Source organism: Streptomyces sp. NPDC055025 (genome assembly GCF_053608565.1).
Map to the genome: position 1 here is coordinate 1 of NZ_JBSGVS010000004.1, position 115,343 is coordinate 115,343.

Here is a 115,343-nt window from a genome sequence, read left to right on the forward strand (position 1 = left end):
ACGTAGGGAAGGCCGGGGGCGAGATTCCCCCCGGCCTTCCCTACGTTCCGCTTTCCGTGAGCCGCGGCGAGCTGATCCGCCGCCGGCGCCACAGCGAAGCGGACGCGGCCGCCCGCACATTCCGGGACGGCAGAGGGATCTGCGACAACCGGCGGATCCTCTGGGCGTCAGCCGACTACCTCCGCCGCGCACGCACATAGGACATCGGCGTCAACACCCGCCCGCGCTCGTCCACTTGGACCGCGTCCGGGCCCGGCCTGGCGGCGGTGTCCGGCGCGCCCGCCTCGCTCATCCTGGCCAGCAGTTCATGGGTGAAGCTCGTGGCGAAGACGGCTTCGGTGATGTCCAGGATGTGCCAGTACCGGTCGAGATTCGCGTGCAGATTGTCCTTGCTGATCAGGGCATCCTCCACGATCGGTGTCCCCGACGGCACGGATTCCGCGAAGCAGAAAAGGTGGAGCGTGGCGTCCGGTCCGCACACCCGGTGGAGCGCGGCGGCGTACGCCGACCGCTGCTCGTCGTTCAGGCAGTGGTACAGACCGCTGTCGAGCACGGTGTCGAAACCGGTCCCGACACCCTGCAGTTCGGTGGCGTCGGCAACCAGGAACCGCACCTCGACACCATGGGCCGACGCGCGCTGCCCCGCCTGCTCGATCGCACTGGGCGAACCGTCCACACCGGTCACCTCGTACCCCTGGCCCGCCAGCAGGATGGCGTTCTCACCCAGTCCGCAGCCAGCGTCGAGCACCTTGCCCGCGAAGCCTCCCGCTCGCGCCAGGTCCACAACGGCCCGCTGGGGCTCGCCGATGTCCCAGGGAATTACCATCTCACCCGGTTCAACGCCGCCGAAGGCCGCGCGGCCCGCGTACAACGCGTCGAATTCCATGTTCTTTTGAGAGAAGGTCCGTTCTTCCGTAGTCATGCCGGTCCCCTTGTCGCTCGCAAGCTCATCAACTAACAGTTGGTGAATCTGGATGGGCCCCTGGTGCAGGGGCAGTCAGGTGATCGTCACTTGTCGCTCGGCCGATCGGGATCAACTCCGTAACGTAACGGAGATTCCCCGGGCCTACAGGACACTCTTCGCCTCCTGGGCCGGCGCGACCGCGGGGACTGCCGCGGGACGCATCCGTGACGCGACAATCAGCGTGAGGACGACGACCGCAGCCATGGCCAGGAAGACATCGGAGTAGGCGGCGCCGTCATCACCGGAGAAAAGGGGGTTGATGGCGTCGCTGCCGCTCTGCTGCCTCGCGGACACCAGCACGCCGAACACTGCGGGGCCGGTGCCGGCTCCGAGGAACTGAGCCCCCTGGAGGATCCCGAGGCCGACGCCGGCCTGCTCGGGGGGCAGTTCGCCCGCCGCGGCGCCGATGAGGGTGGTCATCACCAGGATGAAGCCGATGCTGAGCCCGAAGATCCCGATGCCGGCGGGGATCACCGAGGAGCCGCCGGTGAAGGTCGAGAGTGACAGGGAGAAGACTCCGATGAGGGTGAGCCCGGCGAGCACCAGGGAGCGGGTGCCGACGCGGTCGGCGAGGCGGCCGATCAACGGCGAGAGAAGGGCGACGGCGACCCCGGCCGGGATCATGACCAGTGCGCCCTCTCCCGGGGTGAGGCCGTTGACCTCGACCACCAGCAGCGGGACGAACACCAGGCCACCAAGGTTGACGATCATAGCCAGGAACGCGACCAGGATGCCGGTCCGGTAGACGCGGTTGGTGAACAGCGCGGGCGGGACGAACGGCTGCTCGACGCGGACGGTGCGCAATCCGAAGAGCACGAGCGCCGCGACCGCGACCACGAGGCTGCCCCAGGACAGCGGAGCGGTGAAGCCGGAGACCTGCGCCTGGGTCATGCCGAACAGGACCAGCCCGGCCCCGAGGCCGAGGAGGATGCCGCCGGGAAGATCGAGCCGGCCCCCGCCCGCCGGGGACTCGTCCGGGAGCACGCGCAGGGCCGCGGGAAGCAGCAGCAGCGCGACCGCGAACATGATCCAGAACAGCGCGGGCCAGCCGAGCAGCTCGCCGACCCCGCCGCCCACCGCCGGTCCGGCGGCGGTGCCGATGCCCGCGCCCGCGGAGACGACGCCGATCCCGACGCCGCGCTTGTTCGCCGGCAGCAACCTCGTGACGGCGATGATCGAGAGCACCGGGATCGCGGCCGCTCCGATGCCCGTCACGATCCGCCCGATCACGAGCACGGCCAGACTCGGGGAAATCGCGCAGATCAGGCTCCCGACGGCGTAGACCACCAGCGCGAAAGCGAAGAGACGCCGCAGGCTCACCCGGTCAGAAATACGGCCGTAGAGGGGAATTCCGACCGAGAACATCAGCAGGAAGCCGGTGACGACCCAGGCGAGTTCCGCCTCGGAGGCCCCGAACTCGGCCCCGATCGTCGGAAGCATCAGAACGACCATGTCGCTGGCGGTGACCGTGACGAGGATCGCCGGCATCAGCACCGCTAACAAGGCCATTCCCGGGCCGGTCCGTTCGGTCGTTGTCGACGTGGAAGTCATTCGACACGTCCTTCGGGTGACTTACTGCCACCATCGTAGTTACAGTTAGGGCAAAAGAATAGCGGAGGAACGCGCCTCCGCCATGGTCAGCTAGTGATTGGGTTGCGCGAGCTCACGTTCACTGGCCAGTACCTGCCGGACCAGGTGGGCGATCGTCGTCCGGCCGAGCCGCTCTTCCATGGCTCGCTCCGCATCCCGGAACTCCACCTCGAGCAGGCCCTGCATATTGCGCCCCACCTCGCATTCAGCACTCGGTGGATGCGGGTGCCGCGACAGGATCGGCCCCGCCTCGACGGCGGTGTACGCGTCATAGAGCGTGATCTCACGTGCGGGACGGACAAGCAACCAGCCGCCGTTGCGCCCCTCGGCGGACGAGACCAGACCGGCATCCCGCAGGCTGCCGAGGATCCGCCGCACCAGAACGGGATTGCTCGCCAGACTGTCGGCGATCTCCGCGGAGGTCAACGAGCGATCACCCCAGCGCGCCAGCATCGTGAGCGCGTGAATCGCGACCGCGCTCCTGCTGCTGACACTCATCATGACTCCCTCTCGACCGGACCTCACCGATCGAACCGCAACCAGGTTAGTGACAGTTCAATCCGCGTGTCAATCCGGGGGCCGACCGGGCTCCGACCGTGGCCACGCACGAACCCTTGAGTTCTTCTCGGAATATGGATGCGCGACATGCCGTTCCGTCGCACCGATTCGACGGGAAAGCCAAAAGCGCCGACGCACTTTTGCGTTTCCATGGCGGAACAGCCCGAAGAGTCGCGCCCCTTGGACGAAATGAACCTGCGGACAGTCCGCAATGACAGCGGAAGCATGTGCAGTACCGTGATGCGCGGACGCCGGGTGCCAAGGGCTGTCCCGTAGGCCGACCAGCCACGAGGAGGAACACCTGTGGAGCGGGTAACCAGCACAATCCTCGAATCGCTGCCCGGTCCGCCCGCCCGTCCGGAATCGCCTGATCTCATCCGTCTCCTCGGTGGCCCCCGCAGCGAACGGGCCCCGCGAACGTGCGGCTGCCGGGTCACCCGCGATTGCCAGTGCCCCACGCTGCTCAGCCTCGGTGTCGACCGGGGTGCGGTCGTGGCCCAGGCCGACGCCCAGTTGTACGACGCCGACCGGTGCCCCGACTCCGGGTGCGTATGGCGCTCTTTGCTCGCGCTCGTGTTCGCCGGCGATCTCATGCTGGCGGACCTGCACTGCTCGCGCCTGTCCGAGCAGCCCCGCTGGTCCGGCACCAGCCCCGCGGCGCAGGTGGTGCAGATCGTCCGCAGCCGGATCGGTTTCCTGGTCGGGGATCCGGGCGGCGCCCGGCGCATCCTCGGAGAGCTCGTGCAGGCCCCGATCGCCGAATCGCTGGAGGCGGTGGTGGTGGGCTGGCTCACCGAGGCGCTGGTCCAGTTGGGCGAGCCGTACACGGCGGAGAACCTGCTGATCGGCCGCGGCTATTCGGGAACCCTCCCGGCGCACCTACCGGGCAAGGCGCTCCTGCTCCACGCGAGAGGGCAGCTCCATCTCGCGCTGCGGCGGTCGAACCGCGCGCTGAACGACTTCCTGGCCTGCGGGGCCGAGGTCGCCGCCTGCGATTTCGCGAATCCCACGGTGATCCCGTGGCGCACCGGCGTCGCGCTGTGCCTGCGTGAACTCAAGCAGGTCGAACTGGCGCGCACGCTCGCCCGCACCGAGCTCACCGGAGCGAGGCGATGGGGCTCTCCTCGGGAGATCGGCAGGACCTTGCTCACCGCGGCGCTGCTGGAAGACGGCTCGGACGCGAGGGATCTCGTCGCCGAGGCCGTCGATCTGCTCGCCACGTCGGACGCCCGCGGCGACGTCGCGTACGCGGCCCACGTCCTCGGCGCCATCCCGGGGCTCCAGCATGATGTGGCGGGAGTGCGTCAGATCCTGCGGCGGATCACCGATCTCACGCAACGGAGCGGGAGCCGGCACGCCGCCGACCGTGCCGCCGAGGAGCTGTCCGGGTTCCTGTCCGTCCACGGCGATCCGGTCCTGACCAAGCACGAACTCGGTGTGGTCAAGCTGGTCTGGGCCGGGTACAACAACACCGAGATCGCAGACCATCTGTCGCTGAGGCGCCGCACGGTGGAGCACCATCTGTCCTCGATCTACCGGAAGTTCGGGCTCGCCAACCGGCGGCATCTGTTCCTGGCGATGACCGAGTTCCTCTGAAGTGCCCGTTCGCCGTCACCACGGCCAACGAAATTTCTTGTTCTCGGGAACCAGCCAGTAATGGTCGAGTTCGACCCTGTCGAACAGCCATCGTCCGTCAGCGAGCACATAGCTGTCGGAAAACCGGCCGACACTCTGGTACACCAAGTCCTCCTTGTCGAACCGCACGTGCTCCTCGAAGAAGCAGGCGCCGGTCGCGCGGTCGCCGTCGACCGCCACCTGGTGGACCTGGTTGAAGTTCATCAGTACCACCTCGGAGGCCCCCTGGAACTCGACCATCTTCGGCAGCAGGGTGCTGTAGTACTCCTGGATCGCCGTGCGGCCACGGATGTCGCCCAAGCTTCCGTAGTCCAGGTGCGCGTCCGTCGTGAACAGAGCGCCCAGGCCGGTCCAGTCCAGGCTGTTGAGGCAGTGGTGGAAGGCGTTGCGCAGCTTCGTGAGCTCGCGGATCGCCTCCAGCTCCCGCACTCTGGCCGACAGCTCGTCCATCCGGGCCTCCAGGCCCACCCCGTCCGCCATCATGATTCCTCTCGAGCGCAGTCGGATCCCGTTCTGTCTCTTGCCGAAACCACGCCCAGGGTCGCACTCGCACAATGGCATCACAAGGCCCGCACCCCTTTTCTGGGGCCACTCCGAAATGCGTGAATTCACTCGCCCTATCAGGGGCAAGTACGCAGGGAATGTCGGCGACATCAAACGGGAGACACCGTGAACCAGTCGAAGCGAATCGCCCTGATCAGTGGTGCGGGCCGCAACATCGGGGCGGCGACGGCCAAGGAGCTGGCCGGCCGTGGATACCACGTGATAGTGAACTACCGCAGCGACGCCGGCGCGGCGGCGGAGGTGGTCACGGCGATCGAGGCGCACGGCGGCACGGCCGAGGCGGCCCAGGCCGACGTCTGCGTCGCCGACCAGGTCGACGCGCTGGTAGAACGGGTGCGGGCCGACCACGGGCGCATCGACCTGCTGATCTGCAACGCGAACACCGTGACACCGCCCTTCGTACCCTTCTCCGAGCTGGACTTCGACACGTTCGCCGCGAAGATCAACGGGGAGCTCGCCGGCTCCTTCTTCCTCACTCAGCGCACGCTCGCCGTCATGCGCCGGCAGCAGTCGGGCAGGATCATCTACATCTCCAGCACAGCGTCGGACACCATCGGCATGGCACTGGCCCATTCCGTCGCCAAGGCGGCGCTGAACACGTTCAGCCGCCACATCGCCGGTATCGCGGCTCAGTACGGGGTAACGGTGAACGCCGTCGCCTTCGGCGCCGTGCACACCGACGCCACGTCGAATTTCAGTGAGAGCTTCTGGAAGTACACGACCGACCGCTCCGTGGTGGCGCGCAGAGTGCAACCGGAGGACGCGGCCCGCGCCGTGGCCCTCGTCGCCGACGACGGCTTCGGGTTCACTTCCGGCCAGGTGATCCGGGTAGACGGCGGGTTCGAGGTGCTGGACCAGCAGTTGCATCCGCTGGCGGACAGCTTCCTCTGACGGCGGCACGCGGGGACGGCCGCCGGTGCCCGGCTCTACGGGCCACCCGTAGGTTTCCTTACATCCCCTTGTTGCCCCCGAAGAAAGCATGAGACTGTGTGGTCGGCCAAAAGGGGGATATCGGTTCTTGGTGATTTCGGTGTCCTGGCATCCGAAATCACCTTTCCCAATTCGTGAAAGAGATGGGCATAGCATTCTGGGGGACGCTGTGAACCGACAAAATCTCGCGCACGGAGCACCACTCGCTGACCGTTCGACACGTTGTCCGGCCGCCCGGCCGACGCGGCGAATCTCCTGGCTTCGCGGCTCGGACAAGCCCCGCTCCGGGTGCCTCGACGGATACACGTGAAATCAGTTGTCGCGGACAGGCGATTGGGGACAACGAAATGACCGCGTCGGACTTGGACCGTCAGCGTGCCGTGGGCAAACCACGCCGCCTGCTGGCGGAAGCCAGGAGGAAACGGCAGGAACTCGTCTCCCGGGGGCGCTGGCAGGAGGCGGACGTTCTGGTCGAACGCGCCCTGCGGGACGCCCTGTACGACGCGAGTGCGGTCAGCGGACCGGATCTGGCTTACCTGGCCTACGCTCCGGGTGCCCAGGCACTCGGCTCCGAGGAAGGCGACGGACGGTTCGGATACAGCACGGTGGCACGCTCGGGTGCGGTTCGTGCGTTGCTCCTGGCCAACCGTGGCCTGAACCGGACCGAGGCCGTCCGCCAGGCCAATCTCGTGCTGGTTTCCCCCGGGCGGGACGACGTCGGCGGCTTCTGGGCGGCCGTGCTCACATTGATCTACGCGAACGAGCTGCCGGCCGCGAACAGTGCTTGTGTGCGGGCGAGCGCCGTACCGCTGTGGACCCGATCGGCTCTCCACCGGGATGCGCTGGCGCTGCTGCGCGGACGGATATGGGCGGCCTCGGGCAAGATGCCGAAAGCGGTTTCGGCGTTCGGCCGGGTCCGGGAGCGCAACACGAGTCCTCAGCTCGCCGGGGTGGCCGCCGCCTGGTATGCCGAGGCCCTCAGCGCGGTCGGGCAGCACCGGCAGGCGTACATCGAACTGCACGAAAGCGGGTTCGACGGTGCCGGTACGAATCACCCCGAGCGAGCGCAGCTACTCGCCGCCCGCAGCGCCGCGCATCTCGCCGCCGGAAACTTCCAGTTGGGGCTCGAAGACGCACTCGCCTGTGGCGAATGCGTGGGCACGTGGGGGGTTCATAATCCGGCCGTCCTCCCGTGGCGTTCACGGGCCGCGCTCTGCGCGTCGGCGCTCGGGCGATCCGACTTCGCCGTCGTGCTCGCGCGGCGGGAGCACGAATTGGCCCAGCGGTGGGGAACAGTTCACGCGCGGGGGATCGCCCTGCACGCGCTCGGCATCGCCCAACGGGACTCCAGGGGGGTCGAGGCATTCCTCGAAGCGGAGTCGTTGCTGTCCAGGTCACTCGACACCATGGAGACGGCCAAGGTGCGATACGGCCTCGGGTGCCTGCTGCTGTCGCTCGGACGACTCGAAGAGGCGAGGGAATTCCTCGGTGCCGCGGCCGACACGGGCTTCCAGCCGTGGTCGGCCTATGCCGCCGCCACCGTTCGGCGGATGGCCGACGACGGCTGGAAGCCGTCGCTCACCGAGCAGGAGAAGAAGGTCGCCAGGCTCGCGCTCGCCGGCCGGACCAACAAGGAAGTGGCGCTCGGTCTGCACCTGACGGCACGCACGGTCGAGTTCCACCTCTCGAACACGTACCGCAAGCTCGGTATCTCCGGGCGGGAAGAGCTGGCGACAGCGGCCTTACTGATCGGCTGAGACCACTGGCATGACCCACTGCCCACTCCCCCGGTGCGGGGCGTAGCGGGCCTTCAGCTCCGCCAGGTCGCCGTGGAGGCGACTTCGCCGTGGTCCATGAGCACGATGCGCTTGCACAGTTCCTCGACGTCGTCGAGGTCGTGGGTGGTGAGGACGACCGTGCTGCCGGACCGGCGGTTGAGTGCGGCGACGAAGCCGCGTATGCGCTCCTTGGCAAGGACATCGAGTCCCACGGTCGGTTCGTCGAGGTAGGCGAGCGTTACGGGCACGGTCGCGCCAGAGCGTGGCCCCGGCGACCCGTACGGTGTCGACGGACCGCTGGCGCAGCGGCCGGGCAGGAAGGGCTTCAGCGGCCGGACCGCGGCCCGCTTTCGCGTTCGTCATCTCCTGCCGACAGCACGGCTGCCGGGTCCGTCCCGTTTTCCGCGGCACGTCCGAACCGGTGCGCCTACTCTCCCAGGGCGCCGGACTTGAAGCCGTCGCTGGTGGCAGCGGGCGCGGCGGGAGACTGTCGGGGCCTCAGCAGGCCCTCGCCGAGCCTCAGTTGCTCATCCGACGCGCACCGCGCCGGCACCGCCCCGGCCAGGTCCGATGCAACATGAATATTAAATCCAAGATTGAACCGTTGCCCTCGCTCGGGGCCGGATGACAGATTGCGTGGCGCAACGAGGTTCCACTGCCCGGGGTCGGGGGCGCTCGCGGATCATCACGCGGGTCTGCCCGACAGCAGCGCGCGGCACCCAGGCATCGCGACAACCACCGTGGCGCGGCGCTGCGCCACCCACTCGTACGGCGTTGTACGACACCCCGCAGACCAGCGAAGTCGACCCACCCTGACTCCGTGACGGACAACGGCCCGGCTCAGCCGGACCGTGAAAGGCGATGTCGGTAGATGACTAGCAGTGAAAGCTCAAGATTCTCCCGCCGGACGCTTCTTCGGACCACCGCGGCGGCCGGCGCCGGTGCGGCCGCGACCGTGATCCACCCGGGCGCCGCCTCGGCAGCGCCCGCGACCCCCCTGACCAACCATGACCAGGCGTCCCCCGGGCAGAAGAGCGGACGCGTCCCGACCCCGGCGGAGTACTTCGGAACTCCGATCGGAACCGAGGGCTTCCTGGCCCGATGGAACAAGATGGTCCCGTACTTCCAGCTGATCGGTGCTCGCAGCGACCGGGTGAAGTACGAGGAGATCGGCAAGACCACCGAGGGAAATCCGTACGTCCTGCTGACCATCAGCTCTCCGAAGAACCTGGCCGATCTCGACAAGCTGGTCGCCACCAACGCCAGGCTGGCCGACCCCCGCGGGCTGTCCGAGGCCGAGGCGAAGAAGCTCGCCACCAAGAGCAAGCCGTTCTACTACGTGCAGGCCGGCATCCACGCGACCGAGGTCGGCAACTCCCAGGCCGCCATCGAGTGGGCCTACCGGCTGGCGACCGAGAAGTCCGACTACATCGAGAAGATCCTCGACAACCTGGTCATCCTGCTCCAGCCGTGCCAGAACCCGGACGGCCTCGTCCTCGTCAACGACTACTTCGCCGCCACGGCCGGCACCAGCTACGCGCGCACCTACCCCGACCTGTACCAGAAGTACACCGGTCACGACGACAACCGCGACTGGATCATGCTCACCCAGGTCGAGAGCAGATACAACGTGTCGATCCTGAACAAGTACCGGCCCCATGTCTTCCAGGACTCCCACGGCGCCGGTGCCAACGCCCCCCGGCTGTTCACACCGCCGTACCTGTCGCCGTACGACCCCAACATCGACACCATCCTGGTGCAGCAGACCGACACGGTGGGCCTGGCGATGCAGCGGGGCATGACCGTCGCCGGCATGAAGGGCAACGGCTGGGGTTCGACGTACGACTACTGGTCCCCGTCCCGGCAGTACTGCGTCTACCACGGTTCGGCGCGCATCCTGACCGAGGCGGCGTCGGCGTCCAACCTCGCCTACCCCAATGTGGGGACGAAGCCGCTCGGCCAGCAGACCACAGACATCAACTTCATCGAGCCGTACGACTCCACCACCTGGACGCTGCGCGACATCATCGACTGGGTCTCCCAGGCCTTCTACTCGGGCCTGGAGGCGGTCGCCTACGACACCTACAACTGGCTCTACAACTCCTACCGCGTCGGGGTCAAGGCGGTCACCCGGACCAGCCCGTACGCGTATGTCATCCCGGGCGGGCAGCGTGACCCGCAGGCGGTCCACGACGCCCTGGAGATCTTCCACCTCGGCGCGGTGGAGATCCATCAGGCACGGTCCGCCTTCACCGCCGGCGGCAAGCAGTACCCCGCCGGGTCGTACATCATCTATCTCCAGCAGCCGTACGCCGGGTTCGCCAAGACGCTGCTGGAGGTGCAGGACTACCCGCAGTTGCTGCAGTACCCCGGCGGCCCGCCGCAGCGGCCGTACGACACCACCGCGCAGACCCTGCCGATGCTGCTCGGTTTCGAGGCCGACCTGATAGAGGCGTCCTTCCCGGCCGACGCCAGGCTGCTGAGCTCCGTCAGCCCCGCGACGGTCGCCACGCCGTCCACACCACGGCGCGACGGGGCGTACGCGATCGGACCGGAGTCCTACGGGGTGTTCCGGATCGTCGCCGCGCTGCAGAAGGCGGACATCCCCACCTTCCGTGCCGCAGCCCAGTTCACCGACGGCGGTCGCACCTTCCCCGCCGGCACCTTCCTCGTCCCGCCGTCATCGGCGGCCCGTGAGCTTCTGCGCACGCAGTCGAAGAACACCGGCATCCCGGTGTCCACCGTCGGCGCGGTGCCGTCCGTGGCCGGTGCCCAGCTCAAGCCGGGCACGAGGATCGGCCTGCTCAAGCCCCCGGACAACATGCCGTCCGGCTGGCTGATGTGGACGTTCGACCAGTACGGGGTGAACTACTCGGTCGTGGAGGCCGGCGACTACGCCGACCTCGCCGGCAAGTACGACGCCATCATCATGCCGGACGGGGTCAGCAGAAACTCCATCGTCAACGGGCTGAGCTCGACGAGGTACCCGCCCGAGTGGGCCTGGGCGTTCGGCGTCGGCACGACCGGCTGGAACCAGCTGCGCGACTTCGTGACCGGCGGCGGCACACTGGTCACCTTCGGCAGCGGAACCGCCACGGCCCAGTCGCTGTTCAGCCTGCCCATCACCTCCACCCTGCCCAGCGGCTCCAACTCCGACTTCTACTGCCCGGGATCACTGCTCAGCCAGGAGTTCGACACGAACAACCCGGTGGCCTGGGGTGTGCCGGCGGACAACCCCGTGTGGTTCGTGTCCAACGACGCGTACCAGCTGACCGACACGAGCACCTACCCGGTGGAGGTGGTCGCCAAGTACCCCGACAGCGATGCCCAGTTGAAGAGCGGCTGGCTGATCGGCGGCGAACACCTCAACAAGGCGGTCAACGGGCTGTCCTGGACGATCGGCAAGGGTTACGTCGTCACGTTCGGCAACGAGATCGGCTTCCGCACCTGGAACCGGTCCGAGCAGCGGACGCTCTTCAACGCCGCGTACCACGGGCCGTCGACGAAGCTCACGGCCGACCAGTTCAAGCGCCTCGGAAAGTAGACCGCGTGGTGGGGACGGGCCCTCCCGCCCCCACCACCGGCCATCCCCCGCCCACCAGAGAGGAAGACCCGGTTGTACCCCGACGACGGGACCTGGACCAGCGCGCTCACCCACCTGGAATGCGGACGGTGCGCCGAGCGGTACGACGCGGACGTGCCGCAGAACGTGTGCCGCTGCGGCTCGCCGCTGCTGGTCCGCTACGACCTCGACCGGGTCCGGGCCTCGGTCCGACCGCAGGACATCGCGTCGCGCGGCGCGGACCTGTGGCGGTACCGGGAGCTGCTGCCGGTACGGGATCCCGCGCATGTGATCACACTCGGCGAGGGCTGGACACCGATCGTGCCACTGTCCGGGTACGGCCGGCGGATCGGGGTACCGGGCCTGCTGGCCAAGGACGAGGGAATGCTGCCGACCGGCAGTTTCAAGGCGCGGGGCGCGGCCGTCGGTGTTTCCCGGGCACGTGAACTGGGAGTACGGCGCCTGACGCTGCCGACCAACGGCAACGCCGGCGCCGCCTGGGCCACCTATGCCGCGCGGGCGGGCACGGAGTGTCTGGTGGTGATGCCCGAGGACGCTCCCGAGGTGACCCGCAAGGAGTGTCTGGCGGCCGGCGCGCGGGTGTACCTGGTGGACGGTCTGATCGGCGACGCCGGTCGTATCGCGGGGCAGGCGGTACGGGACGGCTGGTTCAGCGCCGCGACGCTGCGCGAGCCCTACCGCATCGAGGGCAAGAAGACGATGGGCCTGGAGATCGCCGAACAGTTCGGCTGGCGGGTGCCGGATGTCGTGGTGTACCCGACCGGCGGCGGTGTGGGCCTGATCGGTATCCGCAAGGCGCTCGACGAACTGGCCGCGCTGGGCTGGATCACCGGGCGGCTGCCCCGGTTCGTGGCCGTGCAGTCCACCGGCTGCGCGCCGATCGTGCGGGCCTTCGAGTCGGGGGCCGAGACAGCGGAACCGTGGCCCGCGGACCAGGCGCACACTGTCGCGTTCGGTATCAACGTCGCCGCCGCGCTGGGCGACTTCCTCATCCTGTCCGCGCTGCGGGACAGCAAGGGCACGGCGATCGCCGTCGACGACCGGGACATCCTTCAGGAGCAGCTGGCCTGTGCGACCGCCGACGGTGTGCTGATGTGCCCGGAGGGGGCGGCGACCCTGGCCGCGGTACGCCGGCTGCGCGCCGACGGGTGGCTCGACGGGGACGAGGAGGTCCTGGTACTCAACACCGGCAGCGCGGTCAAGTACGCCGACACCCTGGGGGTCGGCGTACCGCCCCTCCTGCGACGCGACGCGGATCTGCCACCGGAGGCCTCGGCGGCCGAGGCGACCGGCACAGCCGGCAACGGTCGGACACCGCGATGACGGAGCCGCCGAACGTGGACGGTCAGCCCGCCGGGTCACCCGCGGACACACGGCCGGCGATGGTGGAGCTGCGCGGGGTACACAAGTCCTACGGCAGTGTCGAGGTGCTCAAGGGCGTCGACCTGACGGTGGCCCGCGGGGAGGTCGTCGCCGTCATCGGCCCGTCCGGCGGTGGCAAGAGCACCCTGCTGCGCTGTGTCAACCTGCTGGAGCCGGTGACCTCCGGCCAGGTGCTGCTGGAGAACGAGGACCTGACGGGACCCGGTGTCGATCTGAACAAGGTGCGCCGGCGCATCGGCATGGTGTTCCAGCAGTTCAACCTCTTTCCGCACCTGTCCGCCGTCGACAATCTCACCCTGGCGCCACGCAAGCTGCTGCAACTGCCCAAGGACCAGGCGCGGGAGCGGGCCACCGCGTTGCTGGACCGCGTGGGGCTGGCCGGCAAGGCCGGCGCGTACCCGAGGCAACTGTCCGGCGGGCAGCAGCAACGGGTCGCCATCGCCCGCGCGTTGATGATGGACCCGCACGTGATGCTGTTTGACGAGGTGACCTCCGCGCTGGACCCGGAGCTGGTCAGCGAGGTCCTCGATGTGATGCGCGACCTCGCACGCTCCGGGATGACGATGCTGTGTGTCACCCACGAGATGGGCTTCGCCCGTGAACTGGGCGACCGCCTGGTGTTCATCGACGGTGGTGTGATCGCGGAGCAGGGCCGCCCGGCCGATGTGCTGGACCGGCCCCAGAACGACCGTACCCGCCAGTTCCTGCGCAAGGTTCTCAGATAGCCCGCCCGAGCGGGCAGAAGGAAGTACGTCGTGAGATCGAAATACGGCACTCTCATCGGTGCGGCGATGGTCCTGGTCCTCGCCGCGGGCTGCTCCTCCTCACCCGACGAGTCGTCCTCGTCCACCGCCGCCTCCAGCAGCCCCGTGGACGTGGGGGCGCCGCTGCCCGACGCGGTGAAGAGCAAGGGCGAACTGACCGTCGGCGTCAAGTGCGACTACCCGCCGTTCGGATACATCGACGAATCGTCGAAGAACGCGGGCTTCGAAATCGCCATCGCCCGCCAGATGGCCTCCTACGCGTTCGGCGACCCCGACGCGCTGACCCTGACCTGCGTGACCGGATCCAACCGGGTGTCGTTCCTGAACTCCAAGCGCATCGACCTGATCGAAGCGACGATGAACTACACCGCGGAACGCGCCCAGACCATCGACTTCTCCACCCCCTACTTCGACAGCGGTGTGAAACTGCTGGTGCCCAAGGACTCCCCGATCAGCTCGTTCGAGCAGTTGGCCGGCAAGCCGGTCATCAGCATCTCCGGCGCCACCGCCAGCCTCTGGCTGACCCAGTGCATGAAAGACGTCAAGCAGACACTGTTCACCGAGACCAGCCAGGCGCTGACCGCGCTGAACCAGAACCGCGGTGTCGCGTTCGCCCAGGACGACACCCTTCTCCTCGACCTGGCGGCGAAGAACCCCGATCTCAAGGTCGTCGGCGAGGTCAAGGCCGACAGCCCCTGGGGAATGGGCGTCCGCAAGGGTGACGCGCAGATGCTCGCCTGGGTCAACGGCGCCCTCGCCCACATGCAGCAGACCGATTTCTTCTGGACCGAATTCCAGAAGACCGTCACCGACCCTTCCGTGCAGGAGCAGTTCGCCAAGTACGTACCCCGGCCGGGCAGTGAGCTGACCTACCCGTCCGGTTCCACCCTGAAGTGCTGAGCATGTCCGACGACTCCGGCTACCACTTCGACCCGGGCTTCATCGCCCAGCATCTCGGCGAGCTCGGCGCCGGCCTGCTGCGAACGCTGGCGATCAGCGCCATCGGCATGGCCGGTGCCCTGATCGTCGGCGTTCTGCTCGGCGCGATCAGCACACTCCGCATACCGGTCGCCCGGCAGCTGATCACGGTCTACGTCGAGGTGTTCCGCAACACCCCGCTCCTGGTACAGATCTTCTTCCTCTACTTCGCGCTTCCCGAAATCGGTCTGCGACTCGACAGCTTCACCGTCGGCTGGCTGTCACTGCTCCTGTGGGGCGGCGCCTACAACGCGGAGAACTTCCGTGCCGGCTTCGAAGCCGTCGAAGGCGGCTACGTCGAAGCCTGCCGGGCCCTCGGCTTCCCGCGCCTGGCCGCCTTCCGACAGGTCACCCTCCCCCTCGGCGCCCGTATCGCACTGCCGTCGGTCACCAACATCCTCATATCCGTCTTCAAGAACTCGTCGTTCATGGTCGCGATCAGCTTCCCGGAACTCACCGAGACCGCTGTCAACATCGTCGCCGTCACCTTCCGGGCGTTCGAGATGTTCCTCGCCATCGGCGTCGTCTACCTGGGACTGGTCTGGCTCATGTCACTGGGCGCCGGGGCCATCGAGCGTCGCTTCGCGATACCAGGAGAACACTGATGCCCCCATGGGTCGGACCCGTAGCCGGCTACCTCGCCGACGGCCTGCGCGAAACCGCCCTGCTGGCCCTGGTCAGCATCGCCGCCAGCCTCCTGGCCGGAACCCTGCTCGGCACCCTGCTCACCCTGCCCAGCAGACCGGTCCGGGCGGTGGTCCGGGCCTATGTCGAAATCTGGCGGGGCCTGCCGATCATCATCATCCTGTACTTCATCTTCTTCGTCCTGCCCATCATCGGCGTACTGGTGAACACCTTCACCGCCGCCGCCGTCGGACTGTCCCTGTGGGGCAGCGCCAACATGGCCGAAGTCGTCCGCGGCGCCGTCCAGTCGGTCCCCCGGGGGCAGGCCGAGGCCGCCGCGGCGCTGGGCTTCTCCTGGACCGGACGCATGCGGCACGTCCTTCTGCCCCAGGCCGCCCGGCGAGCGCTCCCCCCACTGATCGGACTCGTCGTCAACCTCACCCAGCAGACCTCGCTGGCCGCCGTCATCGGGCTGCTCGACATCCTCGAAGCATCACAACGCTCCATCGAACGACTCACCCTCTCCGGCGGCTCCTCCCACGCGGTACCGATCCTCGGCGCCGTACTCGCCGTCTTCTTCGTCATCTGCCTGCCGCTGACGATGCTGTCCCGCTGGTACGAGCGCAGACTTCACTGACGCGCCCGCCCGCGCCCTACCCACTCCGGGGAAGTACCGTGATCGGTAGACATCTTCACGGAGAAAAGGGGGGCTCCGGCGACCATGACCGTCCCGCGCCACACTCTATTGAACGCCGCCTACGACCATCTGCGGGCCGCCATCCTCGAAGGCTCCCTCACCCCGGGCTCCCGCGTCACCGTCCGTCCCCTGACCGAGCAGCTCGGCCTCAGCCCCACCCCCATCAAGGCCGCCCTCGCCGCACTCGAACGCGAAGGCTTCCTCATCTCCGTCCCGCACCGCGGCTACTTCGTCCCCGAAGCCACCACCGACGACCTGCTGGAACTGTACGAGCTGCGGGAGGCGCTCGACGGAATCGCCGCGCGCCGGACGGCCGGCGCCCCTGATCATGACCAAGTCGCCGCCCAGCTGGGCGAGTTGCTGGAGAGGCAACGCGAGGCCATCGAGGCGGACAATCTGCACTCCTACGGGGAGTTGGACCTCGCGTTCCACCGCCTCATCTGGGAGGGCTCGGGCAACCGGCGGCTCATCCCCATCGCGGAGAACCTCATCGCCCAGGTGCGCCTGGGCAACCGTCTCTCCGCGCGGGCGCCCGGCCGGCTGCCGGTCGCCATCGAGGAGCACGAGGCCATTCTGGAGGCGATCCGGAAGGGCGACGCGCGCGCCGCGGAGCGGCACATACGCCTCCACGTCCGTGGCGCGGGCCGGGCCATGCAGCGCTACCTCGACGTACGGAGTACGGAGGAGCAGCCGCGGCAGCCGTGACTTCACGCCCCCGGTGCGCGGTCGAGCGGAAGCGCCCCGCCCGGCCGCGTGCGGACGTGGTTGATGGCACCCGCCCGTGGTCCCGTTCGACAGCGAGCGGGCCCGGGAGGTCACTTGATCTCCTCAAGGCCGCCGCCCGCGGACCGCTCGTCCACCGGGCCGCCGTTCTCCCGGACCATTTCGCCGGCGGTCTTCCTGCTCCCCACCAGACTGTTGGCCAAACGCGTCTGCTTGGACAGCGGCTGCCGCTCGAACCACTGCTGCTGCTTCGGTGACAGCCCCTGTACGAACTGCTCGACGATCGGGTTCACTCGCGCTCAACTCCCATCTCCTCGGCCGCCCGGCGAGCCCCCCACTCAGAAGCCCGCCGCCGTGACACGGCCCCGGGACGGCCCCCCATCCCTCTCCCCCCACAGACACCCACGAAGCACAAGCACCACGCGGGCCCCCCGAACGAGACATCCTCGGCACCAGGTTGACCCGCCGCCCCGGCACTCCCCCGCCCCGAGCAAGACCCTCCGTCTCACCCCGGGATTCGACGGCGCGGATCCCCCAGGAAAGGGTTGGCACGATCACCCGGGCAGGTCCTACGGTTGCGCCCATGCCCATGCCCATGCCCATGGCCGCTTCACCACTGTCCGCGTATCCCCCGTTGAACGTGCGGGTGCACACGCCCCGGCTGTCTCTGCTGGGGGCGACGGACGAGCTCCTGGAACGCCTGGTCCCCGTGGTGCGCAAGGGGGTGGCAGCCGGCCCTCCATGGCCCTTCGACGATCCGATGTCCCTGTATGAGGACGGTCCGGAACGCGAGTGGCGCTGGCTGCGGGGGATCTGGTCCGGCCGGGGCCGGGTCGGTGCCGGCTCCTGGCGCCTGTACTTCGTCGTGACCGTCGACGGGGAGCCGGTGGGAATGCAGGATCTGATCGGCGTCGACTTCGGCACCTTCGGAACGGTCACCACGTTCTCCTGGCTGAGCCCCGATGTGCGCGGCAGCGGGCTCGGGAAGGAGATGCGCCGGGCGGTGCTGCATCTGGCCTTCGAAGGGATGGGGGCCGGTGAGGCGGGCAGTGACGCGTTCGTCGACAACCATGCCTCCAACCGTGTCTCGGAGGCCCTGGGGTATGTGCCGAACGGTGTCTCCTGGGACACCCGGCGGGGCGAGCGGGCGCAGATCACATGCTGGCGGCTGACCCGCGAGGAGTGGGCCAGGCAGCGGCGTGACGACATCGAGCTCGTCGCCGTCGCAGACTGTCTGCCCGTCCTCGGGATCGTCCCGCCACCGCCGGGATAGGGCCGGCCGTGTCCGGCTGTCAGCGGCCCTTACGCACCTGGGCGGCTTTTCTGGCCTCCGCGGTCTTGCGGGCTTCGGCCGCCTTGCGGGTCTCCTTCGGGGGACGGCCCGTACGGGCGCCCAGGCCGCGGAAGGGCGTATTGCCGGTCTTCGCCTTGTCCCCCGCCGGGGGGCGCCTGGCGCCGGTGATGCTGGTCAGCTTCTCCTCGCCGGACCGTACCTGCGTGACCGTCGGCCGGATCCCGGCCTCCGACATCATCCGGTTCACCTCACGCCCCTGGCCGGGGGTGACGAGGGTGACCACACGGCCGGATTCGCCCGCGCGCGCCGTGCGCCCGCCGCGGTGGAGATAGTCCTTGGAGTCGGCGGGCGGATCGACGTTGACGACGAGGTCGAGATCGTCGATATGGATACCGCGGGCGGCGACATTGGTGGCCACCAGCACCGTGATCTCCCCGTCCTTGAACTGGGCCAGTGTGTGCGTGCGCTGCGGCTGGGACTTCCCGCTGTGCAGGGCGGCGGCCCTGATGCCGCTGCCCCGCAGGTGGCGGGTGAACTGGTCCACGCCGAGCTTGGTGTCCAGGAACATCAGTACCCGCCCGTCGCGGGCCGCGATCTCGGTGGCGGTGGCGTACTTGTCGGCGGGATGGACGTTCAGCACATGGTGTTCCATCGTGGTGACCGAGCCCGCCGCCCGGTCGACCGACGCGAACACCGGGTCGTGCAGGTAGCGCCGGACCAGATGGTCGACATGGCGGTCGAGCGTCGCCGAGAACAGCATCCGCTGTCCCTCGGGACCCACCTGGTCCAGGATCTCGGAGACCTGCGGCAGGAATCCCATGTCGCACATCTGGTCGGCCTCGTCCAGCACCGTGATCCGTACCCGGTCCAGATGGCAGTCCCGTCGGCCGACCAGATCGGCCAGCCGGCCCGGGGTCGCGACGACGACATCGGCGCCGCTCCGCATCGATGTCGCCTGCCGCCCGATCGACAGCCCGCCGACCACTGTCGCCAGCCGCAGCCTGAGCGCCTGTGCGTAGGGTTCCAGTGCCTCGCTCACCTGCTGCGCGAGTTCCCTGGTCGGCACCAGGACCAACGCGAGGGGCCGCTTCGGCTCGGCGCGCCGGCCCGCCGTACGGACGAGCAGCGCGAGCCCGAAGGCAAGCGTCTTGCCCGAGCCGGTCCGGGCGCGGCCGAGGACATCGCGGCCGGCCAGGGCGTTCGGCAGGGTGGCCGCCTGGATGGGGAACGGCTCCCGCACGGCGTGGGCGGTCATGGCCTTCACCAGTTCCGGCGGCAGATCCAGCTCGGCGAAGGACTCGGCCGGCGGCAGGCCCGGGGCCACCGGCTCGGGCACCGAGAGTTCGCCCCTCGGCGCCCCGGTACGGTCGCTCCTGCCGGCGCCGGAGCGGCCTGAGGCTGACGGCTTCGCGTTCATGGGGACCCTTCCTCGGTCTGGCGCCCGGAACGGACCGGGGTCCGTACCTTTCTCGGTACGGACCCCGGCTGTGTCGAAGCGTGAACCCATTTTACCAGCGCACGGCTCCCTGCGGCCGGTCACGGCGGCATGCCCGGCCCGGCGGGGTCCGCACGGGCGTTCACTCGTCCAAGTGGTTCAGGCATCGCGGACATATGAGCGTTCGACCGGGGCGTCCGTGCGCGCTTCGGACGCCGCGCGGGCCCGGAGGTCATGACACCGCTACTCGAACCGCGCGGTGTCGCCCGCGCCCCGGCGTACGATCTCCGGTTCGCCGCCGGAGAAATCGATGACCGTGGTCGGCTCCGTGCCGCAGTCGCCCGAGTCGAGCACGGCGTCCACGACATGGTCGAGTCGTTCCTTGATCTCCCAGCCCTGAGTCATCGGCTCCTCCTCGTCGGGCAGGAGCAGGGTGCTGGAGAGCAGCGGCTCACCGAGTTCCGCGAGCAGGGCCTGAGCGACGGCATGGTCGGGGATCCGGACTCCGACCGTCTTCTTCTTCGGGTGCAGCAACTGGCGCGGCACCTCCCTCGTCGCCGGCAGGATGAAGGTGTACCTGCCGGGTGTCGCTGCCTTGATCGCGCGGAACACGTCGTTGTCGATGTGGACGAACTGACCGAGCTGCGCGAAGTTCTGGCACACCAGTGTGAAGTGGTGACGATCGTCGAGCTTCCGGATCGTGCGGATGCGGTCGATACCCTCACGGCTGCCCAGCCGGCAGCCCAGCGCGTAACACGAATCGGTCGGATACACGATGAGCGCGCCGGACCGGACACTGTCGGCCACACCGCTGATGGTGCGCCGCTGGGGGTTCTCGGGGTGTACGTCGAAATACTTCGCCATCCGCCGAGCTTAGGACAGCGTCCTACGTGCAGACGGCTCGTCGGGCTCGGCATGGGGCGGGGTGGGTGGAGTCGCCACAGCCGACCAGGATCGCCACAGCCGGATCATGCCACCGGCCGGCGACGACGCCTCACCCGCTGTCACGCGGCAGCTCGTCAGCCGGTGACCCCGAACGGGGTGATTCCGATCTTTTCGTGGCAAGGCGAGATGGACAACGGGGTCAGTACCAGGGGCGCGGAGTCGCCGGGCACCCAGATGTCCACCGCGTACGGCGGGAAGTAGAAGTCGGCTCCATTGCAGAACGTGGCCGTGGCCGACCTCCAGACGAGGCTGAACGACGTGCTCCGCCCGGGAGCGAGCCGGACAGCCGTGGGGTGCCCCGGCCCGTAGCGCGTCACCGACAGGGACCGCCGGGTCGTCGTGTCGACGCGGCCGACGCACTGCGGGCCCGGAAAGCTCGGCACGCATTCCCTGGTGGCGTTCTCCCCGCCGATGAAGGCGACGCCCGGCCACCCGTCGAGTACACATCCGACGCCGGAGCGGTTGCGCAGCCGCACGTCCAGGGTCACGTCCCCAGGGTTGCCCAGGACGGCCGGCCTCGGCATGCCGGGAGTGGGTACCAGATCGCGCGCGGCGCAGTCGTTCCCGCCTACTCCCTCGGAGGCGGCGGCGAGGGAAGGGGACACGGTGGATCGCGTCGGCGACGCACTCGGCTCGGGTGCGGCGCTTCGTCGGGCCGCCCGCGTGGGAACCACCGACGGGGTGACCGAGGCGTGCGGCGCGCTGGAGCGGGGGGCCGGGGCCACGACGGTGTCGAGGTCGGGCGGTGCCGTGACGTCGCACGCGGCGGCGGCCAAGGCTGTCGTAAGGCAGAACAGGAGGGCGGCGATGCCCCGGGGACGTATCACCGTTCGCACGATAGGCAGGTGACCGTGCCCGCACGAGCCCACGAGGAATCCGGCCGGACAATCTTCATGGGGCGTTCACCACGCTCTTGGTCCTCGCCGCCGGGGCCGGTACGGGGAGGGCTCCGTGAACGCGGGGTACGGGGCGGCAACACCGGCCCCGTACCGGCGGGCGGCGACAGTACCGCCCGATCAGTCGAGGGTGATCCGGATGCCGACCGTCCCGTCCAGGCCCCGCCGCAGGCGGCTGCCCAGGAGCGTGAGCCTCCCGGGCAGCCCGTACTTGCGGCCCAGGAGACCGCGGTAATACCGGGTCCGCTCACCGTCGAGGATCTCCGCGTGTCCCGGGACCGGCGCGCCCGAGGGGTTGCCCCGTATGTCGCAGGCGGACACCAGGACATCGGCGCGGTTGCGGATCCGCTTCACCTTGCCGGAGGCCGCGACCGTCCAGATACCGAGGGCGTCACCGTCACGGATCACCCATACCGGCGTCGGAACCTCTCTACCGTCCCGACGGAACGTGGTGATCAGGACATATGTGCCCGATGCGAGACGTTCGAGGTCCGCTTGACCATCTGCCATGCCGGAAGGCTATGCCACAGACCGGCCGCCCGATCCATGGGCCCTCCCGCCACCGCTCTTGTCGGACGGTGAGGCCGTGAGGTGTGAGTCCAGGACGAGGGAGTGGATCCGGTCGGCTTACTCAGACCCGGGTGAGTACGCGCGCTCATATCCGGTGAACTCTCGCGCGGCGAGTATCGGTGCAGCACCCGATCCGGTGTTGAGACAGTTACGGAGAATCCCATGTCCCGACGTATCGCCCTGTCCGTGGCCGCCGGTGTCGTTGTCCTCGGTGGTGCCGGCGCCTTCGTTCTCGCCCACGCGGAAGAGCGGACCCCGGCGCTGGCGCACAGCACCGCCCGCTACACCGCTCCCGACGGGACCCGCGACGGCTCCCTGGTCGTCGTCACCGACGTCACGGCGTCCTCCGGGGTCGAGAGTGTAAAGGTGCTGGCCTGGCCGCAGAAGTCGTCCTTCGCCGAGAAGGGGCTGACCGCCAAGGACATGGCCGCCGCGGAGTCGGCCGTCTGCGAGCCCTCGGGGCAGGACACCGTGCGCTGCACCTACACCGCCGAGGTCACCGGTGCCGACGCCGAGTCGTCCCCGCGCGGTGTCTGGCACGTCGCTGTCCTGGCCACCGCACAGGACGGCACCACGACCCTGGACACCGAGGCGGCCGACTTCACCGTCCGATGACGGCCACCGGCACGCCGGTGGGTGTGAACGGGCTCACCACCCGCAGTCGAGGTCGGCCGATCCCCCGCGGACAACCGGATCGGTGCTCGTACCGCTGATCCGCAGAGAGCCGCCGTCCCGTCCCCAGTCCAACGCGTACGTGCCCGCGTCGACGGGCCGGTAGCCGTCGTCGACCGTCCAGGACGCCGACGCGCCCAGGGCCAGGCCGGTGCGCCCCACCGCGTACGCCTCACCGTTGCCGATCACGAGAAAGGACGTCTCCCGCACCACGGCCGTGCAGCCCCCCGGCCCCGAGGGGCGCAGAACGTGGTACTCCGCGTTCGAGATCAGGTCGTCCACCGCTCCCCACGCGGTACCGAGCAACGCCGTGACGATCAGCGACCCGCTCGCGAGCCGTGCCCACGGGGCTCGCTTCGGCGGGAGGCTCGGCGCGTCCGCCGGGCGGCCCACCCGGGTGAGGGCCCATGGGAGAACGAGCGCCACGACAAGGAGAGTCGCGCTCATCCCCCAGCCGGGCACCACCCGCCCTCGCACGACCAGCAGGAGGCCGCTCCAACTCGCCACGGCGGCGAGGACCAGGCTCCCGATGCGTACGGCTGTGAAGGCGGCGGGCGACAGCATCACGCTGTGCTGTGCAGGTGTTTCGGTCACGGCGGGTACGACTCTCCGAACGCGCCGACAGTTGCGCTGAGAGGTCGAAGCACTTCGAGAGCCCCGGGTGGTCCGGTCAGGGCGTGGGCGAGGCCTCGGTGAGCGACATCCACCGTCGGACGGCCTCCTGGTGGGAAGCGATCGCCGTGCTCGCGGCCACCGCCTCCGCGTCCGTACCGGAGCACGACGTTCCCGCGCGGGTCAGCAGGACGAGCGGCCACTCGGGGCCGGCTCCGGTCGGTGCTCCGTCGAAGGCGGTCCAGTCCCAGGGCCCCTCGAATCGCCAGGCCCGCCCGGCCGCGTCGGCGACCTCGTCACCGACCCGGAAATCCCCCGCGTCCGTCATAGGGCCAGGATATGGGCTGTCCCGCGACTGTGGTCACGGGCGGCTACGGCCTCGTCATTCGCTCGGGTTCTTCGGCGGACGCCGGTCCCGCCTGGCCCAACTCCAGTTCCCCGACCTTCTCGTCCCCGCTCAACTCCCCCGTCGGCCGGAACCCGAGCGCCAGGTAGAAACCCTCAGGGCCGTCCTCGCCCGGGTGCCAGGTGGTGGTCAGGCGGGTGCCGCCGCGGCGGCGGATTTCACCGGCCACGGACTCGACCGCGAAGCGGCCGTAGCCGCGGCCCTGTTCACCGGCCGCGATGTTGAGCCGCCACAGGCCCGAACGGATGTCGGTGCCCCTGCCGTCGCCCGCGAAGTCGATGTCGAGGAAGGCCATGAGGAAGCCGACGAGCCGCTCGCCGTCGAAGATGAGGCGGGGCCAGGCTATGTCGGGGTACACGTACGCCTCGGCGAGGGACTTCACGACCGGGGCGACCAGATGCTCCTGGTCGGTACGGACCTTCAGGCCGATCGCGGCGTCGAAGTTGGCGGCGGTGACCCTCGCCAGTCGGGGTGCAGTCGTCATGTTCGAACCGTAAGCCAGTGGATCAAGTGGTTTTCCCGGCGCCGCGCACCTCCCCCGGACGGCGCGCTCTGGCTGATGCTGGACAGGCCTCTCGGAGTGAGCCCACCGACGTTCCGAGGCACCGGAAATGTCGGGCGCCAGGACCGACACCGTCTCGCCCGATCAGGTGATGGATCGCCATGGGGCAGCGTGCCTGTGGAGATCGGCCGCCTCTTCCGGCTCAGGGTTGGCCCTCGACCGGCGACCGGAAGGACCCACACACATGGTTTTCGTTCGCGTCCACGCGATGAAGGGCCGTCTGAGTGCCGCGCAGAAGGAGGAGCTCGGCGCGAAACTCATCCAGGCCGTGGCTGACGTCGAGGACCTGGTCAACAACCAGACCCATATGGAGACCTCTTGGGTGCAGTTCTACGAGTTCGAGCCCGAGAACTGGTACGCACCGGCCAATGTCGCCGGTGCCGATCCCCGCTCCCGGGTTCAGCTCGATGTGATCGCGCCTCAGAAACTTCTCCCCACGCCCGAAGACAGCCGTACCATGCTGGTCAAGTCCGCCGAAGCCGTGCGATCAGTGTTCGGTTCCGGTCCGCTGCCGGCGCACGGGCCATGGGTGCACATCTACACCATCCCGAACGATCAGTGGGGACACGACGGCCACGTTCCCGACTGGGAGGGCTTCCGGGCCCTCCTGCGTACCGGCAGCCCGGAGAAGGCCGACGAGGCACTGGCCCGGATCTACGGCCCCGGGCGTCACACGGCACCGACGTGGCAGGCCTCGTAGCTTCATGAGGCCGGTGACCAGGTGATCGGCTGCGCGAGGAAAAAATGCCGCGGAGGTGTACGAGCACGACTCGTCGGCGTCACCGGCGGGTGTTGAGGCGGGCGGCCTGGCGTGTGAGGTGGTCGCGTTCGGCGAGGTTGGGGGCCTTCCGGGCCGCCTCGGCATACAGCCGTGCCGCCGTCGCCAGGTCGCCGTCGCGCTCGTGGAGGTACGCCGCCACCGCGGTGTGGCGGGGCAGCGAGTCGTCCAGCACCGCGAGGGCCGCCAGTCCCGCGCGCGGTCCGTCGGCCTCCCCGACGGCCACCGCGCGGTTGAGCCGGACGACCGGGCTGTCGGTCAGGCGCACGAGTTCGTCGTACCACTCCACGATCTGCACCCAGTCGGTCTCCCCGGCGGTGGGCGCGTCGGCGTGGAGCGCCGCGACGGCCGCCTGGGCCTGGAACTCGCCCAGCCGGTCGCGGGCGAGAGCCGCCTGCAAGATACCGACCCCCTCGGCGATCAAGCCGGTGTCCCACCGGCCCCGGTCCTGCTCCGCGAGCGGCACCAGGCTGCCGTCGGGCGCGGTCCTGGCGGCGCGCCGGGCGTGGTGGAGCAGCATGAGGGCGAGCAGTCCCGCCACCTCGGGGTGGTCGACCATGCCCGCGAGGTGCCGGGTGAGGCGGATGGCTTCGGCGGCGAGGTCGACGTCACCGCCGTAGCCCTCGTTGAAGACGAGGTAGAGGACGCGCAGCACGGTGGCGACGTCACCGGGCCGGTCGAACCGTACGCCGGTCACGGTGCGCTTGGCCCGGCTGATGCGCTGCGCCATGGTCGCTTCGGGTACCAGGTAGGCCTGGGCGATCTGGCGGGTGGTCAGCCCGCCGACGGCGCGCAGCGTGAGCGCGACCGCGGATGCCGGGGTCAGTGACGGGTGGGCGCACAGGAAGTAGAGGTGGAGCGTGTCGTCGACCGCGGGCGCGGGCCCGTGCGCCGGTTCCTCGTCGAGGCGGTCCTCCCGCCGGCGGCGGGCGGTGTCCGCGCGCGTCGCGTCGAGGAACTTGCGCCAGGCCACGGTGACCAGCCAGCCCTTCGCATCCCGCGGCGGGTCGGCCGGCCACACGCGGACTGCCTCGACCAGCGCGTCCTGCACGGCGTCCTCGGCCGCCGCGAAGTCGGCTCCGCGGCGGACGAGGATCGTGAGCACGCTCGGCGTGAGGCCGCGGAGCAGGGCCTCGTCCATCCGGTGCACCTGAGAGGTCACTCCGTGATGGTGGGCGGCGCGGTCAGGAAGGGGCGCAGCTCCAGCCACTCGTGGATCGGCTTCCCGCCCGCGCCGGGGGCCGCCGACAACTCCCCGGCCAGCTCCACGGCACGCTCGTAGCTGTCGACGTCGATCACCATCCAGCCGGCGATGACATCCTTGGTCTCGGCGAACGGACCATCGGTGACCGGCGGCCGGCCCTCACCGTCGTAGCGCACCCATACGCCCCCGGGCGCCAGCGCGTGGCTGTCGACGTACTCGCCGGTCTTCTCCAGCCGAGCCGCGAAGTCGTTCATGTACTGCACGTGGGCCGAGATCTCCTCCGGCGTCCACTGGTCCATGGGCACGTCGTTGACCGCGGCCGGGGCGCCTCGGTAGTGCTTGAGCAGCAGGTACTTGGCCATCGTGTTTCTCCTCGGTGCTGACACGACCCATTGTCGTCGCGTTCGTCACGGGGACGGAGCCGGCCACGGGTTCTCGACATCGCCGTGCGAATTTTCTTGGGGCTTTTGTGGACGAGCCCGGGTGAGGCCGTCCCACGGTGTCCGGGACCTGGCGGGAGGCTTCCCCGGTGGAAGGGCCGCGACCGGGTACACGGGTCGGCATGGCATCGAAGAAGACCGTCCCCCTCACCCCGCGGGCCCTACGCCCCCGGAGCCGCACCGAGACCCCCGCCGGATGACAGTCGCCGACGCATGTACCGAAGGAGTCGTTGTGACCACCTATGTCATCACAGTGCCAGGCACGTTCACGCACGGCATCACCGACGCCCAGCGGTCCGATGTGAGGCGCAGGCTGCGCCCGAAGGATCCGAAGAACACGAACCTGGGTGAGAGTGAGGAGCTGGAGCTCCTGACGATCGAGGACGACGGCGCCGCGTTCTCCGTTCGCCTTGAGGTGGAAGCCGCCGATCGGGCAGGCGCCGAGGCGGAAGCCGAACGCCTAGTCGTGACCGCGCTGCGGGACAGCGGCTTCACGCGGGGGGACGCGCCGTTGGGGCCGGCCGTGATCACCGGCATCGACCGGAAGTTCTGAACCCGAGGCAGGACCGGGCCTCCGCCCGCACTCCAGCCGCCTCGCGACATCGCGCGGGCTCCCCCTGTCCGCCGGCGCGAAAGCGGGGCACACGCATTTCATCGAATTGAGAGGATTTCGTCATGCTCGGTATAGTCGCGGCGGTGTTGTTCTTCATCGCGTTTCTCATCAATGCCGCCGAGATCAGCACCAACCATGTTTTCTCTTCCGGGAACATCATGCTTCTCGGCCTGACCGCGCTGGCCCTGCACATAGCGGGAATCGGAGCGGGCTGGGCCCGTCGGCGCTGACACGCCAATCGCACCCCGGCACCTGTGATGGACCGTATTGGTGACTGATCGCCTGATACTGACCGCCTGGTGCCGTGCGCCGGTGGGGGCCGGTGGTTATGCCGGATCGCCCTCGGCGACGGGGGCCGTGGATGTGAGGGCTTCGGCGCCCAAGGCCCGGACCTCGGCCAGCAGTTGGGCGTTGCTGACGCCCTTGACGAGGTATCCCGCGGCGCCGACCTCGGCCATCTCGGTGCGCGCGCCCTGGTCGCCATAGGCGGAGAACGCCAGGATGCGCACGCCGGGGACGGCGCGGATGATCTGCCGGGCGGTGTACGGGCCGCCGCCGGGAAAGCGCACATCGAGCACCACGACGTGCGGTCGGCGGGCGATGGCGAGCCGGATCGCCTCGTCGGCCTCGGCCGCGCTGCCGGCCAGGGTGAGGTCGGGCTGTGCCTCGACGATCTCCGCCAGCACCGCGCGCAGCATGTCGTTGTCGTCGCAGATCAGCACCCGCAGGGGACCCCTGGGCGCGGCGGGCCGCGTCACGGCGGTCCCTCGGGGGCGGTCCACGAGCCGGAGTTGCCGGCGGGTGCACCGGGCAGCGGCTCGTCCAGCCGGCCGGCCGGCAGGTCGGGCAGCCAGAACTCGACGGTGGTGCCGGCGCCGGGCTCGCTGCGCAGCGTCCACCAGCCGCCGGCGGTCTCGGCCCGCTCGCGCATCTCCATCAGCCCGAAGTGCTCGTGCGGCGTGGAAGCGACCGCCGGGCGTCCGGTGCCGTCGTCGGCCACCCGGACCAGCAGGCCGGGGTTCTCGGTAGTGATGCTGACCCGTACGGTGCGCGCCCGCGCGTGCTTGCGCACGTTCAGCAGCGCCTCCTGGACGATGCGGAAGATGGTGATCGCGGTCTCGGGGGCGGGTTCCTTCACCAGGGTGTGTTCCAGCGACGGCTCAAGACCCCAGCCCCTGACCACGTCGTCGAGGTGCTGGGACAGCGACTCGACCAGGCCGTGCCGGTCGATGCCGGGCGGCTGGAGCCGGAAGGTGAGATTGCGCAGGCGGCCCACCGCCTCGCGTACCGACGTGTCGAGCTCGGTGAGTTCACTCGTGCGGGGCTCGCCCGCCCGGTCGGCGAGGAGCTGTAGGCGCATGCCGACGGCGACCATGGCCTGGATGGAGTCGTCGTGCACGTCCCAGGCGATGCGGCGGCGTTCCAGTTCCTGCGCCTGCACCAGATGGGCGAAGAGGCGGCGGCGCTCGCTGAGCGCCTGCTCGGCGGCGCGGCGCTCGGTCATGTCCCGGGTGACCTTGCCGAAGCCGCGCAGTTCACCGGTCTCGTCGAAGAGGGCGGTGATCACCACGTTGGCCCAGAAGCGGGAGCCGTCCTTGCGGATCCGCCAGCCCTCGTCCTCCAGCCGGCCGTCGGCGATGGCCGCCTCCAGCTCCAGGTGGGGTTTGCGGGCGGCGATGTCCTCGGACGGGTAGAAGACCGAGAAGTGCTTGCCGATGATGTCCCCGGCGCGGTAGCCCTTGATCCGCTCGGCGCCGGCGTTCCAGGTGGACACGTAGCCCCCGGGGTCGAGCATGAAGATGCCGTAGTCGACAACGCTGTTGACCAGCAGGGTGAACGCCGTCTCGGACGGGGCGGGGGTACGGCCCTGTTCACCGGGGCTTTTCCCGCTCACCGGAGAAGGCCTTCACGGCGGGCCACGGCGACTGCCTCCAGCTGGGAGCGGGCGCCGAGCTTCCCCAGGACCCGCTGGACATGGTTCCTCGCGGTGTTGAGGGCGACGCCGAGCCGCTGACTGATCTCGGCGGTGCCCAGGCCGTCGCCGAGCAGGCCGAGGGTCTCGCGCTCGCGCGGGGTGAGGGTGGCGCCCAGGTCGGCGGTCCGGCCGGTCAGCCGGTCGAGCGCCCCGCTGAGCAGGCCCTTGCTGTAGGCCACCTCGCCCGCCGCCACCAGGCGTACACCGTCCTGGAGTTCGCCCAGGTTGCCGACCTTGAGGATGAGTCCGGAACCACCGGCCCCGGCGACATCGGCGGCGACCGCCGGGGTCGCCTCGCCCGTCAGCACCAGCACCCGGGTACCGGGCGCCGCGGCCTTGAGCGTCGGGATGGCGGCGATGCCGTCACCGTCGGGGAGTCGCCGGTCCAGCACCACCACGGCGGGGCGCAGCCGGGCGGCGTCGGCCAGCGCGTCCTTCACCGACAGGCTGCGGCCGACCACCTCCAGGTCGTCGGTGCGGTCCAGGGCGAGCCGGATCGCCTCGGCCACCATGTCGTGGTCCTCGACGAGCAGGATGGTGATCCGCGTACCGGCGGTGCGCGGCACGGTATCCGGTGCGGTTTGCGGTGGCAAAGGCATCAGACGGTCCTCGGTGGTAGACGCCGCACACTCTCGGCGAACAGTTCGTCGGCGCCGGTGAGGGCGAGCAGTCGGGCCACCTGCGCGCGGGCCCCCTCCACGCACAGCTCGGTGCCGATCCTATCCGCCGTGGCCTTGGCCTCCAGCAGGACGTTCAACCCCGCGCAGTCGCAGAAGCGCAGGCCCCGCAGGTTGAGCACGACACAGTCGGACCCCCGCGCGGACCCCCGCGCGAAGCAGTCTGCGAGGGCGGCACGCAACATCGCGGTGCCGTCCACGTCCAGCTCTCCGACGAGCCAGAGGCCGGTGACGTCGCCGTCGAGTGTGGTGCTGACCTGGAACAACGGGTCGGTGACCGTTACGTCTTCTCTCATGTGCAGTCCCTGCCTGGGTGGTGGGCACTAGACCAGAGTAGTGAATCTGCACTAGAAGGGAACAGTGGGGCTCCCCGAACGGGCCACCACCACACACGGGCGGATCAACGCGCAGGCGCACGGCCCGCAGGGGACGCGAACCCGTGAACGCCGGCTGAGTACTCTGCTGTGCGGGGGAAAGGCCGAGTGGAAGGCACCCCGGCAGCACGACGGTGTCACCGGCAGCGGTGAGGTACTCACTGGGAAGGGAGCCGGGATGGAACCCCCGCCGGCCACTCCGCACGGCGCTCGTCCTCCGGAGGTGTGCGTGGACTTCGACGGCATGGCGGGCTGTATCGCCGAAGCACGGGACGCCGGCGCCGCCTTTCTCCGCCATCACGTCCCGTACGCGCGCGCCACGTTTCGCGACGACGTCCTGCTGGTCATCTCCGAACTGGTGACCAATGCCGTCCGCCACGCTCCCGGGCCCCTCACCCTGAAGCTCGACCTGCTTCCCGGCGGGATCGGGATCACCGTGCGGGACACCAGCCCCAGTCCCCCGTATTCCCGGACCCCCGACCGGACCGGCGGACGCGGCTGGCCCATCGTCCAGAGCCTCGCCCGCCGGGTGCGCGTCGTCCCCGGCCTCCACGGCAAGACCGTCCATGTGGAGCTGGGCTGGTAGTCGTGGAGCCGGGAGCCGTGGAGCCGGGAGTCGTGGAGCCGGCCTGGTAGTCCCACGGCGGGTGACGGACCGTACGGAGAGCCGGAACGCTCCCCGGCTCCCGCTGCCTCCCATCGGTATCCCAGGTCAGCCGCTGGTCACGATCTTGAATGTGTTGGGTGAATCGTTCCGCTGCGCCACCTGTCCCGGGAGCAGGTTCTGGATCTTGTTGCCGGTGAACGTCCCCGTGCCGGTGACTCCCGAATTGATCCAGATTCCCTGCTTCGCCGGACGGTCGATCGTGTTGTTCGTCAGCGTGACATTGACGCGGGTTCGATCGATGCTGAGCCCCGCGGTGAGGGACCCACGCAGGATGTTGTCGCTCATCGTGACGTTCGTGAAAGCGTTCGGGAACTGTGAGGTGCTCCCCGTCGAACCGATGTGCACACCGTGCCGGACGCCGTTCCAGCCACCGCCGCCCTGGAGGACGTTCCCGGTGACCGCGGCGGACTCCAGGGGGTGCCCCGAATCGCCGAACACGCTGAGTTCCAGGGCGTTGTTCGACGACACGCTGTTCACCACGTTGTTCCGCACCTCGACGTTCTTTCCGCCGGCGACCCGGATCCCGTTGGCCCACCAGGGTGCGATCGCGGTGTTGTTCAGGATCTTCGCTCCGGACACCTGGCCGTTGGTGCCGGTGGGGCCTGCGTCGGAGTATGTCGCGAAGGAATCGTCACCGGTGTTCCGGGCGAAGCTGTTCCGGACCGTGATGTTGAGGCCGAGCTTCTCCCCGTTCGGCGCGTTGCCGTTGTTGATGTTGTAACCGTCGCCGTAGCTGTCCGCGGTCCGGCTGTTCTGAAGGATGCCGTCGGTGCCCGACAGCCAGTTGGCGTCGATGTGCCGCGTCCAGAGCCGGTCGATCAGCCAGCCCGTACCGCCGGCGTTGACCCCGTAGTCCGAACCGCCGGTGCCGCCGATTCCCCGCCAGACGGCGTTGGTGTCGATCTGAAGGTCCGTCACCGTGGTTCTCGTGCCCACCACGATCTGCGAGCGCCAGGAGTTGGCCGGCAGCGGAACTTTGCGATAGAGGGTGGTGTACCACATGCCGGCGCCCTGGACCTTCACTCCGGTGAAGTCCAACGGCTTGGAGACCAGGCTGTTCGTCAGGTACTTGCCCTGCGGGATCCACACCGACTTCCCCTGCGTGCGGGCGGCGTTCACCGTGTTCTGGATGGCTACCGTCGAATCCTTCTGGAAGTTCGGGTCCGCGCCGTTGCCGACGACCGAGATCGAGTCCGCCGGCTGAGCCAGCGCGGCACCGACGTTCTCCAGATCGACGGAGTCGATGTCGTAGACGGCAGCCGTGTTGCCGGCGTCCTTCCTGAGCTGGATGGTGCTGCCCGGGGCGATCGCGGCACCCGTCACCCGCAGGGGGAATTCGTTGTAGAAGCGGTACGCCTGGCCCCCGGCACCGGGGTCGTCCGGATCGGTGGTGGCACCGCGGTAGTTCCACGCCTGCTGAGAGCTGAGGGAGATCGCCTGGCGGAAGGTGCCGTTCACGTACAGGTTCAGCGTCGCGTTGATTCCGCCGCCCCCGGCCGAATCCGGGATCGAGGCGCGGACCACGAGGCTGTTGGCGTTCTTCCCCGTATTGTTCGTCAACGTCACGGAATCGCCGTTGGCCTTCAATTCGACCAGCGAATAGCCCGAGGCCTCGCCCTCCAGGGTGGCCTTGGTCGGGGGCGTCGTGCCCGGACCGATGGAGCGGACACGGGCGCCGCCGCCGAGCCCCCCGGATTCGGCCTCGACCGTCACAAAGGGCGTGGTGGCCCCGGCCGCGGCGACGATCTGGGCCTCGGGCTTGGCGGCCGGCTGGGCAGCGGCCGCCACGGCAACGTTGTCAGGGCGCGCGTCGCCGCTCTGGACGGACACCACGCCCGCGGCGAGCGACACGACGCCGCACAGGGCCGCATAGGCCGGGCATTATTCTGCGGTACATGGTTCACCCCTTGATGGGATTGGCGATTGTGCGGGAACCGCCGAACCGCGAGCGGCTGTGTGCCCGAGGATGCTCGGACGCCAAGACGGTCGGGACGTTCCGCCTTCTGTGCCGGCAGCTTGACCGTACGGGCGAGATTGAACTGCCGAACTCATAACTCGTCAATGGTCCCAACCGCCATTGCTGATACATCCCGCTATGGATGATTTGCCGTGCGATGCGCGGTGCGGGAGGGCAAGATCTCGCCATATACATCGGATGGCCGCCGATATCGCGCGGCGCATCGGCACGACCGAGAACCGGGTCCGCGCGAAGGACGACACGGTGAAGCGGTACGAACACGGCCGGGCCGGGACCCCCGCCCCCGGCCCGGCCGGCCCACCCCCGAGGCCGGCCGCGGGCCAGGCTCTAGGTCAGGCCCTGGGTCAGGCCCTGGCGATACTCCTGCCCGGCATCGGCTCCGCGAGCGCTGTCCGCCATTCAGGCGCACCGAAGGTGTCCGCGAAATACTGCGTCTCGTGCACCACATGCCCGTGGGCGAATTCCATAACGCTCACCGAGTAGGTGGGCACCCCGTCGTAGGTGATGACACACTCGCTCACCCACAGATCCGCGCTGCCGACGATCCGGTGGACGGTGAAGTGCCGGCTGGCAGGGTGTCCGCCACGTTGTGCCGAAATCGTCGCGCGGCCCTGGAATCGCTCACCTGACTGGGGATAGTCGAGGATCGCGTCCGCGGCGTAGATGGCGTGCTCGGCTTCGGTATCCCCACGCTCCGATGCCCGCCAGTGTTCCTCGATCGCGGCTCTGGTCCGGATATCAGGATCCATCGCATTGTCCCTTCTGCAGGCGGCCGGAGCCAGGAGCTGAGCCGTTGAACGTAATGGGCGACGGTGACACCGTAGACCGCTCAACGCGGCGACTCGGCTTCAGGACAGCCGCAATCGAAGGAAAAGTACGCGACTTATCGCGGGAACGAATGTGCGATATTGGCGTCACCCTGTGTAGAGACGCATGCGCGTACGGACGAGAATGGTGCGGAATTGAGCAAACACTGGGGACAAGGTGCAACGGCTTATTCTTGGTCCGATGAGCTGGGGCGTGCTTTCTCGACCTTCGACGAGAGGAGGGGAGACTGAGCAATGATCAACTCCACAGCCGGAACATCGCAATCCAATCGGATGGGCACGGCCGTGGCGATGATCGATGTCCGGGGAACCGTCACAGGATGGACGGAAGGAGCCAGAGGGCTTCTGGGGTACACCGCCGCGGAGATCGTCGGCCGCTCCGCCACGCTGCTGCTGAAACCGCGCCTGGCGCCCCGGGGCCTGGCCGAGTGGATGTGGCGGGCACGGCTGCGGGAGCCGTGGTCGGGGACGACGGAACTGCGCCGGAGGGACGGAACAGGCGTCCGTGCGTCCATCGAGGCGTCCCCCCTGTCCGGCGGTGGCAGAAAGGAATGGCTCGTGATGGCCAGGGCCGTCACGAGCACCGGCACCGTCACGGAGGCGCCGCCGCGCACACCGCCGCAGACACCTCTCGGGACGGCGCTGGCCCGCTCACCGATCGCGGTGTCGATCTGTGATGGTGACGGCCGGTACATCTGGGTGAACGAGGAAGCCGAACGCTGGGACCGGCTCGTACACAACCAGCGGGTGGGGCATGTGCTCACGGAGCTGTGGCCCGGCGGCGAGAGCGGGGCCGTCGTGGCCCTGATCCGGCGGGTGTTCGCGACCGGGGTACCGGTGATCGAGCGTGAGCAGCGGTGGCCCGTCCCGGACACGGACGAGGAGCGCGTGTTCTCCTGCATGTACTTCCGCCTCGACGACGCGGAAGGCCGCCCGCTGGGTGTCTGCTGCATGGCCACGGACATCAGCAGGTCCGACGGCCGCAAGCACCTCCTCATGCTCAGCGAGGCCGGCAAGAGCATCGGTACCACCCTCGATGTCATGAAAACCGCGCAGGAACTGGCCGATTTCGCGGTGCCGCGACTGGCCGACTACATCACGATCGACCTGGCCGAGTCGGTGCCGCTCGGCGGCGAGCCCCTCCAGCGGCTCACCTCCCCGGACCAGCGCGTCCCCGTGTTCCGCCGTGCGGGAGCGGCCTCGATCCACTCCGGTATGCCGGAGTCCCTGTGGGGCATCGGGGAGGTGGTCCTCGTGCCCCCCTCGTCGCCGTTCACCCGCGCCCTGTGCTCGCGGGAGTCCCACTACGAACCGGTCCTGGACACCTCTCCCGGCACCTGGCTCGACCAGGACCCGGACCGGCTGCGGAACATCCGCGCGACCGGCATGCACTCCCTGATCATCGTCCCCCTCCAGGCGCGCGGAACACTCCTCGGCGAAGCCGTGTTCGTCCGTAACGACAATCCCGTGTCGTTCTCCAGGGACGAACTGCTCCTGTTCCAGGAGATCGCCGGGCGGGCGTCACTGAGTCTGGACAACGCCCGCCGCTTCACCCGCGAGCGGGCCGCCTCTCTCGCGCTCCAGCGCGATCTCCTCCCGCAGCGTCTCGCGGGAGGCAAGGCGATCGAGGTCGCGTCGCGCTATCTGCCGGCGGACACGCACGAGGGCGTCGGCGGCGACTGGTTCGACGTGATCCACCTTCCCGGCGACCGGGTCGGCCTGGTGGTGGGCGATGTCGTCGGGCACGGCATCAACGCGGCGGCCAGGATGGGACAGTTCCGTACGGTCGTCCGCACCCTCGCGGAGCTGGATCTGCCGCCCCATGAACTGCTCTCCCGGCTCGACAGCCTCGTCGTCCGTCTGGCCGAGCAGGACAGCGGAGAGGCCGGCGGGCCCGGCCTCTGGTCCCAGGCCATGGGCGCCACCTGCGTCTACGCCGTCTACGACCTCTCCACCCGGATCTGCACCATGGCGAGGGCGGGACACCCGCCGCCCGCGGTGCTCACCCCCGACGGCGGCGTCACCTTCCCCGAACTGCCCGCCGGTACGCCGATCGGTACGGGCCTCAGCTCGTACGAGTCCCTGTCGATCGAGCTGCCCGAGGGCAGCGTCATCGCCCTCTACACCGACGGGCTCATCGAGTCCCGCGAGGCCGATCTCGACGAGGGTCTGCGCCGGCTCGGTTCGGCCCTCGCGCATCCCGGCGTCCCGCTGGAGGACCTCTGTACGGAAGTGATCACGGCGATGTCCCTGAAACCGCGTCGCGCATCGGACGTCGTCATCCCCGACGCGGCGATGCCGGAGTCGCTGGACGACGACATCGCCCTGCTGCTGGCCCGCACCCGCACGCGCGGACCGGGACGGCTGTGACGGCTGTGAAAGCGGGTGGTGGTCAGTGGGCGATCAGGTCGAACACCGGGCCGAGCCGGTTCACACCGGCGGCCCGGCCGTCGTATCGGCCGGGCCGCCTTGGTGCGTGTCAGAGCCCCACTCGGTCCGTCACTGGCCCAGCGACTGGTCGCGCTGCGCCCTGACCTGGTCGGTGAGGTCGCCCGTGTCGGCGGCCGGCGGGGCCGTGATCGGCTTGATGGCACCGAACTTCAGGAAGTCCATGGTGGTCGCCACACCGCCGCCGCTCTGCTTCATCCGCACGGGCAGGTCCTTGCCGTCGACCCAGATGTCGACGGTCATCTTCCCGCCGCTCGTCTTCAGGGACTCGATGGCGGCCTTCCTCTCCTGGGCGGTGAGGTCGGACGCGTTGACCTGCTCCGCGCCGACGCTACCCCGGTAGTGGGTCGCCTTCTTGCCGCGGATCGTTTCCTCGCCGAGGTTCTCCACGTCCTTCGCCGCGCCGATGTAGCGCAGGCCCGCCGTCGGGTCGGCGTTGTCCGCGATGCTGTCCGCGCCCGACTCCCCCATGACGGCGGAGACGTCGATCCGCATCCAGTGCTTCCCCTTGAGCGGGCCACTGGGCTGCGGGTCCACCTCGTAGTAGTACGCCCCGTCGACCATCTTCACCGTCAGCGTGGGATCGTCCTGGAGGGACTGCATCTGCGCGTTCGCGGTGTCCATCTCGACATCGAGCGCGGCGCCGTCGCCCCAGGAGTAGGTGCCGTCCATGGATACCGGTTTGCCCCCGGCCGCGTCGATCACCGTCGTCGTCTCGACCTCGGCCGAACCGAGCTTCGACGCCTTGTCCGACGCACGGGTCAGAGCCACCATGATCGCGTCGGCGTGGCTGACGGCGTCGACGGTCTTCCTCGCGGCGTCCGCGCCGCACGCGGTGGTCGCGGCCAGCACGGCGAGGGTGATCCCCGCCCACGCTCCGCTCCGGATGTGCCTCATATGTCCCCCCCAGGTGTGTACTTCTTGTGCCCTTCGCAAGGAGGCGAACTCTAGTCGGACCGAGACGGCGGACCACACACGGTTCGTTCGGTTCACGCACGCCACGGTCGCCGTCACCGCGATCCGGCTCCGGCTCCGCCCGTGACACTTCCCCCCATGGCACTCCCCCGTAGCACTTCCAGCGGACCTTCCGGACAGATCTAGGTCGCTGTCGGTGCGATGACCGCCCGCGCGGACAGTTCGACCACGATCTCGTCCCCCTCGACGGCTGCCGTCGGCTCGAATCCCAAAGAGGCGTAGAGCTGCCCGGCCGCGGTGTTGTCCGGGTGATACGACAGGCGAAGCACCTGGCAGTCCTCATGGCCTGCCAGCCATCCCATCAGAGTGCGCACCGCGGCCCGCCCCACCCCCTTGCCCTGCTCGGCGCCGTCGATCAGCATGCCGCCGATCCAGTGCGAACCGTCCTCGTCGCGGCCCCACATGACGTGCCCCGCCACCGTGTCGTCGGCGCAGACCGCGAACGAGTTCCATACGCCTTCGCGCATCGACAGCACGAGATAGCGAGCCGCCAAGGCGGGAACGTATCGGCGTTGGCCGTCCAGAGGAGCGATGTCCGCGACAGCCCTCCAGTTCTCGTCGTGCACCTCATGCAGGGCGACATGTCGCCCGGCGCTGTCCAGCAGCCCAAAACTGATCACGCGGTGCAGGCTACGAACCAAACGGCCGACCCGCGAACCATTTACCTCATGACTCGTCGGACACGGACCAGGAGTGTCCGGGCGCCACGGTCCGCCACGGACCACCGCGGTCCGCCACGGCGTCAGGTCTCAACTCCACAGCGAGGGTTCATTGCGGGCTCGTGATGGCGTCATCCGCGCTTCTCGGTTGATCTTTCGAATGGGTGCGCGCCCGAAATGGGCGTGGTGGGGGTTGTTCTGCCTCCGCGTCATCTTTTGACCCGAGGTTCCAATGAAATTGATGGTCCTGAACCATCGGTGTACGAGGCCACTGCTGGTGGTGCTCGCCACGGCGACCGCCCTGGCTGCCGCACCTGCCGTCGCGTACGCGGACGACAGCCGGCCCGCGCCGGTCACCGGCGGGATTCCCTTGGTCAACACAGCCGAGAAGATCGGTCCGGGGATCAATCTGCAGCATGTGAAGGCGCTCGACCAGAAGGGCTGGTACGACGCGCAATTCCTGACCGTGAACCTGTCCGACAAGGACGTCAGCACCGATCTGCTCACCTCCGGACCGGTCGCGTCCGGCGGTTCGCTCAGCGAGGCCGCCAAGAAGGCCGGCGCCGTCGCGGGCGTCAACGGCGACTTCTTCGACATCGGCAGCTCCAACGCGGCGCTCGGCGGCGAGATCCAGGACGGCGAACTCCTCAAGACCGCCGACATCGCCGGCGGCCGCAAGCACGTCGGCGTCAGCAAGGACGGCATCACCCAGCTCGTGGACCTCTCGGTCGACGCGACGGCGGACTTCGCGGGGGCGGGCCACAAAGTCCTGTCGATCAACGCCGCGAACGGCGGCGGGATCCCCGCGGACGGCATGGTCGCGTTCACCTCCGCCTGGGGCGACTACAGCCGCAACGGGGGCCTGACCGGCGTGGCCAACGACCAGATCGCCGAGGTCCTGGTCAAGGACGGTTCGGTCGTGTCGGTCACGCCGAACGGTCCCGCGGGCTCGGGGAAGGTTCCGGACGGCGCCTTCGTGCTCGTCGGGCGCGGCGCCGCGGCGACCGCGATCCGCGCGCTGCGGCCCGGCGCCCCGGCGACGCTCAGCTACTCGCTCGCCGACAGCGCCGCCAAGACGATGCGGTTCGCGATCGGCCACGGCGGCACCATCATCTCCGGCGGCCAGGTCGTCAAGGGCCTCGACACCTCGATCGCCCCGCGCACCGCGCTCGGCTTCAAGGACGGCGGCCGGACACTCGTGCTCGCCACCTGGGACGGTCCGGGCGGCACCGGCAAGGGCGGCGTCGGGATCGACAAGGAGGCGCGTGACCTCGCCGCGATGGGCGTGGAGACGGCGGTCAACCTCGACGGCGGCGGCTCGACCACGATGGTCGCCCGCGCGCTCGGCGAGGACGACGCGACCGTCCGCAACGTCCCGTCCGACGGTCACGAGCGCAACGACCCCAACGGCGTCGGGGTGTTCGTCGCGAAGGGCGACGGAAAGCTGCACGAGATCCTCGTCAAGCCCGCGCCGGGCGCGGCGGCGGCCGACGGCGGCGTGAAGGTCTTCCCCGGCCTGCGCCGCGCGCTCGTCGTACGGGGCCTCGACAAGCACGAGACCCCGGTGCCGGTCGACCAGGAGTCCGTGGAGTGGTCCGCGGACGAAGCGTCCGTCGAGGACGGCACGCTCACGGCCCCGGCCGAGGCGGGCACGGTCAAGGTCGGGGCGCGGGTGGGCGGCGAGCACGAGGACGCGAAGGTCACCGTCCTCGGCCCGGTCAACAGCGTGGAGCTGTCGTCCCAGCTCCTGTCGATAGCCGACGTGACACCCGAGCAGGCGGCCACCGTCTCCGTGACCGGCCGCGACGCACAGGGTTACACCGCTCCGATCGACCCGCGGGACCTCGCGCTCGACTACGACCACAGCGTCGTCGACGTCCGGCCCTCGAACGGAAAATTGAAGATCACCCCGCTCGCCAACGCGAGCACGATCCTCAAGCTCTCGGTCGCCGGCAAGTCGGTCCAGCTCCCCATCACGATCGGCGTGCAGACCAGGACGCTCTACGACTTCGACGACGACGTGCTCGCTCGCTGGCGCAACAACAGCACCGCGGCCACGACGTTCTCGGCGGACCCCGACGGCCTGCGGATCGACTTCAACGCGATGCGCAACGTGGGTATCTCGGCGGCGTCGGCGGCCCAGCGCGTCCCGGTTCCCGGCCAGCCGCTGCGCGTACGGGTGCGGATCAAGTCGAACATCAGCGTGCCGAGCGGTCTGACCTACCTGGGCTACATCGACGCGGCCGGCAAGAGCAACGGCATCTACGGCACCGGCCTGACCGCGAGCAGCGACTGGCAGAACGCCACGTTCACGGTGCCGGCGACCACGGCGTTCCCGATCACGATCTCGAGCTTCCAGGGCATCAACACCAACGTCGCCCAGCAGAAGGCGGGCACGTTCGTCCTGGACCGCATCGAGGCCGACGTCCCGACCTCGGTCGACCTGCCCGCCCAGCCCGCCCCGCAGGCCGACCCGCTCATCTCCGACGACGGCTCGCTGCTCGTCGGGCGTAAGACATGGCAGTTCGCCACGCTGTCGGACGTGCAGTTCACGGCCGACAACCCGGCGCTGACCCAGGTCGCGACGGCCGCCATCCAGCGGATCCGCAAGACCGACCCGGACCTGCTCGTCCTCAACGGTGACATCACCGACCGGGGGCTGCCGCAGGACCTCGCGCTCGCGCGCAAGGTGCTCACCGACGCCGGGTGCGACCTCATCCCGGTCGGCCAGGAGCCGGCGCCGGACAGCACGCCGGACCCGAAGGCCGGCTCCATCCCGTGCTACTACGTGCCGGGCAACCACGAGTCCTACGGGCTCAACAACGTCCAGAGCGATCTGACGAACTTCACCACCGAGTTCGGCCGGCCGTACCGGACGTTCGACCACAAGGGCACGCGGTTCATCCTGCTCGCCAGTTCCCTCGGATCGCTGCGCGGGACGGCGTGGGACCAGCTCCCGATGATGCGGGAAGCGCTCGCCGACGCCAAGACGGACAAGTCGGTGCGCAATGTCATGGTGTTCGCCCACCACCCGGTGGACGACCCCGCCGAGGCGAAGTCCAGTCAGCTCGGCGACCGCGACGAGGCCGCGCTCATCGAGGACATGCTCACGGACTTCCGTGACTCCTCGCGCAAGGGTGCCGCGATGGTCGGCTCCCATGCCCAGATAACGAACGTCCACCGCCTTGAGGGTGTCCCCTACACGGTGCTGCCGTCGTCGGGCAAGGACCCGTACGGCACGCCGGACCGCGGCGGCTTCACCGGCTGGGTCGACTGGTCCGTCGACGCGGGCCGGGACGCGACACAGCAGTGGATCGAGGCCGATGTGCGCGCCTTCGCGCAGTCGATCGCGCTCGACACCCCGGCCACGGTCGAGGTCGACGACACGGCGCAGCTCTCGGGCAGCATCGTGCAGCCGCAGGGCGTGTCGACAGGCTCGCGTGTGGTGCCGCTGCGGTACCCGATGTCGGTCGACTGGAGCGGCTCGTCCAACCTGGCGATCGGCAGCGGGAAGAGCGCCGTCGACGATGCCCGCGGTCAGGGCAAGGTCGCGATCCTCGACCCGCGGACCCGGACGCTCACCGCGCTGAGGGCCGGCTCGGTGACCGTGACCGTGACGAACGACTCCATGCGTGCGTACACCGACGACAGCTCCCTGGCGCCGGTCACGACCTCGAAGACCATCCAGGTCGTACCGTTCGAGCGGGGCGACAGGTGACGGTCACCGACACCGGCGGGCGGCCGGCGCGGATCGGCCTCCGAGCGGTCTGACACACAGGGCGGCCCGGCTGAGGGCGAGCCGGTCCGACTGAGGACAGCACTGAGGACAGCACTGAGGGCGATCACACACGTGGTCGCCCTCAGTGCTGCGCGAGCGGGCCCCGGCCGCGCGTCAGTCCACGATCACGGTGTTGAGCGGTACCGCTCCGCCCGGCCGCGCGAACGCGCCGCCGAAGTACCGCTCGACCTCGGCCTTCTCGGCCGTGTTCGGATAGGCGTTCGTGCAGGTGGTTCCCGCGCTGGAACCGGACATCAGGCTCGAACAGGGACCCGGCTTACGGTCCGGCAGGCCCAGGATGTGGCCCAGTTCGTGGGACGAGATGCGGATGGTGTTGTGCCCCTCGATCACCGCTTCCCGGCCGATGTAGACGGTTCCGTTGCCCAGGGAGGTGGTGATGGCGCGGGGCCAGCCGTTGTCCGCCAGGACCCGTATGTTGGCGCGTTGCCCCGCCGCGGCCGGGCGTAGTTCGACACCGTCGACACTCTCGTTCCAGATCGCCGCGCCCCGGTCGACCGCGGACCTGAACTCCGCGGCACCGCTGGCGTCATAGGTGACGACACGCGCCGCGAGGGCTCTGTCCGCGTCCACGGAAGGCGCGGCCACGGCCTGACCGCCCATCAGGGAAAAGGTCACGGCCAGGGCGGCGGCGAACCCGCTGGTCAACGTACGGATGTGCATGGTGGACCTCCTGCGGAAAAAATGGTCGTGCACATGACACGATCTTTCCCTGCTCACTGCCCAGCAAGGACCGGCACCAATCCCGCCGAGCGGGGATCCGGAAACCGCTCCGGGGACATGAACCGCGATACGCCGAACAGACCCCCCGTTCCGGTCGGGTCCGGTTCTCCGCCGCACGCGAGACCCCGAACTCGATGACGCGGGGTCCGTCCTCGCCCAGCCGCCGCGACCCGGAGCCGCCGAGACGGCCGTGCGCCCGGATCCGGCCGGCAAGGGATGGTCCGGGCACATACCGGGCCGCGGTCGCCGACCAACGGATCTAACCTTTCCGCAACGAAACCCAAGTCCCTGATGGTCAGTCAAGTCACCGTGTGAGAAAGCCTCGTGGACATTCCGCCTGACTTCTGCCGCCCTCTGGCACAAGGCCGGTGCACTGGTCGTTCATGGTTTCGCCGAGCCGATCCGGTCATTCCGATTGGCCTCGGGAAGGACCGTCCTCCAGGCGTCCGGGGCAGGGATCCGATCGCTCCTGCCCCGTGGGGCTCATGCGATCTTCGAGCATGTACGCGTCCGTTGCCGCGCGCTACGGCTTAGTATCGGGCCGCGCCGCTGGGGCCCCCTCCGTCTCATCCACAACAACGCACACGTGCACACCAGTCCCCACTGACGCACCACAGTCCCCACATTTCCCACTGCCCCCACCGACATAGCAGCGTCCCCACCGACACTCCGCCACAACCCGTTAATAGGTATCTGCGTGTTACCGATACTCAGCACCGGTTCCGGCGATGGAGCCGCTCAGTGAAAATCAATCGTCGCCTCGTCCTGCTCGTCACCGCGCCCCTCACCGTGGCCGTCGCCTTCTCGACTCTGGCTCTCGCACCCGCGACCAACCAGGCGCTCCAGGCGGACCGGCTGGCCACGATGGTCGAAGTCGCGGCGACCGCAGGGGAGTTGACCTATCAGTTGCAACGCGAGCGGGCCGCGGCCACCGCGTTGGTCTCCGCACAGGGAGACGCGGAGACATTCCAGGAAAGTACCAACGCGACCGACATGAGCGTCGCCAGGTTCCGCGGCCAGATCGAGCGCTTGTCCGAGGTGCCCGGCAACGCACAGGCCGCGCTGGACCGTATCGAGCGCTTCATCGACGAGATGCCCTCCCTGCGCGCCCAGGTGCGCTCGGGCGGCAGCACCATCTCCGCGCTCGCCTTCGGCTACCGGATCGTGATCGCCGACCTCAACGCCTACCGCGACGGCATCGCTCAGGCCAGCGGTGTCGACGCCGACATCGCGGACCGGATCCGCGCCGCCGCCGCTCTGTCGGAGGCGGCCGAGTACACGGCCCAGCAGCAGGTCACGGTGGCGCGGGCGCAGGCCGCGGGCGGCTTCACGACCGCCTCCCAGCGGACGTTCGACGCCAGCCGGCTGGGCTACACCGAGTCGATCAGTGTCCTGTTCGACCTCGGCCCCGGCCAGTGGCGGACCTGGCTGGAGCGCACCCTCTCCGGCACGAAGGCGCTGGAGGCCCGACGCCTTGAGGACGAGATCGGGCGTACGGGTCCGGGCAAGGACATCGAGGTCACCCCGAAGGAGTGGCGGAAGGCCTCCAACGACCGTCTGACGCTGCTGCGTTCGGTGGAGAAGCGGATCGACGAGTCCGTGTTCTCGACGGTCTCCGAAGCGCGCACCACGCTCGTCTGGACAGCCGGGGGTGAGATCACCCTGGTGGTACTGACCCTGGTCGGCGCCGTCGTCGTGGCCATCCGGCTGGGTCGCGTCATGATCCGCCGGCTGCATGATCTGCGCAACGCCGCGCACGAGGTCGCCCACACCGGGCTGCCCGCCGTGATGAGCGAACTGTCGCAGCCCGGCGCACTGAGGGGCGCGACACCCGAGCAGGTCGCCCAGCGGTCCGGCAACCCGATCGGGACCACCGGCGGGGACGAGATCGGCGAGGTCGGTGAGGCGTTCAACGCGGTTCACCACGAAGCCGTCCGGCTGGCCGCCCAACAGGCCCACATCCACGAGCAGTTCGCGGAAACGCTGGTCGGTGTCGCCCGCAGGGGCGCGCAGTTGACCACCGTCATGGTGTCCGAGCTGGACATGGTGCAGCGCGACGAGGCCGACCCCGCGAGGATGAAGACCCTCTTCGCCCTCGACCACCTCGCCATCCGCATGGAACGCAACACCAACAGCCTCCTGGTGCTGGGTGGTTACGGTCAGGCCCGGGTGCGCTCGCAGGACATCGACTGCTCCACCGTCATCATGGCCGCGGCCCAGCAGATCGAGCGCTTCGACCGCGTGTCGCTCGGTGTCATCGACTCGGAGATCGGTATCGCCGCCCGCGCCGTGCACGACGTGGCGCACATCCTGGCGGAACTCCTCGACAACGCGACCCGGTTCTCGCCTCCCGACAAGCAGGTCGGGGTCGCCGTATGGCGGCTGTGGGACCGGGCCGTCGTACAGATCGTCGACGAGGGAGTGGGCATCACCCCGGAACGCCGCGCGGTCTACAACGCCGCGCTGCGCGAGCCGCAGTCGGGCATCGGCGACGTACGGTCCATGGGTCTGCACGTGGTGGCGCGGCTCGCCGCGCGCCACGGCATCGTGGTCGAACTGTGCGACTCGTCCGGCCCCGGCACCATCGCCGAGGTCGCGCTGCCCGTGAACGTGCTGGCCTCGGCCCCCCGCAAGGCCGCACCGCAGCCGCGGGGCACACTCGGCGAGGACCGTGACAACGACAGCCGTGGCGTCGGCGCGCGCTATGAGACGCCTCGTCCGTTCACCCAGCCGGGACAGTCCGGGCGCGGGCGGCCCGCCGGAGCGGGCGGGTGGCCGGACCGCGACGGCGCCTCCGTCGGCGCGGGTGCCGGGACCGGGACCGGGACCGCCATGGGCGGCGCTCCCGTCGGCGGCGATTACGCGCCGGCCCGGCCCGGCGGGACGCGGGGTACGGAGCGGGGCGGACGCGACCGGGGCACTCCCCCCGGCGGCATCGCCGGAAGCAACCGATTCCTCGGTGGCGGTCCCGGCTCCGGCACGCGCGAGCGGGAGCGCGGCGACACGCCTGCCCGGCGTCCCCTGGGCGACGAGCCGGTTTCACGCATCGCCGGAGTCAGCTCCTCGGGACTGCCCGTGCGCCAGCGCAACACTCCGCAGCAGCGGCCCACCCTGGGCAAACGGGACGGTACCGAACAGCGCTCCGGCGCCACCGCGCCCAGGCCGTCGCCCCGCCGCCGGGACTCCCGGCAAGTCTCCGACGTCCTGGCGGCCTACGCCCAGGGGATCAGCAGGAGCACCAACCAGCGCGGACGTTCCGCCACCGCCGACGACATCGAACGGAGCAAGAAATGACCTCCCCCGCCGACCTGAGCTGGATCCTGAGCGGCTTCGCGGGACGCATCCCGGAAGTCACCCAGGCGATAGCCGTGTCCGTGGACGGACTCGCGCTGGCTTACACCGGGGTGGATCGTGACGACGCCGACCGGCTGGCCGCCATCGCCTCCGGCGTCGTCAACCTGCTCTCCGCCGCCGCCCAGTTGACGAACACCGATCCCGTCGAGCACAGCCTCACGGCGATGGAGGGCGGCTACATGTTCTCGATGGCGGTCTCCAGCGGCGCCTCGCTGCTGGTGACCACCACCAGGGACGCGGACATCGGTGAGGTCAGCTACATGATGTCCGAACTGATCAACCAGGTCGGCGACGCGCTGTCTCCCCAGGTCCGCGAGACGAGCACCGAGCTTTCGCACTGATCGCCGGTCCGATCCCGTACGACCGCACCGCCCGCACCCGCCGTACGGCCCGCACCACCGCACCACCCGCTCCGTCCGTACGACCCGCACCGCCGCGGTCGTCGCCCATGTCGAGCGCGCTTCACCGCCACTCGACCTGTACTGCCCGTTCCTACCGATGAGAGCCCTTATGTTCTTCGACGTGTCCCTTCCGCGCCGCCGCAGATTCCGGCCGGCCGGCGCCGCCGCCCTCGCCCTCGGTCTGGCGGCCGTCACCGGGTGCAGCAGCGACAGCGGAGCCGGCGACGACACCGTGAAGGTCGGCCTGGTGGCCTCCCTGTCCGGCACCTACAAGCCGGTCGGTACCGACCTGCGCGCCGGCTTCGAGCTGTACCTGGACACCCACGACAACAAGCTGGGCGGACGCGAGGTCGAACTCATCGTGGCGGACGAGGGGGACGGTCCGCCCACCGCCGTGCCCGCGGCCACCAAGCTGGTCAAGAAGGACAAGGTCGACGCGCTGACGGGCCTCGTCGGCGGAGGCTCGGTCAACGCGGTGCTGCCGCTGGTCAACCAGGCCAAGATCCCCTTCCTGGGGTCGAACGGCCGGCCGGTCATCAAGGACCTCGAATACGTGTGGACGACGAGCTTCCTGTCCGACGAGCCGGGCAAGGCCATCGCCCCGTACGTCAAGGAGAAGGTCGACGGACCGGTCTACGCGATCGGCCCCGACTACCAGGGCGGCTACGACGAACTGCGCGGTTTCACCGACGAGTTCAAGCGTGTGGGGGGTGAACTCGCCAACCCGGACGGCAAGACCACCTGGACGCCGTTCCCGAAGACCACCAACTTCCTGCCGTACTTCGCCGAGATCGCCAAGACGGACGCCAAGGCGGTGTACTGCTTCTACGCCGGCAAGGCCGCGATCGACTTCGCCAAGCAGTACGCGCAGTCCGACATCGCCGATCTGCCGCTGTACACGGCCTTCGTCACCGAGGGCAGTGTGCTCCAGGCGCAGGGCGACGCGGCGAAGGACATCTACTCGGTCCTGAACTACGCGGCCGACCTCGACAACGCGGCCAACCGCAAGTTCGCCGCCGACTGGACGGCCAAGCACGACACGCAGCCCACCACGTACGCGATGGCGTCGTACGACGCGGCCGCCGTGCTGGACAAGGCGATCGCCGATGCCGCGAAGAACGGTGACGTGACGCCGCAGACCATCAACAAGGCCATCGCGGGTCTGGGCCAGATCGACAGCCCGCGCGGCGCCTGGGAGTTCGGCGACAAGGCGCACTCGCCGGTGCAGGCCTGGTATCTGCGTCAGGTTCGGCCGGACGGCAACCAGCTGGCCAACGTCATGGTCCAGGACCTGGCGACGCTCGGCGGCTGATGTGGAACTCCTTGATGCCCACCTCATGCCGGCGGTGGACGGGGTGGCCTACGGGCTGCTGCTGTTCGTGGTCGCCGCCGGTCTGAGTCTCGCCTTCGGCACCGCGGGCGTGCTGAATCTCTCGCACGGCACGCTGTACGCGATCGGCGCCTACACGGGGGCCGAGTTGAGCGACGGAACCTGGGGCGGCCTCGCCCTCGGGCTGGCCGCCGGAACCGCGGCGGCGTGCGTCGCCGGGGCGGGGCTGTCCGCCGCGACGGTTCCGCTCGCCAGGCGTGGGCATCTCGCTCAGGCACTGCTGACCTTCGGGCTCGCCCTGGTCGGCGGTGATCTGCTCATCCAGCTCTTCGGGGCGGACGAGCTTCCGGTACGCGTCCCCGAGGCCCTCGACTCCTCGGTGACGCTGCTGGGCCACCGGTACCCCGCGTACCGGCTCTGCTTCATCGTGATGGCCGTGCTGCTCGCCGTGTTCGGCACCTGGGTGCTGACCCGGACCCGCGTGGGCGCGGCGGTACGGGCCACCGCCGACGATCCGCAGATGCTCGCGGCCACCGGCCACAACCCCCGGGCGGTGCACACCGGCGTCCTCGCGGCGTCGGGTGCCCTGGCCGGTGCGGCGGGCGTGCTCGGGGCGCCGATCATCGGTCCCGGGCCCGGCACGTCCGAGAACGTGCTGATGCTGTCCCTCGTGGTGGTCGTGCTCGGCGGGCTGCGCTCGCTCTGGGCGACGTTCTTCGCGGCGATCGCCGTGGGCGAGGTCCAGACGCTGGGCGTCTCGGTGGCGCCGGACCTGGCGCCGTATCTGCTCTTCGCCGCGATGGCGGCGGTGCTGGTGCTCCGCTCGCGCTTCGCGGAACCGGCGACCGCGCACGGCCCGGAGGGCCCGTCCCCGGACCCGCTGGCCCGGCTCCGCCGCCACCTCGCCGCGCGGTGGCGACCGCGCGGGGCGACGGGGGCGGGTGCGGGCCGGGATGCCACGGCGCCCGGACAGATCCCGACGAACGACCCCGAGCGGGACGCCCGGCCGGCACCTGGGACGGATGAGGCGAAGTCCGTTACGGAGCACGCCCGTTCGGCCGGTGCGGCGGGGTCGTCCGGCAGGGGCGGGGGCGCGCTCGCCCGGATCGGTCGGCTTTCGCGCGGGGTCGCGTGGCGGCGGGCCGCTCCGCTGCTCGTGCTGCTCGCGCTGCTGCTCGCGCTGCCGGGGATGCTCGATCCGTACAGCATCTCGCTGGCCGGTTCCGCCCTGGCTCTGGGGCTGCTCGCGGTCAGTGTCACCGTTCTCACCGGCTACGCGGGACTGCCCACCCTCGGGCAGACCGCGCCGTACGCCGTCGGCGCGTACGCCACCGCGAATCTCGCGCAGGCCGGGTGGACCATGGGCCCGGTCCAGATCGTCCTCTCGGCGCTCGCGGCCGCGGTCTTCTCCGCGGTGACGGGGCCCGCCGTGATCCGGGCCCGTGGCACCACCGTGCTGATGATCACGCTGGCAATCGGTGAGCTGACCGGCGCGGTCATCAACCAGTTCAAGTCCGTCACCGGCGGCGCCGACGGTCTCGTCGGGTTCCCCTCCACACAGGCGCTGTGGGGCGGGGAGGGGATGTTCGAGGAGAGCGAGGTCTACACCTACGCGCTCGTCGTCGCCGTCATGGCCGTCACCGTCACCCTGCTCGTGCTGCGCTCCCCGGCCGGGAAGCTGCTGACCGGCACCCGGGGCGCCGAGGCGCGGATGCGTGCCTCGGGGCACCCGGTGGGGCGCTATCTGCTGGTGGCGCATGTCTGCGCCGGCGCGCTGGCCGGTGTCGGCGGCTCGCTGATGGTCACCGTCCAGCAGTATCTCTCCCCCGCCGACGTCGGCTTCGAGATCGCCGCGTTCGCGCTGCTGGCGGCCGTCATCGGCGGTACGACGTCCGTGATCGGCGCCCTGATGGGCGCCGGGCTGATCGTCATCACCCGGGACTGGGTCGCCAGTTCGTGGCCCGGCCACGGGCCGCTGCTGCTCGGCGTGCTGTTCGTCGCGGCCGTGTATCTGCTGCCTCGCGGTCTGGCCGGGCTGCGCGGCGGATCCGGTCGGAGCGGGCCGACGTCCGACGGGTCCCCGCCCGGCGAGCCCCGGCCCGGCGAGCCCCGGCCCGGCGAGCGGCCCCCGGTCGCGTCCACGTCCGCGCGCGCCACGCCCCCCACCGGGGAGGTCTCCCCATGACGCCCACGCCGACCGTCGCATCGGCATCCCCGGTGCTGGACCTCACCCGTCTCACCCGCAGCTACGGCAGTCTCACCGCCGTCGACGACGTCAGCCTGCGGCTTCCCGCGGGCGCCCGGCACGCCGTCATCGGCCCCAACGGCGCTGGCAAGACCACCCTGCTCAACCTCATCGCGGGTACCGACCGGCCCGACCGGGGCACCATCGTCCTGGACGGCACGGACATCACCCGTACGGCCACCGCCAGGCGCAGCCGTCTCGGTATCGCCCGCAGCTTCCAGCAGCCGTCGGTGATAGGCGAGTTGACGGTGCTGGAAAACGTCGTACTGGCCGGCTGGCCGCACCATCCGAAGCGCCGCGGTGCCTGGCGGCGCCCGTCCCGCTACCGGCTGCACACCGAGTCCGCGGGCCGCCATCTGGAGGCCGTCGGTCTCGCGGACATCGCCCACCGGCCGGCCTCGGCGCTCTCCCACGGACAGCGCCGCATGCTCGACCTCGCGGCCGCGCTGGCGGGCGAGCCACGCCTGCTGCTCCTGGACGAGCCGGCGGCCGGGCTGACCGACGGCGACATCGGCCGACTGCTCGGCGTCCTGGGAAGCCTGCCGGAGAGCGTCGCGATCGTGCTGGTCGAGCACCATGTCGAGGTCGTCGCCCAACTCGCCGCGACCGTGACCGTCCTGGCCGCCGGACGGGTGCTCGTCACCGGTCCGACCCAGGAGGTGCTCGCGCACCCCGAGGTCCGCGACGCCTACCACAACACCGGCAGGGCGGCGGACCAGGCCATGGCCGACGTCCCGGGCTCCGACACCGAGGCCGCCGGCGCGGCCACCGCCGGCCCGGCCGCCGACGCGTCCCCCGATCCGTCCCCCGATCCGTCCGCCGACGCGAGAGGATGACCGACCCCCGATGCTCGAACTCACCGGCCTGACCGCGGGCTACCACGGCGGCACCGTCCTCCACGGTCTCGATCTGTCGGTGCCCGCCGGCACGGTCCACGCCATCGTCGGCCACAACGGCGCCGGCAAGACCACCCTGGTCCACACCGTCGCCGGACTGACGCGCCCCAGCGCCGGCACCGTACGGCTCGACGGCCGGGATGTGACGGGACAGCCCGCACACCGGATCGCCCGCGCCGGGATCGGTCTCGTACCGCAGGGCCGCCGGGTGTTCGCCGGGCTCACCGTCGCCGAACACCTGCGGCTGTCCTACCGTCCGCCGCGCCGTGGCGACACCACACGCCCCAGCGTGTGGACCCCCGCGCGCGTCCTGGAACTGCTGCCCCGGCTGGGCGAGCGCCGGGGCAACCGCGGATCGGACCTGTCCGGCGGTGAACAGCAGATGCTGGCCCTGGCCCGCGCGCTGCTCGGCTCGCCGAACGTGCTGCTGCTCGACGAGCCGACCGAGGGCCTCGCGCCCGTACTCGTCCGGCAGGTCTACGAGCTGGTGACCACACTGGCGGACGAGGGCATCGCCGTACTGCTGGTGTCCCCCAGCCCTGCGCAGGCGGCCGAGTGCGCCCGTACGCTCACGGTTCTCACCTCGGGGCGGGCGACACTGCGACTGGACGGCGCGGACGCCCGTGCCGATGCCGGCGCGCTGCACGCCGCGCTCGAACTCGCGCCGACGGCACTCTGAGACGGAAGCGGTACCGGCCTACGAGCGGTACCGGCACGCGGGCGGTACCGGCCTACAAGCGGTACGGGGAGCGGGCGGTGACCGGTGCGCGGTCACCGCCCTCGTCGCGCTCCGGCCCTACCCGGCCTTGATGCTGTGGCCGCCGAAGCCGCTGCGCCGGTCGGAGCCCTTGTTCTGGTCCTGCCACCACACATCGAACTCCGGCTGGCCCATGGCGGACCAGTCCGGTGTGTTCTCGACCTGTGCGCTGCCCATCCTGCGGGCGAGCGCGACCATGGCCGTCCCGACGGCGCGGCGGTCGGCGTCGTACCTCGCCAGGACCTCCTGCCAGCCGCTCCCCGCCACCCAGGCGGCCTCCAGGGCGGTGGCGTCCTGGAGCGCCTTCACACTGCCGCCGCCGATGTGCGGCCGGGCGACACTGGCGGCGTCGCCGACGAGCGCCATCCGTCCCGAGGTGTAGTGGGGCACCTCCAGGTCGTAGATGGGCTGGATGAAAGTGGTCTCGGGAGGCGTGCGGAGCACCCTGAGAGCCCAGTACGGCGGGAAGTTGTCGGCCACCAGGGCCCGCAGACGCGCGGTCAGTTCCTCGTGCAGACGGCCCGGCGGCAGGGAGGTCGGGGTCCGCAGGTCGGGGTGGAGGCCGTCGGTCCGCGGGGGTGTCGTGTAGAGCACCCAGTTGAGCCGGTGCCCGCCGGCGCCGTCCGGGATGCGGTAGATCATGCAGTGGCCGCCGGGGAAGACGATGTTGTGCGCGTCCTGGCCGTCCGAGGGGAGGCCGGCGACGTCCGACGACGTGCCGCGCCAGCCGATGTAACCGGCGTACGTCGCGCTGACACCGGGGAACATGGCCTCGCGGACGACGGAGCGGTACCCGTCGGCCCCGATCACCACATCGAAGTGCTCCTGGTGTCCGTCCGCGAGCCGCAGTGTCACACCGTCGGCGTCCGGCTCCACACCGGTGACCGTCGCGCCGGACCGGTAGGAGACCTCCTCGGGCACCCGGCGGCGCAGCTCGCTCCACAGGGAGCCCCAGCTGTAGGCGCGGAAGGGGAACGGCTGCTCACCGATGGCCCGGCCGTGGTCCGCCTCGCCGTCGCGCATGCTCCACACCCGCCGGGTCAGGGGCGCCCAGGGCATCTCGGGTGCCACATAGCCCGCGTCCCTCAGCTCGTCGTACCGGTCGCTGTGAAGGGCGATTCCCACTCCCCTGTCGCGCAGTCGGGCGTCGGCCCGCTCGAAGACCGTGATCTTCCCGGCTCCGCCGCGCGACGCGGCCAAGGCCGTGGCACACCCCGCTATGCTGCCGCCGACCACAGCGACGCTGCCTCCGCGCATGACTGGCTCTCCCCTTTTGCTTGGTGTTCCGGTCACCGTTCCGGACGCTGTCGCAACGACATGACCGGCCGAAGTCCGCCTGGATCGGCGCTCGTTGGCCCGTTCCTCCGCGATCAGGTCCCGGACGGAATCCTATCGATCCGCGTCACCCTCGCGGCCACGCCGAGGGGCCTCGCGGCGCCGTTCACACGAAGACCGACTGGAGTCGCTGGTAGGAAGCCAGCCCTTCCGTGCCCAGTTCCCGTCCGAGTCCGCTGTCCTTCTCGCCTCCGAACGGGGCACCCAGATCGGTGCGCTGTCCGTTGACCGAGAAGACACCGGTGCGGACGCGGCGGGCGACGGTGATCGCGCGGTCCGTGTCGCCGGTCCACACACTGCCGGCCAGTCCGTAGGAGGAGTCGTTGGCAAGGCGTACGGCGTCGGTGTCGTCCCGGTAGGGGATCACACACAGGACAGGACCGAAGATCTCCTCCTGGGCGATGGTGGAGCGGTTGTCGACGTCCGCGAAAAGGGTGGGTTCGACGAACCATCCCGTTTCCAGGTGGCGGGGGCGGCCCCCTCCGGTCACCAGACGGGCCCCTTCCCCCACCCCCTTGGCGATATACCCTTCCACCCGCGTCCGGTGCTTCTCGCTGACCATGGGACCGATCCGTGTTCCCGGGTCGAAGGGGTCACCGACGACCAGCCCCGCCATCATGGACGCCACCGCTTCGACGGTCTCCTCGTAGCGGGAGCGCGGCGCCAGGATCCGGGTCGACGCCCAGCAGGTCTGGCCGCTGTCGAACAGGGTCATGGCCGAGAACGCGGGGCTGTTCACCACTGCTTCGATGTCCGCGTCGTCGAGCAGGACGGCAGCGGACTTGCCGCCGAGTTCGAGCGTGACGGGCCTGAGCAGGCGCGCGCAGTTCTCGGCGATCAGACGTCCGACGGCGGTCGACCCGGTGAACCCGATCTTGTCCACGTCCGGGTGACGGACGAGCGCGGCGCCGGCCTCGGTGCCGCCGAACACGATGTTCATGACTCCGGCCGGCAGGCCCGCTTCCCCGGCCGCGTCGGCGAGCAGGACGGAGTCGAGCACGGTTTCCGGCGACGGCTTGAGGATCACCGTGCATCCGGCGGCGAGGGCGGACGCGTATTTGAACGCCGCCAATGACTGGGGGAAGTTCCAAGGGGCGATGGCTCCGACCACGCCGACGGGTTCCCGGCGGATCAGTGTGCTCCCGGTGCCGTCGGCCCGTTCCCGTACGCGTTCGAGCGGCTCCCGCGTGATCAGTTCGGCAGCGTGCCGCAGCAGGAAGGCGGGTGCGCGCCCCTCGACCGGCTCGGAGAACACGATGGGCATACCGTTCTGGGCCGTGACCTGCCGGGCGGTCCGACCACCGCGTGCCTCCAACGCGGCGGCGAAACGGTTCAGCGCCTCCGCCCGGCGGGCGGGCTCCCAGTGCGCCCATCCCCCCGGGTCGTCGAACGCGGCACGGGCGGCCGACACCGCCGTATCGACATCCTCTTCATCAGCCTCCGGGACCGATCCGATGAACCGCTCGGACATCGGTGAGGTCACCGGAATACGGACTGTGGAATGCGGGGCGGCCCATCCGCCACCGATGAACAGCCGGTCATGTTCCGTAAACGTGTCACTTTCCATGGCTGTTTCCCCATGTTACGGAGGGATTATGGTTCCTTCAGGCGTCGCCCGGGGCACCGCCGAATGCGGCCACGGCCTCGAACAGATGGAGTGCCTGTTCGACGACGCCCTCGCGAGAGAATTGAATGCCGCCGTCCGCCCAGTTCAGAAGAATCTGGTTCACACCGCCGACCACGGCCAAGGACATCGCCGTGACATCGATTCCCGGGTCGGGCCAGTCCTCACGGAGCAGTGATTCCACCAGCTCGGCCATGTACCGCATCCCGCGCCGCCGTTCCTTCGCCGCCAGCGGGCCCGCCGCGAGGGATTCGATGAGTTTGACACGCCCCTTGCGCGGATCGTCGGTGACTCCGCGGGCCAGGACGTCGAGTACTCCTCGCGCCCTGTCGCGACGGGTTCCGGTCCTGTCGAGGACGCTCCGGCAGCGCGCGGCCTCTTCCTCGTTCATCTCCTTGAGGATTTCCGCCATCAATTCGTCGAGAGACGCGAAATTCTCCGCGAAATACCTGTCCTGCAACCTGCTGCGGCGCAGCACCGCGCGGATCGAGGTGCGGGTGTAGCCCTGGGCGTGGAAGAGATCGAGCCCGGCTTCCATGATGCGGTGGCGCCGTACCGAGACGCGTTCCTCGGCGGTCATGCCGTCATACGTTCTCATGCGACCAGACTCCTCGGGCTCCATGGTAGCGACGGCCGTGGCCCGCCGACCGGTCAGCGGCCCTCCGGCAGCGCTCCGCAGCCATCTGATGGCATGCGCCACCAGATGGGTGTACCCTGACGGACATCAGTAACAAATAAGACAAGTCGCCACCAGGTGGAGTCATCACCACCCGCCGGTGGCCGCCAGAACCAGGTGCGCCCGTCTGTCCGCCGGGCGGCGAATCCGGTCGCGGGGCGCGCGCCCAGCACAGCGCAACCGAGAGAAGCACGTGCCATGAAGGTGAATCACCTGTTCATCGGGGGGAAGTGGACGGCGCCCGCGGGCGGCGACACCATCACCGCGACATCCGCCAGCACCGGTGAATATCTGGGCTCGGCTCCCGCCGGGGTGGACCTGGACATCGACCACGCCGTCCAGGCGGCCCGCTCCGCGTTCGACGCGCCGGGCGGCTGGCCCACCTGGGAGCCGGAGCGGCGCGCGGCGGCCATGGTGAGGCTCGCGGAAGCACTGGACGCCGGAAGCGAGATGATGGCGAGGACCGTCAGCGCGCAGAACGGTATGCCGATCTCCACCGCCGAGCCCTTCGAGGGCAAGGTCCCGGCCATGCTGTTGCGTTACTACGCCGGGCTGGTCGCCGACGCGACCGGTGCGGCCGGTGCGACCGGTGAGGAAACCCGCGTCGGCCTGCCGCAGGGCACCACGGTGGTCCGCCGGGAACCCATAGGTGTGGTGGCGGCCATCATGACCTGGAACTTCCCCCAGACCATGGCTTTCTTCAAGATCGCTCCCGCCCTGGCGGCGGGCTGCACGCTCGTGCTCAAACCGGCGCCGCAGACAGTGCTGGACCCGGCGTTGCTGGCGGACGCGGTCGAGACGGCGGGTCTCCCCGAGGGCGTGATCAATATCGTGCCCGGCGGGCCCGAGGCAGGCGCGTACCTGGTCTCCCATCCCGGTGTCGACAAGGTGTCGTTCACCGGATCGACCGCGGCGGGCCGCCGGGTCGCCGCCGCGTGCGCGGCGCTGATACGGCCGGTGACCCTGGAACTGGGAGGCAAGTCGGCCGCGGTCATCCTCGATGACGCGGACCTGGGCTCCCACCTCGAACAGCTCTTCATGGCCAGCCTGATCAACAACGGCCAGACCTGCTTCGCCAGCACCAGGATCCTGGCTCCGCGCGGCCGCTATCCCGAGATCGTGGAGCTGTACACCGCGATGGCGCAAGGCGCCGTCGTGGGCGACGCGCTCGACCGCGCCACACAGATCGGCCCGCTCGTCAGCGCCCCGCAACGGGACCGGGTGGAGGGCTATGTCCGCCAGGGCCTCAGCGAGGGCGCCCGGCTGACCACGGGCGGAGGCCGGCCGGCCGGACTCGACCGGGGCTGGTTCGTCGAACCCACGATCCTCGCCGACGTGGACAACTCGTCCACCGTCGCGCGGGAGGAGATCTTCGGTCCTGTGCTGACCATCACGCCGTACGACGGCGAGGACGAGGCCGTACGTCTCGCCAACGACTCGGCGTACGGCCTGGCGGGCACGGTGTGGACGGCCGATCTCGACCGGGGCGCCCGGGTCGCCCGGCGCATCCGTACCGGGACGGTGGGACTCAACGGCTATCTCCCCGACATCACCTCCCCCTACGGCGGCAGGAAGGCCAGCGGACTCGGCAGGGAACTGGGCCCCGAAGGACTCCGGGCGTACCAGGAGCTCCAGTCGATCTACCGCCCATGACCGGACGCCCGGCGCGGTGACCGGACACGACCCGAGGACCACCCATGACCAGGACGGAAAGCTACGACTACCTCATCGTCGGCGCGGGGAGCGCCGGGTGCGTACTGGCCAACCGCCTCAGCGGTGACGGCTCCGCCCGCGTGCTCCTGCTGGAGGCCGGGCATCCCGACACCGACGAGACCCTGCGTATACCGGCCGCACTCGGGACGCTGTTCAAGTCGGACGTCGACTGGAACTACCGGACGGTCGAACAGTCACCGCCGGGCCGCACGTTCTACTGGCCCCGGGGCAGAACGCTGGGCGGATCGTCCTCCACCAACGTCATGATCTACATCCGGGGCAACAGGCACGACTACGACGGCTGGCGCGACGACTTCGGAGCGGACGGCTGGGGCTACGACGATGTACTCCCGTACTTCGTCGCATCCGAGTCCCACCGGCGTCTGCGCCCGCCCTATCACGGGTCGGACGGTCCGCTCCATGTCGAGGACCGCCTCTACACCCACGAACTGTCCAGCGCCTGGGTGGATTCGGCCCTGGCATGGGGACTCGACCACAACGACGACTTCGCCGGGCCGTCGCCGCTCGGCGCCGGCCCGTATCAGGTGACCTGTCACAACGGGCGCCGCTGCTCCACCGCCGACGCCTATCTGCACCCGGTCCTCGCACGCCCCAATCTCACCGTACGGTCCGGCACCTTGGTGACGCGGATCGTTCTGGCGGGCTCCAGGGCGGCCGGTGTGTCGTATCTGGCGGACGGGGCGGAGGAGACCGCGTACGCCGACGCGGAGGTCGTCGTCTGCGCGGGAGCCGTCAACTCACCGCAGCTGCTGCTTCTGTCCGGGATAGGGCCCCCGGACGACCTCGGTGATCTGGACATCGATGTGCGGGTGCCACTGCCGGGAGTCGGGCGCAATCTCCAGGACCAACTGCTGGCCCCCGTCGTGTGGGAGACCAGGAACACCAGCGACATCGTCCGGGACCTGCTCACACCGGAGCATCTGGAACTGTGGCGCACCACGGGCGGCGGACCGTTCGCCTCCAACTACGGAGAGGTCGGCGCGTTCCTCAGCTCCACCGAAGGCGGGCGCAGGCACGACAGGCCCGACATCCAACTGTGCGGCGGGGCAACGGCCTTGATCCTCAGCGGAGAGGAGATACCTCAGCGGCCGGTGTTCACGATGAACTCGACCGCCCTGAATCCGGCAGCGCGCGGGACCGTCCGCCTCGCGTCGTCCGATCCACGGGCGCACCCGCTCATCGATCCCCGGTATTTCGACGATCCCGCGGATCTGGACCTCCTGACCGAGGGGCTTCGGGCAGTGGCCGGCATCGCGCACTGCCCGCCCTTCGCCGATCACCTCGCCCGCCCGTACCTTCCGGACACCAAGGACCTCGACTCCCTCGACGACGCGGCGTGGCACGCCCATATCCGCGAGTGGAGCGCCACGTGCTACCACCCGGTGGGGACATGCGCGATGGGCCACGGCGAAGAGTCCGTGGTGGACCCCCGGCTCAGGGTGCGCGGTGTGGACGGGCTGCGTGTCGTGGACGCCTCGGTCATGCCGACGGTGACCAGTGGGAACACCAACGCTCCCACCATCATGATCGCGGAGAAGGCCGCCGCGCTCCTCCGAGCGGGGGCCTGGGCCAGGGCCTAAGAGCGGATCGGGCGGGAACCCGAGCAGTGAAAGAACGGTGGAGCAAAGACCGGTGGAGCTGGGGGCGGTGGTGACGGAGGCGCGACGGCGAACCATCGCGACTACGCTGTGCGACCGCTCGACCACGTGAGGTTTCCGCTCCGGGTATCGTGATACGCGGCAACAACCGACCCGACAGGAGTGCTGCTGAATGATCTGGCGCGCCGAAATGCTCGATCAGCTCGACCTCTACTGGGAGCACCACTTGATGCCCCGGCTGGCTGGTCTGACCGACGACGAATACCTCTGGGAGCCGGTGCCGGACTGCTGGACGGTCCGGACCGACGAGGACGGCCGGGCGATGTTCGACTGGCAGGAGCCGGTTCCGGAACCGCCTCCGGTGACCACCATCGCCTGGCGTCTGACCCATGTCGCGCTCCAGGTGCTCGGTACGCGGACGAGCGCGCACTTCGGCGACGGTTCGCTGACCATGGAGACCGCGCCCCTGCCGGTCACCGCCGAGGACGGCGTCACGGCGCTGCGGGAGCAATACCACGCCTGGCGCAAGGGGGTGATCTCGCTCGATGACACGACGTTGCGGCGGCCGATAGGGGACGCCGAAGGCAAGTGGGGGGAACGGCCGATGGCCACACTGGTCCTGCACGTCAATCGTGAGGTCATGCATCACGGAGCGGAGATCGCCCTGCTCCGTGATCTCTATCGCGCTCACGCCTCGTGACCACCGCATCCGGTCACCGGGCCCGGTGACCGGTGACCGGCACCCCCCGCGCCCCGAACGGACCTGAGTACGTCAGACGACGCGAAGCGGCAGCCGGCTCAGCCGGCTCGCGCGCGCGACGTGCGCCGCTTCCTTCTCCATCTCCTTCAGCGGCAGACGGCCGCTGTCCGGGAAGGGGGTCACCACGATCTCCTGGTCGAGGATCTCCCACACTCCGACGACTCGGCCGTGTATCACGACGATCGGTGAGATCCATCCGGCGGCACGGCTCACCGCGGAACGGTGCTCCGCCGCGAGTATCACCTCGTCCTTGGTTCCGGGGCCGAGAACGTACTGATCGAAACTGCCGAGCAGCCGGGCCCCCTTGTACGGGGCGATGTCGGCGATCTCGTTCGCGTGTTCCGTCAGCATCAGCGCCTGGCGGCCTTCGACATCGACTTCGGTCAGCTTGTCGCCCATGTCCTTGAACCAGCCCCGCAGCTTCGGCTTGCTCGTGCTGTTGAGCGACAGCCAGCGATCGAAGATCTCAGGAGTGGCAGGACCGTAGGCACCCAGATACGACTCGATCACCACGGGTGCCGCCTCGTCGGGCTCGGGAACCTTCTTCCAGTCCGATCCGAACTGCCTCTCCGGCAGGGTGAATGTGATCTTGTTGCCCTGATTCGGACCGTGGCACAGGACACCGCGCCATGCCAGCGGCTTGAGCACCGAGCCCCATCCCGATCGCAGCCGCTCCTCCATGCTCTGGAATCGCTTGTCGGCCACCAGCCGGGTGACCAACTGGTCCCTGGTGAGCACGGCACCCTCGTCGAGGATGGCGGCCACCTCTTCGGTCAACTCGTCGATCTGCTTCGGTGAGACTCCGGAGGCCTTCTGCCAGGAGGGTTTGAGCCAGCTGCCCGTCGATGCCATGAGGGACAGATAGGCGCCGGCCTCACTCGGGCGCAGCAGATGGAGGGTTCCACGCATCGCCCAGGTCTTCATCAGCGTCCGATCGGCGACACCCCGGTCAACACTGTCCCTGTCGGGTGTCGCCTGCCGTAACGCGACGGCCAACTCACCGGCACTCCAGACCTGCGCCTGAACACCACACAGTCTGCTGACAATCTCGCTCGCGTCACCTTTACTGCGCGGGTCCAGGAATTGCCGCCGCATCCGCCACGCGAATACCTGACTCCAGCTGACCTTCACACGACACCCCTCTCAGACAACAGGTGCTCACCCTACACCGCGACCACGTACGTCACTTGTCGGGACAAGCTCCAATGCCCAAGGGATTACTGCACATACAACTCGTGTTCGCGAGTCTCGATCCGCGTGCGGATATCGGGCGGCGGATGTCAGACCGCGGAAGTCAGGCTGCGGATGCGGCCTCCGTCCACAGATCGATGGGACTGCCCAGCCGGACGGACTCCACGGATATCATCCGGTACCCGGTCGCCGCCATCGAATGCGCGAGCATTCCCCGTACGCCGTGCAATTGGAGCGCGGTGCGACTGGCGACCTGGGCGTGTTCGGCCGTGACGGCCAGAACCGCCGCCGCGGCCGGGCGCTCGTCACAGTCGAATTCCCAGGCCGCTCGGTGCAGCAGCAGTCGCCAGCCGTCCGCTTCGCCCTTCAGCAGCGCCAATCGGTGCGCGACCGTCTGCCGCTCCACGAGCGGCTTGCCGGATTGTGTACGTGTGTTGACATGGGTGCGTGCCACATCCAGGATCCGGTCGGCCATGCCCAGCAGCAGGGCCGCCTGGCGGAGTCTCGCCGCCGCGAGGGCACGCTCCGCGTGGTCCGCGCTCACCGGCAGCGGCTCGGCGACCGCTCCGTCGAACCGCAACCGCGAGGCGGGCGTGCCGAAATGGTCGATGGACTCGACGGAGCAGGTATCGGCCTGCGGGAGTACGAGGTACCACCCGCTCCCGCCGTCCTCGTCCACGGCCCGTACCACGCACAGCCCGACGTCGCCGCGGGGCAGCGGTTCCGACTCGCCCCACAGCCTCCTCCCCGACGTCACCCGCACCCCGGCCGGGAGGTGCGCGCCGACCGGCACCGCCTGCCGCGTTCCCTTGTGCACATCGGCGATGACCTCCGCCAGACGCTCCGTCCGCACGTCGTCGCTGTCGAGCATGTCGAGCGCGAACACGGTCTCGCGGTAACCGCCCGACGGCGCCAGCGCGTACCCCAGACGGTCGTTGACCACGATGTCGGCGCTCAGCCCCAGCGCGAGGCCGCCGAAGCGTTCCGGTGCGCTGAGGGTGGGCACGCCTATGGTCGCCAGCTGGGCGGAGAGTTCGCCGGTGCGGGTCAGCACCGCGTCCACCGCGTCCCGCAGTCGCTCTTGAAGCGGATCGAGTCGCAGGTCCATCGCGGTCAGTCCCCCGTCAGCCCGTTGTCGAATACGCGAGCACTGCTCACGATGTCCAGCATGACCTCCGAGGCACCGCCGGAGATGGTCATTCCGGGTGCCTCACGGAAGGCCGCCTCCAGCACGCGGTCCCCGGCGCCGGGTCCGCGTTCCAGCATCTCCGGACCCAGCGCGTTCAACGCCCACCACGCGATCCGCTGGGCGGTTTCGCTGCAGTGCCATTTGGCGAACGACGACTCGGCGATGTCGGGGGTCCCCTGCTGGAGGTTCTGCATCACCTGACAGCTCAGCAGCTTGCTGGCCTCCAGCCTCGTCCGGTGGCGCGCGAGGTCGACACGGACGAGGTCGGCCGGCCGCCGGCCGTCCTCGGTGAGACGGTCCGCGGCCACGTTCAGCCAGTGCCTCCCCCGCGCGTAGTAGTCCAGGCCGGTGCGTTCCGCGGCGAACATCTGGGTGATCAGCGACCATCCCGCGCCGGCGCTGCCGAACAGCGCGTCCTCGTCCACCCGCACATCGGTGAACCAGATGTCGTGGAACTGCTCGTCGGCCAGACTGGGGATGGGACGGATGACCACGCCGGGTGCGTCCAGCGGTACGAGGAAGAGGGTGATCCCTTCGTACTGGCTGCTCCGCGGGTCCGTACGCACCGCGCAGAGGGCCAGGTCGGCGTAGGCGCTCTTGAGGTTGTAGGTCTTGCGCCCGTTGATGACCCATCCGGTGCTGTCCCGGACCGCCGTCGTGGTCATACCCGCCAGGTCGGAGCCGTGTCCCGGTTCGGTGAACAGGATGCACGCGGTCAGGTCGGCGCTCGCCATCGCGGGCAGCAGTGTTCCGCGCTGCGGCTCGGAGCCCGCCGCCAGAATCAGCGAGCCGACGTTCTGCACCGAGATGCAGTACAGGTTCTGTGGTATCCGATGGGCGACGAGCTGCTCCAGCAGCGCCACCGTCGCGGTGAAGTCGAGGCCCCTGCCGCCGTACTCGACCGGCCACGAGGGGGCGAGAATTCCCGCGTCGCCGAGATACCGGTACAGCTCACGGACGTCACCGTCCATGCCGTCCTCCCGGGCCTGGACGTTCCGCAGCAGCCGTGCGGTCTGTGGCGTCCGCAGAATCCCGTCGACCTCGTTCGCGAAGTCGAGAGTCTCCGGTGGAACATCGAAATCCACGTTCCGGCTCCTTGTCGGTAGTCCGCGGGCGCTCAGAGCATCGGTGGTCAAGCCGCCCGGATCGCGGCGTGGACCGTCCGCAGGATCCGGGACCTGTTCTCGGTGAGGAAGAAGTGTCCGCCCGGCAGCACGGAGAGGGTGAAGGCCCCTGACGTCTGGTCCGCCCAGGGGCGCATCGCCGTCGGTGGCACCTCGGGGTCGCCGTCCCCGCACCACGCGGAGACCGGGCACGACAGCAGCGGTCCTCGGTCGCAGCGATACTTCTCGATCATCGCGAAATCCGCTCTGATCGTGGGAATGAGCAGGTCCAGCAACTCGGCGTGGTCGAAGACCGCCTCGTCCGCGGCACCGTACTCCCGCAGCATCTGGACGAACTCGTCGCGCGGAAGGTCGCTGACGCGATGCACGGGACGGGCGATGGTCGGTGCGGGACGGCCGCTCACGAACAAGTGCCGGACGGGGCGGCCGAGGGCGATGAGCCGCCTGGAGACCTCGAAGGCCAGGATGGCGCCCATGCTGTGTCCGAACAGCAGGGGCTCGGTGGGCTCGGCGGCGATCAGTTCGGCGATCTCGTCGGCGAGCTCAAGCATGTCGGTGGCCGGCGGCTCGCTCATCCTGGCCCCGCGGCCGGGCAACTGGACCGGTACCAGTTCGACCGGCCCGGTGAAGTCCCGTACCCAGTCGGCGTAGTAGGTCGCCGAGCCGCCCGCGAAGGGGAAGCAGTACAGACTGTGGCTCGCGGTGGCGGAGCGGAACCGGTGGTCGAACCACAACCGCGCGCTGGGCCGGTGGATCTGGTGGCTGCTCACCTGGCGGCCACGTTCCGGGGCGTGAACCGCACCGGCATGTTCTTGTAGCCCGGCACGAAGTGCGAGGCGACATGGCGCACCTCACCGGCGATCTCGACGGTGTCCACCAGGTCCAGCATCTCGTCGAGGAAGATCTCCAGCCCCACTTTGGCCAGACCGGCGCCGATGCAGTAGTGCGGTCCGACACCGAACGCGACGTGCCTGTTCGGCTGGCGCGTGACATCGAAGGTGTAGGGGTCCTTGAAGACCCGCTCGTCGCGGTTGGCCGAACCCAGCCAGGCACTGACCGGTTCGCCTGCCCGGATGGTCCGTCCGTGCAGCTCCAGATCCGAGACGGCGTATCGCATGAGCGCGGTGACCGGCGACGACCAGCGCAGAAGCTCCTGGAGGCAGGAGGCGCGAAGATCCGGGTTCTCCCGCACCGCCTGGAACTGTTCGGGGTGCTCGGCCCACAGGGTGAACAAGGTGCAGAGCGCATGGGGCGTGGTGACATTGGCGCCGATGAGCAGCACGAAGCAGTTCAGCAGTGCCTGCTCCTGCGACAGCGGTCCCTCCGTCAGGTCCATCGCGCGCAGCGTGCCGATCACATCGGGATCGGCGTCGTCGCGGGAACGACTGGAGAATTCCTCGCGGAAGTACTCGAACAGCTCGTGCCGGGCCTGGCGTACGGTCGCCTGCCCGCTGCCGGTGGAGTAGTCCGGGTCGTCGTAGGCGATCGTCATCATGACCAGCTCCACCAGCCGCTCCCAGGACTCGGGGGGCAGACCCATGAGCGTGCCGGTGACAGCCATCGGGAACATCATCGTCGACTTGGCGATGTCGTAGACATCGGCCTGGAGCGCCGACTGGAGCATGTCCCGCGCCAGGTTGCGGAGCAGCTCCTCCTGTGTGGCGACCACACGCGGGGCGAACGCCTTGTTCAGCGGTTCCCGGAACTCCCTGTGCCGCGGCGGATCGGTGTCGGCCAGCATGTTGTCGGTCGCGATGTCCGGCGTATTCAGGTCAAGTATGCTCAGAATCGTGCCTCGCCGGGAGGAGAACTCCGCGTGGCTGCGCAGGACCCTGCTGACGTCCTCATGGCGGGTCACCACCCAGAACGGCTCCCGTCCGCCGCCGGGGTCCGCCCGGTAGAGGGGCTGGTTCTCACGCAGCTCGGCCCACAGCGCGTGCATGTCCGTCGAGGCGTGGAAACCGGAGTCGAGCAGATCGGGAGCCTCGAAGTGCACGGGGCAGAACGGCGGCTTGGAGATAATCATCAACCGTGCCTCTCGGATTCGATGACCAGAGCGCGGACTTCACGTGTGGCTGATCCGACGTCCATGTTGTGTATGTAGAGTCTCATGCAGAGGCAACACTAACGGTGGAGTCTATGAGAGGCAACCCGGTCGGAGTGGTGAGGGGCAAGGGGTGACAGGGTGACACAGTCGGCCTCCTGGTAGCCGCCGACAACGGCGGCGGTGGCAGCGGTGGCGGGCTCAGACGACACGGAGCCGCCGCTCCCACAGGTATTCGTAGAACGGCAGATGGTGCTCGTAGAAGCGCCGCAGCGAGGGATCGTTGTCGATCGTCCGCTCATAGGTCCTCGGCCGGCGTTCCACCGTCGAGCTGGCGCTGACATCGGTGTGCCAGCGGGCCGACTGACGCCATTCCGGCCTCTCCCCCGGCCGCCAGCTCAGAGCGTCGCCGCGGAACGGCAGATCCACCGCCTCGCAGTACGCCCGCACCGTCGCCTCCGGGCGGTCGACGAAGTCGTCGGAGTCCAGGACCACGGGATCGCCGCCGGCTTCGAGCACCGCCCGGTAGATCCGGTGGAGATATTCGAGGCCTACTTCACGCAGGTCCATATCCGGTTTGATCGCCGCGAACGACGGGATGATCTCCCGCGGATCGCGCAGCAGGAAAGCGTGCCGTCCGCTCTTCAGGAAGTCCTGGCGCTCGAATACGGCGTCGTACTGACAGTCGGTGGTGTCCTTGAAGAACACGGCCCGCTCTTCGGAGATTTCGAGCAGTACGTCCATCAGGGCGTCCGTGGAATGTATCCCGCGCTCGCCCACCTCGGTCCTGCCGTCATTGACGATATTGCAGAACGGTTCGTGCAACGACAGCAGATCGGGGCGCTCCAGCATCGTCCGGAAGAACACCGTGGAACGGGAGCGTGGTGCGCTCCACAGGGCGAGCAGCGAACGGCGGTCCGCGGGCGCGCTCATCGCGTCAGCCTCTCTTCGGTCCGGAGCGACGCGTGTCTCATGACTTCTCCGCCGCTTCCAACGACTCGATCTCCTCGATCACCCAGTCGACGATGAATCCCGCGACATCGATCCCGGTCGCGTCGATGGCACCGTGGAACTCGGGGGTGTGGTTGACCTCATTCGCGTACATGCGTTCCTGCTGGTCGATCAGTATGTCGACGCCGAGGAAGCCCCCGCCCACCGCACGCGCCGCCGCCAGGGCCAGCTCGGTCAGTTCGGGGGTGATCGGGCAGGGTGTGGCGGCGCCGCCGATGGCGGTGTTGGTCCGCCAGTCGTCCACCGCGTTCTTGTAGATGGCGCAGACCACCCGGTCGCCCGCGACATACGACTTGATGTCACGTCCGGGCTTGTCGATGTGCTCCTGGAGATAGAACACGTGCTGCTGCGGGTTCGGCAGGGCGGCCCGGTGTTCCAGGATGGACCTGCCCTGCTCCTCGTCGTGGATCCGGGTCGTCAGATGCCCCCATGATCCGGTCACCGGCTTGGCGACCACGGGATAGCCCAGCTTGGCCATGGCGTCCAGCGCGGACGGGGCTCCCCACGCGACCGCCGCCTGCGGGATCGGGAGTCCGTCGGCGTGGAACGCCACCGCGGTACGGAGCTTGTCCCCGCAGACGTCCAGTGTCTCCGGCCGGTTGAGGGTGGGAACCCCGAGTCCGCTCAGCACGGACGCGACGGAGGTGGCGCGGCTGTGGCTCACTTCGCGCATGAGCGCCGCGCGATAGGGCGGACGGCCGTCGGTGAGCAGCACCGTCAGTTTCCTCGGGTCCACGTGCTCGTAGAGCAGACCGCGCCGCTCGAACGACTCCAGGATCAGTCGCTCCTCCCGGCGGATCCGGGAGGCGACGACGGCTATCGGCATACCGGTTCTGTCCACGACTGCCCTTCCCGATCTACGCCGTACATCAGTCGGCGTGGGTCCATGCCGGGTGGTTCGGATACTGGTCCCCGACCGGTCATGCCGATCGGGACAACACGTCCGCCGCGAGCTCCAGTTGTTCGAGCGCGACATCGAGGCGGCGGACGAGTTCCGTACTGTGCCTTCGCAGCTCGTCGAACCGGTGCCGCTCCCAGACCCGCGCGTGCGCGCCCGTCATACGCACTCCGGTCCAGCCGTGCGCGACGGCGTCCACACCGGCCGCGGCCTCCGCGAGTTCGAGGATCTCCCACTTCTTCCCCTGCTGACGCAGGAACTCCGCGTGCAGGCCGGTCTGTGCCTGGATGTTCCAGCTGATCACGTACAGCTCGCTCAGCGCGTCGGCGGCCGCGGCCGTACCGGGGGTGAGCGAGCACAGTTCGCCGAGGTATCGCCGCAGGCCCGCCGCGCCCGTCTGGATGCCGGCGGGGGATTCCCGCCGGTAGCGGGCGACGTTGTCCCGTATCACCCGGCCGAGCCAGTCGAGGTCGGGGTCCAGGACGGGTCCCCGCATACGGGTCCGCAGCCAGCGCCGGCCACTGGGGCTGGCGCTGAAGAACACGTCGGCGTCGTCGGGCGGGTTGGGCGACCCCCAGCTCGCCAGGAAATCGGCGACGGGGATCGCGCCCTGGAACGCGGGCGGTTGGGCGTCGGACACGAACACCTCGGACGAGGTGATCCCGTACACCACCAGGAGATGCGCTGCGTGCACGTCGTGGAAGGCGGGACGGAACGGCAGATGGAAGTTGTCCACCGCGGCGATGGGCAGCACGCCCGCCGCCAGGGCGTCGCGCAGTTCGTCCAGTCCGTCGTCTCCGCCGCGGTGCCAGGTCGACTCGAACGGGTGGTACAGGGCGAGCCGTTGGGCGAGCGAGTCGGGTTCCGAGAGGAAGTAGTACTCCTCGGAGGTCCAGGCCCCGGGGCGGCGGCGGAACTCCCACGGTGCGCCCAGGACGGTGACCGGGTCATGACCGTCATGGAGCAGCACGGTCGCGAGCGTGGCGTGCAGACAGCTGCCCAGGTCGCGTGTCCACAACTGGATCCGCTCCGCGGTGTCGCTCATATCGCCGTCCCCTCCGCGAGCCGTGCGTCGAGTCCGGTCAGCAGGGTGACGGCGAAGACATGCAACGCGACGGACCGCGGCAGCCGTAGCGCCCGCGCGGAGCTGGCGCGTGGCATACCGACCCGGGTCAGCCACATCGTGGTGGGCAGGCCCTGCTGGACATGGTGGGGGTAGTGCATCCGACGGGTGCGGAACGCGGGCACCTCGCCGAACGCCGGTGTGCCGTCCAGGAAATCCGAGACGCCCACCCGGAGCGCGTCGCAGTGGCCGTCCTCGTAATGTGCCCAGAGCGTGCTGTCGCCGCGCCGTTCCGAGGCGGCGAGCAGGTAGATCCAGTCGTATGGACGGGACGGGATGTCGATGAGCTGTCCCTCGCACCGTACGTTGTCCCCTTCGGCGTGGGCGTCCGCCCACTGGAAGGGGATGCCGGCCACCTCGATCAGGGCGCCGGGCTCGGGCAGTTCTTCCGCCGGGAAGGAGTTCCCCCATGCGTTCAACCGTCCGTGCTCAAGATCGGCGACGCTGGTGGTGGCCCGGTTGTTGAGCAGGTCGTCGATACCGATCAGACAGAATTCCGGCGGTGACGTCACTCCGGGCAGCGTCCGCACGGGGCGGTCGGACTTCGTTCGGGTGAGCACCGAATCGCTTGATATCTGGCTCATCGAACCCCCGGTCACGGAAGAGAGGTGTGAGTGCGCCCCGCCACGCCGGCAAGGTCGAGGACGGTGTTGAAGTCGACAATCATCGTGTCCCGCCAGCCCGGCGCGTGCGGATCCTCGCTGCGGATCTCGCTGACGGAGTGCTCCATCGTCGTGTCGGACAGCAGCAGGGTCTCCAGCGGCTCGGTCATGGTGACCGTGTACTGCGCCCGCGACTCACGGCGCCGGAAGAGCTGGTTCTCGCCTCCGCCGCACTGGTGCCGTCCGATCAGATGGATCGCCACATACGCGTGGCCGTCCGAGTGCCGTCCCTCCGGCGCGGGTTCGGAGGCTTCCTGGGCGTCGGCTATGACGCGGATGAAGTGGATTCCGAGTTCCCAGTCGCGTTTCCCCGCCACCTCGTTGACGAGTGCGACGGTCTCGCTCAGGATCCGGGTGAATTGGGTGCTCGCCAACGCGGTGTCGGTCAGCGGCTCGAATACGCGCAACTGATCGCCGAACGCGCGGTTGACCATTTTGGTCTGGAAGAACTCGCTGCCGTGCAACGGCTCAAGAATGCCGTCGCGGTGGGCGAGTACTCTGCCGTACCGGCGATTTCGGCGGCACCGTGCCGAGCCGAGGTAGGCATCCGGAACCAATTCGTTCCACGATGCCGCGAACCGCTGCCAGTCGTCTCCCTCGGTCGGCAGACGCAGACGGCCATGTGTCCAGCCGTACTGGGCGAAGTCGTCGGCGCGAAGTTCTCCGGGCGTCGACTTGTCGTCCATCACCGGGTCCCGACCTGAACGTCCGGATCCGATCCGCCCGATCGGGTGCTGCTCCTCCTGTTGGTAACTACCGCATGCTCAAGTGCCCGGTCGGAGTCGTCCATCATTGGCTTCCCCTCAGCGGTTCAACGTGAACGCGTGTCATCTGGCCCAGAGTGTGGCGCTACCCTCCCGGTTCTCTTCCGTCTCAGGTGCCCTGGAGAGGAGAACCGGTGCCGTGATCACCACCTCGAGCTCAGTCGAGCACGATGGGTAGACAGGATTCTCTGCGACCCTCGGTGTGCGGCGATCTGCGTTGATTGCAGTCTCTGTGTAGAAGCCACAGTCATCGCGAGAATTATACTACATACACTTACATCGATGTCTTGTCGGCTGTCGCCCCGGTCGCGGCTTTCGGGCCCGGTGGAACACGTCCAACAGGGGTGGATCCACCGGTCGACAGGGGCTGGTGTCCCAACTTCGCAGTATGTGAAGAGTCGGTGCGGGACCGGACCCGGGACAGATGGATCGCACCGTCCCGGGTCCGGGTGGAGCCGGTGGCGAGATCCTCACCACCCCGGGCCGGTCACCGGCGCGGCCACCGCTCGGTGGCCGCGCCGAAGGGTCAGCCGACCGGCTCGGCCACCGGGGCGTCCGACCGCACCTGACCCGCCGGGGCCGGTCCGCCGTCCGCGCCCGGTTCCCCGGTCGCGGACGAGGCCTCGGCGCCCGCCCCGTCGCTCTCGTCCGCTGCGCCCCCGACCTCGGTGGCGAGGAACTCCGCCAGCGCGCGGACGGTCGGGTTGCTCCACAGGATCGTGGGCGGCAGATCCACCGCGAAACACCGGTGCAGCCTCACGCGCAGCGCCACGGTGAGCACCGAGTCGACCCCGAGTTCGAGCAGCGGCCGGTCGATCCCGATGTCGTCCGGCGCGAGGTTGAGCTCGGCGGCCACCTGCTGGTGCGCCTCCGCGAGCACCTTCTCCGCCAGCTCCGCCGCCGGCACGGCCGACCAGTCCACCGCGCCGCCACCGGTACTCTCCGCCCCGGCGTCGGTGACCGAGAGATGCGAGAACACCGGCAGCGTGTGGTCGGGCATCACCCGCATCACCGCGACGTACGGCAGGCCGAACCGGTCCGCGTAACTCCAGCTGCGCAGCGCCTCGGTGACGGTGATCCCGCCGAGCCCGCGGGACTCGGCCTCCAGGATCGTCGCCCTGCCGGTGGTCTCGCCCATCCCGCGGCCGATCCACTGCGCCCAGGCGATGCTGGTCGCGCCGGACTCGCCCCGGGCCCGCCGCAGCGCGGCCAGCCCGTCCAGGAAGGAGTTCGCCGACGCGTAGCTGACCTGGCCGGTGAGCCGGGCCAGCTGGCCGCACGAGGAGAACATGGTGAAGAAGTCCAGCGTGCCGGCCGGGAAGAGCCGGTGCAGGACCATCGCGCCGTCGGCCTTCGGCCCCATGGTGGTGTCCAGGTTCGCCGCGCTGCTCTTCTCCACCAGCGCGTCGGACACCACACCGGCGCAGTGCACGATGCCCCGCACGGGCGGCATGTCCAGCGCACCGGGATCGAGCGCCCGCGCGGTCGCCTCGGGATCGGAGATGTCCAGCCGCAGCACCCGCACCGTGGCCCCCGCCGCCTCCAGGGCGGCCACCTCGGCGACCTGCGCGGCGACCGCCGGGTCGCTCACCCGGTCCCACTCCGACCGCGACGGCAGGCCCCGCCGGCCGATCAGCACCAGTCTGCGGGCACCCTGCTCGACCAGATGGGCCGCGGCCTCCAGGCCGAGCGCGCCCAGTCCGCCGGTGATCAGATAGGTCCCGTCCGGACGGCAGTCCACCGGCTCGCGCTCGGCGGGCCGCTCGACCTTCCGCAGCCGGGCGACGTACACACCCTCCGGGTCGAGGGACAGCACGTCCTCGGTGGGCGGCACGGCGCCGATCAGCCCGGCCGCGGACGCCGGTCCGGCGCCCTCGGACACATCGATGACGCCGCCCCACAGATCGGGACGCTCTCCGGCGACGATCCGGCCCGCGCCCCACAGCGGGGCGTGCGCCAGCGCGGCTTCCGAACTCCCCTCGCGCACCCCCTGGGTGAGGACCCAGACGGTGGGCCGGCGCCGCTCGTCCGGTATCGCGGCCACCCGCTGTACGGCGTCGAGGAGCGCCTGCGAGCACCGGCGGGCCGCCTGCTCGGGGACCTCCCCGGGCAGCAGGGCCGGCGGCGCCACGATCACCGCGTCACCCGCGGCGAGCAGGCCGTCGCCGATGGCGGACGTGTCCGGCACCGCCCGGCACTCCACCCCGCGCGCCGCGAGCGCCTCGACCAGCGCGGGACCGCCGGCTGGCCGCCCCACCAGAAGGGCCCGTCGCGGCGCCGGGGCGCCGGCCGGCACCTCCAGCGGCTCCCAGGCCAGCTCGTGCACCAGGTCGCGCGGGCTGACCGCGCCGGAGCCGATGTCCTGCACCTTGACGTAGCGCAGACCCCGGGCCTCGCACACCACCCGGCCGCTCTCGTCGGCCACCAGCATGTCGATGGTGTCCGGCGTGTGCGGGCTGCGCGTGGTGTGTACGAAGATCCGTCCGGGCGGGGCGCCGCGGAAGGCCAGTGACTCCAGGTGCGAGCAGGTGCGCAGCACGCTGGAGTCCTCGCTCATCACCAGCACGCCGCTGGCGGTCAGCGCGGCGTCGACCACGGCGGTCCAGCTGGACGGGTGCAGCTTCGGGGTGTGGTCCACGGTCACGGTGGCCAGCTGCTCGTCCTCGCCACGGACCAGCTCCTCCACCACCCAGGGGAAGGTGTAGCCGTCCACGCCCATCGTCCGGAAGATCCCGTCCACCTTGGCCCAGGTCCAGGACACCGGACAGCGGGCCCGGATCACGTCCGGGTCCTCCATCGGGGTGGCCCCGACCTCCGGCTCGCGCACGACGGTGGCCGTGGTGTGGGTCAGCCACTCGTCGTCCTGGCCGCCACCGCCCTCCTGCTCGCGCTTGATCCGGCTGGCGAGGCGGACCTTGTCCTGCTCCATCACCACCTGCACCACGCGCGGCGGGTGCGCGGCCAGCGGGATGCGGAACACGATGTCGCGCAGCCCGTAAGGCACCTCGCCCCCGCCCGCGGCGGCGCCGATGAACGAGTTGAGCACCACCGAGGCGGGCACGGTCTCCACCCCGACCACCTTGTGCGACTGCGCGTAGGGCCGGTTGGACATGTCCAGCTCGGTCTGCCAGACCCGCTGCACCGGGGCGCTGGCGACGGTGGTGTGCCCGCCGACCAGCGTGTGCGTGTCCGGGTCGTGGCCCCGGCCCGCGCCCTGCTCCTGCGGTGTGTCCGGGAAGATCCAGAACGGCCGGTGCTGCCAGCGCACCGCCGGGACGTCCACCAGGTCACCGGGGTACGAGAAGGCCACCGGGGTGCCCAGGCAGTGCAGCCGGGCCAGATTGGCCAGCATGGTGCGCAGCTCCGGCCGCTCCCGGCGCAGGGTGATCGCCACCTGGGCGTCGGAGACCCCCGCGTCCAGCGCGGTCTCGGTGATCGAGTGCGCGACCACCGGGTGCGAGGAGACCTCCAGGAACACCCGGGCCCCGTCGTCCAGCGCGGCCCGCACCGCCTGGTGGAAGCGCACCGGATCGGCCAGGTTCGCCTTCCAGTACCCGCCCTCGCGGGGCGCGTCCGAGCGCGGGTCGGCCAGTGCGGTGCTGTAGAGCGGCACCCGCGGGGCGCCGGCGCGCAGCTCTCCGGCGGCCTGTCCGACCTGGTCCAGCACCTCCCGTACATGCGGGCTGTGGAAGGCCACGTCGGTGTTCACCCGGCGGGCCTGGACGCCTTCGGCCGCCAGCTCGGCCACCAGGGCCTCGACGGCGTCGATGTCGCCGGACACCACGGTGGACAGGGGGCTGGCGGCGATCGCGGCGACCACGCCGTCCCGGCCGGCCACCCGCTCCTCGACGTCACCGAAGGCCATCGGCACCATCGCCATGGCACCGCGTCCGGCCACCTGGTCCAGAGCCCCGGCGCGACGGCAGGCGAACCGCGCCGCCTCGGCCCGCTCCAGGCCGCCCGCGACCACGGCGGCGGCGATCTCACCGACCGAGTGCCCGATCACCGCTCCCGGACGCAGGCCCAGCCTCGACCACACCTCGGCGAGGGCGACCTGCATCGCGAAGGTCATCGCCTGGGTACGGGTCACGGTCCACGGGCCGCCCGCCTCGATCGCCTCCCGGGGGGTCCAGCCCAGCTCCTCGGCGAACACCGGGGCGAGTTCGTCGATCACCCGGGTGAACGCCGGGTCGGTGTCGAGCAGTTCCCGGCCCATCCCGGACCACTGCGAACCGTGCCCGGAGAACACCCAGACCGGTCCGGCGGCGCCGCTGTCACCGAACGCGGACGCCGCTCCCGTGGCGACCGCGGACAAGGTCTCGTCGTCGGCGAGCGCGTCCAGTCCGGCGAGCAGTTCCTCGGTGGTGCCGGCCACCACGGCGGCCCGGCGGGTCAGATGGGAGCGCCGGGCGGTGAGCGTGTGGGCCAGTGAGTCCAGGCCGGTGCGGGGGTGCGCGCGCACCCAGTCGGCCACCGAACCGGCCAGCCCGCGCACGCCCTGCTCCGAGGCCGCCGACACCGGGAACACCCGGAGCCGGGCCGGTTCTCCGGTATCGCCGGCCGCGTCCGGGCGCGGCGCCGGGGCCTGCTGGAGGACGGCGTGTGCGATCGAGCCGCCCACACCGTAGCTGGAGACCCCGGCGCGCCGGCCGTGCTCGCCCCCGGTCCACGGTGTCGTCTCGCCGACCAGGCGCATCCCGGCGGCCTCCAGGCCCAGTTCGGGATCGGCCTCGTCGTGCGGGCTGGGCGGCAGCTCGCCATGGCGCATCCCCAGCAGCACCTTGATCACACCGGCGATGCCGGAGGCGGCCTCGACATGTCCGACGTTCGGCTTGAGCGTGCCGATCAGCAGCGGGTCGTCGCTGTCCCGGCCGGGGCCGAAGACACTGCCGATGGCCCTGGCCTCGGCGGAGTCGCCGAGCCGGGTGCCGGTGCCGTGCGCCTCGACGTACTGCACCGTGCGCGGGTCGATCCCGGCCCGCTGGTAGACCTCCTCCAGCATCCGCCGCTGGGCGTCGCTGTTCGGGGCCATCATCCCGTCGGAGCGGCCGTCCTGGAACACACCGCTGCCCATCACCAGCCCGTGCACCCGGTCCCCGTCGCGGACCGCGTCGGACAGGCGCTTCAGCACGACGACGCCGCCGCCCTCACCGCGTCCGTAGCCGTCGGCCGCCTTGTCGAACGCCTTGCTGCGCCCGTCCGGGGATGTCGCGGAGGCCGCGTCCAGGGCCACCACCAGGGCCGGCGAGGCCATGATGTTGATCCCGCCGACGATCGCCACGCCGGTCTCCCCGCCGCGCAGACTCTGGGCGGCCACGTGCAGGGCGGTCAGCGAGCCCGCGCAGGCGGTGTCCACCGCCATGCTCGGGCCGTGCGTGTCGAGGAAGTACGAGATCCGGTTGGCGATCCCGTAGAAGGTGGTGCCGTTGACCGCCCAGGCGCCCGTACGGTTCAGGTCCTCCAGCAGCCGGCGGCCGTAGTCGTTGGAGTTCGCCGCCACATAGACACCGGTGTCGGTGCCGGCCAGCGCGGTCGGCGGCAGCCCGGCGTCGCAGAGCGCCTCCCAGGCGAGCTCCAGCATGATCCGCTGCTGCGGGTCGATGTACTCGGCCTCGCGCGGCGTGATCTGGAAGAACTCGGCGTCGAAGCCCTCGATGTCCCGCATGAACGAACCCTTGCGGGTGGTCCGGCGCAGGATGGCGCTGGTCTGCGGATTGGTTTCGTAGGGGTCCCAGCGCCGGGCGGGCATCTCCCCCACCGCGCTGCGTCCGGCGCGCAGGAAGTCCCACAACTGGCCGGGTGTGTCGAGATCGGGGGCGAACCGGCAGCTCATACCGATCACCGCGAGCGGTTCCTCGGCCCGGTCCTGGGTCACGGGCGGGTTCTGCACCATCTCAGCCAACGCGTACGTCTCCCTCGTCGCCAACGGCGCGGCGCAGGCTCAGCGGCCGCAGATCGGTCCACACCTCGGCGATGTGCGCCAGGCAGTCGTTCTTGGGGCCGTCGAAGCCCTCCGCGGCCCAGCCGTCCGGGATGTCCTGCCCGGCGGGCCAGATCGAGTACTGGTCCTCGTGGTTGCGCACCACGAGGTACCTACGCTCGTCCGTGCTCACTGTCACTCCCATCTCATGGCGTGCGGTCTCGTCCTTGCCGTGCGAGGACTGGGGCTGGGCATCCTCCCCGGTCGGTTCCGGTCGCGTGTTCATGCGGTTCCGACCGCGGTCCGTCCGGCGGCTGTGCCGGGGACGTGGTCGAACAGGTCAGGACGCGTCGAGCGTCCTGATGTACCCGGCCAACTGGGCCGGGGTGTGCAGGGCCCGCGTGCGCAGCAGTTCGCCCAGTCCGTCCGGGGCGGTGAAGCGGCGCAGGGTGCGGGGAGCGGCGGCGGACGGATCCGCCGCCAGCCGGGCGGCGACCTGGCCGGCGAGGCCGGCCACCCAGACCCTGTCCGGGTCCAGGCCGGCCACCCGGGAGTACCAGTCGCGGTCCGGGCAGGGCCGCAGGGGGTGCCCGGCGGCGCGGATCGCCGCCACCAGATCCCGGGTGTCACCGATGGCCTCCGGGACGGCGTCCAGATAGCGGGCGCCCGCCTCGGTGTGGTCGCGGTCGGCCAGCAGCACCGCCCGTGCCACGGCGTCCCCGGGAAGCGCCTGGAACAGCTCGTTGCCCACCAGCGCGAAACTCTCCGGGAAGCCGCCGGTCTCGATCATCGCCCGGGACCAGCTCCACACCGCGTCGGCCGGGTTGATCTGGAACCTGTGCTGGTCGCCGAAGACGCTGGGGATCCGCACCGCCACGGCGGGTACGTCCAGTTCGGCGGCGAGAGCGAGGTACTGCTCGGCCATCGCCTTGGACCGTACGTATCCGTTCGCCGCGGACGGCAGGGCCCGCAGCGGTCCCGGCACCACGGTGGAGCCGGGAGGGTAGGCGCCGGAGTCGTACACCGAACTGGTGGACACCAGGGTGAGGGCGGAGCGGGGACCGCGGGCGGCCAGCTCCAGCAGAGCGGCCATGCTGTGCGTGTTGGCCGCGGCCAGGCGCTCGTACGGATAGACGTGGTTGACCCAGGCGGCGGTGTGGACGATCCGGCCCGCGTCCGAGGCCAGCCGGTCGCGGTCCGCCCCGGTCATGCCGAGGCCGGGCGCGGCGATGTCACCGTCCACCAGCTCCAGCCGCGCCGCGTGCTCCTCGCGCCACAGGCCGAGTCCGGCCATCCCGGCCACCAGTTGCCCGTGGCGGGCGGCCCCGCCGCGGACCAGGCACAGCACACGGGCCCCGCCGGCCAGCAGTTCGGCCAGCACGAACCGGCCGACGAAGCCGGTGGCCCCGGTGAGCAGGACGGTGTTCCGGTCGGCGTCGGCGCGCGGGCCGGGGCGCGGGATCCCGGCGGCCCTGGCGGCCAGGTCGGCGCGTACCGCGGCCAGTTCGGCGGTGGGTCCGGCGGCGGTCGGCTCGGCGCTCCCGGCCGCCACGCTCGCGGCCGCGTCCTGAACCGGTGTCACGGCGGTCGCGGCGGTCGCGGCGGCGGAGCGCACCTCGTCGACCGCGTCGGCCAGCGGCTGGAGCTGGGGGCGGTGGAACAAGGTGTCCATCGGCATCTCGACACCGAGCACGGCGCGGATGCGGGCCACCAGGTGCATCACCATCAGGGAATGCCCGCCGAGCTCGAAGAAGTTGTCCTCGCCGCCGACCGCGGGCACGCCGAGCAACTCGCTCCAGATCCCGGCCAGTTCCCGCGCGGTGTCGCCGCGCGGGGGCTCGCCGCGCGGTCCGGTCGCCGCGGCCTGGTCCCGGCGGTCGGCCAGGGCCTGGCGGTCCAGCTTGCCGTTGCGGGTCAGCGGCAGCTCCTCCAGCAGGGTGATCGAGGCCGGCACCATCCATTCCGGCAGCGAGCGCAGCAGCGCCCGGCGGATCCCGGCGCCACTCGTCCGGGCGTCCGCGGCCGGCACCACGTATCCGGCCAGGGTGGCCGCGCCGATCCGGTCGCGCTCCAGGACCACGGCCGCCCGTGCGACGGTGTCGAGCGCGTCCAGGGCCGTCTGCACCTCGCCCAGCTCGATCCGGTGCCCGCGCACCTTCACCTGGTCGTCGCCGCGGCCCAGATAGACCAGCTCGCCGTCGCGACGGCGCACCGCCAGGTCGCCGCTGCGGTACATCCGGGCGCCGGGACGCCCGCTGAAGGGGTCGGGCAGCATCCGCTCGGCGGTCAGCCCGGGGTTGGCCACATACCCCAGGCTCACCCCGTCCCCGCCGACGAAGATCTCACCGGGCACCCCGGTACCGACCGGACGCAGCGCCCCGTCCAGCAGGTACAGCGACAGGTCCGGCAGCGGCGGGCCGATCAGGGACGCCGGTTCGGCCAGATCCGCCTCCCGCACCGGCCGTACGGTGACATGCACGGTGGTCTCGGTGATCCCGTACATGTTGATCAGTTCCGGCCCCCGGTCCCCGTGCGCGCCCATCCAGCGGCGCAGCGCGGCGTGGTTGAGCGCCTCCCCGCCGAACACCACATAGCGCAGCGCCGGCGGATCGGGACGCTCCAGCAGGGCCTCGCTCACCTGTCCGAACGCGGACGGGGTCTGGCTCAGCACGGTGACCCGCTCGGCCAGTACGAGTTCGGCGAACACGTCCGGGGCCCGGGTGACCCACTGCGGTACGACCACCAGCCGGCCCCCGTGCAGCAGCGCTCCCCAGATCTCCCAGACGGAGAAGTCGAACGCGTAGGAGTGGAACAGCGTCCACACGTCGTCGGGACCCAGCCGCAGATGCTCGTCGCAGGCCGCCAGCAGCCGCAGCACATGGCGGTGCGCGACGAGCACGCCCTTGGGCCGGCCCGAGGAGCCGGAGGTGTAGATCACGTAGGCGGGCGCGTCCGGGGGTACGTCCACGGCGGCCGGCCCGGGGGCGCCGGCCGCCCATGCCGGGTCCTGCCAGTCCAGCACCAGGGTCCGCGGCCCGCCCTCGGCGCCGTCCAGCGCGGGCGCCGACACGGTGGCCGGGGTGGCCAGCACGGTCCGCACCCCGCACTCGGCGAACTGGTCCGCGGTGCGGTCGGCGGGGTTCTCCGGATCCACCGGCAGATAGGCGGCGCCTGCCCGGAGCACCCCGAGTACGGCGGCCGGCAGGTCCACGCCGCGGTCCACGACCAGGCCGACGATGCTGCCCGGCCCCTCGCCCCGGGCCTGGAGGGCCGCCGCGATCCGGTCGGCCCGCGCGGACAGCTCCGCGTAGCTGAGCCGTTCCGTCTCGTCCGAGACGGCGACGGCGTCCGGTCGCAGGGCGGCCCGCGCGGCGAACGCGGCGTGCAGCGTTCCCTCGGACGGGACGGCGTCCCCGGCCCGGGTCGGTCCCCGGGCGGGGATCACCACGCGCTCGTCGGGCGCCAGCATCTCCAGATCGGCGACCGGGACGTCCGGCGCGGCCAGGCCGGCGCGCAGCAGCGCCTCCAGCCAGCGCGCCCAGCGGGCCACCGTCTCGCCGTCCAGCAGCTCGTCGTCGTAGGGCAGATAGCCCACCACTTCGTCGCCCTCGCACCACAGTTCGGCCATCAGGTCGTAGTGCGTCGCGCCGCCGTCCAGCTCGGCGAAGGAGATCTCCAGGCCCGGCATCCCGGGCGGGGTGGGAGCGCCGTCGCGCAGCGAGAAGGAGGTCTGGAAGATCGGTGTCTCGCCCGGACGGCGGGAGGGCTGCAACTCCCGCACCAGCATGTCGAACGGCACGTCCTGGTGGGTCATCGCCTCGGTCAGGGCGGCGCCGGTACGGCGTACCAGGGTGTGCAGGTCCGGCCGGTCGCCGACCCGGACATGGATCGGCAGCCAGTTCAGGAAGTACCCGATCATCCGCTGCATCTCCGCGCGCGGCCGGCCGGCCACCGGCACGCCGACCACCAGCGAGTCGGAGCGCACCAGCCGGGACAGCAGGGCGACGTAACCGGCCAGGAACGCGCCGAGCAGGGTCGTGTCGTGCCGCCGGGCCAGCTCGCGCAGCCCGGCGACCAGATCGGCGCCGAACCGCACATGGTGGAACTGCCCCTGGCTGCCGCGGATCGCGGGCCGGGGACGGTCGGTGGGCAGGTCCAGCGCGCTCGGGGCGCCGTCCAGCCGCTCGCGCCAGTGGTCCAGGGTGCGCCGCATCGACGCGCCGTCCACCGTGGCCCGCTGCCACTCGGCGAAGTCCGGGTAGTGCAGATCCAGCGGGGTCAGCCGCACCGGCTCCCCACGCTCGCGCGCGTACAGCTTGCCGAGGTCGTTCAGCAGGATCCCCAGCGACCAGTTGTCGGAGACGATGTGGTGCTGCACCAGTGCCAGCAGGTGCGCGCGCTCCCCGATCCGGTACAGCGTGCAGCGCAGCAGCGGGCCGCCGGTCAGGTCGAAGTCCTCGGTGACCAGCTGGGAGGCGTGGCGCCGGGCCGTACCCGCCGGGTCCGCGGCGGCGGCGCAGTCGATCCGTTCCAGCGGGAGGGTCATCCGCTCCAGGACCAGCTGGTACGGGCGGCCGTCCCGCTGGCGGAAGACCGTGCGCAGCGCCTCGTGCCGCAGGGCGAGCCGCTGGAGCGCCCGCTCCAGCGCCCCGGCGTCCAGCTCGCCGTCGAGCCGCAGCGCGACCGGGACATGGAAGATCTCCCGCCGGGTCAGCAGTTCGTACATGAACCACAGCCGCTCCTGCTCGAACGAGCAGGGGGCCTCGGCGGCGCCGCCGGCCCGGCGGGTGATCCCGAGGTCGGCGCCGCGCTGGGCCAGCATCCGCTCCACCAGCCGGCGCTGCTGCGGACTCAGCGCGGCCAGCCGCGACCGCAGCGAGGTCAGGTCGGTCGGGGCCGCGCCGTCCACCGGTGCGTCCGGCCGGGTCGGCAGATCCATGGCAGGTGACTCCTTGTCGGTCCGTGGATTCCGGTTCAGTGGGCGGTGAAGCCGCCGTCCACCACCAGCTCGGTGCCGGTGACACCGCCGGAGTTCGGGCTCGCCAGCCACAGGCAGGCGGCCGACACCTCGGCCGCGGTGACCAGCCGGCCGATCGGGTGCAGGGAGGCGGAGCCGCGCTCGTAGTCCCGCAGTTCGGCCCCCATCGAGGCGGCCACCGCGCGGGTGCTGCGGGTGCCCAGCGAGGAGTCGTCGGCCACGGTGCTCGGGCAGACCGCGTTCGCCCGCACGCCGTGGCGTCCGTACTCCAGCGCGATGGACTTGGTCAGCCCGATCACGCCGTGCTTGGAGGCGACGTAGTTGGAGTACAGCTCGAAGGCCACCCGCCCGCCGGTGGACGCGGTGTTCACGATCCGTCCGCCGCCCTGGCCGACCATGTGCGGGAGCACGGCGCGGCAGCACCGCCAGGTGCCGGTCAGATTGACGTCCAGCGCGAGCTGCCACTGCTCCTCGGTCAGCTCGTGCACCCGCCGCCCGCCGGGCCCGAGTACGCCGGCGTTGTTGAGCAGTACGTCGATCCGGCCGAACTCGTCCAGCCCGGCGTTCACCACCTTGTCCACGCCGGCCTGGTCGCGTACGTCGGCGACCCCGGTCAGCACCCGGCTGCCGAGCCGGCGGCAGGAGCCGGCGGTCTCCTCCAGGTCGCGCCTGCCCGACATCGGATAGGGCCCGGCGTCCGGATCGCAGTGGTCCAGCAGGATCAGGTCCGCGCCCTCGCGGGCGAAGGCCAGCGCGTGCGAGCGGCCCAGCGCACGGGCGGCGCCGGTGATCATGGCGACGTTCCCGTCGAGCAGCATCATGCCTCCAGAGGATCGGGACGGGCGTGCGGCGCCCGCCCGGCGGATGCCGGGACGGTCAGCGCCAGTCCGGGCGGGCGCGTCCGCTCGCGGTCGTGGGCGGCGGGCGCGGCCAGGTCCTCCGGCGGCGCGGCGGCCAGCTGCCGCGAGAGCCGGGGCAGGGCGAGTGCCAGTACGTCGATAGCGCGGTACAGCTCGCTGAGCGAGATGTGCTCGTCGGTGGTGTGGTCCAGGTGGGCGTCCCCGGGTCCGTAGGCGGCCATCGGGACGCCCCAGGGGTCGAGCGTGTTCATGTCCGAGGTGCCGGCCTTGCGCTTGAGCGTCGGACGGGCCCCCTGGGCCGCGATCGCGGCGCGCAGCTGGCTCACCACCGGGTCGGCGCGCGGCCGGGTCACCCCGGGCACCCGCTCGTCCACCCAGATCCGGGTGTGCGGCAGGCCGCGGGCGAAGCTCTCCAGCGCCGCGAAGTCGAAGCCGGGAGGCACCCGGCAGGTCAGAAAGGCCTCGGCGCGGGCCAGATCACCGTGCAGCCGGGTGAGCGTGCCCGCGGCGACACCGAACGCGACCGGGTCCTGTTCCGGCGACAGACCCCGCAGATAGCCCTGCACCTCATGGGCGAAGCGGGCGGCCCGCTCCACGGCGGTCGGCTCCGGGCTGCTGGTGTGCAGCGGCGGCTGACGCATCTCGTAGCCGAGGCCGGTGCGGCCCTTGTAGCCCAGGCAGACCCCGTCCCAGCCGCTCGGCTCACCGATCACCACCGCCGCCGGACGCGGCACGGTGGCCATCACATGTCCCGCCCCGCGTGAGCCGGCCACCTCCTCGCCGACCGCGCCGACCACGTGCACCCGCACCTGGCGCTCGCGCGCCGCGGCACAGATCATGGTGACGATGGAGCCCTTGGCGTCCACCGAGCCACGGCCGTAGAGCAGGTCGCCGACCTGGCACACCGGCACCTGTCCGGGGACGGTGTCGATATGGCCCAGCAGCATCACGGTGGGTCCGGTGCTCGGGCCGATCACCCCGTGCACATTGCCGACCTCGTCGACGTGCGCGTCGAAGCCGAGGCCGGTCATCTGCTCGGCCAGGAAGCCGGCCAGCGGCAGCTCCTGTCCGGAGACCGAGGGGATGCTGAGTGCGGCCCGCAGCAGCCACGCCGGGTAGTCCTCGCCCGCGCGGACCCTGCGGGCGGTCCGGCCCGCGGTCCGCTGCCGCTCACTCATGCGGCTCCCCCTCGCGCACCCAGGTGCCGGTCCCGGCCAGCGCCTGCCGGATCGGGCGCCGCTGGTGCGCGGCCCCGATGGCCACCCGCTCCACGGTCCGGCTGGCCCTCAGTCCCGCCCGCACCTTGTGCCGCATCCGTCCCCGCACGGTGTCCCCGGTCAGGTGCCGCGGGCCCACTTCGGGGATACGGCTCGACGGGTCGTCGGGATCGGCCAGCACCCCGCACACGTCGGTGAGCAGCACCAGCGCCGACGCCTCCAGGGCCGCCGCCAGCCGGGCGGCCACCTCGTCGGCGTCCACGTTGAGCAGATTGCCCTCGGCGTCGATGGCCGGCGGGGACACCACGGGGACGTCTCCACGCTCCAGCACCGCGCGCACCAGCGTGGGATCGACATGCTCGATCCGCCCCGACCGGTCGTCGCGGATCAGCACGGTCCGCCCCGCCTGCACGGAGCGGATGGCGGGTTTGCGCGACGCGGTCAGCAGCGCGCCGTCCGCGCCGCTCAGTCCCACCGCCCGCGTCCCGCGTGCCCTCAGTCCGCTGACCAGCCGGGGCTTGACCTGACCGAGCAGGGCGAGGGTGATCACATCGAGCATGGTCTGGTCGGTGCGCCGGCTGTGTGTGCCGTCCGGGGACCTGATCACCCGGCGCTCCACACCGAGCCGGTCGGCCAGCCCGTCGGCCACGGCGCCGCCGCCGTGCACCAGCACCGTCGGCCGGCCCGCGGCGGCCAGCTCGGCCACCTCGTCCAGCACCGGGCCCGGGTCGGCGCCGCCGCCGATCTTGACCACGATCACCCCGCTGGCGGCGCGGCCGGTCGGCGCGTCCCCCGCCAGGTCCTGGGTCAGTTCCTGTGCCATGTCCCCGCTCAGCTCCCCGTCAAGTCCGTGTCGCCGTGCCGTCACAGCCCGCTCCCGCCGGTCAGGCGGGGTGCAGGCCCGGGAATTCCAGTCCCGTGTCCTCGGGCAGCCCGCGGGCCACGTTCAGGCTCTGCACCCCGCCGCCGGCCGCCCCCTTCACCAGGTTGTCCAGGGCGGCCACCAGCACGATCCGCCCGCCGTCCTCGTCCACCGCGCAGCCGATGTCCACGAAGTTGCTGCCGGACAGGAACTGCGGATCCGGCATCCGGTGCACCCCGCGGCCACGGGCGACCACCCGGACGAACGGGCTGTCGCGGTAGTCGCGCTGGAGCAGGCGCAGTACGTCCCTGCGGGTGACCGGCCGCGGGGGCGTGACATGGCAGATCACCTGCACGCCGCGCACGGCCGGGACGGCCGTCACCGTCATACGGGCCCGCACCCCGGCCAGCTCGGCGATCTCGGTCTCGTGCCGGTGTCCGGCGGGCCGGTAGACCCGGAAGGCGTGCCCGCGTTCGGCGTGGTGCGAGGCGGGGCCCGGCTCGGCACCGGAGCCGGACGAGCCGGCTCGGGCGTCCACCACCACGTCACCGGCCACCAGGCCGGCCCGCCGCAACGGGGCCAGGGCCAGCACGGCGGCGGTGGCGTTGCAGCCGGGAACGCTGATCCGCCTGGCGCCGGGGAGTTCGTCGCCGAACAGTTCGGGCAGGCCGGTCCGGTAGGCGTCGCCGGACGCCGAGTGGGCACCCCTGCGGAAGTCCGGGCTCAGATCCACGATCGTCCCGGCCCGCTCCGCGACTCCGGCCTCCACCTCGGCGGAGGCGCCGGCGGGCAGCGCCAGGAAGGCGGTGTCCACCCGGTCCAGCTCCCGCGGGGCCTGGAAGGTCAGCCCGAGGTGGTGCAGGTTCGGGTGCAGCTCCGCCACCGGGCGGCCCGCGTACCGGCGCGAGACGGCCTGCACCAGCTCCAGTTCCGGGTGGCCGTGCACCAGCCGCAGCAGTTCCCCACCGGTGTAGCCGGCCGCACCGAGAACACTCACCTTCACCGGGGAACCTCTTTCAGCTCGTGGATTACGGTCATATCGGCGACCGGCGGCGCGGGCCGGTCACGCCGAGTACACCGCCGCCCGCCATGGCGCCCCCGGTCCGGACCCCGGCACCCGTGGATCGCCGTCTCGGACGGGATCCCGCACCCGGCCGGATTCCCGGACCGGTGGGGAGAGCCGGGCACGCGGACCGGAGACCGCCTGGACGGCAGGGCATCGGCCGGCCCCGCGGTCCCGGGCGGAGGCCGCCCGCGGCGCGGGGCAGGCCAGGCCCTGTCCGGTCGTACTCCTGCCTCACCTTGCTGAAGATTGTGCAGTCTGTTCGCCGCGGGAGACTCGTCGCCTCGTACCATGGACGCACCTCACCGAGGCGGTCCTGGCGCGGATCGCTCCGGCCTGATCCGGGAGTCGCCTCCCGGCGCCTACTCGCCCCAGTCCTCTTCGACTTCAGGGGCCAGGGCCAGCACCACGGGCTCGGTCGCCACCACCTCGAGCTCGCTCCCGCAGTGCTGGCAGATGATGATCTCGGCCGCCATCACCTTCTCGGGCACGCTCACCGAGCCTCGGCACTCGGGGCACTGCACGCTCAGTGCAGTAGTCATGTGTTGCCTCCTGCAGATTGTGTGACTACTGTCTGTCGAGAACACTGCAGAAGCTAGCACATGCTTCAGAACGGCACACCCCCGGGAGATCGGGTTCGGGAACCGACCGCGGAAGGACCGGAGCGGAGCGGCCGGGGGCCCGGCAGGAGTGGTCGCGGGCGTCCGGACCCGATGAGCAGAGGTGGCCGCTTCGGCTGCGCCACATGCGTTTTCGTCATGCGTTTCGTCATGCGTTGTCGTCGCAGAACAGGGGGCGCGGCCAGTGAGGATCGAGTTGCGGCTTCCCGCGGCCCGGGTGATACGGGACAGCCGCGCCACTCCGCGGCCCCGGCGACAGGGGATTGACGAGTATGCAGACTCTGTATCGCGGGGTGTTGATCGTCGGGTGATTGCCGTATCCCGTCCGGACCAGTTCGAGCACGACGTCGTCCGCCCGGAGGTTCCCGCGCATGACTGAGACCACCCGCACCGCGCCCCGCACCCCGGCGACCGGGGCCGGTCTGGCCCTGCTCGGCGGGCCCCGGGCCGTGCCCAGGGACAGCCCCGGCGGTACCTGGCCGATCATCACCCCGGCCGACGAGCACGCCGTACTCCGGGTGCTGCGCAGCGGCCGGCTGAACGCCGCCTCGGCCGGGGAGACGGAGGTCGCCGGCCTGGAAGAGGCATGGGCGCTGGCCACCGGCACCCGGCACTGCGTCGCCGTCGCCTCCGGCACCGCCGCGCTCCAGCTGGCCCTGCGCGGCCTCGGGATCGGTCCCGGCGACGAGGTGATCGTCCCGGCCCTGACCATGAACGCGACGGCCCACGCCGTGTACGCGGCAGGGGCGACGCCCGTGTTCGCCGACATAGAACCCGACACCTACACCCTGGACCCGCGGGCGGTCGCACCGGTCGCCGGTCCACGCACCGCCGCTCTGCTGCCGGTGCATCTGCACGGGCTGCCGGCCGATATGCCGGCGCTGGGCAGGCTGGCCGGCCGGCTGGACATCCCGGTCGTGGAGGACGCGGCCCAGGCGCACGGCGCGGGGATCGGCGGCCGGCGGGCCGGCGCGCTGGGCAGGGCCGGCTGCTTCAGCCTGCACCCCAACAAGAACCTGCCGACCTGCGGCGAGGGCGGCCTCATCACCACCGACGACGACGATCTGTACGAGCAGTTGGTCCGGCTGCGCAACTTCGGCGAGCTGGTACCGACCGGAGCGCGCAGCTATGTCGCCCACCGGGCCGCGCTCAACGCCCGGATAGCGCCGGTGGCAGCCGCGTTCACCGGCTCCCAGCTGTCCCGCTTCGACGACGACGCCCGCCGGCGCGAGCCGGGGATCCGCGGCTTTCTGGACCGGCTGGCGGGGCTGCCCGGTCTGCGGGTGCCGAGGATCCCGGCCGGGCGCACCCACGCCTGGCACATTCTGCGGCTGATGCCCGAGCCCGAGGAGCTCGGCCTGGGTCCGGAACACCGGGCCGGGCTGCGCGCCACCCTGCACCGGGTGCTGCGGGCCGAGGGCGTGCCGGTCTCCCAGTACCAGGTGGCCCCGCTGCCCGCGCACCCCGCGTTCCGGCCCGCCGGACTGTCCGAGCCGGCCGCGCTGGAGCAGGTGGCCGAGCGCTTCCCGGTGACCGCCGCCGTCGTCGACGGGTCGCTGTGCCTGCAACGCCGGCATCTGGACCCGGCCGCCGGGCCGCTGCTGGAGCGGTACGCCGACGGCTTCGAGAAGGTCTGGCAGCACCTCGGCCTGATTCGCCGGATGACTCTCTCCCGCCCTGCCCCGGGCTGGCGGGAAGTACTGCGCCGGGGCTGACCCGTCCGCCCGGTCCGTTGCACCGGACCGACCCACCCGAAGGGAGCCAGACATGGCCGTGCCGACCACAACCGGCCCGCCTGACCCGCCCGCCCCCACGCACCCCCCGCACTCCCCCGTGACGACGGACCGCGCCCCCGATCTCCCCGCGACGGCTCTCGACCCGGCGGTGATGGCCCGGCGGATCCGTGAGGACGTGATCCGGATGGCCGGCGGCCCCGAGGGCGCGCATGTCGGAGGCAGTCTGTCCTGCGCCGATCTGATGGCCGTCCTGCACGCCCAACTGCTGCGTCCTGGCGACTCCTTCGTGCTCAGCAAGGGGCATGCGGCCCCCGCGCTCTACAGCGTGCTGGCCCAGCTCGGCCGGATCCCGGCCGACGAGCTGGACGGCTACGCCCAGCCCGGCAGCCGACTGTTCGGGCACCCGCCGCACGATCTGCCCGGGGTCGAGTTCCCCACCGGCTCGCTGGGCCACGGGCTCGGCCTGTCGGTGGGGCTGGCCATGGCCGAGCAGCTGCGCGGCGGCGACCGGCACGTCTACACCGTGCTGGGCGACGGCGAACTTCAGGAGGGAAGTGTCTGGGAGGCCGCCCTGCTGGCCGGGAGCCGCGAACTGCCGGGGCTGGTCGCGGCGGTGGACCGCAACGGGCTGCAGATCACCGGCGGCACCGAGGACCGGGTCGCGCTCGAACCGCTGGACGCCAAGTTCGCGGCCTTCGGCTGGCAGGCGCGTACCGTCGACGGGCACGACCTGCGCGCGCTGTACGAGGCCCTGCGGCCTTCCCCGGCCGGGCCGGTCGCGGTGATCGCCCGGACCGTGAAGGGCCGCGGGGTGCCGTTCCTGGAGCACCGGGTGGCCGGGCACTACGCCAAGCTCAAGCCGGCCCTGGTACGCCGTGCCCTGGCCGCGCTCGGCCGGCGGACGACAGGAGAGGCGTCGTGAGCCGCACCCCGACCGTCCCGGACGGTGTCGTCCCCGCCCCGTCCGACGGGGCTGACTCCGTGGCGGCGGGCGCGGACGCGGAGCGGGACCCGTCACCGGTCCTCGGCCCGGACCCGCGGGCCGTCTACCGCGAGGCCCTGCTGGAACTGGCCGCCGCCGACCCCCGGGTGATCTGTCTGGACTCCGACACCGGTGGCCTGGAGGACACCTTCGGCGAGCGGTTCCCGGAGCGTTACGTCAACGTCGGGATCGCCGAGGCGAACCTGATGACGGTGGCCGCCGGGCTGGCCCGGCGCGGCTTCGTCCCGTACGTGCACACCATGGCCACCTTCGCCACTCTGCGCGCGGGCGAGTTCCTCAAGCTGGACGTGGTCGGCAACCGGCTGCCGGTGCGGGTGATCGCCACCCACGGCGGTCTGGCCGCCGCGCATTTCGGCACCAGCCACTTCGCCCTGGAGGACCTGGCGGTGACCCGCGCCCTGGCCGATCTGGCGGTCGTCGTCCCGGGCGACGCGCGCCAGATCGGCGCGGCCACCCGCCAGTTGCACGAGCTGCCCGGTCCCGGCTATCTGCGGCTGGGCCGCTCGGCCACACCGGTGCCGCCCGGTCCCGCGCCCGGCTTTCTGCTGGGCCGGGCGCGGGTGCTGCGCGAGGGCGCGGACATCACGCTGGTGGCGGCCGGTCCGCTGCCGCTGCTGTTCGCGCTGGAGGCGGCACAGGAGCTGGCCGGCGACGGGATCGGCGCGCAGGTCCTGGATCTGCACACGCCGCACCCGCTGGACCAGGACGGTCTGCTGGCCGGATGCCGCGGCCGGGCCGGGGTGGTGACCGTGGAGGAGCACCGCCCGCAGGGCGGCCTGGGTGACGCGGTCGCCGAGGTGGTGTCGGCCGAACTGGCCCTGCCGCTGCGCCGGCTGGCCGTACGGGGCCGTCCGGGCGCGCGTGTGGCCGGCCAGCGGGCCGCGCTGGAGGCGCACGGGGTGAGCACCGGCGCGGTGGTGGACGCCGCCCGGGAACTGGTCGCCCGGAGCACCGCGGCCGGCTGGGACCGACGACCGCGTGAGCGGACGACAGGACGTACGACCCGAACAAGTGACCGGCGCGCCACGGCGGCGCCGCCCGACGATGAGGTGATGACGATGGCCGGCTCGGCCCTGGTCCCCGACGAGGACCGGATCCGTTATGTGCAGAGCGTGTTTCAGCGGGTGCTCAAGCCGCGGAAGGACGTGTCTCCGGACGACGACTTCTTCGCGCTCGGCGGCACCTCGCTGACCGCCATGGAGGTGATCGACCTGATCGAGGCCGAACAGGGCCTGCGCGTGCCGGTACGGAACTTCTACCAGGCCACGATCGTCCGCGAGCTGGCCGGCGAACTCCCCCCGGCCGCCGCCGAGTCCGACGGAGGTGTCTGATCATGCTGCCACGAGCCCGTACTCCCCGCGAAGGCGCGATCGCCGGAGGCGGTGGGATCCCAAGACCCGCCGGGACGCGGGAAGCCCCCGTCCCCGCGCCCGCACACCGCAGTCAGAAGCTGCCGTCCCTGACCGGCCTGCGGTTCATCGCCGCGTTCATGGTGGTGCTGGGCCATATCGGCACCAACCTGCTGCCACGGGTGGCTCCGGACCAGATATTCGGGATCCGGCTCTTCCATGAATTCGGCGCCGTGGGGGTGTCGTTCTTCTTCATCCTGAGCGGATTCGTCCTGACCTGGGTCGCCCGGGAGGAGGACACGCTGCCGCAGTTCTGGCGGCGCCGGTTCTTCAAGATCTACCCGAACCACCTGGTGACGTTCGTCGCCGCGTGTCTGCTCGCGGTGACCGCGAATCACGCCCTGTCGGGGAGGGACACGATCGCGACGCTGACCCTGGTGCACGCCTGGATCCCGGATCAGCCGCTCCTGTTCAACCTGTGGTCGAACACTCCGACCTGGTCCCTGGCCTGCGAGCTCCTGTTCTATCTCTCGTTCCCCTGGCTGCTGACGCTCCTGCGGAAGATCAAGCCCGCGCGGCTGTGGCTGTGGTTCGCCGGGACGTACGCCGCGATCTGGGCCGTTCCCCTGGTGGCCGCCCTGTTCCTGAACAGCGGTGGCGTTCACCGCGGCACGGGTGAACCGTGGCACGGCGTGTGGTTCATGACGTTCTTTCCGCCGGTGCGGATGCTGGAGTTCGTGCTGGGCATCGTGACCGCGCTGATCGTCACGCACGGACGGTGGATCCGGTTCCCGCTCCCCGTGGCGCTCGTTCTGCCGGTGATACCGCTCGTCGTCAAGGCCGATGTGACCGACAGCATCGGCTTCGTGTCGCTCACGGCCGTCCCGCTCGCCTTCCTGGTCGCGGCGGCGGCTCAGGCGGATATCGCTGGCGGCGGCAGAGGCCTGCTCCGCGGGCGGGTCATGGTGTTCCTGGGCGAGATCTCCTTCGCCCTCTATCTGGTGCACTGGCTGGTCGTGGCCTACGGCTGGATCGGCCGTACCTCCCCGACCTGGGGCGCGGCTCCGGGAACGGCCTCGTCATGGCCCATGGTGCTCACGCTGGCGGTGGTGACGATCGCCGTCAGCCTTGTGCTGGCCTGGCTGCTGTACGTACTGGTGGAACGGCCCGTCATGCGACGGTGGAGCCGTCCCGCCCGCGCCCGTCAAGGGGCGTGAGCCACGACGCGGCCCTCACCGGCGGCGCCCGCCCGGACGAGCCGGGCGTGATCCTTTCCGGGCAGGACGTCGATCCTGCCCGGAAAGGACCACGCCGTTCGTCTCACCGCAGATTCTGCAACCGGACCTGCCCGCGGGCGACCAGGCTGCCCACGGCGTCCACCGTCTCCACCGCCCACACCTGCTGGGTGGCGCCCCGGTGGACCGGTACCGCGGTCGAGGTGAGCCGGCCGTTGGCCTCGGTCACCGGCGCGAAGAAGTCGGTGGTGTTGCTGACCCCGACCACGGTGCCCCTCTCCCCGAGCCAGTGGTCGGCCGCCACGCTGGCCACGGACTCGACGACCGCGCAGTGCACCCCGCCGTGCAGTATGCCGTGAGGCTGCAGCAGGTCGCCGCGGACCGACCAGCCGGCCACCACCCGGTCGGGTCCCACCTCCTCGAACCGCAGGCCCAGATGCTCGACATAGGGCCCAAGTCCCGTCTCCACCTTGTCCGTTGTCATGTTCCGAGTATTCCAGGGTCCACCGGCCCGTGCGGGGCCACGGTCGGAAGCGGAAGATGTCCGGCACGTAAGGGATCGCGTGATCCTGTTGCTCCCCGGTCGGCCCGGGAGCGATACTTGTCGGGTGTCGCAGGGAGTGGAGAAGTCTTTTTCCACATACTGCGCTCCAGCGAAATCTCCGTTGACAGGCTCACCGCGGTGGCCGCGGCCTGTCCGGCGCGTACGTCAATCCGTCTGGAACGTCTCACCGGTCAGTGACACTGACCTGGAAAGAGGTTGAACCGACCATGGTGGTTCGCCCCGGATCGTGTGACTGCGGTGTGACCGTTCTGCTGACCGGTCTGCCGAGCGCGGGCAAGTCGACCATCGCGCGTCTGCTCGCCGAGCGGCTGCGTGGCGACGGACACCGCGTCGAGGTCCTGGACGGCGATGTGATGCGCGAGACGCTGTCGGCGGGCCTCGGCTTCAGCCGCGAGGACCGGCAGGAGAATCTGCGGCGGATCGGTCTGATGGCCGAGGTGCTCGCCCGCAACGGCGTGATCGTTCTCGTACCGGTCATCGCCCCGTACGCCGAGAGCCGCGACGCCGTACGCCAACGGCACGTCACCAGCGGTACGACCTTCCTGGAGGTCCATGTGGCCACGCCCGCCGAGGTCTGCGCACAACGGGATGTGAAGGGCCTGTACGCCAGACAGCGGGCCGGCGAGCTCAAGGGGCTGACCGGTGTCGACGCTCCGTACGAGCGGCCCGGGGAACCGGAACTCGTCATCCCGGCGCACCGGCAGTCGGAGGCCGAATCGGCCTCCATGCTCATGGACCTGCTCACAGAGAAACGGTTCGTCGCATGACCGCCACGGAACCACTCCCGTATCTGCGCCTGGACCATCTGGACGCCCTGGAGTCCGAGGCGGTGCATATCTTCCGTGAGGTGGCGGGCGAGTTCGAGAACCCGGTGATCCTGTTCTCCGGGGGCAAGGACTCGATCGTCATGCTCTGTCTGGCGCTCAAGGCGTTCGCACCGGCGCGGCTGCCCTTCTCGCTGCTCCATGTGGACACCGGACACAACTTCCCCGAGGTCATCGACTACCGCGACCGTGTGGTGGCCGCACGCGGACTGCGGCTCCATGTGGCCTCCGTACAGGACTACATCGACCGCGGTGTGCTGCGTGAACGCCCCGACGGCACGCGCAACCCGCTGCAGACCGTGCCACTGACCGAGAGGATCAGGACCGAGAGGTTCGACGCGGTCTTCGGCGGCGGACGCCGGGACGAGGAGAAGGCCCGCGCCAAGGAGCGGGTGTTCTCCCTGCGGGACGAGTTCTCCCAGTGGGACCCGCGCCGGCAGCGGCCGGAGCTGTGGCAGCTCTACAACGGCCGCCACGCCCCCGGCGAACACGTCCGCGTCTTCCCGCTGTCCAACTGGACCGAACTGGACGTGTGGCAGTACATCGCCCGCGAGGACATCGAACTGCCGGAGATCTACTACGCCCACGAGCGCGAGGTGTTCCGGCGCTCCGGCATGTGGCTCACCGCCGGCGAATGGGGCGGGCCGAAGGACGGCGAGAGCGCCGAGAAGCGGCTCGTGCGCTACCGCACGGTCGGCGACATGTCCTGCACGGGCGCCGTCGACTCCCACGCCACCACGCTCGAAGCCGTGATCGCCGAGATCGCCGCGTCGAGGCTCACCGAGCGCGGCGCGACCCGCGCCGACGACAAGCTCTCCGAGGCCGCCATGGAAGACCGCAAACGCGAGGGGTACTTCTGACCATGTCCAGCGTCAACGCGGAGCGGCCCGCGCACCTTCCGGGCCTGTCGGCCACCGACCTGCTGCGCTTCGCGACGGCGGGCTCCGTGGACGACGGCAAGTCCACCCTCGTCGGCCGGCTGCTGTACGACTCCAAATCGATCCTCACCGATCAGCTGGAGGCCGTCGAGCGGGTCTCCGCCGACCGCGGCCTGCGGGCGCCCGATCTGGCGCTGCTGACCGACGGGCTGCGGGCCGAGCGGGAGCAGGGCATCACCATCGATGTCGCCTACCGCTACTTCGCCACCGCCCGGCGCCGGTTCATCCTGGCCGACACCCCGGGGCATGTGCAGTACACCCGCAACATGGTCACCGGCGCCTCCACCGCCGACCTCGCGGTGGTCCTGGTCGACGCGCGCAACGGTGTGGTCGAGCAGACCCGCCGGCACGCCGCCGTCGCCGCGCTGCTCCGGGTGCCGCATGTGGTGCTCGCGGTCAACAAGATGGATCTGGTGGCATACGAGGAGCGGGTGTTCGCGCGTATCGCCGAGGAGTTCACGGCGTACGCCGCCTCGCTGGGCGCGGCGGAGATCACCGCCGTCCCCATCTCCGCGCTCACCGGGGACAACGTGGTGGAGCCGTCGGCCCGGATGGATTGGTACGGCGGCCCCACGGTGCTCGGACACCTGGAGACCGTGCCGGCCGGCCGCGCCCCGGCGGGCCGTCATGCCCGCTTCCCCGTGCAGTACGTCATCCGGCCGCGCACCGCCGAGCACCCGGACTACCGGGGGTACGCGGGCCAGATCGCGGCCGGCGGCTTCCGGGTCGGCGAGCCGGTCACCGTACTGCCGTCCGGCCGCACCTCGCGGATCGCCGGGATCGATCTGCTGGGGAAGCCGGTCGAGACGGCCTGGGCCCCGCAGTCGGTGACCCTGCTGCTCGACGACGACATCGACATCTCACGCGGCGATCTGCTGGTCCCGGCCGGTGACACCCCCGCCACCAGCCAGGACATCGAGGCCACCGTCTGCCATGTGGCCGACACCCCGCTCGTCGCCGGCCAGCGTGTGCTGCTCAAACACACCACCCGCACGGTCAAGGCGATCGTCAGGGAGATCCCCTCCCGGCTCACGCTGGAGGACCTGTCCCAGTACCCGGAGCCCGGACGGCTGATCGCCAACGACATCGGGCGGGTGAAGGTGCGTACCGCCGAACCGCTCGCCCTCGACGCCTACGCGGACTCCCGGCGCACCGGCTCCTTCCTCCTCATCGACCCGGCCGACGGCACCACCCTCGCGGCCGGGATGGCGGGCGAGGCCTTCGCGGGCGCGGCCGGCGCCTCCTCGTACGCCTCCTCGTACGCCACCGTGTCCGACGCGGTGGCGCACGAGGAGGGCTGGGACTTCTGACGCGTCCCGGAAGGCGACCGAGGACGGGCCCCGGGACGAGCACCAGAACGGGCGCCGGGACGGGCGCCAGGACACGGGCGCCGGTCAGCTCCGGGGCGGTCCGGCCGCCAGGCGCTCGCCCGCTCCGGCCAGCTCTCCGATCGGGGTGCGGGGCGCCCCTGCCGCGGCGGCCAGGAGCTCCAGTACCTGATCGATCCGCCGGTAGCCGGACGCGTGGTCCCAGAGGTCGGTGTTCAGCTCCACCATCGCGGACAGTCCGGACGGGCGCAGCAGCCCGTGGAAGGCCATGTCGTAGCGGGCCGTGCCATGGGAGACGAAGCGGTACTCGCAGTCCAGGCCGGCGAGTCGGGCCGGTATCCAGGACTCCAGCTGCAGTTCGCAGGTGACCTGGTAGACCGGGTGCATCCCGGCGACCCGGCGGGGCTGGACGGTCTGGACGATGTCGGCGAACGGCGCCTGCTGATGCTCGTAGGCACGCAGCACGGCGGCGCTCACCCGCCGCACCAGCTCGTCGAAGCGGGGGTTGCCGGAGAGGTCCAGCCGGACCGGGACCACGTTGAGGAAGCAGCCGATGAGCTGCTCGGCCCCGCGGTGTGTGCGGTTGGCCGTGGGAATGCCGAGCACGATGTCGCTCTGGCCGCTCAGCCGGTGCAGCACGACCGCGACCGCGGCGCAGAACACGGTGAACGGGGTGGTCCGGCCGGCGGCGGCCAGCTCGCGGAGTGTGCCGGCCGCGGCCGTGGAGGCGGGCCGCTCCAGGAACTCGCCGCGGAACCTCGCCCTGTCGCCGCGGGGACGGTCGGTGGGCAGCCGCAGCGTCGGCACGCCGGCCAGCTCGCGGGCCCAGAACCGGCGCAGCCGATCGCCCTCGGGACCGTCCAGGAGCTGCTGCTCGGCGCGGGCCAGGGTGGCGAAGTCGACCGCGTGAGGGGGCAGGACCGGCTCCCGGCCGGCGGCCCTGGCTCCGTAGGCGGTGCTCAGATCCCGCATCAGCAGGGTCATCGACACCTCGTCGGTGACCAGGTGGTGGAAGAGCAGCTGGGCCTGGTGGCGCTCCGCGCCCAGCCGGACGATCCGGGCCCGCAGCAACGGGCCGCGGGTGATGTCGAATCCGGTGTACGCGATCTCCTGCTCCAGCCGCTCCAGCTCCGCGTCGCGCGCGGCGGTGTCGAGGCCGCCGAGGTCGAGCACCGGCACATCGATCCCGGTGTGCGGCTGGATCCGCTGCACCGGGCGGCCGTCCACCTCGACGAACGTTCCGCGCAGGCCCGGCTGGTGCGCCACCACGTCGTTCAGCGCGACGGTGAACGCCTCCGGCCGCAGTGGTCCTGTCAGGTCCAGGATCAGCGGGATGGTGTGGGTGAGCGAGCCGGGGTCGGCCTGCTCGGCCAGCCACAACTGGCGCTGGCCGGACAGCAGGGGCACGTCCACCGCGGTCTCGGGCCCGTCCGTCCCAGGGGTGAGGGCGCGCGGCGCACCGGACGGTACGGTGCTCGCAGCGGCGTCGGCGTCGGCGTCGGCGTCCGCCTCGATGTCGTCGGGCAGTGCGGCGACGAGTTCGAGCATGCCGTCCAGCTCCGGATGGGCCACGCGCAGATGGGCGGTCAGCTCGGCCGGGGTGGGATGCTCGAACAGCGCCCGCACCCGGACCCGCACGCCGAGCGCCTCCTGGGTCTCGGCCACGAGGCGGGTGGCCAGCAGCGAGTGTCCGCCGCAGGCGAAGAAGTCGTCGTCCGGGGCGAGCCCGGGTTGTTCCAGGACCTGTGCCCAGACCTCGGTGACCAGCTCCAGCAGCCGGTCCGTGCCCGCCACCGTGCGGGTGTCCGGCGGGGCGGCGTCCGGGGCGGGTGCCGGCGGTCCGGTCACGATCTCCAGCCGGCCCCGCGTGTCCCGGCGGGCGGTGAGCCCGGTGGGGGCCCCGGCCAGGAGCAGTGCGGCGGGCTGGTGCGCCGACAGGCCGGGCTCCACTTCCAGGTCCTCGGCGCGGGCCCCGGTCAGCCCGGTCAGCACCGGCCAGCACTCCGGCCCGGCTGAGCGGTCCAGCAGCAGGGTGACCGGCGTGCCGTCGGGCAGCTCCACCCGCAGCTCCTCGGCCGTCTCGGCGCTCACCGGCGCCGATCCCACCGGTACGGTGCCGACCGGGCCCGCGCCCACCGGCGCCGTTCCCATCGCCACCGCGTCCGTCGCCACCGCGTCCATCGCCACCGTGCCGACCGGTACCGCGTCCGGTGTGTTCAGCTCCAGCTCGGACACCCGCAGTCCGGGCCGCTCCAGCCACTGCCGCAGGACTCCGGCGTAGTCGTCCAGCAGCGCGCCGATCCCGGCCGCGGTGTAGAGGTCGCTGTCGTACTCCAGCCACAGGCGCACCTGTTCGTCGCCGAGTTCGATCTCGGCGACGGTGTCGAACCGGCCGCGTCCGCGTTCGACATCCAGCACCCGCACCGGCCGTCCGCCCAGGCTCAGCTCGCCGACCGCGTCCACCCGGGGCAGGAACAGGTGCTGGATCAGGGGGGTCCGGTCGGTCGGGCGTGGGGCGGCCACCGCCCGCACGATCCGGTTGAACGGCAGCCGTACGTGTTCGATCGCCGACGCCACCCCGGCCGAGCACCGGGACACCGCCGCGGCCAGGTCGGGCCCGCCGCCGAGGTCCAGTCGCAGCGGGACGGTGTTGGAGAGCTGCCCGACCAGCGACTCCAGCTGGGGGGCGCCGCGGTTCGCCGCGAGCACGCCGAACATCAGGTCCTCGCGGCCGGTGGAACGGGAGATCAGCGCCGCCCAGCCGGCCAGGCACAGCGCGTACGGCGAGCAGCGCAGGGTCCGCGCCGTGCGGCGCAGGGCGGGACCGTCGATCCCCGGCACGACGAACTCCGTGCGCAGGCCGACCCCGCGCCGATGACGACGGCGCGGCCGGTCCGCCCGTACGTCCAGGCTGGTCGGCGCGGATCGCAGGGTCTCCCGCCACCACGCGGTGTCGGCGTCCTGGACGGCGGGGAGCAGCGCCTCGTGCTCCCACCGGACGAAGTCGCCGTACTGCAACTCGGGTCCGGGCACCGGTGAAGGGTTCCCGGCCAGCGCGGCGTCGTAGTCCGCGGCCAGTTCCGCCAGCAGCAGCCGGACCGCGGTGGCGTCGGCGAAGATGTGGTGCACGGCCAGCGCGAGGACGTCCTCGCCGGCCGGGCCGCCGCCGTGCAGCAGCAGGAACGCGATCCCGCACCCGGCCGCGGGATCGATCCCGGTGCCGGCGAACCGGGCCAGCTCACGGTCCCGGTCCCGGTCCGTGTCCTCGACCCGGTCAGGGGCGGGGAGGACGGTCTCGGTCACCGGCAGCGGCTCCGGCACCGGGAGCACCACCTGGCCCGGCTGCCCGCCGTACAGCCGCACGGCGGTGCGCAGGATCTCGTGCCGGGACAGCAGCGCGCGGACCGCGGCGCGCAGGGCGACCGGATCCAGCCGGCCCGGCACCGCCAGTGCCACGCACTCGGTCAGCGGGGCCTGCTCGGCGGCCGAACCGTCGGAGGACCAGAAGTGCTCCTGGATGACCGCGAGCGGCATGAAGTCTTCGTAGTCTCTCATGGAGATACGGTAACTCAGCATGCAGACAGTGCCCAGTAGGGTCGCGGAGCGGAGGCGTCGTTCACCAGTACTACATGGCGGCTCTTTTGGACGGTTCATTTCAGGACACGTCTGCTGAGCCGAGGGACAGATCGAGCCAGAATCCCCGAAGCCACCGCTCAACAGCGTGTCGGTGTGCGGAAGTTGGCGCTGTCGGCGCGTCGGCGTACCCACCGCACCCAGCGCCGTCCGATGTCACATCGGTATCGCGACCTGCGCGTTCCTCGGCGAACGACCTCACCGGACGCGCGCCCTCGGCGGGCTGGCTTTGAGGTGCAGACTGGCTTTGAGGTGCAGACTGGCTGTGCGGTGCAGACTGACTGTACGGTGATGCCCGTCCGCAGTTGTGGTGTGTCGTCACAAGACTCGCAGCCGACGCACGCGCGTGCGCCCACACAGCGGAGTACAAGCGTCTCCACCGAAATCCTATAGAGGAGCCATTGGGCATGACCTCAACCAACTCGTCATCCGGGACCGGACCCACCCGGGCCGAGAGCACCACTGGGGTCTCTCCCACGCCACCGCCGGGTCCCTCCGGCACCACGAAGTCCCCCGGCACCACGAAATCCCCCGCCGGCACCGCGACACCCCCCGCCGGTGGCGGCGACGGCGGTCCCCGGCGCTCGGTCCTCTTCCGCAACCGGGACTTCCGTCTGGTCTGGGGCGGCGAGTCGATCAGCCTGCTGGGCAGCGAGATCAGTGTGGTCGCGCTGCCGTCGCTGGCGGTCATCGGGTTCGACGAGGGCGCGGTCGGCGTCGGTCTGCTGATCGCCCTTCAGTGGCTCCCGTTCGTCTTACTCGCGCCGGTGATGGGAGTGTTCACCGACCGGATGAACCGGCGGACGATGATGCAGGTCGCCAACGCGGCCCGGTTCGTCATCCTCCTCTCCCTGCCACTGGCCTGGACGCTGGACGGGCTGACGATCGGTCACCTGTATGTGGCCGCGGTGCTCAAGGGCGTCTTCGACGTCGTCTTCCAACTCGCCTACCAGGCGTACCTGCCGCAACTGCTGCCACGCGAGGACCTGGTGGACGGCAACGCCAAGACCCAGCTGAGCCGGTCGGTCGCGCTCATCTTCGGGCGCAGCGCGGGCGGTGGCCTGGTCGGCCTGCTCGGGGCCGCGCGGTCGATCACCGTCGACGCCTTCTCCTATCTGCTGGCCGGGATCACCCTGATGTTCGTGCGGTTCCGCGAGCCGGAGCCGCAGACCCACTCGCGCGGTCTGCGCGCCACGCTGACGGACCTGCGCGGCGGTGTGACGATGACCTTCGGCAACCGGCTGCTGCGGTATCTGACGCTGATGGCCACCTTCGGCAACACGGCCGTGTCCATGGTGCTCGCCATGATCATCGTGTTCGGGTACGAGGATCTCGACCTGAGCGCCGCGGAGGTCGGACTGACCCTCGGGATCGGCGGCGCGCCGGTCGTGATCGGCGCGCTCCTGTCCCGGCGGATCAACGAGAGCCTGGGAATCGGCCGCACGCTGCTGCTGACCCACTCGATGCTGGTGGTGGCGTTCGCGCTGCTGCCCCTGGCACAGCTCGGCAACACCGCGTTCGCCGTCACCGTACTGATCGTCTCGCAGGGCATCTCGTCCTTCACCACGCCGGTCGGGAACGTCGGGGTCATGACCCTGATCCAGAAGGCCACCCCCCCGCAGGCGATGGGCCGGGTCGGCGGGGCCTCCCTTCCGCTCGTCTGGGGCGCCAACGCGGCGGGCCCGCTGCTGGGCAGCGCGGTGGCCGTGACGATCAGCAATGTCGCCGCCTTCTACCTGGCCGCCGCACTGGCCGTGGTCGCCGTGCTCTGGGTGGTGCTGGGCGCGGTTCCCCGGCTGGTCGACGACGTCCCGGAGGACATGCGCGTGGTCGTCGACTGACCCGGCCGCCGGCCGGACCACCCTGCGCTGCCCTCCCCGCACGAGCACCCGCCGCCGATCCGCCCGCACCGGGCCGGTCGGCGGCACTCCGCACCGTGACCAGAGAGGACTACATGATCAGCGAGCAGGACGCCCCGGCCGGCCGGGAAGCCGGCGCGGACACGACCCTGGTCTCCAGGATCGAGGATTTCGCCCGTACCACCCCGCAGGCGCCTGCCGTCCGGCACGGCGACCTGGAACTGACGTACCAGGAGCTGAACCGGCAGGCCGACCGACTCGCCCGGCGGCTGGCCGGAGTGGGAGTGCGGCGCGGGGACATGATCGCCATGTACCTGGGCCGCTCGGTCGAGTGGGTGGTCGGCATGGCGGGCTGCCTGAAGGCCGGCGGCGTCTGTATGCCGCTGGACCCGGCCGTCCCGGCGGAGCGGTTCAGCCGGGCGATCGGCGCCGGACGCCCCACCGCCGTGGTGACCGCCGCCCCCGGCCGGAGCACCGGCACCCCCCTTCCGCCCGTTCCCGAGGGGCTGCCCGTACTGACCCTCGACGCCGGTGTCCCGGCCGGAGACGACCCGCCCGGCCCGCGCGCCGCGGACGGCCCGCCCGGTCCGCGTCCGGCGCCGCGCCGGGAGGAACTCGCCTACGCCATGTACACCTCGGGCTCCTCCGGGGAGGCCAAGATCGTGCTGGCGCAGCACTCCTGGCTGGCCCTCAGCGCCGCCCGCAGCGCCACGATCAACGCCACCACCGCCGCCGACCGGGGCTCCTGGCTGGGCGCGGCCGGCGCCGGGATCGCGCTGCACGAGGTCGGCGGTCTGCTCTGGCAGGGCGCGCACATCGTGATCGGTGACCACGACGTGATCGCCTCTCCGCCCGCTCTGCGGGACTGGCTGCTGGCCGAGCGGATCACTCAGAGCTTTGTGATCACTCCGGTCGGGGAGGTGCTGCAGAACCTGCCCTGGCCGCGCGACTGCGCCCTGCGGCTGCTCACCCTGGGCGGTGACCGGCTGAACCGGTGGGGACCGGCGGACCTGCCGTTCGAGGTCGCCGTCTCCTACGGCAGCCTGGAGGCGTTCCAGATCACCAACTCCTGCCACCCCTGGCCCGAGCGGTGCACCCCCGCCACGGCCACCGACGCCGACCGTGCCGCCGCTCCGCCGGTGGGCCGCCCGATCGACGGGGTCACCGTCCATCTGCTGGAGGACGACGGGCTGACGCACGTCGACGGCGGCATCGGGGAGGTGTGGATCGACTCGGACTGCCTGAGCCTGGGTTATCTGGGGGATCCGGCGCAGACCGCGGACCGGTTCCGGCCCAACCGGTTCGGCGCTCCGGGCAGCCGGATCTACCGCTCCGGTGACGCCGGGCGGTTCCGCCCCGACGGCATCCTGGAGCACCACGGCCGGATCGACGACATCGTGAAGATCCGCGGCCACCGGGTGGAGCTGGGCGATGTCGAGTGGGTGCTCGGCGAGCACCCGGACGTCCGGCAGGTGGCCGTGGTGGCGACCATGGACGGCGACCAGCGCCGGCTGGTGGCCTGTTTCGTCGGAGAGCGGGAGGTCTCACCGCTGGAGCTGCGCAACCATGTGGTGGAGCGGTTGCCGGACTGGATGATTCCGGTCGCCTATGTGCAGCTGGCCGAGCTGCCGGTGAACACCTCCGACAAGATCGATCGCCGCCGGCTGCCACCGGCGGACTGGACCCGGGGGCGCCCGGCGCGCGCCTGGCGGGCGCCCGCCCCCGGGGCGGAGACCCAACTGGCCCGGCTCTTCGCCGACCTGCTGCGGGTGGGCCGGGTCGGCGCGGACGACCACTTTCTGGAACTCGGCGGGGACTCCCTGCTGCTGGCGCAGTTGCAGGGGCGGATCGAGCAGGAGCTCGGCGCCCGCGTCGAGATGACCGACCTGGTGAGCGACCCGACCATCAGCACCCTGGCCCGGCTGATCCCGGCGGCCACCGCCACCGGCGCCGGAGCGCCCGCACTCCCCCCGATCACGCCCCGGCGGCGCTGAGCACCGCCCGCGCGACCACACAGGACTCCGCGGACCACGGATCCGCGGACCGGCATGGAGGCAGGCATGACCACCGAGGCCGCAGACGCGATCGACCGGCTGGTGACCGCGTTCGACCACCACGACCCCGCGTACACCCCGGGGACCGCGCAGCGCGTGAACAGAGAGATCCGGGAACGGGGGGTGACCTGGTCGCCCGCCTACGGCGGGATCTGGATCCTGTCCCGGTACGCCGACGTGCGCGCCGCCCTGGCGGACTGGCGGACCTTCAGCTCGGCCCGGGGTGTGCACTTCCCTCGGGCCGAGGGGATGCCGATGTTCTCGCCCATCGACCACGACCCGCCGCGCCAGCGCGAGATACGTGACCGGATGGCCGACCCGGTGACCCGGGAGGCGGTCCACGGACTGGAACCGGAACTGCGGCGGATCGCCGCCCGTCTGCTCGCACCGGTGGTCGGGCGCGGATACGGGGATCTGATGGCCGAAGTCGCCGAGCCGTTCGCGATCGAGGTGCTGGGGGTGGCCTTCGGGCTCTCCGAGACCTGCCGCGGCCGGATCCGCGAGGCGACGCGGACGATGTGGACGTACATCTCCAGCGACCGGGACGCGAGCAAGTTCTGGCCGGCGTTCCACGCCCTGCTCGCCGACGAGATCGAGCGGGTGCGGCGCGAGCCGGACGGCAGCTATATCGCCCGGCTGGCGGCGATGCGGCAGGACGGGCGACCGCTGCCGGACGAGGAGCTGTACTCGATCATCGTCAGCTTCTGTGTCGCCGGGCACGACAACACGATGAACTCGATCACCCGTCTGGTGCACACCCTGGCCGGGGATCCCGTCCTTCAGCTGCGGCTGCGCCGCGAACCCGCGCTGCGCCCGGCCGTCGCCGAGGAAGCGCTGCGCCGCTGGTGCCCGACCGACCGGTTCACCCGGATCACCACGCGCGAGGTCACCGTCGCCGGCACCGTCATCCCGGCCGGTGCCCGGGTGGTGCTGCTGTTCGACGCGGCCAACCGGGACCCGGAGAAGTTCCCCGACCCGGACCGCTTCGACCCCGACCGCGGGAACTCCCACCAGCACCTCGGTTTCGGGCACGGCATCCACCACTGCATGGGCCTGCATCTGGCCAGGGCCGAGTTCGCCGCGGTGCTCGACGAACTGGCCGGACTGCCGGTGTTCGACCTGGAGGAGCCCAGTGAGCTGCATTTCGAGAACGGCCGGCATGTGATGTTCGACCGGGTGTCGGTGCGGTTCCGCACCGGGGAGGAGCACTGAGATGACCGCCGAGACGACCACCGGCAGCGCGGGCGTGCCCGGCCCCGCCGCCGAACCGGACACGGCGTACGCCCCGGCCGCCGGGCCGGCGGTACCGCCGCCCACCCTGCTCATCGATCTGGCGACCGGTCTGTGGCGGGCGCAGACCCTGACCGCCGCGATCGAGACCGGAGTCTTCGAATCCCTGGCCGCGGGCACGGCCGACGCCCCCGGACTGGCCGCCCGGCTCGGCATCGGCGAGCGTCCGGCCGAGATCCTGCTGACCGCGTGCACCGCGCTGGGGCTGCTGGAGCAGGAGGACGGGCGCTACCGCAACGGCGCCGTGGCCGATCACTACCTGGTGCCCGGCCGGCCCGACTACTTCGGCGGCTATGTGCGGATGGTGGCCCAGTACACCGCGCCCGGGTGGCTGCGCGCGACCGACGCGGTGCGCACCGACGCGCCCAGCAAACCGGTGCCCGACCCGGACCGGAACATGTTCGAGGAGGGCAACCGTCCGCAGGCCTTCTGGGACGGGCTCTACGCGTTCTCCACCCTCACCGCCCGCCGGATGGCCGGGGCGCTGGACCTGTCCGGCGTACACCGGATCCTCGATGTCGGCGGAGGAGCGGGGGCCACGCTGATCGAGCTGTGCCGGCGGCACCCGCATCTGAACGGAACCGTGCTGGATCTGCCGCATGTGTGCGAGCTGGCGCGGAAGCGGATCGACTCCGCCGGGCTGTCCGGACGGATCGACACCGCGGCGGCCGACTTCTTCGCCGACCCGCTGCCGTCCGGGCACGACGCCGTACTGCTGTCGATGATCATGCACGACTGGGACGAGACCCAGAACCGGCGGATCCTCGCCGCCTGTCTGGACGCGCTGCCCGCGGGCGGCACCGTGCTGATCAGTGAGCTGCTGGTCGCGGACGACAAGTCCGGTCCGGTGGACGCGGCCCTGATGAGCATGAACATGCTGGTGGGCACCTGGGGGCGGAACTACACCGCGGCCGAGTACGCCGGCTGGCTGCGCGACGCCGGCTGCGTCCGGGTGCGCACGGTCCGGTTCGACGCGCCGGGAGCCAACGGAGTGGTGATCGGGGAGAAGGCATGATGAACCCGGAGCAGCGACGCTGGTTCCTGCGCGAGCCGTCCCCCGACGCCCGGATGCTCCTGCTGTGCATGCCCTACTCCGGGTGCGGCGCGTCCATGTACCGGGCCTGGCCGGCCACGATCGGCGAGGCCGAGGTGGTCCCGCTGCAACTGCCCTGGCGCGAGAACCGGATCCGTGAGCCGCACTTCGGCACCTACCAGGAGCTGGCCGGGGCCCTGCTGGACGATGTCGGGGAGCTGCTCACCGCGCGCCCGTACGCGCTGTTCGGGCACTGCGGAGGCGCACTGCCGGCGTTCGAGACGGTGATCCAGATCGCGAAGCGCGGGCTGCCGGCGCCGCGGAGGTACTTCGTGTCCAGTCAGGTGGCGCCGCAGGACGGTCCCTGGGGGCGCTTCCTCGGTCTGAGCGAGCGGGAACTGCGCGACGAGATCGCCGGACTGCTGACCGCGATGGGCGCCGCCGCCTCGGCCGGCGAGCTGGTCGATCTGTTCATCGAGGTGATGGAGGCCGACCTGGAGGCCAACCGGCAGTACTACTACGGTCAGGCCGGCTCCGTGCCCTGCCCGATCACCGCACTGGGCTGGAGCGACGACGTCGAGGTGCCGCACAACCTGATGGGTGGCTGGCAGGCCTGGGCGGCCACGGAGAAGAAGGTCCTGCCGGGCACGCACTACAGCTTCCTGGACGCGCCGCCCGAGCTGATCGGGGTGCTGGCGGACCGGCTCCGCACCGGCTCCCAGCCCCGGGAGCCGGAACCGGCGGGCTGAGCGGATCGCCCGCGTCCGGACGGCCCGCGTCCGGACGAACGGCGGTGCGAACGAACGGCGATGCGAACGAACGGGACCCCGGCACCTCGGTGCCGGGGTCGTCTCGTCGTCCGCTCGTCCGCGCGCCGGATCAGTTCAGTACGACGGGCAACGGCGCGGCCGTGCCGGCGGGTGTGCCGGCCGGACCGGGCCGGCCGTGCCGGAGCGTGGCCGGGGCGCCCAACCGCGCCGCCTCGACGGACACGATCCGGTAGATCGTGGCGGCGGTGGAGTGGCTGAGCATGCCGCGCACCCCGTGCAGCTGGACGCACAACCGGGCCGCGGCCAGGGCGTGTTCGGTGGCGGCGGCCAGCAGCCGGGCGGCCGGGCCCGTGCAGTCCTGGTGCCGGTCGTGCCGCCAGGCCGCCTCGTGCAGCAGCAGCCGCCATCCGTCGGCCAGCCCGACCAGGCGGGCCAGCCGGTGCGCCACGGTCTGCAGTTCGGCGAGCGGCTTCCCGTACTGCTGTCTGCGCCGCACATGCCGCGTCGCCGTCCCGAGCGCGCGGTCCGCCAGGCCGATCAGCAGCGCGGCCTGGCGGATACGGGCCGCGTCCAGCGCCCGGACCCGCCGCTCGCGCGAGACCACCACCTCGTACACCGGTGTGCCGGTGAAGGACAGCGACAGCGCGGGCTGGCCGAGGTGTTCGGAGGTGACGCCGGTGCATCCGGCGGCGCCGGTGTCGACCAGGAACCATCCGGTCGCGCCTGCCTCGGTGCTCGCGCGGGCCAGCACCAGCCGGAGGGCGGGCACCGGCAGCGGCCCGGCCTCGCCCCACAGCAGGCCACCCCGCTCCCGCAGCGCGCCCACCGTCCCGGTGACACCCACGCCGGCCGCGTGGCCGGTGCCGGTGATGATCGCGGCCAGCGCGTCCTCCGGCACATCGGCGGGTTCGAGCAGATCGAGCACGAGCATGGTCTCCCGGTGGCCGGGCAGGGGCTGCAGGGCGTACCCCAGTCGCTGGGAGACGGTGACATCCGCGCTCAGCCCGAGCCCGAATCCGCCCAGTTCCTCGGGCATCCCCAGCTCGGGCACGCCGAGCGCGGCAAGCGCCTGGTACAGGTCACCGGTCGAGGTCAGCGCGGTGTCCACCGCGGCGGCCAGCCGTTCCTGTACCGGGTCGTCGCGCAGATCCATGTCTCAGCCGCCTTCCGGTATGTCGATCAGCCGAGCACCGGCCACGATGTCGAGCAGCACCTCGGAGGCGCCGCCGGAGATGCCCATCCCCGGCGCCTCGCGGTGGGCGGCCTCCAGCGCGGCCCACCCCCGGTCGGGTCCGACCGCCGGTTCACCGAGGTCGAACCGCGGCAGCACCAGGTCCAGACCGAGCAGGTCGTACCCCAGCCAGGCCACCTCCTGCGCGGTCTCGCTGCAGTGCCACTTGGCCAGCGAGGCCAGGGCGATGTCCGGCTCGTCGTCCTGAAGCCGCTGCAGGGCCCGGCAGGTCAGCAGCCGACTGGCGTCGACCCGGGTGCGGGCCCGGTCCAGCGCCGCGCACTCGTGCGGTTGGAGCTCCCGCCCGCCGCGCACCAGCCGCTCCGCGATCATGTCGAGCCAGTACCGGGCGCGCACGTAGTAGTCCAGCCCGCTGCGCTCCGCCGAGAACATCCGGGTGATCAGTCCCCAGCCCTGGCCGACACCGCCCACGATCGCCTCGTCGGGCAGCCGCACCCCGGTGATCCGGACGTCGTGGAACTGCTCGTTCGCCAGGCTGGGGAGCGGGCGCACGGTCACCCCCGGCGCGTCCAGCGGCACCAGGAACAGGGAGAGCGCCTCGTACCTGCTGGTGTCCGGACCACCGGTGCGGGCCACACACAGCGCGACATCGGCGTAGGCGCTCTTGAGGTTGTAGATCTTGCGCCCCTCCAGGACCCACTCCTGTCCGTCCCGGCTCGCCGTGGTGGTGATTCCGGCCAGGTCCGAGCCATGGTCGGGCTCGGTGAACAGGATGCACGCGGCCAGTTCGCCACGGGCCAGTGCGGGCAGCAGCTCACGCCGCTGTTTCTCGGTGCCGCCTGCCAGGATCAGCGAACCGAAAATCTGCACGGAGATGTAGTACAGGCTCTGGGGGATCCCGTGGCGCACCATCCGCTCCAGCAGCACGACGGTCGCGGTGAAGTCCGCGTCCCGCCCGCCGAGATGCCCCGGCCAGGCCGGAGCCAGGATGCCGTGTTCGCCGAGCCGCCGGTAGAGCGGGCGGACATCGCCGTCCATCCCGTCGGCCCGCGCGGAGACCTCACGGACCAGCGACTGGATCTCGGAAGAGTTCATCAGACGGTCGATCTCGCGTTCGAACTGGCTCGTCTGCAGTGGGATCTCGAAGTCCATCTGGGCACTGTCCCAACGTCGACTACGAAGTATCTGTTGACTCTTGAGCGTCTCTCGCAGAAAGACTGTATATCATCTGTAGTGAATTGCACGCTGACTGGGAGGACAGTGGCATGCGTCAACAGAGCGAGTTGCTTCGTCGACTGCGCCAGCTCCCCGGGGGGCGCCGGGAAGAGCTGCTTGCCCGGCTTGAGGGAGTCTCCTCGGGAATCCGATCGGCCCCGCTGTCGTACCGGCAGGAGCAGCTCTGGCTGTTCGACCGGTTCGCTCCCAGCAGCCTGGCCTACGGCCTCGGCTTCGCCTTCCCGATCGAGGGCCGGCTCGACTCCGACGCGCTGCGCGCGGCCCTGGGCGACCTGCTGGAGCGGTACACGGTGCTGCGCTCGACCTTCCCGGACGAGGACACACGGGGCACCCAGCAGGTGCAGCCGGTGCCCGAGGTGCGGCTGGAGGTGGAGGACGTCCCCGACGGGCGGCTGCGTCCGCGCGCGGACGAGGTGGTGCAGGGTGAGCTGCGCCGCGGACTGGACCTCAACACCGGCCCGATGGTCCGTTTCCGGCTGCTGCGGGCCACCGCGGAACAGCATCTGCTGGTGCTGAGCACCCACTACATCGTGCTGGACCCGCGCTCGGCGCGGGTGCTCCAGCGCGATCTGGCCTTCGCGTACCGCGCCCGGGTGGGCGGCGCGGCGCCGTCGTGGCCGCGGGAGCCGGTCGACTTCGGCAGCTACGCGGGATGGCAGCGGGACTGGAGCACCCAGGACGCCGCCCGCGAGGCCGCCGACCACTGGCGTGACGCCCTGGCCGGCTGGGAGGGCACCGAGCTGCCCCCGGACGCCCCCCGCGCGCGCCTGCTCGACCTGAGCAGCGATGTGGTCCGGGTGCCCATGCCCCCGGAACTGGCCGCCGCGGCCGACACCCTGGCGGGAACGGACGTCCTGGCGGGAACGGACACCGAACGCGACGATGTCCTGCTGGCCGCGTTCCTGGTCGTGATCGCCCGGCACACCGCCCGGGGCGATCTCACGGTCGGATTGCCGCTCGACGTCACCGGCCCCTTCGACGCCGACCGGCTGGTCGGCGACTGCGGCAATCTGATGCCGCTGCGGGTGGAACTGGACGAGGCGGACAGCTTCACCGCCGTGGTGGCGCGGGTGCGCGCCGCCCGGCAGGCCGGTGCCGAGCACGCCACTCTGCCGTTCAAGCTGATCCTGGACGCGCTCGGCGTGGAGCCCGATGCCGGCCGGCTGCCCCTGGTGCAGATCGGCTTCGCCACCGTCGGAGAGCCGGCCGAGCCGATCGGAGCGGACGGAGCGTTCGGAGCGGACGGGCCGGACGGTTCACCCGGGGCGGACGGGGCGGACAAGGCGGACGGGGTCCGGATCGGCTGCGAGCAGATCGACGCCGGCGCCGGTACGTTCGAGCTGGCCCTAGAGGTCGGCGGCGGGGAGCGGCCCACCCTGGCGGTCCGGTTCGCCACCTCGCTCTACCGCCGTTCCACGGCCGCCCGCCTCCTGGACCGCTATCTGCGAACCCTGGGCGCGCTGTGCGAGCTGCCGGACCGGCCACTGGGCGACACACCGCTGGGCACCCCGCAGGAGCGCGCGGACGTGCTGGAGCGCTGGAACGCGCCGATCGGTGAGCCGCTCGACACCCCGCTGCACGAGCTGTTCGCCGACGTCGTCGCGGCGGACCCCGACCGCACCGCGCTGGTCTGGCAGGACGGCACTCTGAGTTACCGCGGGCTGGATCTCTGGTCCCGGCGGATCGCCGGCGGGCTGGTGGCCGCCGGTGTCGGCCTCGGCGACCTGGTGCCGGTGGTGATGGAGCGGGGCCCGGCCCTGATCGCCGCCGTACTCGGTGTGCTGCGCGCCGGGGGCGCCTACGTCCCGGTGGACGCCGGCCAGCCGGACGAGCGGCTGGCGATGATCCTCCAGGACACCGGGGCCCGGACGGTCGTGGTCTCCCCGGGCACCGCCGACCGGGTGCCGCAGCCACTGCGGCTGGTCGTCGGCACCGGCCCGGAGGACGGCGCGGACGGGACACCGGACGGGCCGGACGCGGGTCACGTGGACACCCCGGGTCACATGGACACCCCGGTCGCCGTGCCGCCCGCCTCGGCCGCGTACGTGATCTACACCTCCGGCTCCAGCGGCCGGCCCAAGGGCGTGGTGGTCGAGCACCGCAACGCCGCCAACTTCGTCCGTACCGTGCGCGAGATGTTCGATCTCTCCCCGAACGACCGGGTCCTGCACTTCGCCTCGCCCGGCTTCGACGTCTCGGTGTTCGAGATCTTCGGCACGCTGCTCAACGGCGCCGTCCTGTACGTGCTCCACGAGGACCAGCGGCGTTCGGTGGACGCCCTCGACGCGGTGCTGCGCGAGCAGCGGATCACCGTGATCGACCTGCCGCCGGCGGTCATGGACCTGCTCGCCCCGGAGGGTTACCCCGACCTGCGGGTGGCGTTCGTGGGAGGCGAGGCGTTCACCGGGGAGCTGACCACCCGGTGGGCCCGTGGCCGCGGGTTCTGGAACGGCTACGGCCCGACCGAGACCACGGTGACCGTCGTGGCCAAGAAGTGCGAGGGCGAGTGGACCTCCTCGCCGCCGATCGGCCGGGCGATGGCCAACCACCGCGCCTATGTGGTGGACGGCGCCGGGGTGGGCGTGCTCCCGCCCGGCGCGATCGGTGAACTGGCCATCGCCGGGCTGGGTGTGGCCCGCGGATACCTCGGCCGGCCCGACCTGACCGCCGACCGGTTCCGGCCGGACCCGGACGGTCCGCCCGGCTCGCGCCGCTATCTCACCGGTGACCTGTCGGTCTGGAACGAGGCCGGGGACCTGTGCTTCGTCGGCAGGGCCGACCGGCAGGTGAAGGTCCGCGGCGTGCGGATCGAGCTGGGCGAGGTGGAGGCCGCGCTCCAGGCCGTGGACGGTGTCGCCCAGGCGGTGGCCGAGGTGGCCACCGACCCGCGCTCCGGCGCCCTGCTGATGGCGTACGTGGTGCCCGAGCGCCCGGGTGAGCTGCATCTGGACACGGTCCGCTCCGCGGTCGCCGGCCGGCTGCCGTCCGCCATGGTCCCCTCGGTGCTGGTGCCGCTGGAGTCGGTCCCGCTCACCCCGAGCGGGAAGATCGACCGGCGCAAGCTGCCCGCCGTGGAGTTCGCGCAGGTCGACGAGGTGACCGAGGCCGACGAGGAGAACAGCACGCCCGTCGAACGCACCATGCGCGAGGAGGTGTTCGCCCCGCTCCTGGGTGCCCGGATCGGCAACGACGTGAACTTCTTCGCGGCCGGCGGCACCAGTCTGCAGGCGATCCAGCTGTCTTCCCGGGTGAACGCGGTGTTCGGGGTCTCGCTGCCGATCGCCGACTTCTTCGCCACCCCCACGGTGTCCGGTCTGGCCGCGCTCGTCGCCACGGCGGCCTCGGGCCAGGGAGCCCGGCGGGACGCGCTGGCCGAGGCCCTGGAGCTGGTGGAGGGGCGCAGCGACGCGGAGATCGCCGAGCTGGCCGCCGAGCTGGACAAGGAAGGGGCCCGATGAGCACGGGCGCCCCCATGAAGGCGGCCACGGACACCGGGGCCACGGACACCGGGGCCACGGACACCGGGGCCACGGACACCGGGGCCGCGGACACCGGGGCCGCGGACATCGGGCCGGTGAGCTTCACCGCGGATTCGCGCTGGGTGCGCCGGGTGCCCCGGGAGGACGCCCGGATGCGGCTGATCTGTCTGCCGTTCGCCGGCGGTGGCGCCTCCGTGTACCAGCGGATGGCGGCGCTGCTGCCGTCCTGGGTGGAGGTCCTGGCCGTGCAGTACCCGGGGCGCGAGGACCGGTCCCGGGAGGATCCGCCGACCAGCGTCGCCGGGCTGGTCACGGCCTGCGCCATCGCCCTGCGGCCGTACACCACCATGCCGTACGCGCTGTACGGACACTGCGCCGGCGCTCTGCTGGCCTTCGAGATCGCGCACGCGATGGGCCGGCGGTTCGGGGTCTGGCCGCGGCGGCTGATCGTCGGTGAGCAGCCCGCCCCGCAGGCCCCGCCGCCGGACGAGCCCCTGCATCTGCTGCCGGACGAGAGGCTGCTGGCCACCGTGGGTGAGCGCGGCGGACTGCCCGAGGCGGTGGCCCGCAACGCGCAGCTGCTGGAGTTCCTGCTGCCGTTGCTGCGCGGCGACTTCGCGCTCTGGGAGAACTACCGGCACCTGCCGCGTCCCCCGCTGCCGGTCCCGATCACCACCGTCCGCGGTCTGACCGGCTCGGTGGACGAGACGGCCCTGGCCGGCTGGGCGGAGCAGACCAGCGCCGGTCGCACCGCCCTGAGCGTCGAGGGCGGTCACTACTTCGTCGTCGGACTGACCGCGGCGGCGGCCGGCCGGATAGGCGGCGTGCTGTCCGCCGGACCGCGGACCGCCCCGGACGGAAGGACACCCGCGTGAGCACCGTCTCCGCCACCACCACCGGCGCCGCTGCCACCACCGCCGCCACCCGGATCCCCCCGGAGGCCATCGCCCGGATCGCGGCCGGCGCGGCGGGTGTCCAGGACGCCGCCGCCGTGTACGACCGCCGGCTGCGCTCCCCCGGCTCGCGGCGGGCGGCGCCCGGGACGGGCACCGGCGGCGTCCCGGCCGGCACCGCTGTCCCGGCCGACCGGCCGGCGCTGGTCCACGGGCCGGAACCGGTGCTGCCGCCGGACGCGGTGGCGACCCTGCCGCAGGCGCTGGCACGGGCCGCGCGGGTGGCCCCCGGCCGCGGCACCACCTATCTGCTGCCGGACGGCGGCACCGACCGGCAGACCTACGCCGAGCTGTACGACGAGGCCCGCCGGATGCTGGGCGGGCTGCGCGGGCACGGTCTGGCCGCGGGCGACTCCGTCCTGCTGCAGTGCGCCGACAGCCGGACCTTCGTCACCGCCTGGTGGGCGTGCGTACTGGGCGGATTCCTGCCCACCCCGGTGGCCCCGGCGCCGGAGTACGCCACCGACAACGCCGGCGTGCGCAAGCTCGCCTCGGCCTGGGAACTGCTGGACCGCCCGCCGGTGATCGCCGATCCCGGGCTCCTCGACGGGGTGCGCTCGCTGGCCGCCCGGCTGCCCGGCGGCGAGGCGCTGCGCGTACTGGACGCCGGCACGCTGCTCGCCCCGGAGCCCGCCGACTGGTCGGTCCCCGACCCGGACGAGCTGATCGTCAATCTGCTCACCTCCGGCAGCACCGGTACACCCAAGTGCGTGCAGCACCGCCATCACACCATCGTCGCCCGGACCTACGCGGCGATCGCCGCGAACGGCTTCACCGAGCACGAGGTCTCGCTGAACTGGATGCCGCTGGACCATGTGGGCGGCATGATCATGTTCAACCTCCGGGACGTGTTCCTCACCTGCGAGCACGTCAATGTGCGGACCGAGTCGGTGATCCGCCGGCCGCTGCTGTGGCTGGACTGCCTGGACCGGTTCCGGGCCACCTCCACCTGGGCGCCGAACTTCGCGTTCTCGCTGGTGTGCCGGCATGCCGAGGAGATCACCGCGGGGGGCTGGGACCTGCGCGCCCTGACCAATGTCTGCAACGCCGGCGAGGCCGTGGTCGCCCGTACCGCCCGTCGCTTCCTGGAGCTGCTCGCCCCGCACGGGCTCCCGGCCGACGCCATGGTGCCCTGCTGGGGGATGTCGGAGACCTCCTCCGGGGTGACCTACGCCCGTATGCGCCTCGACGACCCGTCGGCCGGCGTCATCGCGCTGGATCCCGCCTCGCTGGACGGCGGGCTGCGCGAACTGCCGGCGGGCACGCCCGGCGCGGTGGTGGTGACCGAGGTCGGCGCGCCGGTGCCCGGGGTGGCGCTGCGGATCGTGGACCAGGAAGGGAGCGTGCTGCCCGAGGGCCGCGTCGGCCGGCTGCACGTGTCCGGCCGTACGGTGCAGAACGGGTACGCGCGCAACGAGCGGGCCAACCGGGAGAGTTTCACCGCCGACGGCTGGTTCGACACCGGGGATCTGGGATTCCTGCGCGACGGCCGGCTGTTCCTGACCGGCCGTCGGAAGAACATGGTGATCGTCAACGGGGCCAACTTCCCGGCGCACGAGATCGAGGCCGTGGTGGAGCAGGTCCCGGGCGTGCGGCCGGCCTCCTCGGCGGTGGCCGGGGTGCCGGACGAGGACACCGGTACGGACGCCCTGGTGGTCTTCTTCGTGCCCGACACCGATGACGTGCCCGCCCTGGTGGACGCCATCCGTACCGCGCTCGCCCGCGATCTGGCCCTGCGCCCGACCTATCTGGTGCCGGTGACGGCGCGGGAGTTCCCCCGGCAGAACGGCGGGAAGGTGCAGCGCGAGCGGCTGCTGGAGGGCTGGCGCGACGGACGGTTCGACGACCGCTGCTACGGCCGGGAGGCGGACGGCGATGCCGCGGGCACCGCGTCCGGCGACGGGACGGATATCACGGCGCTGGCGGTCGGCTGGGAGCCTGCCGGGACGGCGCTGCGGCCGAGACCGGCCGGGCCCCTGGTGGCGTGTGTCCACGGTCCCATGGCCGGCTGGCTGGACGGGGTGGCCGACGCCCTGGTCCCGGCCGGCACCGACCCGGCGCGGCTCGCCCAGGACTTGGAGCGGGCCCTGGAACAGGCCGGCGGGCAGGTCCCGGACGGCCGGGCCGGGGAGGACGGCGGCGCTGTGCCGCAGGTGCTGTTCGTGGCCACCGGCGATCCCGCGGCGGCGCCCGCCGACGGGGACACCGGTGTGCTGGCGGCGTTCCTCGCCGTGGCCTCGGCGCTGGCCCGGGTCCGGCCCGGCGCCGAGCTCACCGTACTGACCCGGGGCGCCGCGCAGGCCGCCCCGGGCGACCGGGTGGTACCGGGCCGGGCGGGGCTGACCGCGCTGGTACGGACCGCTCGCTCGGAGCGTCTGGCCGCCCGCACCGCGCTGATCGACGCCCCCGCCGACGCCGGGGAGGACGAACTGGCCGCGCTGGCCGGCCTGCGGCACGACGGCGACGTGGTCGCCGTACGCGACGGCGCCCCGCTTCAGCAGCGGCTGCGCGCGGTGCCGCTGCCGGAGGCGTTCGACGTACCCGCCGATGTGCTGCCCCGCGGCGGCACCTGTCTGCTGACCGGCGGCGTCGGCGGCCTGGGGCGGACCGTGGCCGAGTATCTGGTGGTCGCGCACGGTGCCAGGCTGCTGATCGTCGGACGGACCCCGGAGGCACGGCTGGACGCCGAGGCGAGGGAGGCGCTGGAGATCCTCGCCGCGGTCGGCGAGGTCCGCTACCGCCAGGCCGATGTCGCCGACGCGGACGCGCTGGCCCGCGAGGTGGCCGACGCCGAGGAGTCCTGGGGGCGCGGGCTGGACCTGGTGGTGCACCTGGCCGGGGCCCCGGTCGCGGCGCAGTGGGAGCGGCTGTCCGAACACGAGCTGCGGGCCGAGTCCGCGGACTGGCTGGACCGGATGCTGCGGCCCAAGGCCGGTGGCTGCGCGGCCGTGGACCGGCTGCTGGCGGCCCGGCCGGACACCGCGGTGATTCTGTTCTCGTCGGTGAACGGGATGTTCGGCGGCACCGGCTTCGGGGCCTACGCCGCCGCCAACGCGGTGCTGGACGGCTGGGCCGCGCGCTGGGCGGCGACCGGCAGGCGGGCGCAGAGTCTGGCGTGGAGCATGTGGGACGGGCCGGGGATGAACCAGGGCAGCCCGCTGGTGGCGGCCGCCCGTCACCGCGGGCTGGGCCTGATCGATCCGGCCCGGGGCACGGTGGCGTTGCTCGGTGCCCTGCACACCGGGGCGGTGCATCTGCTGATCGGCGCGGATCCCGCGAACGAGCAGATCAAACCGTTCCTGGCGGCCGACCAGCTGCGCGGCGGGACGATCGCGGTGGCGGTGGTGCCCCGGCCCGGCGAGGACCCGCGGCGGGTCAGGGCCGCGGTGGCGGCCCGGCTGGCCGGTCAGGGGATCTTCGCCCGGGTGGCGGTGACCTCCCGGATAGAGCGCGACCGCGGTGGCGTCCCCGACCCGGCGGCGGTGCTGGCCGCCCTCGGCTCGGGGGGCGCCGGCTATGTGGCGCCCGAGGGCAGGCTGGAGGAGCTGGTGGCCGGGGCCGCGGCGGATGTGCTGGGGGTGTCCCAGGTGGGCCGGGACGACTCGTTCTTCAGTCTGGGATGCGACTCGGTACGGGCGGTGCAGCTCGCCGAGGCGCTCAGTGAGCGTCTCGGCGGCCGGGTCTCCGTGGGCTCGCTCTACGAGTCACCGACGGTGCGCTCGCTGGCGGTCAGCATCACGCCCTGACCGCCGGGCGCGGCCGGACGGGATGCCGTGACCCGTGGAACGGCAGGTCACGCCTCGGCACCGCGGGAGTCCTCGCGGGAACGCGCGAATCGATCGTAGGAATCGTGGGAATCGTCAAACGCAGCGACGACGCCGGAGACACTTCGTGTCGTCGCTGCGTACACCACCGGCGGCGGAGGCTCCGCCTCCGCACCGCCGTCGCGCTCTAGCCCCGCGCCCGACGGGAGTCGCCGGGCTTTGTCGTCTCCTCCAGATGCCCCATACGACGGAGTCTGTCCACCCATGACTGTGCGGTGTAGCGGGGCACGCCGTAGTGCCGGGCCACTTTTCCTACGCTGCCGGTTTCGAGGAACACGCCCTTGACCTCGTCCGCGTCGGGCATCTTGCGGTACGGGCGCTCGCTCTGTGCTTCGACCACGGGAGTCGTCGCTGCACGCTTAAGACTCTCCGCCTCATCCCTGGAGTGGGCAGGGGCCTGGGAAGGGGTCCGGGAAGCGACCCCGCTTACCGCTCGGGCCAGCATCTCGAAGTCGATGTCGAGTGCGGCTCGCGGAGGGATGCCGCCTTCCTCGGAGGCACGAACAATC

92 protein-coding genes (1 of these 92 running past the window's edge) are annotated in these 115,343 nt (G+C 71.0%); 42 read left to right on the plus strand and 50 right to left on the minus strand.

From position 1 onward, the window contains the following. Positions 1–175 precede the first annotated feature (175 nt). The 3 genes from ACWGDX_RS03660 to ACWGDX_RS03670 form a co-directional block, all read right to left on the minus strand. Positions 176–922 carry a class I SAM-dependent methyltransferase gene (locus tag ACWGDX_RS03660; RefSeq protein ID WP_405983524.1) on the minus strand — a complete coding sequence of 249 codons (747 nt, stop codon included), beginning with the start codon at positions 920–922 and terminating at the stop codon, positions 176–178. A gap of 144 nt (positions 923–1,066) precedes the next feature. Further along, entirely contained in the window at positions 1,067–2,515 is a 1,449-nt protein-coding gene (locus tag ACWGDX_RS03665; protein WP_453621868.1) for an MFS transporter, read from the minus strand. 90 nt (positions 2,516–2,605) lie between these two features. Further along, positions 2,606–3,055, minus strand: coding sequence for an Rrf2 family transcriptional regulator (locus tag ACWGDX_RS03670; RefSeq protein ID WP_365901278.1), 450 nt, complete (start codon positions 3,053–3,055; stop codon positions 2,606–2,608). 549 nt (positions 3,056–3,604) lie between these two features. Between ACWGDX_RS03670 and ACWGDX_RS03675 the strand changes: the two genes are divergently transcribed. Further along, the gene (locus tag ACWGDX_RS03675; RefSeq protein ID WP_453621870.1) at positions 3,605–4,708 is read left to right on the plus strand and encodes a LuxR C-terminal-related transcriptional regulator; all 1,104 of its coding nucleotides are present in this window, start codon (positions 3,605–3,607) and stop codon (positions 4,706–4,708) included. A 15-nt stretch (positions 4,709–4,723) separates the two neighbouring features. Here the strand turns inward: ACWGDX_RS03675 and ACWGDX_RS03680 are convergent, their stop codons facing one another. Continuing rightward, positions 4,724–5,230, minus strand: coding sequence for a nuclear transport factor 2 family protein (locus ACWGDX_RS03680; RefSeq protein WP_453621872.1), 507 nt, complete (start codon positions 5,228–5,230; stop codon positions 4,724–4,726). Between the two features lie 186 nt (positions 5,231–5,416). Here ACWGDX_RS03680 and ACWGDX_RS03685 point away from each other — a divergent pair, with 186 nt between their 5' ends. Then, complete coding sequence (locus tag ACWGDX_RS03685; protein WP_382853733.1) at positions 5,417–6,202, plus strand: SDR family oxidoreductase; 786 nt, start codon at positions 5,417–5,419, stop codon at positions 6,200–6,202. Positions 6,203–6,588: 386 nt separating this feature from the next. Beyond that, positions 6,589–7,998: a helix-turn-helix transcriptional regulator gene (locus ACWGDX_RS03690; protein WP_453621874.1), complete on the plus strand. Its 1,410-nt coding sequence runs from the start codon at positions 6,589–6,591 to the stop codon at positions 7,996–7,998. 53 nt (positions 7,999–8,051) lie between these two features. On the opposite strand, the gene ACWGDX_RS03695 is transcribed toward ACWGDX_RS03690, so the two are convergent. Beyond that, positions 8,052–8,267 (minus strand): hypothetical protein, encoded by a 216-nt coding sequence (locus ACWGDX_RS03695; protein ID WP_453621876.1) that lies wholly within the window; start codon positions 8,265–8,267, stop codon positions 8,052–8,054. A gap of 623 nt (positions 8,268–8,890) precedes the next feature. Here ACWGDX_RS03695 and ACWGDX_RS03700 point away from each other — a divergent pair. The 7 genes from ACWGDX_RS03700 (at position 8,891) to ACWGDX_RS03730 (ending at position 16,753) form a co-directional block, all read left to right on the plus strand. Further along, positions 8,891–11,563, plus strand: a complete 2,673-nt coding sequence (locus ACWGDX_RS03700; RefSeq protein ID WP_453621878.1) for a M14 family zinc carboxypeptidase — start codon at positions 8,891–8,893, stop codon at positions 11,561–11,563. A gap of 72 nt (positions 11,564–11,635) precedes the next feature. Beyond that, entirely contained in the window at positions 11,636–12,925 is a 1,290-nt protein-coding gene (locus ACWGDX_RS03705; protein ID WP_453621880.1) for a threonine synthase, read from the plus strand. Beyond that, on the plus strand, positions 12,922–13,710 hold the full coding sequence (locus tag ACWGDX_RS03710; protein ID WP_453621882.1) for an amino acid ABC transporter ATP-binding protein: 789 nt from the start codon (positions 12,922–12,924) through the stop codon (positions 13,708–13,710). Before ACWGDX_RS03705 ends, ACWGDX_RS03710 begins: the two co-directional genes overlap by 4 nt. Positions 13,711–13,740: 30 nt before the next feature. Beyond that, a complete protein-coding gene (locus tag ACWGDX_RS03715) occupies positions 13,741–14,649 on the plus strand; it encodes a transporter substrate-binding domain-containing protein (RefSeq protein ID WP_453621884.1) in 909 nt (302 codons plus the stop codon). Positions 14,650–14,651: 2 nt separating this feature from the next. Beyond that, positions 14,652–15,332, plus strand: a complete 681-nt coding sequence (locus tag ACWGDX_RS03720) for an amino acid ABC transporter permease (RefSeq protein ID WP_405983532.1) — start codon at positions 14,652–14,654, stop codon at positions 15,330–15,332. Next, positions 15,332–15,988 (plus strand): amino acid ABC transporter permease, encoded by a 657-nt coding sequence (locus tag ACWGDX_RS03725; protein WP_363082954.1) that lies wholly within the window; start codon positions 15,332–15,334, stop codon positions 15,986–15,988. The genes ACWGDX_RS03720 and ACWGDX_RS03725 overlap by 1 nt, the downstream gene beginning before the upstream one ends. Before the next feature lie 84 nt (positions 15,989–16,072). After that, on the plus strand, positions 16,073–16,753 hold the full coding sequence (locus ACWGDX_RS03730) for a GntR family transcriptional regulator (RefSeq protein ID WP_453621886.1): 681 nt from the start codon (positions 16,073–16,075) through the stop codon (positions 16,751–16,753). Positions 16,754–16,863: 110 nt separating this feature from the next. Here ACWGDX_RS03730 and ACWGDX_RS03735 read toward each other — a convergent pair whose 3' ends face one another. Then, the gene (locus tag ACWGDX_RS03735; RefSeq protein ID WP_453621888.1) at positions 16,864–17,064 is read right to left on the minus strand and encodes a hypothetical protein; all 201 of its coding nucleotides are present in this window, start codon (positions 17,062–17,064) and stop codon (positions 16,864–16,866) included. Positions 17,065–17,354: 290 nt separating this feature from the next. Between ACWGDX_RS03735 and ACWGDX_RS03740 the strand changes: the two genes are divergently transcribed. Beyond that, on the plus strand, positions 17,355–18,044 hold the full coding sequence (locus ACWGDX_RS03740) for a GNAT family N-acetyltransferase (RefSeq protein ID WP_453621890.1): 690 nt from the start codon (positions 17,355–17,357) through the stop codon (positions 18,042–18,044). A gap of 19 nt (positions 18,045–18,063) precedes the next feature. On the opposite strand, the gene ACWGDX_RS03745 is transcribed toward ACWGDX_RS03740, so the two are convergent. The 4 genes from ACWGDX_RS03745 to ACWGDX_RS03760 all read right to left on the minus strand — a co-directional run bounded on the left by ACWGDX_RS03745 (position 18,064) and on the right by ACWGDX_RS03760 (position 21,851). After that, a complete protein-coding gene (locus tag ACWGDX_RS03745) occupies positions 18,064–19,482 on the minus strand; it encodes a DEAD/DEAH box helicase (RefSeq protein ID WP_453621892.1) in 1,419 nt (472 codons plus the stop codon). 261 nt (positions 19,483–19,743) lie between these two features. Continuing rightward, entirely contained in the window at positions 19,744–20,364 is a 621-nt protein-coding gene (locus tag ACWGDX_RS03750) for an L-threonylcarbamoyladenylate synthase (RefSeq protein ID WP_363086279.1), read from the minus strand. A gap of 155 nt (positions 20,365–20,519) precedes the next feature. Then, complete coding sequence (locus ACWGDX_RS03755) at positions 20,520–21,272, minus strand: DUF4232 domain-containing protein (RefSeq protein ID WP_453621894.1); 753 nt, start codon at positions 21,270–21,272, stop codon at positions 20,520–20,522. Between the two features lie 189 nt (positions 21,273–21,461). Beyond that, entirely contained in the window at positions 21,462–21,851 is a 390-nt protein-coding gene (locus ACWGDX_RS03760; protein WP_453621896.1) for a PPOX class F420-dependent oxidoreductase, read from the minus strand. Between the two features lie 222 nt (positions 21,852–22,073). Between ACWGDX_RS03760 and ACWGDX_RS03765 the strand changes: the two genes are divergently transcribed. Further along, positions 22,074–22,526, plus strand: coding sequence for a DUF5707 domain-containing protein (locus ACWGDX_RS03765; RefSeq protein ID WP_453621898.1), 453 nt, complete (start codon positions 22,074–22,076; stop codon positions 22,524–22,526). 33 nt (positions 22,527–22,559) lie between these two features. Here ACWGDX_RS03765 and ACWGDX_RS03770 read toward each other — a convergent pair whose 3' ends face one another. The 3 genes from ACWGDX_RS03770 to ACWGDX_RS03780 all read right to left on the minus strand — a co-directional run bounded on the left by ACWGDX_RS03770 (position 22,560) and on the right by ACWGDX_RS03780 (position 24,085). Continuing rightward, positions 22,560–23,177, minus strand: a complete 618-nt coding sequence (locus tag ACWGDX_RS03770; RefSeq protein ID WP_453621900.1) for a hypothetical protein — start codon at positions 23,175–23,177, stop codon at positions 22,560–22,562. 76 nt (positions 23,178–23,253) lie between these two features. Further along, positions 23,254–23,523 (minus strand): hypothetical protein, encoded by a 270-nt coding sequence (locus tag ACWGDX_RS03775; RefSeq protein ID WP_453621902.1) that lies wholly within the window; start codon positions 23,521–23,523, stop codon positions 23,254–23,256. 43 nt (positions 23,524–23,566) lie between these two features. Further along, positions 23,567–24,085, minus strand: coding sequence for a GNAT family N-acetyltransferase (locus ACWGDX_RS03780; protein ID WP_453621904.1), 519 nt, complete (start codon positions 24,083–24,085; stop codon positions 23,567–23,569). Positions 24,086–24,347: 262 nt separating this feature from the next. Between ACWGDX_RS03780 and ACWGDX_RS03785 the strand changes: the two genes are divergently transcribed. Further along, complete coding sequence (locus tag ACWGDX_RS03785; protein WP_453621906.1) at positions 24,348–24,863, plus strand: tautomerase family protein; 516 nt, start codon at positions 24,348–24,350, stop codon at positions 24,861–24,863. Between the two features lie 79 nt (positions 24,864–24,942). On the opposite strand, the gene ACWGDX_RS03790 is transcribed toward ACWGDX_RS03785, so the two are convergent. Next, the gene (locus tag ACWGDX_RS03790) at positions 24,943–26,082 is read right to left on the minus strand and encodes an RNA polymerase sigma factor (RefSeq protein ID WP_453622182.1); all 1,140 of its coding nucleotides are present in this window, start codon (positions 26,080–26,082) and stop codon (positions 24,943–24,945) included. Between the two features lie 17 nt (positions 26,083–26,099). Then, the gene (locus ACWGDX_RS03795; RefSeq protein ID WP_453621907.1) at positions 26,100–26,507 is read right to left on the minus strand and encodes a YciI family protein; all 408 of its coding nucleotides are present in this window, start codon (positions 26,505–26,507) and stop codon (positions 26,100–26,102) included. Positions 26,508–26,817: 310 nt separating this feature from the next. Here ACWGDX_RS03795 and ACWGDX_RS03800 point away from each other — a divergent pair, with 310 nt between their 5' ends. After that, entirely contained in the window at positions 26,818–27,138 is a 321-nt protein-coding gene (locus ACWGDX_RS03800; RefSeq protein WP_453622184.1) for a hypothetical protein, read from the plus strand. Positions 27,139–27,260: 122 nt separating this feature from the next. After that, entirely contained in the window at positions 27,261–27,428 is a 168-nt protein-coding gene (locus tag ACWGDX_RS03805; RefSeq protein WP_453621909.1) for a hypothetical protein, read from the plus strand. 96 nt (positions 27,429–27,524) lie between these two features. Here ACWGDX_RS03805 and ACWGDX_RS03810 read toward each other — a convergent pair whose 3' ends face one another. From ACWGDX_RS03810 to ACWGDX_RS03825, 4 genes are read right to left on the minus strand one after another with little or no spacing between them, the layout of a single operon-like run. Continuing rightward, positions 27,525–27,956, minus strand: coding sequence for a response regulator (locus ACWGDX_RS03810; RefSeq protein ID WP_453621911.1), 432 nt, complete (start codon positions 27,954–27,956; stop codon positions 27,525–27,527). Continuing rightward, positions 27,953–29,092 (minus strand): PAS domain-containing sensor histidine kinase, encoded by a 1,140-nt coding sequence (locus ACWGDX_RS03815; protein WP_453621913.1) that lies wholly within the window; start codon positions 29,090–29,092, stop codon positions 27,953–27,955. The genes ACWGDX_RS03810 and ACWGDX_RS03815 overlap by 4 nt, the downstream gene beginning before the upstream one ends. Continuing rightward, a complete protein-coding gene (locus tag ACWGDX_RS03820) occupies positions 29,089–29,772 on the minus strand; it encodes a response regulator transcription factor (RefSeq protein WP_453621915.1) in 684 nt (227 codons plus the stop codon). Before ACWGDX_RS03820 ends, ACWGDX_RS03815 begins: the two co-directional genes overlap by 4 nt. Continuing rightward, positions 29,772–30,146, minus strand: a complete 375-nt coding sequence (locus ACWGDX_RS03825; protein ID WP_453621917.1) for an STAS domain-containing protein — start codon at positions 30,144–30,146, stop codon at positions 29,772–29,774. The genes ACWGDX_RS03820 and ACWGDX_RS03825 overlap by 1 nt, the downstream gene beginning before the upstream one ends. 256 nt (positions 30,147–30,402) lie before the next feature. Between ACWGDX_RS03825 and ACWGDX_RS03830 the strand changes: the two genes are divergently transcribed. Then, positions 30,403–30,810, plus strand: a complete 408-nt coding sequence (locus tag ACWGDX_RS03830; RefSeq protein ID WP_453621919.1) for an ATP-binding protein — start codon at positions 30,403–30,405, stop codon at positions 30,808–30,810. Positions 30,811–30,936: 126 nt separating this feature from the next. On the opposite strand, the gene ACWGDX_RS03835 is transcribed toward ACWGDX_RS03830, so the two are convergent. After that, entirely contained in the window at positions 30,937–32,679 is a 1,743-nt protein-coding gene (locus tag ACWGDX_RS03835; protein WP_453621921.1) for a hypothetical protein, read from the minus strand. A 534-nt stretch (positions 32,680–33,213) separates the two neighbouring features. After that, on the minus strand, positions 33,214–33,618 hold the full coding sequence (locus ACWGDX_RS03840) for a nuclear transport factor 2 family protein (RefSeq protein ID WP_453621923.1): 405 nt from the start codon (positions 33,616–33,618) through the stop codon (positions 33,214–33,216). A gap of 351 nt (positions 33,619–33,969) precedes the next feature. Here ACWGDX_RS03840 and ACWGDX_RS03845 point away from each other — a divergent pair, with 351 nt between their 5' ends. Then, entirely contained in the window at positions 33,970–36,066 is a 2,097-nt protein-coding gene (locus tag ACWGDX_RS03845; protein WP_453621925.1) for a SpoIIE family protein phosphatase, read from the plus strand. A gap of 129 nt (positions 36,067–36,195) precedes the next feature. Here the strand turns inward: ACWGDX_RS03845 and ACWGDX_RS03850 are convergent, their stop codons facing one another. Beyond that, positions 36,196–37,041: a hypothetical protein gene (locus ACWGDX_RS03850; protein ID WP_453621927.1), complete on the minus strand. Its 846-nt coding sequence runs from the start codon at positions 37,039–37,041 to the stop codon at positions 36,196–36,198. A gap of 200 nt (positions 37,042–37,241) precedes the next feature. Further along, on the minus strand, positions 37,242–37,739 hold the full coding sequence (locus ACWGDX_RS03855; RefSeq protein WP_453621929.1) for a GNAT family N-acetyltransferase: 498 nt from the start codon (positions 37,737–37,739) through the stop codon (positions 37,242–37,244). 280 nt (positions 37,740–38,019) lie between these two features. Between ACWGDX_RS03855 and ACWGDX_RS03860 the strand changes: the two genes are divergently transcribed. Then, complete coding sequence (locus tag ACWGDX_RS03860) at positions 38,020–41,496, plus strand: phosphodiester glycosidase family protein (RefSeq protein ID WP_453621931.1); 3,477 nt, start codon at positions 38,020–38,022, stop codon at positions 41,494–41,496. Between the two features lie 174 nt (positions 41,497–41,670). Here the strand turns inward: ACWGDX_RS03860 and ACWGDX_RS03865 are convergent, their stop codons facing one another. Next, complete coding sequence (locus ACWGDX_RS03865; protein ID WP_453621933.1) at positions 41,671–42,237, minus strand: snapalysin family zinc-dependent metalloprotease; 567 nt, start codon at positions 42,235–42,237, stop codon at positions 41,671–41,673. An 801-nt stretch (positions 42,238–43,038) separates the two neighbouring features. Between ACWGDX_RS03865 and ACWGDX_RS03870 the strand changes: the two genes are divergently transcribed. The 6 genes from ACWGDX_RS03870 (at position 43,039) to ACWGDX_RS03895 (ending at position 51,202) form a co-directional block, all read left to right on the plus strand. Next, a complete protein-coding gene (locus ACWGDX_RS03870) occupies positions 43,039–45,591 on the plus strand; it encodes a sensor histidine kinase (protein ID WP_453621935.1) in 2,553 nt (850 codons plus the stop codon). After that, a complete protein-coding gene (locus ACWGDX_RS03875; protein ID WP_453621937.1) occupies positions 45,588–45,992 on the plus strand; it encodes a roadblock/LC7 domain-containing protein in 405 nt (134 codons plus the stop codon). The genes ACWGDX_RS03870 and ACWGDX_RS03875 overlap by 4 nt, the downstream gene beginning before the upstream one ends. A 169-nt stretch (positions 45,993–46,161) precedes the next feature. Further along, the gene (locus ACWGDX_RS03880) at positions 46,162–47,364 is read left to right on the plus strand and encodes an ABC transporter substrate-binding protein (RefSeq protein ID WP_453621939.1); all 1,203 of its coding nucleotides are present in this window, start codon (positions 46,162–46,164) and stop codon (positions 47,362–47,364) included. 1 nt (position 47,365) lies between these two features. After that, complete coding sequence (locus ACWGDX_RS03885) at positions 47,366–49,567, plus strand: branched-chain amino acid ABC transporter permease (RefSeq protein WP_453621941.1); 2,202 nt, start codon at positions 47,366–47,368, stop codon at positions 49,565–49,567. Continuing rightward, a complete protein-coding gene (locus ACWGDX_RS03890) occupies positions 49,564–50,463 on the plus strand; it encodes an ABC transporter ATP-binding protein (protein WP_453621943.1) in 900 nt (299 codons plus the stop codon). Before ACWGDX_RS03885 ends, ACWGDX_RS03890 begins: the two co-directional genes overlap by 4 nt. Positions 50,464–50,473: 10 nt before the next feature. Further along, a complete protein-coding gene (locus ACWGDX_RS03895; RefSeq protein ID WP_453621945.1) occupies positions 50,474–51,202 on the plus strand; it encodes an ABC transporter ATP-binding protein in 729 nt (242 codons plus the stop codon). A 117-nt stretch (positions 51,203–51,319) separates the two neighbouring features. On the opposite strand, the gene ACWGDX_RS03900 is transcribed toward ACWGDX_RS03895, so the two are convergent. The 3 genes from ACWGDX_RS03900 to ACWGDX_RS03910 form a co-directional block, all read right to left on the minus strand. Then, positions 51,320–52,537, minus strand: a complete 1,218-nt coding sequence (locus ACWGDX_RS03900; protein WP_453621947.1) for an FAD-dependent monooxygenase — start codon at positions 52,535–52,537, stop codon at positions 51,320–51,322. Positions 52,538–52,721: 184 nt separating this feature from the next. Continuing rightward, the gene (locus tag ACWGDX_RS03905) at positions 52,722–54,182 is read right to left on the minus strand and encodes an aldehyde dehydrogenase (protein WP_453621949.1); all 1,461 of its coding nucleotides are present in this window, start codon (positions 54,180–54,182) and stop codon (positions 52,722–52,724) included. A 37-nt stretch (positions 54,183–54,219) separates the two neighbouring features. After that, the gene (locus tag ACWGDX_RS03910; protein ID WP_453621951.1) at positions 54,220–54,837 is read right to left on the minus strand and encodes a TetR/AcrR family transcriptional regulator; all 618 of its coding nucleotides are present in this window, start codon (positions 54,835–54,837) and stop codon (positions 54,220–54,222) included. A gap of 276 nt (positions 54,838–55,113) precedes the next feature. Here ACWGDX_RS03910 and ACWGDX_RS03915 point away from each other — a divergent pair, with 276 nt between their 5' ends. From ACWGDX_RS03915 to ACWGDX_RS03925, 3 genes are all read left to right on the plus strand, one after another. Then, complete coding sequence (locus ACWGDX_RS03915) at positions 55,114–56,568, plus strand: aldehyde dehydrogenase (RefSeq protein ID WP_453621953.1); 1,455 nt, start codon at positions 55,114–55,116, stop codon at positions 56,566–56,568. Between the two features lie 44 nt (positions 56,569–56,612). Then, positions 56,613–58,229 (plus strand): GMC family oxidoreductase, encoded by a 1,617-nt coding sequence (locus tag ACWGDX_RS03920; RefSeq protein ID WP_453621955.1) that lies wholly within the window; start codon positions 56,613–56,615, stop codon positions 58,227–58,229. Positions 58,230–58,419: 190 nt separating this feature from the next. Continuing rightward, positions 58,420–58,947, plus strand: coding sequence for a DinB family protein (locus ACWGDX_RS03925; protein ID WP_453621957.1), 528 nt, complete (start codon positions 58,420–58,422; stop codon positions 58,945–58,947). Between the two features lie 72 nt (positions 58,948–59,019). Here the strand turns inward: ACWGDX_RS03925 and ACWGDX_RS03930 are convergent, their stop codons facing one another. The 18 genes from ACWGDX_RS03930 to ACWGDX_RS04015 all read right to left on the minus strand — a co-directional run bounded on the left by ACWGDX_RS03930 (position 59,020) and on the right by ACWGDX_RS04015 (position 84,455). Further along, positions 59,020–60,102 carry a winged helix DNA-binding domain-containing protein gene (locus ACWGDX_RS03930; protein ID WP_453622186.1) on the minus strand — a complete coding sequence of 361 codons (1,083 nt, stop codon included), beginning with the start codon at positions 60,100–60,102 and terminating at the stop codon, positions 59,020–59,022. A 199-nt stretch (positions 60,103–60,301) separates the two neighbouring features. Next, a complete protein-coding gene (locus tag ACWGDX_RS03935; RefSeq protein ID WP_453621959.1) occupies positions 60,302–61,306 on the minus strand; it encodes an acyl-CoA dehydrogenase family protein in 1,005 nt (334 codons plus the stop codon). A 5-nt stretch (positions 61,307–61,311) separates the two neighbouring features. Next, entirely contained in the window at positions 61,312–62,472 is a 1,161-nt protein-coding gene (locus tag ACWGDX_RS03940; RefSeq protein WP_453621961.1) for an acyl-CoA dehydrogenase family protein, read from the minus strand. A gap of 47 nt (positions 62,473–62,519) precedes the next feature. Then, positions 62,520–63,281, minus strand: a complete 762-nt coding sequence (locus tag ACWGDX_RS03945; protein ID WP_453621963.1) for a thioesterase II family protein — start codon at positions 63,279–63,281, stop codon at positions 62,520–62,522. Further along, on the minus strand, positions 63,278–64,537 hold the full coding sequence (locus ACWGDX_RS03950) for a cytochrome P450 (protein ID WP_453621965.1): 1,260 nt from the start codon (positions 64,535–64,537) through the stop codon (positions 63,278–63,280). The genes ACWGDX_RS03945 and ACWGDX_RS03950 overlap by 4 nt, the downstream gene beginning before the upstream one ends. 219 nt (positions 64,538–64,756) lie before the next feature. Continuing rightward, a complete protein-coding gene (locus ACWGDX_RS03955) occupies positions 64,757–65,488 on the minus strand; it encodes a sulfotransferase-like domain-containing protein (RefSeq protein ID WP_453621967.1) in 732 nt (243 codons plus the stop codon). 37 nt (positions 65,489–65,525) lie between these two features. Further along, entirely contained in the window at positions 65,526–66,407 is an 882-nt protein-coding gene (gene lysX, locus ACWGDX_RS03960) for a lysine biosynthesis protein LysX (protein ID WP_453621969.1), read from the minus strand. Between the two features lie 79 nt (positions 66,408–66,486). Further along, complete coding sequence (locus ACWGDX_RS03965; RefSeq protein ID WP_453621971.1) at positions 66,487–67,509, minus strand: BtrH N-terminal domain-containing protein; 1,023 nt, start codon at positions 67,507–67,509, stop codon at positions 66,487–66,489. After that, on the minus strand, positions 67,506–68,099 hold the full coding sequence (locus ACWGDX_RS03970; protein ID WP_453621973.1) for a hypothetical protein: 594 nt from the start codon (positions 68,097–68,099) through the stop codon (positions 67,506–67,508). Before ACWGDX_RS03970 ends, ACWGDX_RS03965 begins: the two co-directional genes overlap by 4 nt. A gap of 83 nt (positions 68,100–68,182) precedes the next feature. After that, entirely contained in the window at positions 68,183–68,935 is a 753-nt protein-coding gene (locus ACWGDX_RS03975) for a 2OG-Fe dioxygenase family protein (protein WP_453621975.1), read from the minus strand. Between the two features lie 604 nt (positions 68,936–69,539). After that, the gene (locus ACWGDX_RS03980) at positions 69,540–74,906 is read right to left on the minus strand and encodes a type I polyketide synthase (protein WP_453622188.1); all 5,367 of its coding nucleotides are present in this window, start codon (positions 74,904–74,906) and stop codon (positions 69,540–69,542) included. Between the two features lies 1 nt (position 74,907). After that, positions 74,908–75,219 (minus strand): MbtH family protein, encoded by a 312-nt coding sequence (locus tag ACWGDX_RS03985; protein ID WP_453621977.1) that lies wholly within the window; start codon positions 75,217–75,219, stop codon positions 74,908–74,910. Between the two features lie 54 nt (positions 75,220–75,273). Continuing rightward, a complete protein-coding gene (locus ACWGDX_RS03990; RefSeq protein WP_453621979.1) occupies positions 75,274–79,872 on the minus strand; it encodes an amino acid adenylation domain-containing protein in 4,599 nt (1,532 codons plus the stop codon). Positions 79,873–79,907: 35 nt separating this feature from the next. Beyond that, a complete protein-coding gene (locus ACWGDX_RS03995) occupies positions 79,908–80,732 on the minus strand; it encodes an SDR family oxidoreductase (RefSeq protein WP_453621981.1) in 825 nt (274 codons plus the stop codon). After that, complete coding sequence (locus tag ACWGDX_RS04000) at positions 80,729–81,949, minus strand: M20/M25/M40 family metallo-hydrolase (protein WP_365901203.1); 1,221 nt, start codon at positions 81,947–81,949, stop codon at positions 80,729–80,731. The genes ACWGDX_RS03995 and ACWGDX_RS04000 overlap by 4 nt, the downstream gene beginning before the upstream one ends. After that, a complete protein-coding gene (locus ACWGDX_RS04005; protein ID WP_453621983.1) occupies positions 81,942–82,811 on the minus strand; it encodes a [LysW]-aminoadipate kinase in 870 nt (289 codons plus the stop codon). The genes ACWGDX_RS04000 and ACWGDX_RS04005 overlap by 8 nt, the downstream gene beginning before the upstream one ends. Before the next feature lie 61 nt (positions 82,812–82,872). Further along, positions 82,873–83,853 carry an N-acetyl-gamma-glutamyl-phosphate reductase gene (argC, locus tag ACWGDX_RS04010; protein WP_453621985.1) on the minus strand — a complete coding sequence of 327 codons (981 nt, stop codon included), beginning with the start codon at positions 83,851–83,853 and terminating at the stop codon, positions 82,873–82,875. Between the two features lie 422 nt (positions 83,854–84,275). Then, positions 84,276–84,455: an alpha-aminoadipate/glutamate carrier protein LysW gene (locus ACWGDX_RS04015; protein WP_382864002.1), complete on the minus strand. Its 180-nt coding sequence runs from the start codon at positions 84,453–84,455 to the stop codon at positions 84,276–84,278. Between the two features lie 449 nt (positions 84,456–84,904). On the opposite strand from ACWGDX_RS04015, the gene ACWGDX_RS04020 reads away from it, so the two are divergent. The 4 genes from ACWGDX_RS04020 to ACWGDX_RS04035 are packed head-to-tail and all read left to right on the plus strand — an operon-like array spanning position 84,905 to position 89,838. Then, on the plus strand, positions 84,905–86,248 hold the full coding sequence (locus tag ACWGDX_RS04020; RefSeq protein WP_453621988.1) for a DegT/DnrJ/EryC1/StrS family aminotransferase: 1,344 nt from the start codon (positions 84,905–84,907) through the stop codon (positions 86,246–86,248). A gap of 52 nt (positions 86,249–86,300) precedes the next feature. After that, positions 86,301–87,191: a transketolase gene (locus ACWGDX_RS04025; protein WP_453621990.1), complete on the plus strand. Its 891-nt coding sequence runs from the start codon at positions 86,301–86,303 to the stop codon at positions 87,189–87,191. Beyond that, positions 87,188–88,603: a transketolase C-terminal domain-containing protein gene (locus ACWGDX_RS04030; protein ID WP_453621992.1), complete on the plus strand. Its 1,416-nt coding sequence runs from the start codon at positions 87,188–87,190 to the stop codon at positions 88,601–88,603. Before ACWGDX_RS04025 ends, ACWGDX_RS04030 begins: the two co-directional genes overlap by 4 nt. A 2-nt stretch (positions 88,604–88,605) precedes the next feature. Beyond that, positions 88,606–89,838: an acyltransferase family protein gene (locus ACWGDX_RS04035; RefSeq protein WP_453621994.1), complete on the plus strand. Its 1,233-nt coding sequence runs from the start codon at positions 88,606–88,608 to the stop codon at positions 89,836–89,838. Positions 89,839–89,941: 103 nt separating this feature from the next. Here the strand turns inward: ACWGDX_RS04035 and ACWGDX_RS04040 are convergent, their stop codons facing one another. After that, complete coding sequence (locus ACWGDX_RS04040; RefSeq protein ID WP_363085231.1) at positions 89,942–90,340, minus strand: PaaI family thioesterase; 399 nt, start codon at positions 90,338–90,340, stop codon at positions 89,942–89,944. Between the two features lie 287 nt (positions 90,341–90,627). On the opposite strand from ACWGDX_RS04040, the gene cysC reads away from it, so the two are divergent. Genes cysC through ACWGDX_RS04055 form a run of 3 tightly spaced genes read left to right on the plus strand, consistent with a single transcriptional unit; the run spans position 90,628 to position 93,493 of the window. Beyond that, the gene (cysC, locus tag ACWGDX_RS04045; protein WP_453621997.1) at positions 90,628–91,188 is read left to right on the plus strand and encodes an adenylyl-sulfate kinase; all 561 of its coding nucleotides are present in this window, start codon (positions 90,628–90,630) and stop codon (positions 91,186–91,188) included. After that, positions 91,185–92,105 carry a sulfate adenylyltransferase subunit CysD gene (gene cysD / locus ACWGDX_RS04050; protein WP_453621999.1) on the plus strand — a complete coding sequence of 307 codons (921 nt, stop codon included), beginning with the start codon at positions 91,185–91,187 and terminating at the stop codon, positions 92,103–92,105. Before cysC ends, cysD begins: the two co-directional genes overlap by 4 nt. A 2-nt stretch (positions 92,106–92,107) precedes the next feature. Continuing rightward, a complete protein-coding gene (locus ACWGDX_RS04055) occupies positions 92,108–93,493 on the plus strand; it encodes a sulfate adenylyltransferase subunit 1 (protein WP_453622001.1) in 1,386 nt (461 codons plus the stop codon). 84 nt (positions 93,494–93,577) lie between these two features. Here the strand turns inward: ACWGDX_RS04055 and ACWGDX_RS04060 are convergent, their stop codons facing one another. Next, positions 93,578–97,066 (minus strand): condensation domain-containing protein, encoded by a 3,489-nt coding sequence (locus ACWGDX_RS04060; RefSeq protein ID WP_453622003.1) that lies wholly within the window; start codon positions 97,064–97,066, stop codon positions 93,578–93,580. A gap of 485 nt (positions 97,067–97,551) precedes the next feature. Here ACWGDX_RS04060 and ACWGDX_RS04065 point away from each other — a divergent pair, with 485 nt between their 5' ends. From ACWGDX_RS04065 to ACWGDX_RS04085, 5 genes are all read left to right on the plus strand, one after another. Then, a complete protein-coding gene (locus ACWGDX_RS04065) occupies positions 97,552–98,985 on the plus strand; it encodes an MFS transporter (protein ID WP_453622005.1) in 1,434 nt (477 codons plus the stop codon). Between the two features lie 95 nt (positions 98,986–99,080). Then, positions 99,081–100,997 carry a non-ribosomal peptide synthetase gene (locus ACWGDX_RS04070; protein WP_453622007.1) on the plus strand — a complete coding sequence of 639 codons (1,917 nt, stop codon included), beginning with the start codon at positions 99,081–99,083 and terminating at the stop codon, positions 100,995–100,997. A gap of 66 nt (positions 100,998–101,063) precedes the next feature. Further along, positions 101,064–102,269: a cytochrome P450 gene (locus ACWGDX_RS04075; protein WP_453622008.1), complete on the plus strand. Its 1,206-nt coding sequence runs from the start codon at positions 101,064–101,066 to the stop codon at positions 102,267–102,269. 1 nt (position 102,270) lies between these two features. After that, positions 102,271–103,362, plus strand: coding sequence for a methyltransferase (locus tag ACWGDX_RS04080; protein ID WP_453622010.1), 1,092 nt, complete (start codon positions 102,271–102,273; stop codon positions 103,360–103,362). Continuing rightward, positions 103,359–104,129 (plus strand): thioesterase II family protein, encoded by a 771-nt coding sequence (locus tag ACWGDX_RS04085; protein ID WP_453622012.1) that lies wholly within the window; start codon positions 103,359–103,361, stop codon positions 104,127–104,129. The genes ACWGDX_RS04080 and ACWGDX_RS04085 overlap by 4 nt, the downstream gene beginning before the upstream one ends. Positions 104,130–104,259: 130 nt before the next feature. On the opposite strand, the gene ACWGDX_RS04090 is transcribed toward ACWGDX_RS04085, so the two are convergent. Next, complete coding sequence (locus ACWGDX_RS04090; RefSeq protein ID WP_453622014.1) at positions 104,260–105,303, minus strand: acyl-CoA dehydrogenase family protein; 1,044 nt, start codon at positions 105,301–105,303, stop codon at positions 104,260–104,262. A 3-nt stretch (positions 105,304–105,306) separates the two neighbouring features. Continuing rightward, on the minus strand, positions 105,307–106,494 hold the full coding sequence (locus tag ACWGDX_RS04095; RefSeq protein ID WP_453622016.1) for an acyl-CoA dehydrogenase family protein: 1,188 nt from the start codon (positions 106,492–106,494) through the stop codon (positions 105,307–105,309). A gap of 113 nt (positions 106,495–106,607) precedes the next feature. Here ACWGDX_RS04095 and ACWGDX_RS04100 point away from each other — a divergent pair, with 113 nt between their 5' ends. The 3 genes from ACWGDX_RS04100 to ACWGDX_RS04110 are packed head-to-tail and all read left to right on the plus strand — an operon-like array spanning position 106,608 to position 114,756. Then, entirely contained in the window at positions 106,608–110,036 is a 3,429-nt protein-coding gene (locus ACWGDX_RS04100; protein WP_453622018.1) for a non-ribosomal peptide synthetase, read from the plus strand. Beyond that, positions 110,033–110,932: a thioesterase II family protein gene (locus ACWGDX_RS04105; protein ID WP_453622020.1), complete on the plus strand. Its 900-nt coding sequence runs from the start codon at positions 110,033–110,035 to the stop codon at positions 110,930–110,932. Before ACWGDX_RS04100 ends, ACWGDX_RS04105 begins: the two co-directional genes overlap by 4 nt. After that, positions 110,929–114,756 carry an SDR family NAD(P)-dependent oxidoreductase gene (locus ACWGDX_RS04110; protein ID WP_453622022.1) on the plus strand — a complete coding sequence of 1,276 codons (3,828 nt, stop codon included), beginning with the start codon at positions 110,929–110,931 and terminating at the stop codon, positions 114,754–114,756. The genes ACWGDX_RS04105 and ACWGDX_RS04110 overlap by 4 nt, the downstream gene beginning before the upstream one ends. Before the next feature lie 205 nt (positions 114,757–114,961). Here the strand turns inward: ACWGDX_RS04110 and ACWGDX_RS04115 are convergent, their stop codons facing one another. Next, positions 114,962–115,343 carry the 3' portion of a hypothetical protein gene (locus ACWGDX_RS04115; RefSeq protein ID WP_453622024.1) on the minus strand. Its footprint extends 113 nt past the window's final position, so 382 of the gene's 495 nt are visible here — the last part of the coding sequence; its start codon lies beyond the right edge, outside the window; its stop codon occupies positions 114,962–114,964.

Bases quoted from the DNA above. Each gene is read 5' to 3' on its own strand.
- ACWGDX_RS03660 (WP_405983524.1), bottom strand. From the start codon at position 922: ATGACTACGGAAGAACGGACCTTCTCTCAAAAGAACATGGAATTCGAC.
- ACWGDX_RS03665 (WP_453621868.1), bottom strand. From the start codon at position 2,515: ATGACTTCCACGTCGACAACGACCGAACGGACCGGCCCGGGAATGGCC.
- ACWGDX_RS03670 (WP_365901278.1), bottom strand. From the start codon at position 3,055: ATGATGAGTGTCAGCAGCAGGAGCGCGGTCGCGATTCACGCGCTCACG.
- ACWGDX_RS03680 (WP_453621872.1), bottom strand. From the start codon at position 5,230: ATGATGGCGGACGGGGTGGGCCTGGAGGCCCGGATGGACGAGCTGTCG.
- ACWGDX_RS03690 (WP_453621874.1), top strand. From the start codon at position 6,589: ATGACCGCGTCGGACTTGGACCGTCAGCGTGCCGTGGGCAAACCACGC.
- ACWGDX_RS03700 (WP_453621878.1), top strand. From the start codon at position 8,891: ATGACTAGCAGTGAAAGCTCAAGATTCTCCCGCCGGACGCTTCTTCGG.
- ACWGDX_RS03710 (WP_453621882.1), top strand. From the start codon at position 12,922: ATGACGGAGCCGCCGAACGTGGACGGTCAGCCCGCCGGGTCACCCGCG.
- ACWGDX_RS03720 (WP_405983532.1), top strand. From the start codon at position 14,652: ATGTCCGACGACTCCGGCTACCACTTCGACCCGGGCTTCATCGCCCAG.
- ACWGDX_RS03725 (WP_363082954.1), top strand. From the start codon at position 15,332: ATGCCCCCATGGGTCGGACCCGTAGCCGGCTACCTCGCCGACGGCCTG.
- ACWGDX_RS03730 (WP_453621886.1), top strand. From the start codon at position 16,073: ATGACCGTCCCGCGCCACACTCTATTGAACGCCGCCTACGACCATCTG.
- ACWGDX_RS03740 (WP_453621890.1), top strand. From the start codon at position 17,355: ATGCCCATGCCCATGCCCATGGCCGCTTCACCACTGTCCGCGTATCCC.
- ACWGDX_RS03745 (WP_453621892.1), bottom strand. From the start codon at position 19,482: ATGAACGCGAAGCCGTCAGCCTCAGGCCGCTCCGGCGCCGGCAGGAGC.
- ACWGDX_RS03750 (WP_363086279.1), bottom strand. From the start codon at position 20,364: ATGGCGAAGTATTTCGACGTACACCCCGAGAACCCCCAGCGGCGCACC.
- ACWGDX_RS03760 (WP_453621896.1), bottom strand. From the start codon at position 21,851: ATGGCAGATGGTCAAGCGGACCTCGAACGTCTCGCATCGGGCACATAT.
- ACWGDX_RS03765 (WP_453621898.1), top strand. From the start codon at position 22,074: ATGTCCCGACGTATCGCCCTGTCCGTGGCCGCCGGTGTCGTTGTCCTC.
- ACWGDX_RS03775 (WP_453621902.1), bottom strand. From the start codon at position 23,523: ATGACGGACGCGGGGGATTTCCGGGTCGGTGACGAGGTCGCCGACGCG.
- ACWGDX_RS03780 (WP_453621904.1), bottom strand. From the start codon at position 24,085: ATGACGACTGCACCCCGACTGGCGAGGGTCACCGCCGCCAACTTCGAC.
- ACWGDX_RS03785 (WP_453621906.1), top strand. From the start codon at position 24,348: ATGGTTTTCGTTCGCGTCCACGCGATGAAGGGCCGTCTGAGTGCCGCG.
- ACWGDX_RS03790 (WP_453622182.1), bottom strand. From the start codon at position 26,082: ATGGACGAGGCCCTGCTCCGCGGCCTCACGCCGAGCGTGCTCACGATC.
- ACWGDX_RS03795 (WP_453621907.1), bottom strand. From the start codon at position 26,507: ATGGCCAAGTACCTGCTGCTCAAGCACTACCGAGGCGCCCCGGCCGCG.
- ACWGDX_RS03805 (WP_453621909.1), top strand. From the start codon at position 27,261: ATGCTCGGTATAGTCGCGGCGGTGTTGTTCTTCATCGCGTTTCTCATC.
- ACWGDX_RS03820 (WP_453621915.1), bottom strand. From the start codon at position 29,772: ATGCCTTTGCCACCGCAAACCGCACCGGATACCGTGCCGCGCACCGCC.
- ACWGDX_RS03825 (WP_453621917.1), bottom strand. From the start codon at position 30,146: ATGAGAGAAGACGTAACGGTCACCGACCCGTTGTTCCAGGTCAGCACC.
- ACWGDX_RS03830 (WP_453621919.1), top strand. From the start codon at position 30,403: ATGGAACCCCCGCCGGCCACTCCGCACGGCGCTCGTCCTCCGGAGGTG.
- ACWGDX_RS03840 (WP_453621923.1), bottom strand. From the start codon at position 33,618: ATGGATCCTGATATCCGGACCAGAGCCGCGATCGAGGAACACTGGCGG.
- ACWGDX_RS03845 (WP_453621925.1), top strand. From the start codon at position 33,970: ATGGGCACGGCCGTGGCGATGATCGATGTCCGGGGAACCGTCACAGGA.
- ACWGDX_RS03850 (WP_453621927.1), bottom strand. From the start codon at position 37,041: ATGAGGCACATCCGGAGCGGAGCGTGGGCGGGGATCACCCTCGCCGTG.
- ACWGDX_RS03860 (WP_453621931.1), top strand. From the start codon at position 38,020: ATGGTCCTGAACCATCGGTGTACGAGGCCACTGCTGGTGGTGCTCGCC.
- ACWGDX_RS03865 (WP_453621933.1), bottom strand. From the start codon at position 42,237: ATGCACATCCGTACGTTGACCAGCGGGTTCGCCGCCGCCCTGGCCGTG.
- ACWGDX_RS03875 (WP_453621937.1), top strand. From the start codon at position 45,588: ATGACCTCCCCCGCCGACCTGAGCTGGATCCTGAGCGGCTTCGCGGGA.
- ACWGDX_RS03880 (WP_453621939.1), top strand. From the start codon at position 46,162: ATGTTCTTCGACGTGTCCCTTCCGCGCCGCCGCAGATTCCGGCCGGCC.
- ACWGDX_RS03890 (WP_453621943.1), top strand. From the start codon at position 49,564: ATGACGCCCACGCCGACCGTCGCATCGGCATCCCCGGTGCTGGACCTC.
- ACWGDX_RS03895 (WP_453621945.1), top strand. From the start codon at position 50,474: ATGCTCGAACTCACCGGCCTGACCGCGGGCTACCACGGCGGCACCGTC.
- ACWGDX_RS03900 (WP_453621947.1), bottom strand. From the start codon at position 52,537: ATGCGCGGAGGCAGCGTCGCTGTGGTCGGCGGCAGCATAGCGGGGTGT.
- ACWGDX_RS03905 (WP_453621949.1), bottom strand. From the start codon at position 54,182: ATGGAAAGTGACACGTTTACGGAACATGACCGGCTGTTCATCGGTGGC.
- ACWGDX_RS03910 (WP_453621951.1), bottom strand. From the start codon at position 54,837: ATGAGAACGTATGACGGCATGACCGCCGAGGAACGCGTCTCGGTACGG.
- ACWGDX_RS03915 (WP_453621953.1), top strand. From the start codon at position 55,114: ATGAAGGTGAATCACCTGTTCATCGGGGGGAAGTGGACGGCGCCCGCG.
- ACWGDX_RS03920 (WP_453621955.1), top strand. From the start codon at position 56,613: ATGACCAGGACGGAAAGCTACGACTACCTCATCGTCGGCGCGGGGAGC.
- ACWGDX_RS03925 (WP_453621957.1), top strand. From the start codon at position 58,420: ATGATCTGGCGCGCCGAAATGCTCGATCAGCTCGACCTCTACTGGGAG.
- ACWGDX_RS03930 (WP_453622186.1), bottom strand. From the start codon at position 60,102: ATGCGGCGGCAATTCCTGGACCCGCGCAGTAAAGGTGACGCGAGCGAG.
- ACWGDX_RS03935 (WP_453621959.1), bottom strand. From the start codon at position 61,306: ATGGACCTGCGACTCGATCCGCTTCAAGAGCGACTGCGGGACGCGGTG.
- ACWGDX_RS03950 (WP_453621965.1), bottom strand. From the start codon at position 64,537: ATGATTATCTCCAAGCCGCCGTTCTGCCCCGTGCACTTCGAGGCTCCC.
- ACWGDX_RS03955 (WP_453621967.1), bottom strand. From the start codon at position 65,488: ATGAGCGCGCCCGCGGACCGCCGTTCGCTGCTCGCCCTGTGGAGCGCA.
- ACWGDX_RS03965 (WP_453621971.1), bottom strand. From the start codon at position 67,509: ATGAGCGACACCGCGGAGCGGATCCAGTTGTGGACACGCGACCTGGGC.
- ACWGDX_RS03975 (WP_453621975.1), bottom strand. From the start codon at position 68,935: ATGGACGACAAGTCGACGCCCGGAGAACTTCGCGCCGACGACTTCGCC.
- ACWGDX_RS03980 (WP_453622188.1), bottom strand. From the start codon at position 74,906: ATGGTGCAGAACCCGCCCGTGACCCAGGACCGGGCCGAGGAACCGCTC.
- ACWGDX_RS03985 (WP_453621977.1), bottom strand. From the start codon at position 75,219: ATGAACACGCGACCGGAACCGACCGGGGAGGATGCCCAGCCCCAGTCC.
- ACWGDX_RS03990 (WP_453621979.1), bottom strand. From the start codon at position 79,872: ATGGATCTGCCGACCCGGCCGGACGCACCGGTGGACGGCGCGGCCCCG.
- ACWGDX_RS03995 (WP_453621981.1), bottom strand. From the start codon at position 80,732: ATGATGCTGCTCGACGGGAACGTCGCCATGATCACCGGCGCCGCCCGT.
- ACWGDX_RS04000 (WP_365901203.1), bottom strand. From the start codon at position 81,949: ATGAGTGAGCGGCAGCGGACCGCGGGCCGGACCGCCCGCAGGGTCCGC.
- ACWGDX_RS04005 (WP_453621983.1), bottom strand. From the start codon at position 82,811: ATGGCACAGGAACTGACCCAGGACCTGGCGGGGGACGCGCCGACCGGC.
- ACWGDX_RS04015 (WP_382864002.1), bottom strand. From the start codon at position 84,455: ATGACTACTGCACTGAGCGTGCAGTGCCCCGAGTGCCGAGGCTCGGTG.
- ACWGDX_RS04020 (WP_453621988.1), top strand. From the start codon at position 84,905: ATGACTGAGACCACCCGCACCGCGCCCCGCACCCCGGCGACCGGGGCC.
- ACWGDX_RS04025 (WP_453621990.1), top strand. From the start codon at position 86,301: ATGGCCGTGCCGACCACAACCGGCCCGCCTGACCCGCCCGCCCCCACG.
- ACWGDX_RS04035 (WP_453621994.1), top strand. From the start codon at position 88,606: ATGCTGCCACGAGCCCGTACTCCCCGCGAAGGCGCGATCGCCGGAGGC.
- ACWGDX_RS04040 (WP_363085231.1), bottom strand. From the start codon at position 90,340: ATGACAACGGACAAGGTGGAGACGGGACTTGGGCCCTATGTCGAGCAT.
- cysC (WP_453621997.1), top strand. From the start codon at position 90,628: ATGGTGGTTCGCCCCGGATCGTGTGACTGCGGTGTGACCGTTCTGCTG.
- cysD (WP_453621999.1), top strand. From the start codon at position 91,185: ATGACCGCCACGGAACCACTCCCGTATCTGCGCCTGGACCATCTGGAC.
- ACWGDX_RS04055 (WP_453622001.1), top strand. From the start codon at position 92,108: ATGTCCAGCGTCAACGCGGAGCGGCCCGCGCACCTTCCGGGCCTGTCG.
- ACWGDX_RS04060 (WP_453622003.1), bottom strand. From the start codon at position 97,066: ATGAGAGACTACGAAGACTTCATGCCGCTCGCGGTCATCCAGGAGCAC.
- ACWGDX_RS04065 (WP_453622005.1), top strand. From the start codon at position 97,552: ATGACCTCAACCAACTCGTCATCCGGGACCGGACCCACCCGGGCCGAG.
- ACWGDX_RS04075 (WP_453622008.1), top strand. From the start codon at position 101,064: ATGACCACCGAGGCCGCAGACGCGATCGACCGGCTGGTGACCGCGTTC.
- ACWGDX_RS04080 (WP_453622010.1), top strand. From the start codon at position 102,271: ATGACCGCCGAGACGACCACCGGCAGCGCGGGCGTGCCCGGCCCCGCC.
- ACWGDX_RS04085 (WP_453622012.1), top strand. From the start codon at position 103,359: ATGATGAACCCGGAGCAGCGACGCTGGTTCCTGCGCGAGCCGTCCCCC.
- ACWGDX_RS04090 (WP_453622014.1), bottom strand. From the start codon at position 105,303: ATGGATCTGCGCGACGACCCGGTACAGGAACGGCTGGCCGCCGCGGTG.
- ACWGDX_RS04095 (WP_453622016.1), bottom strand. From the start codon at position 106,494: ATGGACTTCGAGATCCCACTGCAGACGAGCCAGTTCGAACGCGAGATC.
- ACWGDX_RS04100 (WP_453622018.1), top strand. From the start codon at position 106,608: ATGCGTCAACAGAGCGAGTTGCTTCGTCGACTGCGCCAGCTCCCCGGG.
- ACWGDX_RS04105 (WP_453622020.1), top strand. From the start codon at position 110,033: ATGAGCACGGGCGCCCCCATGAAGGCGGCCACGGACACCGGGGCCACG.